The organism is Glycomyces niveus (assembly GCF_017592475.1).
GTDB lineage: Bacteria > Actinomycetota > Actinomycetes > Mycobacteriales > Micromonosporaceae > Glycomyces > Glycomyces niveus.
In genome coordinates this window covers 55,854-171,196 of sequence record NZ_JAGFNP010000009.1, presented here as the reverse complement: position 1 = coordinate 171,196, position 115,343 = coordinate 55,854, and the positions used below count along the sequence as shown (strand labels likewise).

Below are 115,343 nucleotides of genomic sequence, written 5' to 3'. Positions count from 1 at the left end.
CGCGGACACCGCTTGGGCCGCTTCACTCGAGGCCGCGGGCCGGGCCTGCCGCGTCAACATTGCGGGCCAGGACCATTGGGCCGCAATCGAAGACGCGGGCCGCCTCCGCGACGCCCTCGGCGTCGAGCTGCCCGCCGACGTCCCGGCCGCGTTCCTCGAGCCCGTGGCCGACCCGCTCGGCGACCTCCTCGCCCGGTACGCCCGCACCCACGGCCCCTTCACTTCCGGGGACGCCGCCGCCCGTTTCGGTCTCGGGACCGCCGTCGCCGAAGGCGTCCTGCAGCGCCTCGCGGCGGACGGCCGCCTCGTCGGCGGCGAGTTCCGGCCCGGCGGCGAGGGCCGCGAATGGTGCGACCCTGCGGTGCTGCGCCGCCTGCGCCGCCGTTCTCTTGCGGCCCTTCGCAAAGAGCTCGAACCCGTCGCCCCGGCGGCGTTCGCCTCGTTCCTGCCCGAGTGGCAGCACGTGGGAGGCGGTCTGCACGGCGTCGACGGTCTCGCCCGCGCCGTCGAGCAGCTGCAGGGCGTGCCGGTACCGGCATCCGCATTGGAGAAGCTGATCCTGCCCGCGCGCGTGGCCGACTACAGCCCGGTGATGCTCGACGAGCTCACCGCCTCCGGCGAGGTCCTGTGGGCCGGGGCGGGGGCACTCTCGGGCACTGATGGCTGGATCGCGCTCTACCCGGCCGAGACCGCGCCGCTGTTCCTGCCCGAGGCGGCCGCGTTCGACGGCAGTCCGCTCCACAGTGCTCTGCTCGATGCCTTCGGCGGCGGCTTCGGTCTGTTCTTCCGCCAGCTCGCCGAACAGGTCCGGGCCGAGCACCCCGAGGCGTCGGAGGCGCAGCTCGCCGCGGCACTCTGGGACCTGGCCTGGGCCGGGCGCGTCACCAATGACACGCTCGCCCCGCTGCGCGCGTTCCTCGGCTCCGGCAGCGCTCCGGGCGCGACCGCGCACCGGGCCAAGCGCACCGCCCCGCGCGGGCGCTACTCCCCCGGCGTCGGCTCGGGCTGGCGCGAATTCCGCGCCGGGACCGGGATCGCCGTCATGCCCACGGTGGCCGGACGCTGGTCGCTCCTGCCCACGCCCGCAACCGATGCGACCGTGCGCGCACACGCCCTCGCGACGGCGCTCCTCGACCGGCACGGCGTGGTCACGCGCGGCGCGGTGGCCGCCGAAGACGTCGAGGGCGGTTTCGCGAAGGCCTACCGGGTCCTCTCGGTCTTCGAGGAGTCCGGCAAGGCCCGCCGCGGTTATGTGGTCGAAGGCCTCGGCGCGGCCCAGTTCGCCGCGAACGGCGCCGTCGACCGCCTGCGCGCCGCGGCCGCCGAACTCGACCGCCCCGGCGAACCGCGCGCCGTGGTCCTGGCCGCGACCGACCCCGCCAACGCGTACGGCGCCGCGCTCCCCTGGCCCGAGCCGCCTTCGGGCGCGGCCCACAAGCCGGGCCGCAAGGCCGGCTCGCTGGTGGTCCTGGTCGACGGCGCGCTCGTCCTCTACCTCGAACGCGGCGGCAGGACCCTGACCGCTTGGCCCGCAGGCGAAACTGCGGCTTCTGACACCGGCCTGCGGGCGGCGGTGGACGCACTCGCCGACGCAGCCCGCTCAGGCGCGACCGGCCCACTCTCGATCGAACGCGTCAACGACGCCTCAGCCCTGTCCTCGCCCCTCGCCCCACTGCTGGAGACGGCGGGCTTCCGACCCACGCACAAGGCGCTCCGGCTCCGGCCCTAAGGACTGTCCCGCACGCAACCCGCCTCGCGCGGCCGGCAAGTTTGGTGTCAGCCCCTCACGAGGCGTACCCTTCCACACCGACAGAAGGGCAGGTGCCGACATGGCAGACGAAACGGGCGCAGCGCTCCGGGTGTACGGGGCCGAGTGGTGCGGGGACTGCCGCCGCACGAAGCGGCAGCTCACCGAGCTCGCCGTCGCGTTCGACTACGTCGACCTCGAGGCCGATCCGGCCGCCGCTGCCGAGGCGCAGGGCATCTCGGGCCGCACGAACATCCCCGTAGTGGTCTACCCGGACGGGACCCACCAGGTCGAGCCGAGCAACGCCGACGTCGAGGCGAAACTCCGCGAGCTGTCGATCCTCAACTGACGGCGGCGCCGAGCCCGCCAGGGCGGGCCCGGCGCCCCTGTCATCTAGCGGAGGCGAGGAACGCGGCGTTGCATTCGCGCTGCAGCGCTTCGTCCGCCCACATCGGGTGCTGCGGCGCGGCGTTCGAGCAGACGACCGTGCCCCAAGCGCCGACCCGCACCGAGTGCGCGACCGCGTCGCGGCAGATCTGCGCTCCGACGGGCCCTTCCTCGAAGTCGCCGTCGCGCGGCGTGTACCCGACCCAGCCTTCGCCGAAGTACACCGGCACGCCCATGCGCGCAGCGTGGTCGGCGGCCACGTCGATCCAGTCCGCGAGGCGGCCTGCCATCGCGATCCGTTGCGCGCCATAGCCGTTGTAGAGGTACCGGTCGAACTTGCCGGGGTCGCACCAGTCGTGCACGTATATCTCGGCGGGCTGCATGATCGAGGCTTTGAGCTTCCAGGCGTGCGCCTCGGGGATCCGCCACTCGGCGAGCGACGGCGCGTCGGCGCTCAACAGTTCGGCGTCGGCCTTCTCCTGCGGGAACCGCGCCGGGTCGCGGCGCAGCCCGAACTCCTCGATGAGGTCGTCCAGGACGCCGTAGACGTACGGGTGGAAGGCCAGCGCGGTCGCGTTGCGCGGCAGGCCGCGCAGGGACCCGATCGGGACGCCGCCGTAGTTGGGGGCACAGAGGACGTCCGGGTGGCGGGCGAGGAACGCGGCGATGCCGGCTTCGAGGCGGCCTTGGAGTTCCACAACGGCGTCCTCCTTGCCGGGCAGCCCGGCGGTGAGATGTCCGATCTGGACCTCGTTGTGGGGCTCGACGCACGCGATTACATGCGCGAGACCGTGTTCGGCGAGGAAGTCCACGAGGTCGGCCTGCGCTTCGGCGAGCACCATGATGCGGTCGTCGGGGTGGACCGCGTGCAGGGCCTCATACCAGGCCGGGCCGGCGGCGAAGGCGGGGCTCTGCTGGTACTCCCACGAGGAGGAGATGATCTTGACGCCGTGCCGGTCGGCGGCCCGCGCGAGCTTCAGCAGGTGCGCCTTGGCGTCGACCACGGTGGCTTCACGCACGTCGTACCAGCGGACGCGCGAACCGTACCCGTCGCCGGTCCCCGCCCCGCCGAGCGGTTCGAGGCGCAGCGCGCTCGTGTCGACGCCGGATTTGAAGAGCAGGAACGGCATCGCGCATATGCGCACCGCGTTGTAGCCGAGGTCGACGGCCCGCGCCACTGCGGCGTCGAGGTCGGCGAAGGGCTCGCCGGGGCCGGTGCGCACGTACCAGGAGAAGTCCCAGAGGGTCATCGCCAGGCGTGCGGGAAGGTGGTCGGGTGTCACGTCGCGGCTCCTTGCGGTCGGTCGTTCCGGCGGCGTCAACCGGCGGGTCCGCGAGCGCGGTCGGAGCCTCGACAGGACGATACTCGGCTCCTCATGCGGACGGCTACGACGATACGAGCGCGTGACGTGCCTGTCGATGGTCATTTCAACGGTGGACATGGATGAAACATCGGTGCGGGTACGCCGCAAGCGCGGCGGCGCCTGCCTCGCTCTCGCCGCCCTGGACACGTTCCCGCCGGCCAGCTGTTCGGCTTCGCCTACGTCCCGATCATCGCCGACTCGGCCCCGGAGAAGGTCGTCACTCGCGAAGGGCCCCTCGGCGAGCAGCAGCCCGAGACCGATCACGGTTTCCGCGACGAGGCCACCGAGGTATCGGCCGACGCCCAGGGCCGCCGCGCGCGCTCCACCGTCGCGCGGATGTCGCTCGTCTTGAACGACCCCGATCAGGCCGGTCAGGCGCTCCGAGTCGGCTACCGCCACACGGGCGGGTCGACCGCGGTCACCATCCGTTTGAACGGCGAACCTGTCGCGGAGCAGACCTGGGACGGCGAGGAAGGCGTCTACGAAGTCGACTATGCCTTGCCGAAACCGCTCCTCACCGCACCGCGCGAGACGTCGTACGAGCTCGAGATCGCCGCGCAAGAGGGAAGACGACGCCCGGACTCATGACCGTGCGGCTGCTTCGCTAGGCCGACTCCGCGCTGCGGCGATGCCGCCGGGCCGCCGACTCTCGTTCCTAGCCTCGGATGAAGTACTCCAGTTCGCCGATGGCCACGGCCTTGCCCTCTTCGTGACCGTAAGCGCCGAGGATGGTGAGGCGCACGGCGGTCACGTCGCTGACCCCGAGTTCGATGGTCTGCGGCTCGGCCGAGTCGGAGAGGGTGAAGGTCTCGGTGACCGCGCCGCCGTCCTCAGTGAACATGCGCAGTTCGATCTCTTCAGGGCGGGATTGGGCGAGGAAGGCCTCCTGGTCGCGGGCGACGCCGGGCGAGACGATCAGGTAGACGAGGCGGACCGGCTCGGTGAAGTCGGCCTGAATCCATTCGCCGACGCCCTCGCCCGCGAGATCCGGGGCCCAGTACTCGTTGGAGATGCCGTCGAAGGCGAACTCGGCGCTGGTCGCCTCGCTTGAGGCGCTGATCGTGCTGGGCGACACCGGCTTCGCCTCGGAGACGCGGTCGCGCAGGTTCTCGAGCCACGGGTGCGAGACGGGGAGCGCCGGGAGGAAGACGATGAGCAGCAGCACGGCCGAGACGATGAGCGAGACCAGCACGAATCGTCTGATATGGAACTTGCGGCGCGGCTTGCGGCGGAAGCCCGCGGCGTGCTCCTTGCGGCGGCGTCGCCAGCGCCGCCACCACGATTCCTTCGCGGGAGGCGCGGTCTGGCGGAGCGCGGTGCCGCAGGAGCGGCAGAAGTGGCGGCTCGGGTCGTTGTCGATGCCGCAGGAGGGGCAGGCGATGCCGGTCGGAGCGGGCGCGGGTTGCGCGGGAATGGCGGCGTCTTCGAGGGTCTGGTTCGGGCCGGTCTGCTGTGGTTGCGCGGCGGGATCCGGGCCGAGGGGAGGCACGGTCGGCTGCGTCGGGACCGCCGCATCAGGCTGGGGGCCTGCGGGCCGCGCAGGATCGCCCGGGACGGGCCGCACCGGCGCTTCCGCGTTCGGACCGCGTTGCGGCACAATGGCACCCGCGGTCGCCTCAGGCGCCGAATCCGTATCTTCTTCCCAGTTCAGGTACTCGCCGCAGACGCCGCAGAACCGGTCCTGCGGGTTCGCGGCCGTGCCGCAGGCTTCGCAAACGATCACCGGTCCGCTCCGTCATTCCTCGTCTTCGGGCAGCTCGACCGTCAGTCCGTTCAGGACGGCGGCGGGCCGGCAGGCGTCGGAGCTCGCGCCGGGCAGGCGCGGGCCCGGCGTCTCGCAGACTACGCGGAGGGTGATCTCCTCCCCTTCGGGCACTTCGATGGGGGTCACGAAGTGGTAGTCGAGGTCGCGGAAGTTCGCCAGTGAGAGCCGGTACTGCAGGTCGCCGTCGATGAGGACTTCGAGGGTTCCGGTGTCGCCCTGCGGGTTCTCGAGGATGAGGTCGGTGAGGGCGAACATCGTGCCTTCGGCGGGCTCGTGGTCGTCGGTCGCGGTCGCGCCGGCGTTCGCGGTGACGTCGAGGCGGATCGTGGTGGCGGTCTCGACCGGCGCGGGCGGGGCCGGGTCCAATGTGGTCCCTGCGAGTTCGTCCAGTACTTCCTCTGCCAGCGCCTCAGCCGATTCGCCTTGGGCGGCGGCCTCTTCCGCGTCCTCCTGCGCGGCGGAGGCCTGCTCGCCCAGGGCCTCTAGCTCGTCGGCGAGCGCCTCGGTGGCCGCGGTCTCGACCGCGGGTTTGAGCAGGAACATCCAGGCGGCGATGAGCAGCGCGATGAGGGCGAGCAATGCGGCGAGCCAGCGCCCGGTCGAGCGGGGGAAGAACGGCCGCTGCACAAGGCTGCCGTCCATGACGTGCGGTTCGGCGCCCTCGCGGACGGCCGCGGCCCGGAACGGGTGGGTGACCGGGCCGCCGCGCCAGCGGCGCTTGCGGGCGCGGACCTTGAGCTTGCTGAACATCGCCTGTCCGGGTGGGACGACGAGCAGTTCCGGGTCCGGGGTGATCTCGAGGTTGCCGTCGGGGTCGGCGCCGCTGAGGCCGACTTCGATCGGCACGTTGCCGCGGTTGTCGACCGCGACCTCGTGCCGGCCGCGGCGGCGGCCGGTCGAGGTGTGCGGGATGAGCTCGGCGGTCGTCTCGTAGAACGGCTCGACGCGCAGCTCGCCTTCGACGACTACGGCCGTGCCGGGCTGCTCGGTCGGGATCACGCGGACCGCGTACGGGACCGGCCCGGCGGGCACGCTCGGGAGTCGCGGCGGGGAGAACACGATCTGGACGGCCTGGTCGCGGCCGGGGTAGATCGAGAGCTCCTGCGGTTCGACGACGGCCCAAGCGGCGGGCGCGCCGAGGACCTCGAACCGGTAGGACTCGACGATCTTGCCCGTGTTGTGGACCGACAGCGGGGACGCGGCGGACTGGCCGCACACGACGTCGAGCACGGGCTGACTGAGAGAGGCGACGGTGGCCATAACTGGACGGTAAGGGCGGCGGCTCTTTGCGGAGGTGGGGCTAGGGGAAGCGAAGGAGGCAGCATTCGGTGCCCGTTCGACCCGCCGCAGCCCGTCATCGAAGACCGATCCCATTCGTACGGAGGGCCGTTCACTCGAACGAGGGAGCCCTTACGGCTGGTAGCCGGTCGACCGCTCAGTGGATTCTCCCAGTGCCGCAGCGGGCATAGCCTGCTGCTACCCCGGCAGCCCCTCCGATTCCCTGGGAGTCGACGTGTCCGTCAATGCTTTCCCGCAGGGCCCCAACGGTCCTCAGCCCGGTTTTTGGTCCCGGTTCTCGACCGCCCAGATCGTCGCCATGGTCATCGCGACCGCCGTCGTCGCGATCTGCCTCATGGGCCTGCTCCTCGGCGCCATCGTCGGCCCGGCCGAGCCCGAGGTGACGCCGTCCCCGACACCGTCCGAGACCGCGAGCCCGACCGAAGCACCCTCGAGCGAATCGCCATCCGCCGTGGAGCCCACGACCGAACCGCCGACCACCGAAGCGGCGGCGACCGAAGCGGCCGGCGAAGGCGCGGGCGGGTCGGAGGTCTACTACGAGAACTGCGACGCCGCAAGGGATGCCGGCGGGGCGCCGGTCCATGAAGGCGAGCCCGGATACCGCGCCGGGCTCGACGGCGACGGTGACGGCGTCGGCTGTGAAGACTCCTCCAGTGGCGGCGGCTCGGGCGGCGATTCCGGAGGCGGGGACTCAGGCGGCGGTTCCGGCGGCGACGATGGCGATGACGACGGGGGCGGCAGCGTCTCTTACGAGAACTGCGATGCGGTGCGCGCCGCCGGGGCCGACCCGATCCACGCCGGCGATCCCGGGTACGGGTCGCACCTCGATCGGGACGGTGACGGGGTCGGCTGCGAATAGGAGTGAGCCCGCAGACTGTCGCCTGCGGGCTCGGACGGGCAGCCGGGACCGGCATCGCGGCTGCCCGCGTCTTATCTCAGGGTCCAGCGCTGGTTGGCGGTACCGCTGCAGGCCCACAGGATCAGCTGGGTGCCGTTAGCGGTAGCGGCGCCGTTGGCGTCCAGGCAGAGACCGTTGTGGACGTTCGTTATGGTGCCGTTCGAGTTCACGTTCCATCGCTGGTTCGCGCCGCCGGAGCAGTCCCAGACCACGGCCTTGGTGCCGTTGGCGGTGCCCCAGCCTTGGGCGTCGAGGCACTTTCCGGCCACTTTCAGTTCACCCGACGCAGTGCGGGTGACCTGCTGGTTGACGTTGCCGTTGCAGTCCCACAGGACGGCCTGGGTGCCGTTCGCGGCCGGGGAGCCGGGGACGTCGAGGCAGCGGTTCGAGGCGGCGCCCACGATCGCGTTGGCGTTCGACGTCTGGCCGGTCAGGCCGAAGAAGCGGAGCGTCTCGGCCTCACGGATCGGCGGGAAGTGGTTGACGCCGTTCAGGCTGTTGGCCTCGACCGGGGCCTGGCCGCCGGTGCCGCCGTAGCGGGTGCGGGTCCAGTCGGGTTCAGGCGTGTCGGTGTAGTCGGCGGTCTGGTCGGTGCCGTTGACGTTCGTCCACTGGTCGATCTCCTCCCGGAAGTTCGGGTAGCGGAGCGCGTCGTCTTCAGTGCCGTGCCAGAGCTGCATGCGCGGCCACGGCCCGCTGTAGCCGGGGTTGGCGTTGCGGACGGCGTCGCCCCACTGCTGCGGGGTGCGGTCGATCCGGCCCTCGGAGCACTCGGAGTTCCACATCGAGCCGTTGTCGGTCGCGAAGCAGGTGAAGGGCACGCCGGCGTACGCCGAGCCGGCCTTGAAGACCTCCGGGTAGACGCCGAGGAGCACGTTGGTCATCATCGCGCCCGAGGAGAAGCCGGTGGCGAAGATGCGGTTGCGGTCGGCCCCGTGGTTGGAGAGCACGTAGTCGACCATGGACTTGATGCTGACCGAGTCGCCGCCCGTGCCGTTGAGCGAGGCCGGGGATGAGACGTCGAAGCACTTGTAGTCCCGCGTCACGTGCGGGTAGATCACGATGTAGCCGTACTGCTCCGCCAGCTCGTCGTACTGCCAGCCGAAGGCTTCGGACGCGGAGCCGTTGCACCAGTGGCTGGCGACCACGATTGCCGGGTTCGGGGCGACGTTGTCGGGCACGTACAGGTACATCGCCAGGCCGCCGGGGTTGTTCCCGAAGTTCGATACCTGGGTGAGCTGCGCGGCCTGGGCCGGCTTGGGGGCCGTGAAGACCGCTAGCGCGGAGGCGAGCGCGAGCGCGATCGCGAAGACCGCCGCCGCGCCGCGGCGCCAGTGGAGGAGTCCTGCCATGGAGGCTTCTTTCTCTCGGGGAAGCGGCCGCCGGTGGCGAGAGATCCGATGAGTGCGGTGCGGCCGCATCGGCGCCCCGCCTTCCATCGCCCTGGGTTCGAGGCGGAACGCGGCCGTCGTCCTGAAATTAGTTGGTAGATACAACAAACAATGATGGATGTCGACATCTCAATTTGTCAATAGATTGGATGAATTCTCCTGAGTAAGGCCGAGACTCCGCGGCCCGCTGCCCGATCGGGCAGCGATGAGCGCCCTCGGCCGCGGTCGCTCGGACCTTCCGGAGCGGCCGGGCTGCGGGACCATCGAGGGTGCGGGCGCGTGCCCGCACCCCGGCGAGCGAGGTGGTCATGCGGGTCCTGCTGCGAGCATTGCTGGCCGCGGTCGTCGCGTTGGCGACGGTGGCGGTCGTCTGGAACGCCGTCAACGCCGACCCGCCCACATTGGAGGAGCTCGGCGACCCCACCGAAGGGCGCTTGGCGTACTCGGAGCTGCGGTACGGGCGCAGCACCGTCGCGCACCTCGACGACGGCGGCGAGACGTACTTCCCGCTCGACGAGTACGGCCTGAACAACGTCCTCCAGGCCGAGCAGCGAGGCGGCGTCATGGTCTTCGCCAGCGACCTCGGCACCGGCGACGACCTGCACCGAGAGATCTTCGCCCGCGTCGGCGAGGAGGTCTTCCAGGTGACGGACAACGGTTCGCTCAACCACCGCCCGTCCGTCTCCCCGGACGGCCAGTGGGTGGCCTACGAGAGCCGGGACTCCGAGTCCGGGACCTGGCGGATCCACCTCATCCGCATCGACGGCACGGAGGAGCACGCGCTCGAGGCCGTACCGGAAGGCGCCCGGTGGCCGACCTGGTCGCCGGGCAGCGACGCCATCGCCTACGAGTCGGCGAGCCGGATCTTCCGGGTGCAGGCCTTCACCGAGGGTGCGGAGCCGCTCCAGTTGACCGACATCCCTTCAGCGGAGCCGAACTGGAGCTACGACGGGGACGGCGGCGCGTGGATCGCCTTCTCCGGCTACCCGGGCGACGGCGGCCGGGAGGTCATGGAGATCCCGGACGACTTGTGCGGCAACGAGTTCCCAAGCTTCTGCACCCCGTACCGGACCCTGTTCGAGGCGGGCTGGACCGAGGACGCCTACGAGCCGGCGTACACGCCCACGGGGATCGCCTTCACCACCACCGACATGGACGTGTACGGGCAGGTCTACCTGTACGAGCCTGATGACGGCGGCGGCTCGTTCACGCAGATGTCGGTGGACGTGCGGCGGGCGGGCCACCCGACGTGGCTCGGCGAGGCCGTGGGGTACGCGACCGAGCTCGACCAGAGCCGGGTCTGGACCTCGCTGCCGGACGGCACCGACCCCCAGCCGCACAGCGGCACCGCGCCGTTCATCGCCGACGAGGAGCCCGCGTACTCCCCCGACGGGCGGCGCCTCGCTTACAACACGGAGGTCTTCGACGAGGACTGGCGGTCGCTCAGCGGGTCCGTCCGCATCGACGACCTCGACGACCCGGCCGCCGAGCCGGTCGTGCTGGAGGCGCCCGAGGCCGAGTACTACCGGGCGCCCGCGTTCTCCCCGGACGGTCGGTTCCTCGCCGTGGAGCACTGGTTCCAGTACCCGCCGGACAGCGAGAACGCCCTCTACATCTCCGAGATCGCGGTGTTCGACCTGGCGGACCCTACCGCGCCCGTGCGGCGGCTGCCGCACGCCGAGGCCGTGGACGAGAGCGACCGCATCTGGGCCTCAGTGGACTCCGGGCCGTCCTGGTCCCCGGACGGGACGCGCATCGTCTACGCGCGCGGCTGGGCCCCTATCGGCGACGCCGACGAGTTCGACGACTACCCGCCGCTCCCCTACTCGTCCTACGCCACCTACCTGCATGTGATCGATGCCCAGTTCGCTGCCGCCCCAAGGCAGATCACGTCCGCGCCCGAAGAGGCGTACACCGACGACTGGAGCGCCGCATGGTCCCCTGTGGACTCCGGGCTCGTCGTGTTCGTGCGGGCCAGCCGGCTGTGGTCCGTCGATCCGGACGACTGCACCGGCCCCGCCGAGAACCCGTGCACGAACGCGGTGGTCCCGCTCGCGGGCGACCTCAACGATCGGGACCTCTCGAGCCCGGCGTTCTCGCCCGACGGCACCGCGCTCGCCGTCGTCGCGGGCTTCGAGTACAGCCCCGGGATCGCCGCCATCACCCCGCTCGCCGCCGTCGACCCGATCTACGACGACACGACCATCTGGACCCTTCCGGCCACCGGCGGCGAAGGCGTCCAGATCAGCGAGGACGCGGACTACTACCGCCAGTTCGGCAGCCCCGCATGGCAGCCGACCGCCGACATGGCGCTGCACATGGAACCCGACCCGGCGGTGGTACTGCTCGGCGACGACTCGACCGTGACCCTCACCGTCTCGAACCTGGGGCGCGCGCCGAGCGCGGCGAGCGTCCAGATCACACTGCCGCCGGGGCTCACCGTGGTCTCGGCTCCGGCCGGCTGCACGGCCGACGGTGCACTGTGCCAAGTGGACATGATGGCGACGCGGACGCAGTCGCAGATCGACCTCGTCGTCAGCGGCGACGCGCTCGGCGAGCAGCCGGTCGAAGCGGTCGTCACGCCCGTCGCGGTCGACCCGGACCCCGAGAACAACACCGCCGCGACGGCGATCACCGTCGAACCGCGACCGGACGAACCTTCAACGCCCCCAGGGCAACCGCGACTGACGGTGGTGGCGGCTGTCGAGCCGACGCCGGGGTACGTGGGCGGCGACGACCTCGCGGTCACGTTCACCGTCACCAATACCTCGACCGTGCCGATCACTTCAGCGCAGCTCACCGCGACCCTGCCCGAGGAACTGCCGTTGGCCGACGCGCCTCCGGGCTGCCTGCCGGGAGCGCCCTGCGAGGTCGGGCCGCTGCTCTCCGGCGCCTCCACGGACGTGGTGTTCACGCTGTCGCCCGACGCGGCCGTCGAAGCCATCGCCTCCGCCACGGTCACCGCCGACGGCGCGCCCTCGGCGGCCGACGACGCACCGGTCGTGGTGATCCAGCCGCGGATCGAGGTCAACCCCGGCCTCGGGCCGCCGGGACGGCCGACCCGGGTCACCGGCACGGACTTCCCGCCCGGCGCGGTCGTCGAAGTCAAGTGGGACGGAGGTCTCATCGGACAGTCCACTGAAGTCACCGTCACGGCGGGCGGGACTTTCACCGCGACGCTGCTGGTGTTCGGCCACGACCAGCTCGGCCAGCGCGACGTGCTCGCCGATCCGGTGTCGGGGCGGGCATTCGGCACCGTGAAGACCCCGTTCCTGGTGGTGCCGGGCGGGTTCAGTCCGCCCGACTTCGTCGGGAGGCGGTGATGCCCGCGCGGGCAGCCGCGGCTGCCCCCTCGACTGCCCCGGCGGCGGGTCAAGGAACCTGCGGGACAACGGACAGTAGGACCAGGCGCGAACGAGCGAGGTGACGGTGGCGAGCGGGACCTTGAGAGCGACGGCCGAGCGGACGCACTCGGCTCCCGCCCCTGCCCGCAAACCGCACCCGCACCCCGCGCGGCCCGCCGGGGGCGTCGGCCAGCTGCTGTGGCTGCAGGCCGCCGCCGGCAACGCCGCCGTGTCGAAGATGATCAACGCCAAGAAGACCGAAGCGCCGCAACCGAATGCGCAGCCCGCGATGGCGGTGCAGCGGGACGCCGGGTCGTGCCCGGCCCCACCGGTCGCCCCGCCCGGGACCACCGCCGATCAGGACCCGAAGTTCCAGCAGGTCAAAAAGGACGTCGCGCGCAAGGGCAAGACCGCCAAGGCACATCCGAACGCGCAGCACGAGGTCGGCGAGGCCCAGGCCGCCGCCGAGCCGCCCGCCGACGACCGCGAGGCGCAGGCGAAGGCCGCGCACACCGCCGAGATGGCTCAGGCCAAGCCCGCCGGGTTCGACAAGGCCGCGTTCATCGCCGCCGTCACCGAGGCGATCGCGGCCCAGCGGCCGCAGACGAACGAGGAGGCCACCGACTTCGCGTCCTCCGGCAAGGCCGGCGAGATCAAGAACCAGGTCAGCGGCATGGTGACCGAGGGGAAGGACAAGTCGGGCAAGGAGATCGCCGACTCCAGCAAGAAGGCGCCGGACCCCGGTGCGGCCGTGGAGAAGCCGGTCACGCCGATGACCCCGCCCAAGCCCGCCCCCGACCTCAAGCCGCCGGACGGGAAGAAGGCGATCCCGGACAAGGCCCCGGCCGAGCAGACCGAGCTCGGGTCGACCAAGTGCGAGCTGAACGAGAAGATGGCCGGGGCGGGCGTCACCGAGACGCAGCTCAAGAACTCGAACGAGCCCGAACTCATGGGCGCGGCCGACGCGAAGGGCAAGGCCGAAGAGCACGCCGCGACCGCGCCCGCGCAGATGCGCGCCGACGAGCAGGCGCAGCTGACCTCGAACGTCGCAGGCGCGCAGGCCGCCGGCGCCGCGGGCGTCACCGGCATGGTCGGCGACAACGCCCGCGCGATCGGCCGGGCCGGGTCGAACAAGAACGCCGCGAAGAGCCGGGACGAGCGCGAGCGGGCGCGCATCAGCGGCGAGATCAAGCGGATCTTCGACACCACCAAGACCGAAGTGGACGGCATCCTCGGGGGCATCGACGCCAAGGTGGACACGCTCTTCACGGCGGGAGAAGCCAAGGCCCGCGCGGTGTTCGAGGCCGACCACCAGCGGCGCATGCGCGAATACGAGGACGCGCAGGACCTCGTCACGTGGATCGCGGACAAGTTCCGGCCCACCCGGCCCGAAGTGCTGCAGATCTTCACCGACGCCGCCAAGACCTACGAGCGGGAGATGCAGAAGGTCATCTCCAACATCGCCGATGTCATCGGCGCCGAACTCGACAAGGCCACCGCCCGCATCCAGCTCGGCCGCGACCAGGTCGCCCGGTTCGTCGCCGAGCAGCCCCGCGAACTCCGGAACATCGCCCAAGAGGCCGCGGGCGAGATGGGCGACCAGTTCGAGTCGCTCGACGCCTCCGTCACCGAGAAGTCCTCCGCGCTCGCCGAAGACCTCGCCTCCAAGTACGCCGAAGCGCGCGCCGGGGTCGACGCGAGGGTCCAAGAGCTGCAAGCGGAGCACCGCAGCTGGCGCGACCAGGCCGTGGACGCCGTCGAAGGCGCGATCGACACCATCACGAAGCTCAAGGACATGCTGCTGGGCGTCCTCGCCCGCGCCGCGGGCGCGATCGACAAGATCATCGCCGACCCGATCGGCTTCCTCGGCAACCTCGTCACGGCCGTCAAGAACGGCGTGTTGGCCTTCGGCGCCAACATCGCCACCCACCTCCAGGCGGGCCTGAAGGCCTGGCTGCTCGGCAGCCTGTCGAGCGCGGGCATCGAGATCCCGGAGGAGTTCGACGTCAAGGGCATCCTCAAGATGGTCCTGTCCATTCTGGGCCTGACGTGGCCGGCGATCCGCGCGCGCATCGTGCGGTTCATTCCCGAACCGGTCATGGCCCGGCTCGAGCAGATGGTCGAGGTCGTCCAGATCCTCGTCACCGAGGGAGTGCCGGGGCTGTGGCGCTGGATCGTCGAGAAGCTCGGGGATCTCAAGGAGATGGTGCTCGGCCAGATCAAGGAGTTCGTGGTCTCCAAGATCATCCAGGCCGGCATCGTCTGGATCATCTCGATGCTCAACCCGGCGGCGGCGTTCATCAAGGCCTGCCAGGCGATCTACAACATCGTGATGTTCTTCGTGAACCAGGCGGCCCAGATCAAGGAGTTCGTCGACGCGGTCCTCGACGGCATCGACTCGATCGCCTCCGGCGGCGGCGGCGCGGTCTCGGCCCTGATCGAGGGCGCGCTCGCGAAGGCGCTGCCGATGGTCATCGGCTTCATGGCGAGCCTCTTGGGGCTGGGCGGCATCTCCGAGAAGATCCGCGGCATCCTCCAGAAGGTCCAAGAACCGGTCGGCAAGGTGATCGACAAGGTCATCGGCACGATCGTGAAGATCGGCAAGAGCCTCTTCCGGAGGCTCACGGGCCGCGGCGGGGACACCGCCCGCAGCGAGGCCGTCAAGCGCAAGGCCGAGGACATGCTCACCGGTCCGACCGCGGCCCGCTTCGAGGACAAGGCGGGCCTCGACCGCGTCGTCGCGAACGTGCTCACGACGCTGCGGCCCGAGGGCCTCCGGACCCTCACTGCGGTCCCCAACCGCGAGGACCCGAGTCAGTTCGACATCATCGCGACCGCCAGCGCACCGAAGAAGGTCGGCCACGCGCGCACCACGGTCGGCGTCGCCTCGCCGGCGGAAATCGCGCAGGCGCGGACGCACCTAGGCAAGCGGTTCAAGGTCGTCTCCTCCGGGCGCGTCGCGCAGGTCACCGAGATCCAGGAGGCGCATGGCTTCGTGATCCTGACCTACGACAACGAAAGGGGCTACGGCGGCCGCAGCCAGTCCAGCGAGGGCCGCCCCGGGTTCCGCGTCCAGGAGTTCCTCGCGAACGTCACGGCCGGCGGCCCGAAACTCGTCGATGCGGGAGGCACCGCGACGCAGACGGCGTACACGCTCAACGGGTTGGACCTGCGGAACGAGTATCACGCCGTGCGCCAGATCTTCTACGCCAACCCCGGCGGCGACTACCGGTCGGCGCTTCCCGCGCCGTCCGGTACGTTCACCTGCCCCGGCTGGCGCACGCACAGCGACCCGCTGCGGAGGGTCCCCCACCCGGCCGCGGCGGCGGAATGGTCGGTCGACCACCGGAGGTCGGTCGCGAACCACTGGAACATCGACGGCCGCAAGGGCGGGCAGGCGGCGCGCAACCTCTTCTGGACCAGCGCCGGGAACCTCGTCGGGCTCTGCTCCTCGTGCAACTCGAGCAAGGGCTCCGCCGACCTGAACACGGGCGTCCGTGAGAACTACCTGGCCCAGGTGATCATCCCGGCCTTCACCGGCCCGGACGGCCGCCCCTAACCTGGTACGAGCGCACGATCCGAGTTTCTCAGCAGCCGAACGAAGCTGAGGAGCCGGAAGTGCCCATTGTGCTGCACGACGGGAGATGCCTAGGACTGCATTGCTGCAGCCCGCATCCCCGGCGCATGTGAGCGGTCCGGTGGCATCCCGACTGACCGTCCTTGTCAGGACGGTTCAGCGGGTAGCACCGTTCAGGTCCGTAGCCGAGAGCGAAGGTGTCTGTTCCAACGCAACACGACGTCCGTGCAATGCAGGCAGATGGCCAGAGGCTTATGTCGTAGTCTGCTTACCACCATCTCGTTCACCTACACGGATTCCGTATCCCTGTACGTACTCTCAATTATCCAGGCATGCACCTGCGACTACATCACCCACAAGACGAGAAAGCATTCACATTCCCCCAATCCGGCTGCATCCCAAGTTCAAACAGGTCCGGTCGAGGCGGAACCAGGCCGGCCCAGGGCGAGCGGATCCGGGGCGAGCCGGGCCGAGTCGGGGCGGGCGGATCCGAAGCCGGCCGGGGCTGGGCCGTTTCAGGCGAGAAGCCGCCCGAAGCGGAGGGACGCCGTCCAGACCGACTCGAATCGAGCGCCGGGCCAGACCGATTCGAATCGGCCCTGGCAACCGCCGCCCAAGCCGACCCCGCCGCCCACCCCTGCGTCGCTGATCGGTTTGAGCGCAACCGGTCAGAGACCAGGGAGCCGTCAAAGGCGCGCCAGGCCGAGCACCAGCCCTAGGCGTCGGTCATCTCTTCTTCTTCCGCCTCGCGCTGCACGTAGGTCTGGGCCATCGCCTCCGGGTCCTCTTCGGCCGGTTCGGGGGCGTCTTCCCTCTGCACTGTCGGGTCGGCGAGGCGCTGGACGTCGGCGTCGCCGCAGCCGTCGTCGCAGCGCTGCACCGGGGCGGCCGGGGCCGGGGTGGACATGATGGCGTCGGCGTTCGCCGAGGCCTCGCGCTCGAAGCGGTCCGAGGGGTCGCTGACCTTCACTCCCCCGCCGGCGTCGGAGCCGTCGACGGGGCCGCTGCGCTGCTGGACGACGTGCGTCAGCTCGTGGGCGAGCATGTGCTTGCCCGAGTCGCTGCCCGGGTTGTAGTTGCCGCTCTGGAAGACGATGTCCGACCCGACCGTGTAAGCCTGGGCGTTGACCGACTTCGCCGACTCGCTCGCGGCGGAGTCGGTGTGGACGCGCACGTTGGAGAAGTCCTGGCCGAAGCGGCTCTCCATGTCAGTGCGGGTGTCGAGGTCGAGCGGGCTGCCCCCCGAGCCGATGACGTCGTGGACGGGCGAGCGCTCCTCCTCCATCATGGTGGCCACGCCCGCGTTGCCCACGGCGCGCTGCAGGCCGAGCATGCCTTCGGCGCCGAGCACGTCGGTGCGGCCGAGGGCCGCCGCCGGGAAGGTCGGCTCGAACTCGGAGTGGTCGATCCGGTCCGCCTTGGGGCGCAAGGAATCGGATTCGAACTCGTGGCCGTGGTCGCGCATGGCGGTTCGCCTCCTCGCGCCCGCACCGGGCGCAGCGGTGTCAGAGACCTCCAGGTTCCACCGCAAGTCCCCGCAGGGCAAGAGGCGGGGCACCGGCCGAACGGGCCGACGCCCCTGCCCGTTCGGGCATTTCATTCCGTCACCGGTCGCTTTCAGAGGGTGGGAGAGCGCCGGTTGAGCGCACGTTGAGCGACGACGGCGACACTGCTCGCAGTGCCCCACCACCCCCGTTACCCCTGGGAGAGGTCGATGAACCGTGTGCCCGTCTACATCAGCGCGAGCGACCCCATCTGCCACGCCGGACTCGCGAGCCAATTGCGCCCGCGCCCGGAGGTGCTGGTGCTCGACGAGTCCGAACGCGACCGCGCCGATGTCGGCATAGTCGCCTCCGACGCGGTCGACGAGGAGGCCCTGCAATCGCTGCGGACCCTCAAGCGCGGCGGCGTGCCGTGGCTCGTCGCCGTCTGCGGCCGAGTCGACGAATCCGACCTCGCCTCCATCATGGACGTAGGCGTCGCCGGGATCGTACGCCGCAGCGAGGCCACCCCGGACCGCCTCGTCGCCGTCATCGCCGCCGCCGCGAAGGGCGAAGGGACCGTCCCGCCGGACCTCCTGGGCCGCCTGCTCAGTCAGGTCGGGCAGCTCCAGCGCCAGATCCTCGCCCCAATGGGCATGCGGCTGTGCGGCATGTCCGACCGCGAGATCGAGGTCGTGCGCCTCGTCGCCGAAGGGCTCGACACCGTCGAGATCGCCTCGAAGCTCTCCTACTCCGAGCGCACGATCAAGAACATCCTCCACGACATCACCAGCCGCCTGCACCTGCGCAACCGTGCCCACGCGGTCGCCTACGCGCTGCGGAACGGACTCATCTGATGATCCACGAGGTCGACTCCGCGCTCCGGCGCGTCATCGTCGAGGACGCCCTGGCCGGCAGCGGCGTCGAGGTCGCCTTCGACGCGCCCACCAAGGAATGGGCGTCGAGGCGCAACGCGCCCACCGTGAACGCGTTCCTCTACGACATCCGCGAAGACCTGCGCCGCCGCAGCCGGGGCCTGGTCAACGAGTACCGCGAGGACAAGACCGTCGCCGCCAGGCGGCTGCCGCCCCGGTACATCAAACTGTCCTATCTGCTCACCGCCTGGACGCAGCGGCCCGAGGACGAGCATCGGCTCCTGTCCGTGATGCTCGCCGGGTTCCTCAAACACGAGTCGCTGCCCGCGCGCACGCTCACCGGCTCGCTCGAGGAGATCGGGCTGCCGGTGCCGATGACGGTCGCACTGCCGCCGCCCGAAGACCGCGCCTTCGCCGACGTGTGGACCGCCCTCGGCGGCGAGCTCAAACCGTCCCTGGACATCGTCGTCAGCGCGCCCATCGACTCCGGCCGCGTCTTCCCCGCCGGGCCGCCCGCCACCGGCGGCGTCGGGCTCAAAGTGGACGGCGACGAACCGGTGCAGCACCACGTGACCCCCGGTGAAGGCGACGAGCACGAGGTCGCCATGACCCGGCGGCCCCGATGACCGAGCTGCAAGGCCTGCTCGCCCGCATCGGGGCGGTCGAGCAGCGCCTCCGCCAGGCCGTCGCCGAACGGCGCGCCGCCGACCCGAACCCCGACGACCAGTTCCGGGGCCTCTACCTGTCCGACGAGGCCATCGACGCGCTCTTGGAGGGGCGGCGCGAGCCGTTCGCGCCGCCAGAGGCGGCGGATGCGGGACCTTCGCGGCTGACCGCGCTGGCCGCGGCCGCGCAGCTGACGGACCTCGACGTGGAACTGCTGCTCGTCGCCATGGCGCCCGATGTGGACAGCCGCTTCGAGCAGTTCTACGGCTACCTCAACGACGACGTGACCCGCCGCCGCGCCACCGTCGGCCTGGCGCTTCGACTGTGCGGACTCGCCGAAGCCGAGGTGCAGGGCCGGGCCCGCTTCGAGGCGGCCTCGCCGCTCATCGCCTCCGGCCTCGTCACCGTGGGCGACATCGAAAGACCGCTCCTGACGCGGTCGCTGCGAGTGCCCGACCGCGTCACCGCGCACCTGCTCGGCGGCGACGGCTGCGACCCCGTGGCGGCACCTCTGGTCGAGGCCACGACACCGGTCTCCTGCGGAGACGAGCGGCTCGCCTCGGCGATCGCGGCCGGGACCGGGTTCGTCTATCTGCATGAGGGACTGGGCGGGTCCGCTGCAGCGGCCGCCGCAGCCGCGTTCGCCGCTTCGGGCCGCGCGACGCTCGCCGTCGACTGCCGATTGCTGCCGAAACCCGAAGAACTGGCCGAGACCGCCACCGCGCTCGCCCGCGAAGCGGTGCTGCGCGGGGCCGGGATCGTCGCCGGACCGGTCGACGCGGGCTCGTGCGCGGCCCTGCTCGCGCGCCTCGACCAGGTGCCGGTGCCGTTGGTGCTGTTCGGCTCCGGCGGCTGGGACCCCGAATGGAGCCGCCGCCAGCCGCTGCTGTTGAGCGTCGGCGTCGCCACCCGCGCCGAGCGCGCGGACCTGTGGCGGGACGCGACCGGCGAGGCGTTGGCGGAAGGCGTCGACCTCGCCGCCGAGACCGCGCACTTCACGCTCTCGGTGCGTCAGATCAACCGCGCGGCCGAAGCCGCCGCGCAACTCGCCCGCGCCGAAGGCGGACCGATCCGCGCCGAGCACCTGCGCTACGGCGTGCGCAGCCAGAACGCCGCCGGGCTCGAACACCTCGCCAGGCGCATCGAACCGGCCGTCGGCTGGGACGACCTCGTGCTGCCGCCGCCGATCCTCGACGGCATCCGCGAACTCGCCGTGCGGGCCAGGCGCCGCGACCTCGTGCTCGACGAGTGGCGGATGCGGCCCGGGGGCGGGCGCGGCATGGGCGTCACCGGGTTGTTCGCGGGCGACTCGGGCACCGGGAAGACCATGTCGGCCGAGGTCATCGCGGCCGATCTCGGCATGGACCTGTACACGGTCAACCTGGCCACGGTGGTGGACAAGTACATCGGCGAGACCGAGAAGAACCTCGAGAAGATCTTCACCGAAGCGGCAGGGGTCAACGGGGTGCTCCTGTTCGACGAGGCCGACGCGATCTTCGGCAAACGCTCGGAAGTGCGCGACGCGCACGACCGCTACGCCAATGTGGAGAGTGCGTACCTGCTGCAGCGCATGGAGTCCTTCGAGGGGCTGGCGATCCTCGCGACCAACCTGCGCGCGAACCTGGACGAGGCCTTCACCAGGCGGCTCGACGTCGTCGTGGACTTCCCCGTGCCCGATCCCGAGCAGCGCCTGCTGCTGTGGGACCGGTGCCTGGGGAGGGCGATGCCGCGCGCGGCCGACCTCGACCTCGAGTTCCTCGCCGACGCGTTCGAGCTCGCGGGCGGCCACATCAGGTCCGCGGCCGTCACCGCCGGGTACCTCACCGCCGAAGCGGGCGGGCGCGCCACCATGGCCACCGTCGTCGCGGCCGTCGCCCGCGAGTACCGCAAACTCGGCCGACTCTGCCTGGAGCGCGAGTTCGGCGACTACCTGGAGCTGGTCATTTGACCGGCCGGACGCGCGGCTGCCCGTCGGGGCAGTCACGTCTTCCCTCACGCGGGTCCGTAAGGCCCGTACGGAAACCGGAGAGCGACGGCACGATCGGTGCTGTACCGACCACAGGAGGCGCGGCATGCCAACGTACTTGTCACCGGGTGTCTATGTCGAAGAGGTCGACGGCGGTTCCCGCCCCATCGAGGGCGTAGGCACCGCAGTCGCCGCTTTCGTGGGGTTCGCCGCGAAAGGCCCGGTGAACACCCCGACGCTGGTCTCCAACTGGAGCCAGTACACGCGGCTGTTCGGCGAGTTCGTCGAAGGCTGCTACCTGGCGCACGCCGTCTACGGCTACTTCCTCAACGGCGGCGGCAACTGCTACATCGTGCGCATCGGCGCCGCCGGACCCGATGGGGCCGAACCGGTCTCGGGACCGCAGGCGGTCATCGGCGGCCTGCGCGCCGTCGCGGTCGAAGGCGCCGAGAACCGCGACGTGAGCGTCGAGATCGGCGATGCCGCCGAGGGCAAGCCGGCCGACCGGTTCACCTTGACCGTGAAGGTCGACGGCAAGCAGGTCGAGCAGTACCCCGACGTGACCGTCAAGCGCGGCAAGGACAACGTCGTGCGCGCCGTCGCCGAGCGGTCGAAGGTCATCACCCTCACCGAGGTCGCCACCGCGACCCAGCCCGCCAAGGGCACCGTCGCGCTCACCGCGCCGCCTCCGGTCCCGGCCGTGCCCGAGCGCATCGTCCCCGAGGACTACACGGGAGACGTCTCGGACCGCTCCGGCCTCGGCGGCCTCGAAGCGGTCGACGAGGTCACGATGGTCTGCGTCCCCGACCTCATGAGCGCCTACCAGCGCGGCGTGCTCGACTTGGAGGCCGTCAAGGCCGTCCAGCTGGCGGTCATCGCCCACTGCGAGCTCATGGGCGACCGCATGGCCGTCCTCGACACGCCTCCCGGGCTGTCGCCGCAGCAGGTCAAGGACTGGCGCGTCGACTACGCCGGCTACGACTCGAAGTACGCGGCGCTGTACTACCCGTGGGTCAAGGTGTTCGACCCCGCCACGGGCGGCAACGAGTTCGTCCCGCCGAGCGGCCACATGGCCGGCGTGTGGGCGCGCAACGACGAGACACGCGGTGTCCACAAGGCACCGGCCAATGAGGTCGTGCGCGGCGCGATCCTGGTCGAGACGCATCTGACGAAGGCCGAGCAGGAGCTGCTGAACCCCGAGGGGATCAACTGCATCCGGGCGTTCCCGGGCCGGGGCATCCGGGTGTGGGGCGCGCGCACGCTCTCGAGCGACCCGGCGTGGCGGTACCTGAACGTGCGGCGCCTGTTCAACTACCTCGAGGAGTCGATCCTCGGCGGTACGCAGTGGGTGGTGTTCGAGCCGAACGACGACGCGCTGTGGGCGAAGATCCGGCGCACGGTCTCGTCGTTCCTGGTCATGGAGTGGCGCAAGGGCGCGCTGTTCGGGCTGACCCCGAACGAGGCGTTCTTCGTCAAGTGCGACAGGGACAACAACACCGCCGAGTCGATCGACGCCGGGCAGGTGGTCTGCGAGATCGGCGTCGCACCGGTGAAGCCGGCGGAGTTCGTCATCTTCAGGCTGTCCCAGTTCTCAGGCGGGGCAAGCGAAGTCAGTGAGTGACACGGCAGGTAGAGGAGCTGGTGCATCATGTCGTTCATCGATCTCAACACGGCCGTAGGCCATTCGTTCGGCATCGACGTCGACGGGATCGTCATCAAGGGGATCACGGAGATCAGCGGCCTGAAATGGGAGCAGGACGTCATCGACCTGAAGCTGAACACGCCGGACGGCAAGTACGTCCACAACAAGCTGCCCGGGCGGCCCAAGCCGGCGGACATCACCGTCACGCGGGGCCTGACGAGCGACAACAGCTTCGAGAAGTGGGTGGAGACCTGCCACTTCGGGCAGATGTCGGAGGCCAGGAAGGGCGCGTCGATCATCATCTTCGACTACGAGGGCACCGAGGTGAAGCGGTACAACCTCACCAACGCGTGGCCCAAGAGCCTGGAGATCGGCGCGATGAAGGCGGGCGACACGAGCGTGCTGACCGAGAAGCTGGTCATCTCCTGCGAAGAGATCAAGCCGGGGTAGCCGATGCGACGCACCATGACGGCGACGCCCGACAGCGGGACCGAGGAGGGCGAGGCGCGGCGTCCACTGCGGACGGAGTTCGCGTTCGAGCTGCCGCGCGGCTACGTCGACGGGTCGGGCACGACGCACACCTCGGGGGTGATGCGGCTGGCGACGGCCCGGGACGAGCTGATCCCCTTGCGGGACGACCGGGTCCGGGAGAACGCCGCGTACTTGACGGTGGTGCTGCTGGCCAGGGTGGTGACGCGGATCGGGTCGGTGACGGACGTGCACACGGGGGTGATCGAGAGCCTCTTCGCCTCCGATCTGGCGTTCCTGCAGGACATGTACCGCCGGGTCAACTCGGAGGGGCATACGAGGGCGGGGGTGACGTGCCCGGAGTGCGCGCATTCGTTCGATGTGGACCTCTCGGGCGGGCGCCTGGGGGAATCATGACGTACCCGGTCGAGCGGATCGAGGAGGAGATCGGGTACGTGGCTTACTACTTCCACTGGGGCCTCGACGAGATCCTGGATCTCGAGCATCCGGACCGGCAGCGGTACGTGGCCCGGATCGCCGCCCTCAACGCCCGGGTCAACGACGGCAGGTGAGGCGCTTCAGGTGGGGGCTCGACTTGATCTGGGGAGGTGAGTCTTGATGTGGCCGTTCAATCGTCGGCGCGCCGAGGAGTCCTCGCGGGAGTCCGCTCCCGCGCCTTATGCGCCCGCACGCGCCGAGTGGCGGCAATTGCCGCCACTCCAGCGCATGGTCGGCGACCAGTGGCTCGTCAACCCGCCGGACTCGCTGAGCTCGCGCCTCGCCTCCTGGCAGGACCCCACCTATCTCGCGCCGCTCGGGCACGCGGTGATGCCGGCGGGGCCTTCGGGCGCGATCGAGCCTGCGCCTGCGGCACCCCCTGAACCGAGGCGGATCGGCCTGCAGCGCAGGGCGGTCCGAACCGATCCGCCGACTCCGGTCCGATCCCTGCAGCGGACCGCATCCGACGTGGGGCAGACGGAACCGCACCGGTCGCCCGGCGATGCCGGTCCGATCGCGCTCCAACGCATCGACGCCGACCCGCCTCTTGCGTCGCCCGACCCCGCCCCGGCCGCCGAGGCCGAGGACCGCCCGCTCCTCGGCGGCTCGCTGCCGCAGGTCAACCTGCCCGAGTCTGACGCTGCCGCCCCGACTGAGGCGGCCCCGACGCCAGAACTGCCGGTTCGCTCTGAGCCGCAAGCTCCTTCGTCGCCGCTCGGTCCCATGCCGAGCGCGCAGCGGCTGCCCGAGCCAGCGCCGAGCCGGTCTTTCGACCAGCCGCTCGAAGTGGCCTCCGCCCCGACTGCTCCGCTTCCGGTACAGCCGGTGACGCCGCCGTTCGCCGTGCAGCGCATGCTCATCGGTGACCACCCTCCGATCGCTCCGCAAGCCCCGCTCCCCCCGTCACCCGCACCTGCTCAGCCGGTCTTCGCCTCACTGCTCGCCTCCACCGACCCGCCCGAGCGTCGCGAGCTGCCCGTCGTGGCCGCTCCTCGTCCCGCCCCGCTTGACGGCCGGCACTCGGCTCCGGCTGTTCAGCGGTCCACCGGCGAGACCGCCCCGCTTCTCGGCGATATGGACCTCTCCCCGGCGGAACCCGCTTCGTCGTCGCCTCTGGCGCCGGAGGGCCTTGCCGGGCCACTCGTTCCGGGGCCTGCTGCACCGGACACCAGCGCTCCGTTCGCGGAGCCGGAGGGCGAGACCGCGCCGCTGCTCGGGGCGACGGGGCTCGCGGCCCCGATCGTGCAGACGATCCGAGACGAGGCGCCGCCCGCCGAGCCGCAGGCGCCGATCGCTCCCCTCATCGCCGACCGAACGCGTTCGCAACCGAGCGCCGAGTCCCACGTCCAGCGTCTCGGCCTCGGATCGCCGATGAGCGGTCCGAGGCCCTCGGTGCAGCGCGCAGGCGACCGATCGAACCGTCCGCTGAGCCCGACCGGAACGCCTTCGGGTGTCCAACTGCCGCTGCAGCAGTTCGTGCAGCGTCTCGAGGGCGCATCGTCGTCGCCCGAGGTCCCGGACCCGCAGCCTCATCCTGCCGCTTCGCCCTCGTCCGGTCTCGGGCTTCCCGTCGCCGTGCCCGCAGCGTTCGGCGTGTCGGTCCCACAGGCCGCGCCGAGCTCGTCCAGCGCTCCCGCCCGGCCGCTGCCGCCGCCGGTCATGGTCATGCGCAGTGCCCCGCCGTCCGAGGCGATGCCGGTGGTGTCCCGGTCGATCGAAGCGCCGGAGCCGCTCTATGCGCCCGAGCCGGGGCCGGAGGCGCCGCTCCTCGGCTCGCGGCCCCTCGCTGCCGCATTCACCGAGACCGCGCCTGCCGCCAGCGCGCCGCCCGAGCCCCGGGCAAGCGAACCCGGGTCGGCCGTCGCACAGCGGTCGACCTGGTCGCACATGCCGTCACCGGTACCGCAAGCCGACCTCGCACCGGTCCCGTTCGGCGGCGCACCCGCTTCCGGGCCCGTCGCCCCGGGGACGGTCGCTGCCGTTCAGCGGATCGCGCAGTCCGCTTCGGCTGCGGTGGGTCAAGGGCGTGGCCCGGAGACGACCGTGGCCCAACGGCTCCATGTGGAAGAGCCGCTGCCGGTAGCCGCCGCACCTGCGCCGGTCCAGGCGATGGCCGAGCCCGCCCCGCCGCAGCCCGTGGAGCCTGTCCAGGCCGTCGTGCAGCGCGTCGCCGCTCCCCCGCAGCCGGTCTCGGTGCAGACCGCCGACGCCGCACCGGCAACCGCCACTGCGGCACCGGCCGCCGCCGCGGCCGCCCCCGCCGCCGATCCCGCTGCGCTGCTGGCGGTCCTGTACGAACCGCTCGTGCGTCGGCTGCGGGCCGACCTGCGCGTCGACCGCGAACGGCGCGGCCGACTGACCGACCTGTGACGACTGGAGGACCCGACATGCCCGCCGACATCCACGCCGTGGCCGTGAGTTTCGTCGTGAGCATCGACGACGAGGACCTGGGCTCCTTCAACAGCTGCGACGGGCTCGGCTGCGAGATCGTCATGGAGCAGCGCGAGGAGGGCGGCAACAACGGCTACGTCTGGCAGCTGCCGACCCGCATCAAGTACTCCAATGTGAAGCTCAGCCGCCCGCTCACCGAGCAGAGCGCCAAGATCGCGGACTGGTTCGGCTCCATGGCCTCCGGCATCGAACGCAAGACCGCGACCATCGAGGCGCGCACCGCCGAAGGCAAGGTCATCGCGAGGTGGGCGCTGGTCGACGTGATCCCGGTGAAGTGGAGCGGGCCGCAGCTCTCGCTCGACAGCGCGAAGGTCGCGATCGAGACCCTGGAGCTGGCGCACCACGGATTCCTCGCGCCGGGATCGGGAGGCTGACATGGGCGGGTCACCGGTCACGTTCACCGCGCCGGGCGCCTCGGCGGGCGACCAGTCGAATCTGCAGCACGCCTACCTGGAGCTGCGCGAGCCGCCGTCGGACGGCGGGACGGCGACGCCGAGCAACGAGACGCTGGGCACGATCGACTTCCAGTTCAACCCCAAGGAGCTCTCGCTCACCAAGAACGCCAAGTGGAAGCGCGAGGCGCAGCGCAACGCCGAGCGGTCCGGGCCGCCCGAGTTCACCGGGTCCGACCCGTGCAAGCTGAGCGTGGAGATGTTCCTCGACGCGACCGCCGCGATGGACGACTCCGTGGTCAAGGCCGTCGAGAAGCTGTTCTCGTGCGTGGTGCCGACCGAGAAGAGCCTCTCGAACGACAAGGGCTCGCCGCCGTGGGTGATCTTCCACTGGGGAGGGTTGACGAGCTTCCCGGCGTTCGCCAGCGAAGTCGCCGCCAAGTACACGCTCTTCACGCCCAGCGGCACCCCCGTGCGCGCGGTGTGCACCGTCAAGCTCGAGGAGATCTCCGGGTCGACGCCCGGCCAGAACCCGACCTCAGGGTCGCTCGAAGCCCGCAGCACCCACGTGGTCGTCGCGGGCGATTCGCTGCCGTCGATCGCGTACCGGGCCTACGGGGACCCGAACCGGTGGCGGCTCATCGCCGAGGCCAACGGCATCGACGACCCGGCGCGGCTGCGTCCCGGGTCGCGACTGCTGGTCCCGGCCGGGGACGGAAGGTAGCCGTGGCCAACGAGAGCTTCGCGAACACACTGCAGGTGAGGATCGAGGGCTCGCCGCTGCCCGCCGACGTCGCCACCATGCTCACGCAGGCGACGGTCACGGCGAGCCGGAACCTGCCCGACGCGTGCCACCTCCGATTCCGCGACCCCGAGAAGGTCGTGGTGAACAAGGCCCGGCTCAAGATCGGATCCAAAGTGGAGGTCGCGGTGCAGTCCGCCGAGCCGGGGAGCCCGCAGCGGCTCATGTCCGGCGAGGTGGTGGCGATGGAGATCGACTTCGACGCCGCCGGGACCTTCCTCGAAGTGCGCGGGCTCGACCCGGCGCACCGGCTGTTCCGCGGCAGGCGCGTCGCCGCCTATCCGAACATGTCCCTGGCCGACGTGGTACGGCGGGTCGCGCAGCGCGCCGGACTCCAGCCCGGGACCATCGATTCGGTGCAGGGGTACGGCACGACCTCCGAGTCGCAGCTCAGCCAGGACAACGTCTCGGACTGGGAGTTCCTGTCGCGGCTGGCCGACCGGGTCGGCGCGCAGGTCACCGCGTCCGACGGGAAGCTGAACTTCCGACTGCCCGGTTCGCCCGCCGGAGCGCCGCCTGAGAACGCCACGGCCGCAACCGATCCGCTCGTGCTGGAACCGGGCGTGAACCTGATCGCGCTGCGCGCGGCGGTGTCCGCCGCCGAGCAGGTGAGCGAGGTCAACGTGCGCGGCTGGAGCTTCGAGAAGAAGACGGAGCTGTCCGCGACCGCGAAGCCGACCACAGCGGGATCGCAAGTGGACGGCGCTGATCCGGTGAAGCTGGCCGGGATGTTCAAGGCCGCGCCGTACCTCGAGGCGGGCACGAGCCTGAACACGCAGGGGCTGGTGGAGACCTATGCGAAGGCGCTGGCGGCCGAGCTGGGCGCTACCGCTGTGGAGCTGGACGGCGTGGCCAAGGGCAACCCGAAGCTGGTTCCCGGCGCGGGGGTGACCCTCGCGAACGTCTCGGAGCCGTTCGGCGGCAAGTACACCCTGACCAGCGCGCGGCACGTGTTCAACGAGCACGACGGCTACACGACCGCGTTCACCGTCTCGGGCCGGGCCGAGCGGACCCTGTACGGGCTGACCTCCCGCGGTGGCGGCGATGCCGCCCCCAACGGACTGGTGTCCGCAGTGGTCAGCGACACCCGTGACCCGATGAACCTCGGCCGGGTCAAGCTCACGCTGCCGTGGTTGTCGAAAGAATTCACGACCACGTGGGCGCGCATGGTCTCGGCCGGGGGCGGAGCGACCCGGGGGCTGTGGACGATCCCGGAAGTGGGCGACGAGGTGCTCGTGGGCTTCGCCGACGGGGATCTCGACCACCCGTACGTCCTCGGCGGCCTGCACAACGGCAAGGACGAGCCGCCGAAGCTGGAGGCGCCCACGGTCGACGGGACCAGCGGGAACATCGGCGTGCGGGCGCTGGTGTCCCGGGAGCACCACCGGCTCGAGCTCATCGACGATCCGTCGAAGAAGGGCATCCTGCTGTCCACTGGGGACGGCAAGCTGTTCTTGAAGATGGACGCCTCGGGGCAGGTCCTGGAACTCGAGTGCTCGGGCCAGGTCAAGGTCAGCGGGATGGGCGTCAAGATCGACGCCGGACAGGGGAACCTCGAGCTCTCGGGGTCGCAGGTCAAAGTCACCGGGCAGGCCGGCGTCGAGGTCAGCGGCGCGACCGTCAAGGTCGCGGGCCAGGGCTCCGCCGAACTGTCCGCGTCGGGGACGGTCACCGTCCGCGGCGGCATCGTCCGCATCAACTGATCGAGAGAGGAGGCGGCCATGCCGCCAGCGGCGAGGGTCGGCGACCCGACCGGCCACCCCGGGGTCGTCACAGGCCCGGGCAAGGCCACGGTGCTCATCGGCGGCGCGCCGGCGGCCGTCGTCGGCGACATGCACGCGTGCTCGATGCCTTCCACGCCACCGCATCCGCCGTCGGCGATCCTGCCTCCCGGATGCCCGACGGTGCTCATCGGCGGCATGCCGGCGGCGCGCATGGGCGACCTCTCCGCCTGCGGGGCGCCGATCATCCAGGGCTGCCCGACCGTACTGATCGGAGGATGACATGGCCGGCATCGTCGACCCGCCCGCGTTCGTGGGCTCCGGCTGGGCCTTCCCGCTGCGCACCGACGCGACCGGGTCGGTGGCCCTCGTCGGGGGCGAGCGCGAGCTGATCGAGAGCATCCACCTGATCCTGGCCACGGCCCCCGGGGAGCGGCCGATGCGCCCCGAGTTCGGTTGCGCCATCCACGATCTCGTGTTCGCGCCCGCCGACTCGGCGACGGCCGGGAAGATCGCGTACGAGGTGCGAGTCGCGCTGACCCGGTGGGAGCCGCGCATCAGCCTCACCGACGTGGTCGTCACGTTCGACCAGGCCTGGCGCGGCCGGCTGAACATCGACCTGTCCTACACCGTGCGCGGCGACAACGACCCGCGCAACCTGGTGTTCCCGTTCTACGTCATCGGATCGCACGAGAGCCCCGAGACCCAGGAGGCGGCCCCATGAGCCTGCCAGTGCCCAATTTGGATGACCGCCGGTTCCAGGACCTGGTCGACGAGGCCAAGCGGTTGGTGCAGCAGCGCTGCCCGGAGTGGACGGACCACAACGTCTCCGATCCGGGCGTGACCCTCATCGAGACGTTCGCGATGATGACCGACCAGCTCCTGTACCGCCTCAACCGTGTCCCGGACCTGCACTACCTGCGGTTCCTCGACCTCATCGGCGTCAAGCTGTACCCGCCCACGGCCGCGCGCACGCCGGTCACGTACTGGCTCTCGGCGGCCCGCGACCAGACGGTGCCGGTCCCGCGCGGCTCGCAGGTCGCCACCGACCAGTCGGGCGGCACCGAAGCGCCCGTGGTGTTCCGCACCGAGGCCGATCTGGCGATCGTCCCGTGCTCGCTGGCGCTCGTACTCACCGGCGGCACGATCGGCCGGCTGAGCGACCAGACCGGGCAGCTCGTCTCCGGCGAGGGCCTGCGCTGCTTCCAGGAGGCCCCGGCCGACGGCGACTGCGTCTACTTCGGACTCTCGAACGCGGTGCCGCGCTGCGCCGTGCAGCTGCGCGTCGCCTGCCACGCCGAAGGCGTCGGCGTCGACCCCGAACGGCCGCCGTGGATCTGGGATGCCTTCGACGGGACCGCTTGGACGCCTTGCGAGATCGAGTCCGATTCGACCGGCGGCTTCAACCAGGACGGCATCACCGTCGTGCATGTGCCGCCGAGCCACCGCGAGGCGCTGCTGGAGCGCCAGCGCGCCGGCTGGCTCCGCGCGCGGCTCGTGCGCGCCGAGGACCGGCCGTTCTACCGCGACTCGCCGCGGCTCATGACCGCCGTGGCCGCCACGATCGGCGGCACCATCGAGGCCTCGCACGCCGGGCTCGTCGCCGACGAGGTCGTGGGGCTCTCGGAAGGCGTTCCGGGCCAGCGATTCCAGCTCGCCCACCGGCCCGTCGTCAGCGGCGGCGAACCACTGGTGGTCGAGGTCGCGGGCGGCGACGACTGGCAGCAGTGGCACCAGGTCGAGAGCTTCGCCGAGTCCGGCCCCGAGTCGCGGCACTTCGTGCTCGACGCCATCAACGGCGAGCTTCGATTCGGCCCGGCGGTGCGCGGTGACGACGGCGCCATCCGCAACTTCGGGGCGGTGCCGCCCAAGGCCGCGCCGATCCGGGTCCCCCAGTACCGCAGCGGCGGCGGCAAGGCCGGGAACGTCGCGCGCGGGCTGCTCAACGTCCAGCGCGACCCGATCCCGTTCGTGACGCGGGTCGTCAACCGGGGTCCGGCGACGGGCGGCGTCGACGGCGAGTCGGTGGCCAACGCGTCCGCGCGAGGCCCGATGCTCCTGCGCACCCGCGACCGGGCCGTGACGGTCGAGGACTACGAGTACCTCGCGAAGCAGGCCGCGCCCGACGCGGCGCGGGTGCGGTGCGTGCCGGTGCCTGAACGGCCGGGCGAGATCCGGCTGCTCGTGGTGCCGGACGTCGCGCTCGACACGAGTCCCGATGTGCACCGGCTGACGCCCGATGCGGACCTGGTCAACCGCATCGGCTCCTATATCGAGCCGCGCCGCTGCCTCGGCGCGACGGTGCGCGTCGGCCCGCCGCAGTACGACGGCGTCACGGTCGTGGCCCAGCTGCGGGCCGCCGCCGGCGTCGTCGCCGAGGCTTTGCGCGGCGAGGCCTTGGAGGCCCTCTACGCCTACCTCAACCCGGTGACCGGGGGCCTCGACGGCGCCGGCTGGCCGTTCGGCCGCCCGGTGCAGTCGGGCGAGGTCTTCGCTGTGCTGCAACGGCTTCCGGGCACCGCGATGGTCGAGGACGTGCAGCTCTTCGCCGCCGACCTGGCGACCGGCCGCCGCAGCGGGCCGGTGCAGCGCATCGAACTCGCCGGCCACGCCCTGGCGTTCTCGTTCCAGCACCAAGTGCGCATCCTGGAAGGGGACGACCGTGCCTCGTAGCGCCGCGCCCGGGCTGCCGACCCCGCATCCCATCGCCGACCGGTTGCCGGGTGTGCTGGCCGAAGACGACTTCACGCGCCGCTTCACGCAGGCCCTCGACGAGGTCCTCGCGCCGGTCCATCTCACGCTCGACGGGTTCGTGGCCTACCTCGACCCGGCGCTGGCGCCGCCGGACCTCCTGGACTGGCTGGCCGGGTGGGTGGCGCTGCCGGTTCAGGAGCAGTGGACGGTCGATCAGCGCCGGGTCCTGGTAGCCCACGCGGTGGAACTCCACCGCTGGCGCGGCACCCGGCACGGCCTGGCGACGCACTTGCGGCTCCTCACCGGCGGCCAGGTCACGGTCGCCGACAAGGGCGGCACGATCGCCTCGGTCCAGTCGACCGACCCCGAGGCCGCACCGGTCTCGCCGCACGTCACGATCACCGTCGCCGTCCCCGATCCTGCCCTTGTGGACGAGTCCCGGTTGCGCGGTGCCGCAGCGGAGCACGTGCCGGCCCACGTGCCGTTCACGTTGCGCATCGAGCGGGCGGTCCCGAGCGGCTAGTCCGGGCGGCGATGCCGCCCGGGTGCTGCCGCTCACTTCAGGCGGTGGCCGGTGATGCGGTGGAGGTTGCCCGCGTAGATGAGCTCGCGGTCCTCCTCGGTGATGTCGAGGCCGTCGATGATGCGGATCATCTCCCTGATGTACATCGGGCCGCCTTCGGGATCGAAGGGGCAGTCGCTGGCGAAGAGCACGTGCTCGGCGCCGAAGAACTCGAGGCCGCAGCGGGTGCCGATCGCCGATCCGGAGAGGGCCGTGTCCGCGTAGAACGAGCGGAAGTACTCGATCGGCGGCTTCGACAGGCCATCGAGGACGGCCGCGGCCTCGGAGCCGTGGGTGCGGCTGCCGAACTGGTCGGCCCAGCCGAGCCGGATGCGGCCTTCGAAGTACGGGATCATCGCCCCCAGATGGTGGGTGACGACCGCCAGGTCCGGGTGGCGTTCGAGCAGGCCGCTGAACACCATGCGCGACATGGCGACACTGGTCTCGTAGGGCCAGCCCAGCGCCCACCACACCTCGAACTTCGACTGGTCCTCGGTCCGGTAGTCGCTCGCGGCGGCCGAGCGGGCCGGGTGCATCCACACCGGCAGGCCGCGCCCGGCCGCCTCGGCGAAGACCGGCGCGAACCGCGGGTCGTCGAGCGGCACGCCGTTCACATTGGTGAAGACCTGCACGCCGACCGCGCCGAGTTCGTCGATCGCGTACCGCATCTCGGCGAGCGAGGCCTCGATGTCGTTCAAGGGGAGCGCGGCGACGAACGCGGGGAACCGGGACGGGTGCTCGTCCACAAGGGATCGCATCTCCTCGTTGGCGAGTCGGGCCAGCCGCCACGACTCCTCGGGTCCGGCGATCGTCTCGACCGGCGGCGAGGAGAGGGTGAGGATCTGCTGGTAGTCAGGGCCGAACTCATCCATCATCCGCAGCCGCGCGTCGACGTCGTGGAGTGCGGGGATGGTGAGCCAGCGCTTGAGCGCCTTCAGGTCGGGCGCGTGCTCGCGCATGGCCTCGAAGTAGCGGGGAGGGAGGATGTGGCTGTACGCGTCGATCTTCATCGGGATTCCTTCGCGGTGCTGGGGACCCAGCCGGTGAGGCGGCGGTCCACGAATTGGACGAGGGCGACCGCGGCGAGCGCCACGGCGATGACGACGAGGAGGATCGCGAGGACGGCCGCGCCGTCGAAGCGCTTCCCCGCTTGCGTGACGATGCGGCCCAGGCCGGTGACGGCGATGAACATCTCGCCGTTGATCATGCCGGTGACGGCCCGGCCCATGCCGAGCCTGACGCCGGCGAGGATCATCGGCGAGGCGGCGGGCAGGATGACGCGGGTGACGAGCTGCCATTCGTTCGCGCCGTAGGAGCGGGCCATCTCGACCAGGTGCTCGGGCACCTGCTCGACCGCGTCGGCGGTGTTCACGATCATGATGAACGCCGAGTACATGAAGACGACGGCCACAATGGAGGCCTGTCCGGGCCCGATGACCGAGAAGAAGATCGGCGCGAACACCAGCGCGGGCGCGGTCAGCAGGGCGTACACGTAGACGCCGAGCAACGCCTTCACCCGCCGGTAACGGCCCATCGCGGTGCCGACGGCGAGGCCGGCGACGAGTGAGACGGCGAAGCCGAGCGCGAGGTTGACGACGCTGACCAGGAGGTTGCCGAGGATCTCGCCGTCCGCGACCATGCCGGCCAGGGTCGCGAGCACTTCGCTGAGCGGCGGGAAGAACGGCACTGCGGCGGCGCGGCCCACGATCTCCCAGAGCACGGCGCCGACGGCGAGCGAGACCAGGCCGAGCGGCAGGCGCAGGCGGAGGCGCGGGAGGGACGGCGCGGCGTGCGGTTTCGCGGAGGCGGCGGTCATCCTGCGGCCCTTTCCAGGCGGTGCTCTTCGTGCATGTCGCGCAGCCGCTCCCACAGGTGGGCGGTGATCTCGACGTACTCGCGGGAGCGTTCGAGCCCGCCGATGTCGGAGGAGCGCGGGCGGTCGAGCGGGACGTCGACGATCTCGGCGATCCGGCCCGGCCGGGCGCTCAGGAGGACGACGCGGTCGCCCAGGAGCACGGCCTCCTCCATCGAGTGGGTGATGAATACGACCGTGAGGCGGTTCGCCTCCCAGATCGACAGCAGCTCTTCCTGGAGGAGCCGCCGGGTCTGCTCGTCGACTGCCCCGAACGGCTCGTCCATGAGCAGCACCTCGGGTTCGACGGCGAGGGCGCGGGCGATGCCCACGCGCTGCTGCATGCCGCCCGAGAGCTCGCCGGGCCGCTTCGACTCGAAGCCCGCGAGGCCGACCTTCGCGATGAGGCCGCGGGCGCGCTCGTTGCGCTCGGCCTTGCCGACGCCTTTGAGCTTGAGTCCGAAGGCGACGTTGTCGAGCACGGTCGCCCACGGCAGCAGCGCGAAGTTCTGGAAGACCATGCTGCGGTCGGGTCCGGGGCCGCGCACGGGCCTGCCCGCGACGGTGATCTCCCCGGCGTCCCAGGTCTGGAGCCCGGCGATCATCTTGAGCATCGTGGTCTTGCCGCAGCCGCTGGGGCCGAGCACGGTCAGGAACTCGTTCTCGCGGACGGTGAGGTCGACGCCGCCGAGGGCGTGGACGGGCGCGCCGTCCTGCCCGGTGAACGTCTTCGTGAGTCCGGTGATCTCGATCATCTGCGGGCCTTCCGTTTCTGGGTGGACCGCGCCCACGGCGCGATGCGGTGCTCGAGCCACTGCGCGAGCGCGATGAGGACGAGCGATTCGATGAGGACGGCGGCGATCACCGCGTACAGCCCGGCGGCGTCGAAGGTGGCGCGGAACTGGAGGATGAGGCCGCCGAGGGCGAGCGAGACCATGAGGAGCTCGACGATCACCATGCCGGTGACGGCGCGGCCGAGGCCGAGCCGGACGCCGGTCATGATCGCCGGCAGCGCGCCGGGGATGAGGACGTCCCGCCACACTGCTCTTTCGGTGGCGCCGAAGGACTTCGCCATCTGGATCAGGCCGGGGTCGACTTGGCGGACGCCGGAGCGCACGTTGACGATGACCATGACGACCGCGAAGAGCGTGACGAGGATGACCCGGGAGAGCAGCCCGAACCCGACCGACATGATCAGCAGCGGGATGATCGCCGCCATCGGCGTCACGAGCAGGATGTTCAGGTAGACGTCGGTGAGGCGTTCAAGGAGCCGGAAGCGGCCGAGCAGGACCCCGACGGGCACGCCGATCGCCACCGAGCAGGCGAAGCCCAGCGCGAGGGCCTGGTTGCTGACCCAGAGGGCGTCCCAGAACTCGGCCGTGCCGAGCAGGCGGACGAAGGCCGCCGCCGTCTCGGTGAAGGTGGGGACCAGCAGGCCGCCCCAGTACGTGCCGTAGACCTGCCACGCGGCCGCGAAGAGCACGAAGGTGAGCGCCTGGTAGCTGCGGTCGGAGTCGAGGAGCCGCTGCCACTGCGGCCGATCGGTACGGGTCGCCATGGCGCTACTCGATGAAGGAGAGGTCGGCGACGTCGGCGGCGGCGAGTTCGCCGACGACCCCGGCTTCGGTGAAGAAGTCGATCGTGCCCTGGACGTTCTCCTCGGTGAGGGCGGCCGCGTCGAAGAGCCCTGCGGCCGCGTAGGCCGCCGCGACCGCCTCGAGCTCGGCGGTGCGCTCCTCCCCCAGGTACTGGACGGCCAGGTCGACGAGGTGGCCGGGATCGGCGTTGATCCGCTCGTGCACGGCGACGAGCGCGTCGATGAACGTCTCGGCCGCTTTCGGGTTGTCGCCCAGGAAGTCCGAGTTGGCGTAGACCGTCTGCGGGTGCAGGTCCGGGAGCGTCTGTCCGAAGTCGATGATCGGGGCGAGGTCGGTCTCGCCGGCCTCGGCGAGGGCGACCGCGTCGGCGATCTCCAGTGCGGTTGCGTCGATCTGGCCGGCGAGGAGTGCCTGCGCGCGCACGTCGGAGCCGCCGATCACGAGGTATTCGGGTTCGCCGCCGGTGCACTCGTCCGCGACCCAGTCGCGGATCATCGCGGTGGCGACGGCGCCTTCGCTGAAGATCCCGACCGGCCGCCCCGCGAGGTCGTCGCAGTCCTCGACGCCGGGCCTGCCGTAGACCGCCCACTGGTTGCCGATCACGTCGGCGACGATGCGGATCGGCGCGTCCTTCTCGATCGCGAGGAGGGCGGGGCTGGTGGCCTCGGCGGAGAACGCGTAGTCGCCCCGGGCGAGTCCTTCGATCGCCAGCTCGGGCTCGGCGAGTTCGATGACGTCGACGTCGTAGCCGGCCTCGCGGGCGGCGTCCACGGCCGCCAGCAGCGGCACGGTGGTGAGGTCGGGTTCGATCAGGGCGACGGTGTACGCGTTCGGGTCGGACTTCCCGCAGGCGGCGAGGCCGCTCGCGACGACGAGCGCGGCCCCGGCCGCCACACCCGCCCGGATTCGGGAACGATTCCGTTTTGGATTCGCGGCAATGGCTGGACCGGTGCGGATGTTCGCCGTGGTTTGCCTTGGCGACATGGAGATCACCTCTCGATAGGAGTGAAGCTCAAGTGCTCCCACCGTATCGGGATCGATCCCGATCTGTCAACGAACTGTCCCCCGGGCGTCCGGAACCGGACATTTACAGGGCGATACGGATCAGGCGAGCGGACGTGGCGCGACCGAGTCGCGCACGATCAGCGAAGGGGCCGACAGCCGCGGCGCGGCAGCGCTCCGCTCGTCGTCCAGGAGGAGATCGAGGGCGTCCGAGGCCAGGTCGTCGAAGGGGACCTTCACGCTGGTGAGCGGCACGCTCAGCCGCGCCGCGATGGGCGTGTCGGTGTAGCCGACGATCGAAAGCCGTTCGGGGACCGCCACACCCGCCCGCTGCGCGGCGAACATGACGCCTATCGCGAGATTGTCGTTGGCGGTGAACACCGCGGTCGGCACGTCGGCCAGCGCGAGCAGCCGCCGCCCGACGTCGACGCCCGCCTCGATGCTGAAGTCCGAGTGGTGCACGAGCTCGGGCGGCACCGCGAGCCCGGCTTCGGTCATGGCTTCGCGGTAGCCGGCCTCGCGGTTCTGCGAGCTGGAGGCGTAGGCGGGCCCGCCGACATAGGCGATGCGGCTGTGGCCCTGGTCGATGAGGTGCCGCGTGGCGAGGCCGCCGCCGGCGACGTCGTCGGTGAGGGCCGCGGGACCGGTCCCGTCGGTGCGCATCACGAGCGAGTAGGGGACGCGCTGCTCCTGGAGTTCGAGGAGGAACGGGTCGGCGCCGTCGGTGCGGGCGGTGGTGAGGATGAACCCGTCGACGCGCTGGGAGACGAGCGTGCGCCCGCGTTCGAGCGCTTTGCGGGGGTCGTCGTCGGTGGTGACGACGGTGGCCTGGTAGCCGCGGGCGGCGGCCTGCTCGACGATGGCCTCGTAGATCATCGCCATGGGCGTGTCGGTGAGGCGCGAGACGACCACGCCGATCAGGCCGGTGCGCTGGCGGCGCAGGTTGGCGGCCCAGGTGTTGGGGACGTAACCGTGCTCGGCGGCGATCTTGCGGACGCGATCGGCCTTGGCGCCCTTGACCGGGGCGGTGCGGTCGAGGGCGCGCGAGGCCGCGGACCGGCTGACGCCCGCGAGCGCGGCGATGTCGTTGAGGGTCAGGGCGCGGCGCTGGGGCTTGGCGTCGTCGGCGGACATGGCGGCCTCCTTGATCGGGATCGATCCCGATATTATGCGGAAGCCGGTGCGCCGGCGTCCAGTCCGGGTCGTCTTGCGGCCGAAGGCCGAGGGGCTATTCGGGGTGGACGCCCAGTTCTGCCAGGACTTCCCGGTAGCGGGCGAGGGCGTCGGCCGCGGCGGCGCGGTCGCCGTGGCGCTCATGGGCTTCGATGAGGAGGCGCCAGGCCTCGTCGTTGAAGCGGTGGACGCCGACGCTGCGTCCGGCCGCCGCCAGCGCCCCGGCCACGTCGCCGCGGCGCAGTTCGAGGCGGGCGAGGTCGGCCGCGGCCGAGGAGGCGGCGAGTCGCAGGCGTTCGCGTTCGCCCACGACCCATTCCGCGGCGCCGTCTTCGGGGAGGAGCTCGCCGCGGTAGGCGTCGGAGGCCAGGCGCAGGATCGCGGCGGCCGCGTCGTCGTCGGGGGCGCTCCGGGCGAGGCGCGCGGCTTCGCGGACCGCGACGACGTCGCAGTAGCCGTCAGTGGGCAGCACGAGCCGGTAGGCATCACCTTCGCGGGTGAGGAAGCGGAAGACGCCGCGTTCGGCGTCGGGTTCGATGAGCTTGCGCAGGCTCGACATGGCGACGTGGAGGCCGTGGGTGGCCGCGCGCGGCGTGGCCTGCGGCCAGAGGGCGTCGATGATGGCCTCTCGGTGGACGGGGCGGCCGGCGTTGACGGCGAGGAGGCGCATGAGCATGCGCACCTTGGGTTTCACGGCGGAGAGGTCGACTTGGGCGCCCTCGCGTTCGAGGCGGAAACCGCCGAAGCAGGTGACGGTGAGGGTCTCGGGAGTGGAGGCGCGGACCGGCGGGATCGGTTCGCCGAGCCAGGATTCGACGAGGTGGACGGGGTAGCCGCAGTGCCCTGCGGCCTGGCGGGCGCGCGCGACGAGGTTCGGAGGGTGGCCGGCGGCGACGGCCGCCGCGACGTACACGAGGGGCTGCGCGCCGCCGACCCCGCAGCGGCGCACCAGGTCCGCGGCCCGTTCGATCTCGGTCTCGGCGCCGGGCACGCCGGCGTGGGCGGCCGCGACGGCGTACATCGCCTGCGCCCAGGCGGCGGGGACGGCGGCGTCCAGGGCGCGGAAGCCGTCGGCGAGGTCGGCGAGGGTGGAGAGGTCGGTGTCGCCGCTGCCGAGGCGGGCGAACCAGGAGCAGCCGGCGGCGAGGAGCGCTCCCCACAGGTCGCCGTCGCGTTCGCATTCCTCGGCGACGCGGAGGGCGGTCTTGGCGGAGTCCTGGGTGCCGTCGAGGGCGATGGCGGCGCGGGCGGCGCGGGCGAGCCAGGGCAGGCGTTCGGCTTCGGCGGCCGAGACGGCGCGCGAGAGTTCGCGGAGGCCGCGGTCGCCGGGGCTCTCGAGGAGGGCGAGGATCGCGTTGCCGAGGGGCGCGATGACAGCGGCGGCTCCGGCGTCGCCTTCGTTGTGGCGCAAGAGGTTCCGGGCGGCGGGGAGGTTTCCGGCGAGGACGTGCGCGAGCAGGGCGACCATGCGGCCGTGCGGTTGCGGCATGCGGTCCTCGGCAGCGGCGGCGACGAGCGCGGGGTGGGCCTGGGTGGCGGCGCGGAGCCAGGTGCACCAGTCGGCGCCGGGCCGGGCGGGGCCGGGCAGCCAGATGCGGGCCGCGGCGGCGGCGGCGCGGCCGTGGGCGCGGCCGGTCTCGTCGGTCGAGAGCGCTTGGCTGCGTTCGAAGCATTCGACGGCTTCGGCGATGCGGCCGCGGCCGAGGCGGTTGCGGCCCTCGGCGAGGACCATCCAGGGGTCGTCGGCGACGAGCCAGGACGGGAGGAGGTCGCGCCAGGCGTCGAAGTCGTCGCCGGTGATCTGGGGGCCGAGGAGGTCGAGGAGTTCGCGCACAGCGGGCCAGTCCTCGGCGCGGGCGAAGCTGCGGGCCGCTTCGACAAGGGCGCCTTCGGATTTGACGATCTCGGCGGCGGCGGCGTGGAGGCGGCGGGCGGCGGCGCCGCCGTGGCCGTCGGCGAGGACGGCGGCGAGGTGCGAGCGCATGGCCTCGTGGAAGCGGTAGGTGTGGCCGCCGTCGGGGGTGGTGATGAAGACCTGGCGGCGGTGCAGTTCGGCGAGGTGCGCGGCGGCGTCGTCGATGCCGAGGAGGCGGTCGCAGCGGGCGGCGGTGGCGACGTCGAAGACGCTGATGCGGGTGACGAAGGGCAGCAGCGGCTCGGGGAGTTCGGCGAGGACGGTGCGGCTCATGTAGGCGTGCGCGAGGGAGGCGCGGCCGGTGAGGGCCGCGACGGCCGTGCGGCGTTCGGCGAGGGGTCTGCCCTTGGTGGACAGGTGGAAGAGGTGGAGTCCGGCCGCCCAGCCGCCGAGGCGGCGTTCGAGGACGGCGATGTCGCCGGCGGGCAGGGGCTCCTGGTAGTTCTCGCGCAGCAGCAGGTCGATCTCCCAGGTGCGGAAGCGCAGCTGGTCGGCGTCGATGAAGCGCAGGTCGGTGAGTTCGTGCCGGGCGAGGTTGACGCCGGGCAGGCGGCGGGTGGCGACGGCGAGGCTGCACTGCTCGGGCAGTTCGCACAGCAGCCGGTCGAGGACGCGTTCGGCGGCGGTGTCGTCGAGGTAGTGGACGTCGTCGAGGACGAGGAGGGTGGCCCCGGTCAAGGCGCGCAGGCGGTTCCAGAGGCGGTCCGGGGGTTCGGCGGGGTCGGGCGCGGCGGTGAGCGGCATGATCGCCCGGTGCAGGTCGGCGGTGAACTCGCCGGGGTCGGCGTGGGCGGGGGTGAGTCCGAGCCAGGCCGTGCCGCCGGTGAAGGACCGGGCGTGCTGCGCGAGCAGCGTCGACTTCCCGAAGCCCGCCGGAGCGGTGATGACGGCGCGGCGGACCGGCCCCGAGCCGTCATTGAGCTCGGCGAGCAGTCGCGGCCTGGCCACGCTCGACGACGCAGGGATAGCAGCCATGACGAGTCACCTCCCGTGCCCACCGCGAACGGCGGCACTGTCCCCCACAACGCTGACGCGCAGGCTTTGCCGGGAGTCCGCGCTTGCATCAATGATGGCGCATCGGGGCAGGGTTCGCTTCCCCCGAGGTGTCCACAAGGGCGTCTTTTCGTGCAGCGGGCCAGGATCATGACCGCCGGTGCCGTCCCGTCGCGGTCAGCGCCGCACCGGCGTCCTGCGCACTCGGGGCGGGCGGGCGGCCCGGTCGGGCCGCCGGGTGCGCGGGTCCGATCGCCGCGGCGGGGTGCGGAGGGCGACGACGTGGACGCCGATCGACCGTGGGGTTTCGGGTTCGGTTGCGGGCCAGAGCATCAGCGCGGCCGTGGCGGCGGCTGCGGCGACGGCGGCCAGGACGCCCGCGGCGAGGGCCGTGTCGGCGGCGGCGAGCGTTCCCGCGAGCGGGTAGGTGAGGAGGAACCAGCCGTGGGAGAGTGAGAACTGGGCGGCGAACGCGGCGGGCCGGTCCTGCGGGGCGGCCGCGCCGGTGACGAGACGCCCGGTGGGGGTCAGGATCGCGCCGGTCCCGAGGCCGAGCGCGGCCCACGCCGCGAGCAGCCCGGCCCAGCCGAGGGCGCCCCAGGCCAGCGCGGCCGCGAGGCCCGCCAGGACCGCGGCGAGCGCGAACGCGGCGGGCAGCATCACGGCCCTCTCGGTGCGGCGGCGCAGCAGTCGCGGGATCGCGGCGGCCGCGATCATCGAACCGATCCCGTACGCGCCGAGAGCGATCGCCACGTCCCCGGCGCCGCGCCCGAGGCCGTCCCGGACGAGGACGACCGTGTCGACGACGACCAGCGCGGTCGCGGCGGCGACGGCCAGGTGGGCCAGGATGAGGCCGCGCAGGCGCGGCACGGCCGCGTGGAGGCGGAAGCCGCGGGTGGTCTTGGCAAGGCGCCCTTCCGTTCGCGGCGCGGGCGCGAGGCGCGGCAGGGCGACGGAGAGCACGAGCGCGGCTGAGGCGAGGAACCCGATCGCCGTCCCGGCGAACAGCTCCCGGTAGGAGACGAAGGCCAGGAGCGCGGCGGCGAGCGCGGGGCTGGCGAGGCTCTCGAGGTCGTAGGCGAGGCGGGAGAGCGAGAGGGCGTTCGTGTACTCGTCCTCGTCGCGGAGCACGTCGGGGATGGTCGCCTGGAAGGTCGGGGTGAACGCGGCGGACGCGGCCTGGAGGAGAAGCACGAGGGCGTACACGTGCCAGACCTCGGCGACGAACGGCAGGGCGAGGGCGGCCGCGGCGCGCGCGAGGTCCATGGTGCCCATGAGGGCGCGCCGGGAGAGTCGTTCGGCGAGCGCGGTGGCGAGCGGGCCGATGAACAGGTAGGCGAGCATCTTGAGGGCGAGCGCGGTGCCGAGCACGGCGGCCGCGTCCCCTCCGGCGAGGTCGTAGGCGAGGAGGCTGAGGGCGACGGTGGCGAGGCCGGTGCCGGTGAGGGCGACGACCTGGGCGGCGAAGAGGCGCCGGTAGGTGCGGTGGCGCAGGACGGCGAGCACGGCGGGTCCTCGGTCGGGGACGATGACACCCCGACATTACCAAACATGTGCGCAATTGCGCACATGACGACGACTAAGCGTGCCAGGCCTCGCCCGTGACCTGGTGGTCCGCCCGGCTCAACGCCTCCAGCACGAGCCGCCGCAGGTGCCCGTCGGTCAGCGAGTACACCACCCGCCGCCCTTCGCGCCGCGACTGCACCAGCCCCGCGAGCCGCAGCTTCGCCAGATGCTGGCTCACCGCCGGCCGCGCCGCCTCCGTCGCCGCCGCCAGCGCCGTGACATCGGCCTCCCCGTCCGCGAGCGCCCACAGCAGCTGCAGCCGGGTCTGGTCGGAGAGCAGCGCGAACACCGCTGCGGCGGCGGCGAACTGCTCGGCGCTCGGGGCGGCGTGATGCAACGAAGGTGCAGGAGCCTCGGGCTCGCGATTCGGCATGCGGCAATCCTATTGACAAACGGCCCCCGTGACATAGGGTCTTGATCGGTAAATCAAAGGCGCCGTCATTAAGGAAGTACGCCTCGTGAGCAAGCCCGTCCGCCACGCCCCGATCGTCAAGGGCGTCCCCCGCCTCCTCCACGGCGGCGACTACAACCCCGACCAGTGGCTCCGCACCAAGGACGAGACCTGGAAAGAGGACATGCGCCTCGCCCGCCTCGCCGGGGTCAACACCCTCTCGGTCGGCATCTTCGCCTGGGCCGCACTCGAACCCGAAGAAGGGCGCTACGAGTTCGGCTGGCTCGACGAGATCCTCGACCTCATGGCCGAGAACGACATCACGGCCGTGCTCGCCACCCCCACCGGCGCCCGGCCCGGCTGGATGAGCCACCGCTACCCCGAGGTCCTCCGCGTCGACGGCGACCGCACCCGCAACCTCCACGGCGGCCGCCACAACCACTGCCTCACCTCCCCGGTCTACCGGGAGAAGACCCTCGCGATCAACACGGCGCTGGCCGAGCGGTACGGCGCGCACCCCGCGCTCGGGGTCTGGCACATCTCGAACGAGTACGGCGGCGAATGCCACTGCGACCTGTGCCAGGAGCGGTTCCGCGCCCACCTCCAGGAGAAGTACGGCTCGCTCGACGAACTCAACGAGGCCTGGTGGTCCGCGTTCTGGGCCAAGACCTACAGCGACTGGTCCCACATCGAGTCCCCCAGCACCCACTGGCGCGGCGAGCAGGACATCCACGGCCTGCACCTGGACTGGATGCGGTTCACGACCGAGCAGTTCGTCGACTTCTACCTGCACGAGACCGCGCCGCTCAAGGCGATCACCCCCGACGTCCCGTGCACGACCAACCTCATGGGCACCTACCCGGGCATCGACTACTACCGGCTCGCCGAGGTCCTGGACGTCGTCTCGTGGGACTCCTACCCGCAGTGGTCGGGCACCGGCCGGGACGTGCGCACCGGCGTCGAGGCCTCCTTCCACCACGACCTGACGCGCAGCCTCAAGGGCAAGCCGTTCATGCTTATGGAGTCCTCCCCCTCGGCCACGAACTGGCGGCCGGTCGCGAAGCTCCACCGGCCGGGCGTGCACCTGCTGCAGTCGCTGCAGGCCGTCGCGCACGGCGCGGACACCGTGCAGTACTTCCAGTTCCGCAAGGGCCGCGGCGGCTCCGAGAAGTTCCACGGCGCGATCGTCGACCACGAGGGCACCGAGAACACCCGCGTGTTCCGGGACGTGGCCGAGGTCGGCGCGCGGCTCGCGGCGATGGACGCGGTCGTCGGCACCTCCACGCCCGCCGACGTGGCGCTCGTCTACGACTGGCACAACCGGTGGGCGCTGGACGACATGAAGGGCCTGCTGCAGGGCAAGACCGACTACTTCGGCACCGTCGTCGACCACTACCAGGCGTTCTGGCAGCAGGGCGTGCCGGTGGACGTGCTCGACGGCTCGCTCGTCGCCGCCCCAGGCTGCCTCGACCGGTACAAGGTCCTCGTCGCGCCGATGCTCTACATGCTGCGTCCCGGTGTGGCCGAGGCGATCGACGCGTTCGTGCAGCGCGGCGGCACCTTCGTCGCCACGTACGCGACCGGGTACGTCGACGAGAACGACAAGACGTTCCTCGGCGGCTTCCCCGGCCCGCTCCGCGCGACGCTCGGCGTCTGGGCCGAGGAGATCGACGCGCTCTACCCCGACGACCGCAACGCGATCGCCTGGGACGGCGCCGACTACGAGGCCTTCGGCCTGTGCGAGCTCATCCACGCCGAAGGCGCGGACGTGCTCGGCGCGTACGGCTCGGACTTCTACGCCGGCCGGCCCGCGCTCACCGTCAACCGCCGCGGTGAGGGCAAGGCGTACTTCATCGCCGCGCGCACCGGCGCCGACTTCCTCGACGCCTTCTACGGCGGGCTCATCGCCGAGACCGGCGTCGAACGCGCCCTCGCCACGGCCCTTCCGGCGGGCGTGACCGCCCAGGTCCGCAGCGACGGCGAGACCGACCACGTGTTCGTCCTCAACTGCAACCCGGCCCCGGCCACGGTCGAGATCGACGGCGAGACCCTCGAACTCGCCGCGCACGGCAACGCCGTGTTCGAACGCCCCCGCAAGTAGATCCGCGCGCAGCAGGACCGGGCGGCGCCCGGTCCTGCTGCGTGAACGTTCATGCCGCTTCCTGCGTCCCGCGGACCGTGTCGATGTAGCGGGCGATCGCGTCGCGGCTGCGCGTCAGGGTGTCGATGCGCTCGGACATGCTGTCGCGCTCGCGTTCGAGGATGCCCATGGTCTCCTGGGTCGCACCGGGGATGTGGATGGCCTTGGTCGCCTTGAGGCACGGCAGGACCTGCTTGATGACGCGCGTCGGCATGCCCGCCTCGAGCAGGCCCCGGATCTGAAGCGCCCGGTCGACGCTCTGCTCGTCGTAGTCGCGGTAGCCGTTGGCGCATCGGTCGGGGACGAGCATCCCGGTCTCCTCGTAGTACCGCAGCATGCGGCGGGGGATGCCGGTCCGCTCTGACAGCGCTCCGATCCTCATATGACGCACCTCATTCGATCCCGGCTTGACCTTCACACAAGTGTGAAGGTTGGAACGTATGAGACATGACAACGACGAACGCCCATCGTATTCCCGCGCCGCCGACATCCGAAGCGCGGCAACGGCTTCCGGTCCTGCCGCTGCTGGCGCTCACCACTGCCGCGTTCCTGGCGATCCTCACCGAGGCGCTGCCCGCCGGGGTCCTCCCCGAGATGGCCGCGGGTCTGTCCGTGAGCGAATCGGCCGCCGGGCAGACGCTCACGGTATACGCCATCGCCACCGGCCTCTCCGCGATCCCGGTCGTGGCGGCGACGGCCTCTTGGCCGCGTCGGCGGCTGATGCTCGCCGCCGTCCTGACGTTCGCCGTCGCCAACATCGTCACCGCCGTCTCGGACTCATATGCGCTCACGATGGCGTTCCGGCTCCTCGCGGGCATCGCAGCCGCGGTCGTGTGGGCCGGACTGCCGGCCTACGCCGCCCGGCTCTCCCCGCCGCACCTCCAGGGACGGGCGATCGCCCTCACGATGGCGGGCGTCCCGCTCGCCCTGTCGCTCGGGATTCCCTTGGGCACCTTCCTCGGCGAGCTCTTCGGCTGGCGCATGACCTTCGGCCTCATCGCCGCCGTCTCGGCATTCCTGATGCTCTGGATCCGCGTCTCCGTGCCCGAATTCCCCGGCGCGCCGCGCGGCCAGGGCGCGCCGATCCTCGGGGCGCTCAGGATCCCCGGCGTCATCGCGGTCCTGTTCACCACGGCCGCATACGTGCTGGCGCACAACATCCTCTACACCTACATCGCGACCTTCCTCGACGCGAACGGCATGGGCGGCCAGCGCAACCTGGTGCTGCTGGTCTTCGGCGCGGCCTCGGTGGTGAGCATCGCGGTGACCGGCGCGCTGGTGGACCGGCGGCCGCGGCTCCTCATGATCCTCAGTTCGGTCCTGTTCCTCGTCGCCGCCGCGCTCCTGACGGTGCTCGCGGGCGACGAGTTCACGCTCTACCTGGCGATCGTCCTCTGGGGACTCGGCTGGGGCAGCGTCTCGACGCTACTGCCCACCGCGGCCGCGGACCGTGGCGGCGACAGGGCACAGGCGCTTCTGGTGACCACCTGGAACTCCTTCATGGCCGCCGGCGGCGCGGTCGGCGGCCTCATGCTCAGCGGCCTCGGCGCGGGGTCGTTCCCTTGGGGCGTGGCCGCCTTGATGATCCCGGTCGTCCTGGTAGTGGTCGCCGCGCGCAAGCACGGTTTTCCGGCCGCTCGCCCCGGACTCTGACGCAACGCTCGTGCGAGCGGGCAAGCCCGCCCGCACGAGCATCACTCACATTGCAACGCGCGGAGATTTCTTGTCGGACCCCTGTGGGATGGTGTCCTTTTCACTGGTAGTGGTGAAGGTGGGAACGGGCGGGTCCCCGGGGCCTCCCGTGTCGGTCACGGCAGCCGCCGCGCGAGCGCGCCCCCACGCCGCTCACACCGCCGGCAGCACCCTCCCGACGACCTCGCCGAACCCGATCCGGGCGCCGTTCGGGCCCGGAGCGGTCGCGCTGATGGCGACCTCGTCGCCGTCGAGCAGGAACGTCCGCTCCTCGCCCTTTACCGTGATCGGTTCGCTGCCGCCCCAAGTGAGTTCGATGAACGCGCCGCGTTGATGCTTGGCGGGACCCGAGATCGTGCCCGATGCGAACAGATCCCCGGTCCGCGCCGAAGCGCCGTTCACCGTCATGTGCGCGAGCATCTGCGCCGGGGACCAGTACATCTCGCGGTACGGCGGCCGCGAGACCTGCTCGCCGTTCCACTCGACCGAGAGGTCCACATCCAGGCCCCAGTGCCCGCCGCCGCGCAAGTACGGCAGCGGTGCCGGGATCTGGCGCGGCAGCGGCACCCGCGCCGCCTCGAGCGCGGCCAGCGGCACCACCCACGGCGACACCGAGGTCGCGAAACTCTTCCCCAGGTGCGGCCCGAGCGGCTGGTACTCCCAGGCCTGCAGGTCTCGAGCCGACCAGTCGTTCACCAGGACCGCACCGAACACGTGCTCGGCGAAGGACTCGACGCCGATCCGCTCCCCCAGCGCCGATCCGGCCCCGACCACGAACCCCAGCTCGGCCTCGATGTCGAGCCTGCGGCTCGGCCCGTACGCCGGGACGGCCTCACCGGGATCCTTCCGCTGCCCGCACGGGCGCACGATCCCGGTGCCCGAGACGACGACCGTGCCCGCCCGGCCGTGGTACCCGACCGGCAGGTGCTTCCAGTTGGGCAGCAACGGGTCCGAGCCGGGACGGAACAGGCGGCCGAGGTTCGCCGCGTGATGCTCCGAGGCGTAGAAGTCCACATAGTCCGCGACCGCGATCGGCAGGTGCAGCCGCACCTCCCGGACCGGATGCACCGCCTCGTCCGGAACGGGGCCTTCGATCGCGGCCTGGATGCGCTCGCGGACCTCGGCCCACCGCGCCGGGCCCTGGGCCATGAACGGGTTCAAGGTCGGGGCCGCGAAGACCGGGTCGTCCAGTAGGAGGGCGAGGTCGACGACGATGTCGCCGTAACGGACCCCGACACGCGGGGCTCCATCCCCTGTGGAGTACATGCCGTAGGGCAGGTTGTCGGGCCCGAACGGCGAGCCGTCCGGGAGTTCGATGTCGGTCATGGCCCCTCGGGATGGGTAGGAGTGGTGATGAGCCCCAGGCCGATCAGCTCGTCGAGCGGTTCGGTGACCGAGCAGGTGCCGAACGAGGTGAACGCGCCCCGCACGGCGCGCGCCCGCGCCCCTTCGAGGCCGTGCGCGAGGTCGGCGATCCGCTCGTCGTCCCGTTCGGACAGCAGCGTCCGCGCATCGGTCTCGTTGCCGCCGTGCAGGAGCGCGTCGGCGGCGAGGAGCAGGTTGAGGAAGCCGTGCTGCTCGAAGCCGGTCTCGGGGTCGGTGTTGCGCACCGCGTGGTGCAGCCCGGCGGTGGCCTTGAACGGCACCCCGGCCGCGACCGCGGCGGCCAGCGCCGCCGCGAGTTCGGCTTCCTCGGGGTACAGCTCGGCGCGGACGCCGCCGGTGCGGAACTTGGCGCGGTGCCGGCCCTTGATCGCCGCCAGCACCGGGAGGCGCCGCCCGTCGCGCGGCACCTCTACGAACACGTCGAGGTCAGGCGCATCCTCGAGCGCCGCGTCGAGGGCCGCCGTGAACGCCTCCGGCGTCACGCCCTCGGGCACGGCGACCTCGATCGAGCGGAGCTCGACCGGGAGCAGGGCCGCGTTGGCAAGGGACGCAGGCACTCCGGCGGGTCCGTCGGGGAAGGTCACCGAGAGCGGCAGGGTCGGTTCCCCTTCGGGCAGCAGGGGCGCGAGGCGCGGCAGGGCCGCCGCGGGGAGCACCAGCGGCCCGGCGACACCTGCGTACCAGACGCGCCGCCGCGCGCCGTACGCGCGCACCGCGAGGGCCAGCGGCGCGCTCCCGGGCGGGAACACGGCGGCATCGTCGAAGAGACCCGCGAAGAGCGGGGTCATGCGCGCGGCCCCCGCCCGGCCCAGGTCCAGGCGTAGCCCGGGTCCTCGCTGGCGGCGGCGCCTTCGCCGAGGTCCAAGGGGCGGAAGGTGTCGACCATGACCGCGAGCTCGTCGAAGAACTCGGCGCCGAGCGAGCGCTCCATCGCGCCAGGCTGCGGGCCGTGGCTGTGCCCGCCGGGGTGGAGGCTGATCGAGCCCTGCCCGATCCCGGATCCCTTGCGCGCCTCGTAGTCCCCGCCGCAGTAGAACATCACCTCGTCGCTGTCCACGTTGGAGTGGTAGTACGGGACCGGGACGGCGAGGGGGTGGTAGTCGACCTTGCGGGGCACGAAGTTGCAGATCACGAAGTTGTGGCCTTCGAAGACCTGGTGCGCGGGCGGGGGCTGGTGGACGCGGCCGGTGATCGGCTCGAAGTCGGCGACGTTGAACGTGTACGGGTAGAGGCACCCGTCCCAGCCGACCGCGTCGAAGGGGTGCGTCGCGTAGACGTACCGGGTGCCGGTGATGCCGCGCGAGCCGCGGTGCTTGACGAGGACCTCGACGTCTTCGCCGTCGACGGTGAAGGGCGCGGCGGGGCCGTGCAGGTCCCGCTCGCAGAACGGGGCGTGCTCGAGGAGCTGCCCGTACCGGGAGAGGTACCGCTTGGCGGGGGTGATGTGCGAGTTCGCTTCGATCGCGTACAGCCGCAAGGGTTCTGGGCCGGTCGGGACCCACCGGTGGGTGGTGGCGCGCGGGATGACGACGTAGTCGCCTTGGCGGGCGTCGAGCACGCCGAAGACGGTCTCCACGGTCGCGGCGCCTGACTCCACATAGACGCATTCGTCGCCGACCGCGTTGCGGTACAGGGGTGATGCCTCGCCGGCGACGGCGTACGAGATGCGGACGTCGCCGTTGCCGAGCACGAGGCGGCGGCCGGTGACGGCGTCGACGGCCTTCCAGTCCGACGCGGTCAGGTCGTGGAGTCTGAAGTGCCGGGGCTTGAGCGGCCGGTTCTCCTCGAGCGCCTGCCCGGGCACGTCCCACGGGGCGGCGTCGACGATGGCCGACGGCACCCCGGAGTGGTAGAGGAGCGACGAGTCGGAGGAGAACCCCTCCTCGCCCATGAGCTCCTCGCGGTAGAGGCCGCCCGAAGGGGTCCGGTGCTGGGTGTGCCGCTTGGGCGGCACGCTGCCCACACTGCGGTAGTACGCCACGTCCGCCCCCTAGAAGTTGCCGCGCTTGGCCTGCTCGCGCTCGATGGCCTCGAACAGCGCCTTGAAGTTGCCGATGCCGAAGCCGAGCGAGCCGTGCCGCTCGATGAACTCGAAGAAGACCGTGGGCCGGTCGCCGAGGGGCTTGGTGAAGATCTGCAGCAGGTAGCCGTCCTCGTCGCGGTCGACGAGGATGCCGCGCGCCTGCAGCTCCTCGATCGGGACCCGGACCTCGCCGATGCGGGCGCGCAGCTCGGGGTCCTCGTAGTACGAGTCCGGCGTCGGCAGGAACTGGATGCCCTTGGCGCGCAGGATGTCGACGGTGCGGAGGATGTCGTTGGTGGCCAGCGCGAGGTGCTGCACGCCGGGGCTCTCGTAGAACTCGAGGTACTCGTCGATCTGGGACTTCTTCTTGCCGAGCGCGGGTTCGTTGAGGGGGAACTTGACGCGGCGGTTGCCGCTGGCGACCACTTTGCTCATGAGCGCGGAGTACTCGGTGGCGATGTCCTCCCCCACGAACTCGGCCATGTTGGTGAAGCCCATGATGCGGTTGTAGAAGTCGACCCACTGGTCCATGGCGCCGAGTTCGACGTTGCCGACGACGTGGTCGAGGGCCTGGAAGATCCGCTTCGGCTCGCCTTCGGGCCTGGTGTGGCCGGAGGTGCGGGCGACGTAGCCGGGGAGGTAGGGGCCGGTGTACTTGGAGCGGTCCACGAGGGTGTGCCGGGTCTCGCCGTAGGTGGCGATGGCGGCGGTGCGGACGGTGCCGTGCTCGTCCGAGACGTCATGGGGCGCTTCGAGGATGCGGGCGCCTTGGGCTTCTGCGTGCTTGATGCAGGCGTCGACGTCGGGCACTTCGAGGGCGACGTCGACGACGCCGTCGCCGTGGCGGCGGTGGTGGTCGAGGAGGCTGCTGCGGGGGTCGACGCCGCCCTTGAACACGAAACGCACAGCCCCGGAGCGGAGGACGTAGGCATGGTGGTCGCGGTTGCCGGTCTCGGGTCCGGAGTAGGCGACGAGCTCCATGCCGAAGACGGCCTGGAAGAACAGGGCGGTCTGGGTGGCGTTGCCGACCGACCAGACGACGGCGTCCCAGCCCGAGACCGGGAAGGGGTCGCCGGCGGCGTCGTACTCGACGAGGCCCACGAGTTCCTTGAGCTGGTCGAGGTCGAGGTCGGCCAGTCGCTCCTGGCTGGTGAGGGTCTGGTCGATGGTCATGGGTGCCTCCCGTGGCCTGTGAGGGTGCTGTCGACGCCTAGGACACCGCATCGGCGAACGGTTGGCAATAGTGACCGTTTCGATTGGCCGCTATGCCTAGCTGGTGTCAGTGATTCGCGTATCTCGCTATACAGATTGCACAATGAACGCCTCCAGTCCGGTGGGGTCGGCGAGGGAGCCGACCGCTACCGCTTCGGCGAGCGGAACGCCTTCGAGGAGGCGTTTGACGGGGACTTCGCATTTCTTGCCGCTGAGGGTGCGGGGGATCTTCGGGACGGCGATGATCGCGTCGGGGACGTGGCGCGGGGAGAGTTCGGCGCGGACGGCGGCACTGATGGCGCGTTTGAGGGCCTCGTCGACTTCGACGGCGGCCTCGATGAAGACCAGGAGGCGGTCGTCGTCGCGGTCCAGGTGTACCACAAGGGAGTCGGTGACGCCGGGCACGGCTTCGACGACGGCGTAGAACTCGGCGGTGCCCATGCGCACGCCGCCGCGGTTGAGGGTGGCGTCGCTGCGGCCGGAGATGACCGCCGAGCCTCGCTCCGTGATGGTGATCCAGTCGCCGTGCCGCCAGACGCCGGGCCAGCGGTCGAAGTAGGTGTCGCGGTAGCGGTGCTTGAGCGGGTCGCCCCACAGGGCCACCGGCATCGAGGGCATCGGGGCGGTGATGACGAGTTCGCCTTCGCGGCCGATCGCGGCGGTCCCGGACGCGTCGAAGGACTCGACCTTCGCGCCCAGGCACAGGCAGGAGAGTTCGCCGCGGCGAACCGGGACGGTGGGCGCGCCGCCGACGAAGCCGGTGCACAGGTCGGTGCCGCCGGAGAGCGACTGGAGCTGCGCGGTCGCCGAGACCGCGTCGTAGACGTAATCGAATCCGCTGGGTGGCAAGGGGGCTCCGGTGGAGCCGATGCCGCGCAGGCGCGAGAGGTCGGCGAGGTCCTTGGGCGCGATGCCCCGGTCGCGGCAGGCCATGAGGAACGGCGCGCTCGTGCCGAAGTAGGTCGCGCCGGAGGCCTCGGCGAGCCGCCACATGCCCTCAGGATCGGGCGCGCCGTCGAAGAGGACGGCGGCCGCGCCGACCAGCGGGGCCGAGGCCAGGTAGTTCCACATCATCCAGCCGGTCGTGGTGTACCAGAGGAACCGGTCGCCCGGGCCGAGGTCGTGGTGCAGGCCGAGCATCTTCGCGTGCTCGAGCGCGATGCCGCCGTGGCCGTGCACGATCGCCTTCGGCAGGCCCGTCGTGCCCGAGGAGTACAGGATGTACAGCGGGTGGTCGAACGGAACGGCCTCGAAGGCGAGGTCGCCGTCCGCACCGAAGTCCTCCCAGCGCTCGCCGACCGCGAAGCCTTCGTCCAGATAGGAGAAGGTGACGATGGTCTTGGGCTGCAAGGCGTCCACGACTTGCGCGATTTCGCGGTCGCGGCGGATGGTCTTGGTCCCGTAGCGGTAGCCGTCGGTGACGAAGAGGATCGCCGGTTCGATCTGCCGCAGGCGGTCGATTACGGCCTTCGCCCCGAATTCCGGTGCGCATGAAGAGAACACGGCCCCGAGCGAGGCCGAGGCGAGCATGAGCGCGTACGTCTCGGGGACGTTCGGCATCCAGGCCGCCACCCGGTCGCCGCGGCCCACGCCGGCGGCGATGAGCCCGCCACGAGCTTTCGCCACGGCCGAGCGGAGGTCGGTGAGGGTCCACTCGATCGGCGCGCGGGTGTCGGAGTAGGCCAGGACGGCGACGTCGCCGGGGGCCATACCGGGCGCGTTGAGCACCGCTTCGGCGTAGTTCAGCCGCTCGTCGGGGAACCACACCGCGCCGGGCATCGCCGCCGAGGTCAGGACCCGTTCCTCGGGGACGGGACCGCCGAGCCCGAAGTGCTCCCAGACCGCGCCCCAGAACAGGCCGGGCCGCTCGACCGAGCAGCGCCACAGGTCCTGGTAGTCGTCCAGGCCCCGGCCCGCCCGGGCCGCGAGCGTCCGGCCGAACGCGCCGATGTTCGTGGTCTCGCCCGCGTCGGGCCGCGGCCGCCAGAGCACTTCGCCGGTCACTGTCGCCTCCTCCTCCGGGGCCGCCGTCGGCCCGCTGGTCGGTGCCAGTGTCCCCGAAACGCGCGGGCCGGGCAGTGGTTCGCGTATACATACCCGCGGCGGTAAGTGTGGGTCCGGCGCACATGGAACGCGGGCGTCGGCGCTCTTACGATCGGAGTATGGGAACCGCGAACCGCTCCGAGACCAGCGTCGTCCTCGCCGCCGCCCGCACGCCGATCGGCCGCTTCGGCGGCGGGCTCGCCGACGTGCCCGCGACCGCCTTGGGCGGCATCGCCATCGCTGCCGCGCTCGAACGGTCCGGAGTCGACCCCGAGCGGATCGGGCAGGTGATCCTCGGGCACGTGCTCCCGGCCGGATGCGGCCAGAACCCGGCCCGCCAGGCCGCCGTCGCGGGCGGCGTCCCGATGACGGTGCCGAGCCTGTCGGTCAACAAGGTCTGCCTCTCGGGGATGACCGCCGTCGGCATCGCCGACCGGTTCCTGCGCGCGGGCGACTTCGAGTTCGTCGTCGCCGGGGGCATGGAGTCGATGAGCCGCGCCCCGCACCTGCTGCCGGGCTCGCGCCGCGGCCACAAGTACGGCGAGGTCACGATGCTCGACCACGCCGCGTTCGACGGACTCACCGACGCCTACGACGGGGTGCTCATGGGCGAGGCCACCGAGCGACACGCGCGCGAGTCCGGGATCGCCCGCGCCGACCAGGACGCGTTCGCGCTCGCCTCGCAGTTGAAGGCCGCCAAGGGCAACGCCTCGACCGAGATCGTCCCGGTCGAGACCCGCAAAGGCGTCGTGGACGCCGACGAGAGCCCGCGCCCGGAGTCGACCCTTGATGGTCTGGCGGGGCTGCGCCCGGCGTTCGCCGAGGGCGGGGTCCTGACCGCCGGGAACTCCTCGCCGATGAACGACGGCGCGTCCGCGCTCGTGCTCGCCACCCGGTCCACCGCCGAGCGGCTGGGCCTGGAATGGGAGTCGGAGATCCTGTCGTACGCGACCGTGGCCGGCCCGGACAACTCGCTGCTGCACCAGCCCGCCCGCGCCATAGAAGCGGCCGCCGCGCGCGCCGGGGTCGCCGTGGCCGACCTCGACACGATCGAGATCAACGAGGCCTTCGCCGCGGTCGCCCTCGCCTCCATCCGCGAACTCGGCGTCGACCCCGAGCGCGTCAACCGCGACGGCGGCGCGATCGCCCTCGGGCACCCGCTGGGCGCCAGCGGCGCGCGGCTCGTGCAGACCCTCTCGCGCCAGCTCCCGAGCGGCGCGATCGGCGCGGCCGGGCTGTGCGGGGGCGGCGGCCAGGGTGACGCGATCGTCCTGCGCGCCAGGTAGATCAGGGCTCGGAGAGCCGGTTGACGCGCAGCGCCAACTGGACCTCAAGGGACCGCTCCGGCGAGTTCCAGTCGCGGCCGAGGATGGAGGCGACCCGCTCGAGCCGCTGCGAGACCGTGTTGAGGTGGACGTTCAGCACCGCCTTGGTCTTCGCCAGGTGCCCGCCGTTGGCGAAGTACGCCTCCAGAGTGCCGACGAGGTCGGTGCCGCGCTTGGCGTCGTAGTCGAGCAGCGGGCCGATCGTGCGCCGCACGAACGCGTCCGTGCCCGACTCGCCGAGCAGGACGCCGATGAAGCCGAGCCGGTCCATGCCGCCGCCTTCGCCCCTGCGGCCCAAGGCGATCAGGGCGTCCGTGCAGCGGACGGCCGCGGTGTAGGCCTCCGGCAGCCGCTCGATGTCGTCCACACTGGATGAGGCGCCGACGGTCACCGGCCGGCCGGTGGCCCTGCCGAGGTCGGCGGCGAGCTTCGCGGCCTGCCCGCCGGGGTCGTAACTCGGCAGCAGGAGCACCGTGCGGCCGTCCCGGCTCCCGGCCAGGCCGCCTTCGGCGCGGGCGTGTCGCTGCGCCTCCGAGGCGAGCCGTCCCTGCGCAGCGGCGTCGCCGTCGAGGACGAGGACCGCGTGCGGCCGCCGCAGGTCCATGCCGAGCTTCCCGGCGCGGAGCCGCGCGCTGGTGGCCCGCTGCTTGCCGGGGTCGCTGAGGAGGTCGTCGAGGAGTTCGCCGCGCACCCGGTCCTCGGCATCGGCCACGGACCGCCGCAGGAGCAGCAGCAGCGCGGTGACCAGCGAGGCGCGCTCGAACAGCTGCCGGTCGGCCTCGCCGAGTGCGGGTCGGCCCGCGAGGACGATGCTGCCCAAGGGCTCCGGGCCGGCCATGACCGCGCACACCCACCGGCCGTCGACCAGGACCGCGCCGCGGCTCGCCTGCGAGTCGGCGACGCCCTCGGCGACGAACCGCACCTCGCCTTCGCCCGCGCGGGCCAGCGCCTCGCCGTCGACGCCGAAGATGCCGATCGCACCGCCGAAGAGTTCGGCGGCCTGTGCGGCGAGGTCGGCGACGTCGCCGCCGCTGAGCACCAGGCCCGTGAGGCGGTCGTGGGCGTCGGCGGCGCGGCGCAACGCGAGGTTCAGCCGCTCGGAGCGCAGGGCCGTCTCGCTGAGTTCGCGCAGGGTCCGCGCGGTCGCCTCGAGCTGGCGGACGCTCTCGATGGCGACGGCGGCGTGGTTGGCAAGCGAGACGAGCATGGCGATGTCGTCGGGAGCAAAAGCCCGAGGCGCGCGGTCGGCGGCCCAGAGGACCCCGATCACGGTGTCGCCCAGGCGGAGCGGGACGCCGACGATGCCGTGGACGCCCTCTTCCTCGACGGCGGCGTCGATGAGCTGGGTGTGGCGGAAGCGGGAGTCGATCTGGTAGTCGGTGCTGGCGTAGGGGAGCGCGGTCTCGGCGACGAGGCCGCCGAGGCCTTCGCCCATGCCGAGGCGCAGCTGCTGGAAGCGCGCGGAGACGGAGCCGTCGGTGACGCGCATGTAGGTGTCGCCCTGCTCGGGGTCGTGGAGGGCGATGTAGGAGAGGTCGGCGGCGAGGAGGGTGCGGGCGCGGTGGACGATGGCGCGCAGGACGGCGTCGAGGTTGCGGGAGGCGGCGAGGTCGCCGGCGGTGTCGAAGAGGGCGGCGAGTTCGGCTTCACGGCGGCGGCGCTGGTCGAGCGTGCGTTTGATGGTGCGTGCGGTGTCGGTGGCCCGATGGAGCGCCGCGGCCGCTTCGGGGCCGGGGCCGGAACGTTCGAGGTCGCGGAGGGGCGCGGCGAGTTCCTCGTCGGTGGGGTCGGCCGCGAGCAGGTCGATCAGCCGGAGCAGGGCTTCGGCGGCGGGGCCGAGGCCGGGCGCGGCGGCGGGCGGGCTGTCTTCCACGTCACCGATCCTACTCGTCTGATTGACACGTCATCTATCTAGCGCTACGGTAGTTGATACGTCATGCACCTCTTCGAGGAGATACATGATGCATCAAGTACACGGCCGGTGCGGGCCGCCCCGCGTCTTTTGGCCGGGAAGCCTTCCGGCTACCCGCAGACCTGCATCAACAACGCAGCGACACGTTTCGAAGGGATTCGTCATGGCAGACAAGAAGATCATCGCAGTCGTCGGCGCCACCGGGCAGCAGGGCGGGGGGCTCGCCCACGCGATCCTCGCCGACCCCGCCTCCGAGTTCAGCGTTCGCGCCATCACCCGCAACCCCGACTCCGACAAGGCGAAGGCACTCGCCGCGCTCGGGGCTGAGGTCGCGCAGGCCGACATCGACGACGAAGCCAGCGTCGCCAAGGCGCTCGACGGGGCGTACGGGGCGTTCCTGGTCACCAACTTCTGGGAGCACATGTCGCCCCGGCGCGAGTACGACCAGGCGAAGAACCTCGCCCGGGCGGCCAAGGCCGCGGGCGTCCAGCACGCGATCTGGTCGACCCTCGAGGACACCCGCGAGGCCGTCCCCCTCGACGACGACCGGATGCCGACCCTCATGGGCGAGTACAAGGTCCCGCACTTCGACGTCAAAGGCGAGGCGAACGCGCTGTTCACCGAGGCGGGCGTGCCGACGACCTTCCTGCAGACGACGTTCTACTGGGACGGCTTCCTCGGCGCCTTCGGCCCCCAGCGCCAAGAGGACGGGAGCCTCGTCCTGGCGATGGCCATGGGCGACAGCAAACTCGCCGGGATCGCCTCCGAGGACATCGGCCGCACCGCCTACGGGATCTTCAAGCGCGGCACCGACCTCGCCGGCGAGACCGTGAGCATCGCAGGCGAGCACCTGACCGGCCCGGAGATTGCCGATGCCTTCACCGAGGCGCTCGGCGAGCCCGTCCACTACTACGCCGTCCCGTTCGAGGGCCTGCGCGCCGCCGGATTCCCCGCGGCCGAAGAGGTCGGGAACATGTTCCAGTACTACGCGGAGTTCGACGCCGAGTTCACCGGCCGCCGCGACCTCGCCAAGGTCCGCGAACTCAACCCGGACCTGCAGTCCTTCCGCGAATGGCTCACCGCCAACAAGGAGGCCGTGGGCACCCGCGGCGGGAGCGAGTAGCCCCGCCGGAACGGGGGACGGGCGCGTCGCGGGTGCGGCGCGCCCGTTGCAGCGCCTATAATTGACATGTCAACCACATTGGAGGATGCCCATGCCACCCCGGAAGGGCCGCACCGCCCTCACCCGCGCCGAACTCGACAGCTGGCGCGCGTTCATCGAGACGACCGAGGAGCTGCGCACCGCCATCGAAGGACGGCTCCAGTCCGACAGCGGCATCTCCGCCGGGGACTACCGGGTCCTGCTCGAGCTGAGCGAGGCGCCGGAGCGGCGCATGCGCTCCTCGCACCTCGCCGACGCGATCGGCTGGGAACGCAGCCGCCTCTCACATCACCTGGGCCGCATGGAGAAGCGCGGGCTCATCGCGCGCGAGGCCGCCAAAGGCGACAACCGCGGCGCCGAGGCCGTGCTCACCGATGAAGGGCGGGACGCCCTGCGGCGCTCCAGCGTCCCGCACTTCCACGCCATCCGCGAGCTCTTCCTCGACGCGCTCACCCCCGAGCAGCTCGCCGCCGCCCGCGACCTCGCCGAGACCCTCAGCGGCCACCTCGCCGGCAAGCGCGGCGCTACTGCGCCGTGAGCTCGGCGTCCAGCCAGTGCAGCAGCTGCGGCGTCGGCTGGTCGGTCACGTCGTCGAACTCGGGGTGCTTCTTGATGAACCGCGCGACGTACGGGCAGACCGGCACGATGCGCTTGCCCGTCGCGCGCGCGTCGTTGAGCGCCTGCTCGACCAGCGTGGCGGCCAGGCCTTTGCGCGAATGCGCTTTGTCCACTTCGGTGTGGTAGAAGACCCGCTGCTCGCCGCGGTCTCGGTAGGCGGTGAGCCCGGCGCGGAAGCCGTCGATGGCCATCTCGTAGAGCCGCTCGGCGTCGACGCGGCGCACGACCGGCTCGGCGACCGCTTCGACCGGCTCCTGCACCGGCGGGTTGCGGCGGGGCATGATGACGGCGTTCGGCAGCGGCGGCGCGGGCAGGCGGCGGCCCGGGTAGCCCTCGACCTCGCCGAACCGCTCCGAGCCGGCCTCCCACTCCTCGCGGGCCTGCACGATGTCGTCGTGGTTGCGCGCCACGAAGTTCCACCACATGACGATCGCCTCATCGAACGGCGGGCCGCCGAGCAGGATCGTGCGCGCCGGCTCGTCGGAGCAGTTCGAGAGGGTCAGCACATCGAGGCCGGCCGCCACGTACCCGAGCTCGGCGGGGCGCACCACGGTGCCGCCCAAGCGCACGTCGCCCGCGTCCACCAGCAGGCCGTGCTCGAACGCGGGGTCGACGGCGAGGGTGATCGCGGCGTTCGGCTCCAGGTCGATCTGCGCGCCCAGCAGCGGCGTGTACGTCCGCACCGGCGAGGCCGCGCCCGCGAGCGAGCCGAGGAAGACCCGAATCTCGGCGCCGAAGACCTCCACCACCTCGGGCACGTAGTGCTGGAAGTCACGCTCGGCGTCGCGGTGCGCCTCCGGCAGGGCGACCCAGAGCTGGACCCCGTGCAGGAGTTCGGTGTCCGGAGTGGAGACTTCGGAGTGGGCGATGCCGCGCCCTCCCGTCATGAGGTTCATCTCGCCGGGGCGGATGAGCGCGTGGCTGCCGAGGCTGTCGCGGTGCTCGACCTCGCCGCTGAAGAGCCAGCTCACCGTCTGCAGGCCGGTGTGGGGGTGGGGCGGGACGTCCATGCCGCCTGTCGCCGGGACCTCGACCGGGCCGTAGTGGTCGGCGAAGCACCATGCGCCGATGAGGGTCCGGGCCCGCTGCGGGAGGGTGCGCCGCACCTGCAGCGCGCGGAGGCCGCCGAGGGGCACGTCGCGCGCTTCTAGCACCTCGACGATCCCGGAAGCCTCGGTCGGGGCGCACTGCGTCTCCTCCGGAGCCGCTTCGACGTTGCTCACTGGATCACCTGCCATCCGGACTAGTTGTCATATCATCTATATTCGCACATGCCCTTAAGATCATGGACGCCGACGGCCATCCCTGCGGGGAAAGAGGAGGAACTGACGTGAGCAGTGACGGGTCCGCGCTCCCCAGGATCTACATCGACAAGCAGACGCCCGCCGTGTTCCAGGCGATGCGCGAGTCCTCGCGCGCCGCGCGCGAGGCCGCCCACGAGGCCGGGCTCGACCGCGTCCTCGTCGAACTGGTCAACCTCCGCGTCTCGCAGATGAACGGCTGCGCCTACTGCCTCGACCGGCACACCAGGTCCGCGTTGAAGGCCGGCGAGACGACGCAGCGGCTCGGCGTCCTCTCCGCCTGGCGCGACACCGAGGTCTTCTCCCCCGCCGAGCGGGCCGCGCTCGCGCTGGCCGAGGCGACCACTGACCTCTCGGACCCCGCCGCGCAGGACGAGGCCTACGAGGCGGCGCGCAGCGCCCTGACCGAGCACCAGATCTCGGCCGTCCTGTGGGTGGCCATCACCATCAACGCGTTCAACCGCGTCTCGATCCTGAGCCAGCACCCCGTGCGGCCACCTGCGTAAACACCACCTAAGGGTGTCTCCGGTCGCACTCCCGGCCCATATAGTTGACGCATCATGTACATACTCCTATGATTGACGTGTCAATCAGTTCCGGCCCCGGGCCGGCGAGCGAGGAGAGCACCGTGAACGGCATCGAGTTCGGCATCGACAGCTTCGGCGACCTGCCCCGGGACGACCAGGGCAACGTCACCTCGTACGCCCAGGCCATCCGGGCCGCCGTCGAGGAGGCCGTCCTCGCCGACGAGATCGGCATCGACGTGGTCGCCCTCGGCGAGCACCACCGCCCCGAGTTCGCGATCTCCTCCCCCGAGACCGTCCTCGCCGGGATCGCCACCCGCACCGAGCGCATCCGGCTCTCGTCCGGCGTCACCGTGCTCAGCTCCGACGACCCGGTCCGGGTCTTCCAGCGGTTCGCCACCGTCGACGCGCTCTCGAACGGGCGCGCCGAGATCATCCTCGGCCGCGGCTCCTTCACCGAGTCGTTCCCGCTGTTCGGCTACGACCTTGCCGACTACGACGCGCTCTTCGAGGAGAAGATCGACCTCTTCCACCAGCTACTCGACGAGAAGCCGGTCACCTGGCGCGGCACCCAGCGCGCGACCCTCATCGACCAGGACGTCTTCCCCAAGACCGAATCCGGGCGCCTGCGCACCTGGGTCGGCGTGGGCGGCAGCCCGCAGTCGGTCATCCGCACCGCCAAGTACGGGTTCCGGCTCATGCTCGCCGTCATCGGCGGCCCCGCCGAGCGGTTCGCGCCCTACGTCGACCTGTACCGCCGCGCGACCGATGAGCTCGGCACCACCGCCTACCCGGTCGGGCTCCACTCCCCCGGGTTCATCGCCGAGACCGACGAGGAGGCGAAGGCGCTGTTCTATCCGGGCTACAAGGAGATCCGCGACCGCATCGGGGCGCTGCGCGGCTGGCAGCCGCTGCGCCGCGAGGAGTTCGACCACGAGATCGAGCACGGCTCGCTCTACGTCGGCTCGCCCGAGACGGTGGCCCGCCGCATCGCCAAGGCGATCAGCGCGCTCGACGTCGGCCGCTTCGACCTCATCTACTCCTCCGGCGGCGCGCTCGCGGCCAGCGCGCGCCTGCGCGCGGTGGACCTGTACGGCACCAAGGTGATCCCGATGGTCCGCGAGCTGCTCGCGGACGGCGAGGGCGGCGCGCGATGAAGCGGCCGCAAACGATCGGCGTCCTCGGCGCGGGCAAGGTCGGCACGGTCCTCGCCCGCCTCGCGGTCGCGGCCGGGTACCGGGTGCTCATCGCCGGTTCGGGCGATCCGGGGAAGATCGCGCTCACCGTCGAGGTGCTGACGCCGGGGGCCGTCGCGGTGACGGCGGCCGAGGCTGCGGGTGAAGCCGACATCGTGGTGCTCGCACTGCCGCTGGGGAAGTTCCGCGCGATCCCGGCGGCGGCGCTGGGCGACGCGCTGGTGGTGGACGCGATGAACCACTGGTGGGAGGTGGACGGGCCGCGAGAGCGCGTCCTCGATCCGGGCTCGACGTCGAGCGAGGCGGTGCGCGCGTTCCTCGGCGCGCCGCATGTGGTGAAGGCGTTCAACCACATGGGCTACCACGATCTGGAGGCCGAGGCGCGGCCAGCTGCGGCGTTGGGCCGCAAGGCGATCGCGATCGCCGGTGACGACGGCGCGGATGTGGCGGCGGCCGTGTCCTTCGTGGACGCGCTCGGTTTCGACCCGGTGGTCGCAGGACCGCTGGGTGAGGGCGCTCGAATGGAACCGGGCAGCCCGGTGTTCGGCGCGAACACCGACGCCGAGCACCTCCGGAGGCTCCTCGACGCCGCTTGAGTCTTGCGGCACCGGTCCCATGTTATGTAAATTGAAGAAATTAAATATCACGGTCATCGATATCCCTCGGGTCACCGACGGCCGTGATCGCTTCACGCAGAATAGGACCGGCACCTATGACCGCTGCTTCACCTCCCTTCAGTCTGTCCCGGCACCGGCGGCTCGCGATCGCCCTCGCCGTGCTCGTCACCGGCGCCCTCGTCGCCGCCTCGCTCGCCTTCTGGCAGAGCGGCAAGGCCAACGCGCTCCAAGTGGGCGTCTGGTACAACATCGAGTCGCGGCATTCGGGGCTGGTGCTGGGCATCCGCGCGGCCTCGACCGCCAGCGGGGCCGAGCTCGTCCAGTGGTCGAGCAACGGCTCGACCGACCAGCAGTTCCGCTTCGTCGACGCCGGCGGCGGCTACTACAAGATCCAAGTGCGCCACTCGAACCAGGTCCTCGACGTCGAAGGCGCCTCGACCGCCGACGGCGCCAAGGTCCAGCAGTGGGGCGACGCCGGCAGCGCCAACCAGCAGTGGCGCGTCACCGAATCGGGCGGCTACGCCACCATCGTCAACCGCGCCTCGGGCAAAGCCCTCGACGTCTGGGCATGGTCCACCACCGCCGGCGGCCGCATCTCCCAGTACACCGCCACCGGCGCCACCAACCAGCAATGGAAACTCAACCCCGCCGGGAGCACGAGCCTGCCGCCGGGCGTGGACGTGCTCGACGGCTTCGGCGAGGGCACCACCGGCGGCCAGGGCGGCACGACCGTCACCGTCACGACGCAGGCCGACCTCGAGCGGTACGCGGCGGCCTCCGGGTCGTACGTCATCAAGGTCGCGGGCACGATCAACATGAGCCCCAAGGGCCGCGAGATCCCCGTGTCCTCCGACAAGACCATCATCGGCACGGGCACGGCCGGCCAGATCGTCGGCGGCGGGTTCTTCCTCGGCGACGCCACGAGCAACGTCATCATCCGCAACCTCACCATCCGCGACACGATGATGGCCGACGACGACCCCGACGACAAGCTCTACGACTACGACGGCATCCAGATGGACGGCGCCGACAGGGTCTGGATCGACCACAACCGCATCTACAACATGAACGACGGCATCATCGACTCCAGGAAGGACACCACGAACCTCACCGTCTCGTGGAACGTCCTCGGCCCGGGCAACAAGGCCTTCGGCATCGGCTGGACCGAGAACACCACCGCGCGGATCACCATCCACCACAACTGGATCCACGACACCAACCAGCGCAACCCCAGCACCGACAACGTGGCCTACGCGCACCTGTACAACAACTACCTGCAGAACATCTCGGGCTACGGCAACTACTCGCGCGGCAGCACGAAGATGGTGCTGGAGAACTCGTACTTCCAGAACGTCGCCAACCCCTACTACCCGGACGCCACCGCGCAGCTGCGCCAGACCGGCAGCATCTGCTCCGGTTGCACCGGGCGGCAGGAGACGCTGGGATCGGCGTTCACCCCGTCCAGCTTCTACACCTACACGCTCGACCCCGCCGCCGAGGTCCCGAACCTCGTGCGCACCTACGGCGGACCGCAGTCCTGGCTCGGCGTCTGACCTGAATGGACGATGCGGCCGGGTCGGAACCCCGACCCGGCCGCACCCGCAGCGGCCCCGAAACCCCTTGAGATAAGGTTTGCCTAAGCTAACCTGATCGATTGGACTCCCTCCGCATGCACCGTCCACTCCTTGCCGCCGCGGCCGCCGCCGCGCTCCTCCTGACCGGCTGCACGGCCGACGAGACCGGTTCCGGCGGCGGCGGAACCGCCTGGACCTACACCTCCGGCGACGGCGAGACCTACACCGCGACCGAGGTCCCCACCCGCATCATCGCCGAGGCGTACGCCGCGAAAGCCCTGATGGAGTTCGGGATCGAGCCGGTGGGCATCTGGGCGAGCAGCCCAGTCGGCGAAGACGTGGGCCTGCGGGGCGCCGACTTCTCCGGGATCGAGATCCTCGGCGAGGAGTGGGGCAAGATCGACGTCGCCGCGGCCGCCGAGCTCCAGCCCGACCTCATCGTGGGCGACTGGTGGCCGGTCGAAGAGGCCTACAGCGGCTTCGAGGACGGCGTCGAAGAGGAGAGCAAGAAACTGGCCGACCTCGCGCCCGTCGTCGGCTCCGCCCAGAGCGACTCCATCGTGGACCTCATCGAGGGGTACGCCGACCTCGCCGCCTCGCTCGGCGCCGACCCCGGGACCATCGACGCGGCCCGTGCCGAGTTCGACGCCGCCGTCGCCGACTTCCAGGACGCGACCGCCGAGAAGCCCGGCCTGACCGCGCTCGCGATCAGCCCCTTCGACGCCGACTACGCGATCGCCGTGCCCGCGTACGCACCCGAGCTGCTCGACTTCCAGAGCTGGGGCCTCGACGTGATCGACCCCGAGACGCCCGACCCCGACTTCCCGTACTGGGAGACGCTCAGCATGGAGAACGCCGACAAGTACCAGCCCGACCTGCTGCTGTTCGACGACCGCTGGCACCCGGGCAACGAGGAGGTCCTTGCGGCCGCGCCGATCTCGTCGAGCATCACCGCGTACGCGGCGGGGCAGACGACCACCTGGCCGGCGTACTGGCTCCACACGTACGGCGACTACACCGCCGAGCTCAACCGGCTCGCCGGGGTGATCCGCGCCGCCGACGAGAACCTCGTCCAAGAGTGACGACCGCAGCGGCCGAGGCGCCGCGCCCCTCGGCCGCGCGCGTCTCCGCCCGCGTGCTCGGGCTGCCGCTCCTGGCCGCCGCCGTCGGGCTGCTGGTCCTGCTCAGCCTCGCGCTCGGCTCCCGGGACATCGCGCCGTTCGAGGTGCTGCGGGTCCTCACCGACGCGTCGCAAAGCGCCGACGCCACCGTGATCCGCGAGATGCGCCTGCCCCGCACACTCCTCGCGGTCGCGGTCGGCGCGGCCCTCGGGGTCGGCGGCGCAATCCTGCAGGGGCTCGCCCGCAACCCGCTCGCCGATCCCGGCATCCTCGGCATCAACTCCGGGGCGGCGATCGCGGTCGTCGCCTCGGCGTTCGCCTTCGGCGCCATGCCCGTCGGCGGCTCGGTCTGGTTCGCGCTCGTCGGCGCCGGCGCGGCCACGGTCGCCGTGTACGGGATCGCCGCGGTCGGACGGGACGGGCCGACGCCCGCGAAGCTCGCGCTCGCCGGAGCCTGCCTCACGGCGATGCTCGCCTCCGTCACGTCCGCGCTCGTGCTCGCCGACCCCGACGCGCTCGAGGAGCTGCGCATGTGGCAGGTCGGCGCGCTCGCCGGACGGTACTTCCCCGTCCTGCAGCAGGTCCTGCCGTTCCTCGCGGTCGGCCTCATCGCCGCGCTCTTCGCGGGCCGGGCGCTGAACCTCCTGTCCCTCGGCGAGGAGCTGGCCCGCGGCCTCGGCCTGCGCACCGGCCTGGTGCGCGCCGGACTCTTCGTCATCGTCGCGGTCCTGTGCGGGGCCGCGACCGCCGCCTGCGGGCCGATCGCGTTCACGGGCCTCCTCGTCCCGCACGCCGCGCGGCTCGCCACCGGCCCGGACTACCGGTGGATCCTCGCCTACTCGGCGCTGCTCGGGCCGGTGCTGGTGCTGGGCGCGGACATCGTCGGACGCCTCATCCTCCCCGGCGGCGAAGTGCCGGTCGGCGTCGTCATCGGCGTCCTCGGCGCCCCCGTGTTCGTGCTGCTCGTCCGCTTCCGACGCCTTGTGGAGCTCTGAGATGACCGCAGTCGCCACCGTCGGCGCGGTGCGCACCGACGCCCGCCGCCGCATCGTGCTCGTCGCCGCCGGGCTCGCCCTCGGCGCGGCCGCGCTGTTCTGGCTCGCCGTCGGCATCGGCAACGGCCTGCTCACACCCGTCGAGGCGTTCACGGCGCTCATCGGCACCGGCGAGCCCGCAACGGTGTTCATCGTCCAGGAGCTGCGCCTGCCCCGCGCCGCCGCCGCGCTCCTCATCGGACTCGCGCTCGGCGGCTCCGGCACGCTCTTCCAACGCGCCCTTGGCAACCCGCTCGCCTCGCCCGACTTCCTCGGCATCGCGGCCGGAGCGGGCACGATGGTGGTCGCCGCGATCGTCCTCGGCGTCGGCAGCGAACTCCTCCTGCCCGGCGCGGCGCTCCTCGGCGCGGCCCTGACCGCGGTCCTGGTGTACGCCTTCGCCTGGCGGCGCGGCGTCTCACCGTACCGCTTCATCCTCGTCGGCGTCGGCGTCGCCGCCTACGCGCAGTCGATCACGTCCTACCTCGTGTCCCGCGCCGACCTCCAGGACGCGCAGGCCGCCCTCACCTGGCTCACCGGCTCGGCCGGCATGACCTCCCCGACGATGCTGACCCTCCTCGCGGTCACCGTCGCACTGTTCATCCCGGCCGGCGTCTACGCCGCCCGGGTGCTCCGGCCGCTCGAACTCGGCGACGCGACCGCCCGCGTGCTCGGCTCCCGCACGCAATGGGACCGGTTCGCGCTATTGGCCATCGGCGTCGTCCTGGTCGCCGTCGCCACCGCCGCAGCCGGCCCGATCGCCTTCGTCGCCATGATCGCCGGCCCCCTCTCCCGCCTCCTCCTCCGCCGCGCCGGCCACAGCATCGCCGCCTCCGCCCTCATGGGCGCCATCGTCCTCCAGACCGCCGACCTCGTCGCCCAGCACGCCTTCCCCTGGCAGCTCTCCACCGGCGTCGTCACCGGCGCCTTCGGCGCCCCTTACATAGCCTGGACCCTCATCCGAACCGCCCGCCGCTAGCGGCCCGTCAGGCTTTGACGAGGGCGTACCAGACTTCGGGGCGGCCGACGCTGCCGTAGTGGGGTTGGCGGCGGGCGATGCCGTTGTCCGCGAGGTATTCGAGGTAGCGGCGGGCGGTGACGCGGGCGATGCCGACGGTCGTCGCGACGGCCGCGGCCGAGAGGCCTTCGGGGGCGTCGCCGAGGGCGGCGGTGATGGCGTCCAACGTGGTGGAACTGAGGCCCTTGGGGAGCGGGCCCGCGCCGGGGGTGCGCAGTTCGGAGAGCATGCGGTCGACGTCGTTCTGGCCGCCGACTTCGCCGGGCTGGGCGACCTGCGCCCGCCAGGCCGCGTAGTTCTCGAGCTTGCCGCGGAGGGTCGCGAAGGTGAAGGGCTTGAGGAGGTACTGGATGACGCCGGAGGACACGGCCGCCCGGACCTCGGAGAGGTCGCGGGCGGAGGTCACGGCGATGACGTCCACGGGGGCGTTGGCGGCGCGGAGGGCCGCGCACACCGCGAGGCCGTGCGTGTCGGGCAGGTAGAAGTCGAGGAGCACCAGGTCGACCGGGTGCTTCGCGCAGAAGCGGACGGCCTCGTTGCCCGCGTGGACGACGCCCGCGACCGTGAACCCGGCGACGCGCTCGACGTAGGCCCGGTGGGCCTCGGCGGCCACCGGGTCGTCCTCGACCACCAGTACGCGGATCATCGGTCCGACGATAGCGGCAGGCGGACGGTGAACACCGCGCCGCCGCCGTTCGCGGGGCTGCCGGCGGCGACGCGGATGCGGCCGCCGTTGCGGCGCACGGCCTGGCCGACGAGGGCGAGGCCGAGTCCGCGGCCGCCCTCGCCGCCGGATTTCGTGGACCAGCCGCGACGGAAGATGTCCGCGCCCGCGGCGACGCCCGGGCCGGAGTCGGCGACGCGCACGAACAGCTCCCCCGGGTCGGTGCGGACGGTGACCTGCACCTTCGGCGACCGCTCGGCCGCGTGCTCGACCGCCGCGTCCAAGGCGTTGTCGATCAGGTTGCCCACGATCGTGATGAGGTCGCGCGCGTCGAGGCCCTCGGCCGGGTCCTGCATGGCGGTGTCGGAGGTCAGCTCGAGTTCGACGCCGCGCTCGCTGGCCTCGCTCAGCTTGCCGAGGAGCAGTGCGGCCAGGACCGGCTCGGTGACCGCGCCGACGACCCGGTCCGTGAGCTGCTGCGCGGCCTCCAGCTCCGCGGTCGCCAGCGCGACCGCGCGGTCGACACTGCCGAGCTCGATCAGGGAGATGACGGCGTGGAGGCGGTTGGCGGACTCGTGCGCCTGGGAGCGCAGGGACTCGGCGAAGCCGCGCACGGAGTCGAGCTCGCCGGTGAGGTGCTGGAGGTCGGTGTGGTCGCGCAGGGTCACGACGTTGCCCATGCCGCGGTCGCCCGAGCGCACGGGCATGGTGTTGACCAGCAGCAGGCGGGTGTCGGTGAGGTGGAGTTCGTCGGCGCGCGGCTCGGGCGAGGCGATCGCGGCGGCGAGGGCGTCGTCGAGGCCGAGTGCGGCGACGGGTCGGCCTTTGGGGTCGTCGGGGAGGCGCAGCAGGTCGCGGGCGGCGTCGTTGGCGAGGGCGACCGTCCCGTCCCGGCCGACGAGGACGAGTCCTTCCCGGACCGAGTGCAGGATGGCCTGGTAGTACTCGAACATGTCGCGCAGTTCGGCGGGAGCGACGCCGCGGGTCTGGCGGCTGAGGCGGGCGCTGACGAAGAAAGAGCCCGCGACGCCGACGACGAAAGCGCCGAGGGCGACCGCGCCGAGCGGGACGAGCCGTTCGTTGAGCTCGTCCGAGATCGCCTCGATGACGATCCCGACGGCGACGAGCGCGACGATCTCGCCGCTCTCGGAGTCGAAGACGGGCACGACCGCGCGCATCGACGGCCCGAGCGTCCCGGTGTAGATCTCGGTGAACGGGTGCCCGGCCAGCGCCTTCTCGGTGTTGCCGATGAACTGCTCACCGATCCGGTCGGGGTCGGGATGGGTGTAGCGGATGCCCTCGGGGCTCATGATGGTGATGAAGTCGACCCCGGTGTCGGCCCTGACCTGCTCGGCGAAGGGCTGGAGCAAGGCGCTGGGGTCCGGCTCGGCCAGGGCGGCGGTGAGGCTCGGCGAGTCCGCGATGGTCGCGGCGACGGCGAGCACTTCCTCGCGGGCGTTGTCCTCGGTCGCCTGCTCGGCGTCGGCGTACGCGAAGAAGGCGCTGATGCCCACGAGCAGGGCGACAAGGACGAGTTGCAGCACGAGGAGCTGCCGGGCCAGGGGCCACGGTTTGGTCACGTCCCATTTCTACACGTGCCGTTGACGCGACCGTAATGAACTAAATAGTGACTGGCTTCACAAGCGGTTGGATACTTTCGGGAAACTTCCCCTGAACGAGGAGACAACGATGTCCACGCCGCCGCCCCCGAAGCGACGCGATCGCACGCACTACCTCTACTTGGCCGTCATCGTCGCCGTGGTCCTCGGCATCGGCGTCGGCTTCGCGTTCCCTGAATTCGCCAAGCAGCTCAAGCCCCTCGGCACCGGGTTCGTGGCCCTCATCAAGATGATGATCGTGCCGATCATCTTCTGCACCATCGTGATCGGCATCGGCTCGGTGGCCAAGGCCGCGAAGGTCGGCAAGGTCGGGCTCATCGCCTTGGGCTACTTCCTGCTCATGTCGACGTTCGCGCTGGCGATCGGCCTGGTGGTGGGCAATGTGCTGCACCCGGGCTCGGGCATGGACCTGGACCCGGCCGCGGCGGCCACGGCGCAGGAGACGGCGGCTGAAGCGGGCGGCCACACCACGATCGACTTCCTGCTGGGCATCATCCCGGAGACGATGGTCTCGGCGTTCACCTCCGGTTCGGTCCTGCAGACGCTGCTGGTGGCCCTGCTGGCCGGGTTCGCGCTCCAGAAGATGGGCCGCGCGGGGGAGCCGATCCTCACCGGGATCGGGCACCTGCAGAAGCTGGTGTTCCGGATCCTCGCGATGATCATGTGGGCCGCGCCGATCGGCGCGTTCGGCGCGATCGCGGCCGTGGTCGGCGAGACCGGCTGGGACGCGCTCAAGAGCCTCGCGGTCATCATGCTCGGGTTCTACGCGACCTGCCTGCTGTTCGTGTTCTGCGTGCTGGGCGCCGTGCTGTGGCTGGCGGCCCGGGTCAACATCTTCCAGCTGCTGCGCTACCTGGGCCGGGAGTTCCTGCTGATCGTCTCGACCTCGTCCTCGGAGTCGGCGCTGCCGCGCCTGATCGCGAAGATGGAGCACCTGGGCGTCAGCAAGCCGGTCGTGGGCATCACGGTGCCGACCGGGTACTCGTTCAACCTGGACGGGACCGCGATCTACCTGACGATGGCGACGCTGTTCATCGCCACCGCGCAGGGCGATTCGCTGAGCGTCGCCGAGCAGATCTCGCTGCTGGTCTTCATGATCATCGCCTCGAAGGGCGCGGCCGGGGTCAGCGGCGCGGGCATCGCGACCCTCGCCGGGGGCCTGCAGTCGCACCGGCCCGAGCTGGTGGACGGCGTGGGCTTCATCCTCGGCATCGACCGGTTCATGTCGGAGGCGCGGGCACTGACGAACTTCGCCGGGAACGCCGTGGCGACCGTCCTCATCGGCACCTGGACGAAGGAGTTCGACCGCGGCCAGGCCGCGCGGGTGTTCGCCGGGCAGGAGCCGTTCAACGAGGCGACGCTGGTCGACGACCACAAGCCCGCCGATGCGGAGGAACCGGAGCAGCCCAAGGAGAAGGAGCTCGCCTCCGTCTAGATCGGGTCCGCCCCAGGACCGCAGCGCACCGCCCGGGCCATGGTGGCCCGGGCGGTGCGCGTTCAGCAGCAGCGTGCGGTCGGGTGGGCGTCCTTGCGGTCGGTGCGCCGCCGCTCGAACTCGCGCCGTGGCAGGGCGGGCGTGTCCGGGTGGGTGCGCCGGTGCCGGTCCAGGTAGCGGCCGTAGGCGGCCTCGCCGGTGAGTTCCCGCAGGTACCACCGGACGAGGCCGAAGAGGCGGCGCGGTGTCACGGCCGCTCCTCCTGCGACTCGTCCGTGCCGGTGGCACGGCCGGCCGTGACGAGGAGCCGCGACTCGACGTACGGGGCCTCGGTCGAGGGCGGCGGTTCGGCCGACCGGAGCGCGCGCCAGCAGATCCACGCGGCGTTGGCGATGATGAGCACGACCAGCAGCGCGAAGAACGCGGCGAGCACGCCGTCGACCGTGGAGTTGGTGACCACGGTCTGCATCTGGCCCAGGTCCTTTGCAGGGGCGAGCACTTCGCCCTGTTCGAGGGCCTCGGCGTACCGTTCGCGCTGGGCGAAGAACCCGATCCGCGGGTCGTCGGAGAAGACCTTCTGCCAGCTCGCGGTCAGCGTCACCACGGCGACCCAGGCGAGCGGCGCGGCCGTCACCCACGCCCATTTGAGCCGCCCGCTCTTGACGAGCACGGTGGTAGCGATGGTGAGCGCGATGGCGGCGAGCAGCTGGTTGGCGATGCCGAAGAGCGGGAACAGCTGGTTGATGCCGCCGAGGGGGTCGTTGACGCCGGCGTAGAGGAAGTAGCCCCACGCGGCGACCACGAGCGCGCTCGTGATCCAGATGCCGGGCTTCCAGCTCACGCGGCCGATCGGCTTCCAGACGTTCCCGAGGGTGTCCTGCAGCATGAACCGGCCCACCCGCGTTCCGGCATCCACGGTGGTCAGGATGAACAGGGCCTCGAACATGATCGCGAAGTGGTACCAGAACGCCTTGAGACCGTCGCCGCCGAAGACGGAGGAGAGGATCTCCGACATGCCGACCGCCAGGGTCGGTGCGCCGCCGGTGCGGGCGACGAGGGACTCCTCCCCCACCGCGTCGGCCGCCGCCTGCAGGTCCTGCGGGCTGATGGTGAACCCGAGGTTCGCCACGGCCGTCGACGCGGACTCCACAGTGGTGCCGAGTACGCCCGCCGGGGCGTTCATGGCGTAGTAGAGGCCGGGGTCGAGGATGCAGGCCGCGATCAGGGCCATCACGGCGACGAACGACTCCATCAGCATGGCGCCGTAGCCGATCATGCGGACCTGCGACTCCTTCTGGATCATCTTCGGCGTCGTGCCGGAGGCGATGAGCGCGTGGAAGCCCGAGAGCGCGCCGCACGCGATCGTGATGAACACGAACGGGAACAGCTCACCGGAGAAGACCGGCCCCATGCCGTTGAGCGCGAAGTCCGAGACCGCGTCGGCCTGCAGGGCCGGGGCGACGATGAGCACGCCGACGGCCAGCAGCGCGATGGTGCCGATCTTCATGAACGTCGACAGGTAGTCGCGGGGCGCGAGCAGCATCCACACCGGCAGCACCGCCGCGACGAACCCGTAGACCACCAGGCAGAACACGAGGGTCTGCGGGCTGAGCGTGAACGCGTCCGCCCACGACGAGGCCTGGACCCAGCCGCCGGCCACGATCGCGAGGACCAGCAGCGCCACGCCGATCAAACTGGTCTCGATCACCCGGCCGGGCCGTATCGTGCGCAGATAGAAGCCCATCAGCAGGGCGATCGGGATCGTCATCGCGATCGAGAACGTGCCCCACGGCGACGCGGCCAGCGCGTTGACCACGACGAGCGCGAGCACCGCCAGGATGATGATCATGATCGAGAAGACGCCGACGAGGGCGGCCGCGCCGCCGATCGGGCCGATCTCGTCGCGCGCCAGCTGGCCGAGGCTCTTGCCGTTGCGGCGCATGGAGATGAAGAGCACCACCATGTCCTGCACGGCGCCGGCGAAGATGGCGCCGATGATGATCCACATGGTGCCGGGCAGGTAGCCCATCTGCGCGGCGAGCACGGGCCCGACGAGCGGTCCGGCGCCGGCGATGGCGGCGAAGTGGTGGCCGAGCAGGACCCGGCGGTCGGTGGGCTGGAAGTCCACGTCGTCGTCGAGCCGTTCGGCGGGCGTGGCGCGGGTGTCGTCCACCCGCAGGACTTTGTCGGCGATGAAGCGGGCGTAGAAGCGGTAGCCGATGGCATATGAGCCGAGCGCCGCGATGACGAGCCAGAACGCGGATATCTCCTCGCCGCGGACGAGGGCGATGACGCCCCATCCGGCGGCCGCCGCGATCGATATCGCGGTCCAGACGAGGACGGTGCGCCAGCTCGGCCTCGTCCTGGTGGTTTCGGGGGCGGTCATGCGCAGTCCTCCAGTGTCGCGCCGTTGGAACAGGAGTCGCCGGGTGGGGGCGGCGTCGCGCGTGGGTCGCGACGACACATCATAGACATAAGCGTATATCAATGTCTATTCCGACGATTGTGTCGTATTTCCGCTGGCGGCACAAGACGTGGTTAACCGCTTTCAGCAGGAGGCGTCAGTTTGCCGCTGTTTATCGCCGGTTGCCTGGGTTATGCTGGAGCGCCACTCACTGTGCAAACGGGAGGGTCCTATGCGCATCAGCGACATCCTTCGATCCAAGGGCGCCGGCGTCGTCACCATCGGACCCGAGGACTCGGTGCGCAGCCTGGTGGCCGCGCTCGCCGAGCACAACCTCGGCGCCCTGGTCGTGACGACGGACGGGGCCACCGTCGCCGGCATCGTCTCCGAACGCGACATCGCCCGGGGCCTCCAAGCCGGACCCGACCTGCTCGACACGCCCGTCTCCCAGATCATGACCACCGAGGTGCACACCAGGAACCCGGACGACTCCATCGAGGACCTCATGCTCCTCATGACCGAGCGCCGCATCCGCCATGTCCCCGTCGTCGCCGGCAACGGTGCGCTGGTCGGCATCGTGAGCATCGGCGACGTCGTCAAGGGCCGCATCGGCCAACTTGAATTCGAGAAGCAGCAGCTCGAGGGCTACATCGCCGGAGCCGGCTGACCCGAGGCGACGTTAAATGCCCCTCTGACCTGCGGAAACTCGTGAATGTCGGACCCATATGGGACCGTGGTCCTTTTCGGCAGGTCGGAGGCGGATGCGGGTGGGAAGGGGCATGCCCTACGTCCCATCGCGGCTACGAGTCGCGGCTACGCCGCGCCTCCGCCTCCCCGCGCGGATGTCGGCCCCCGCCGGCTGCCGCTCCCCCCGCCCGCCGGCGTCTCACCGGCGCACGGAAGGGCGCAGCGGGAGTGCGGCTCTCAGGGTCCATGCCGCGTCGTCTTCGATGCCCGCCCAGGTGTCCCCTCCTAGGACGCGGATGCGTTCGGCGATGCCCGCAAGGCCCCTCCCGCCGGTGCTCTTGGCGCGGGTGTCGGTGAGGGGGTTGACGACTCGCAGCAGGAGCCGGTCGTCGGCGAGATCGAGATGAATCTGGATTTCGGCACCGGGGGCGTGCCGGAGGGCGTTCGTGACTCCCTCTTGGACGATGCGGTAGGCCTCCCTCGATATCAGCGGCGGCACCGCCGCGGCTGCGTCGAGCCCGGCTCCGGTATCGCCGTCGAATGCGATGGTGAGTTCGGTGCCCGTGCTCGCGATCCGGTCGCGGAGGGCGGGGAGCTCGGACAGGGTCGGTTCGGGGTGGGTGGCGGCCGGTTCGCCGCGGAGGACGCCGAGGGCGCGGTCGAGGTCGTCGAGCGCGGCGCGCGAGGCGGACTCGATGGCGTCCATGGCGAGCCGCGCACCCGCGGGGTCGGATGCCATGGCCTGTTTGGCGACCGCGGCCTGGATCGTGGAGGCGGTCAGGGTGTGGCCGATCGAGTCGTGAAGGTCGCGCGCCAGCCGGTTGCGAGCGGCGGCGCGGTCGGCCTCGGCTTCGGCCGCTGCGAGGCGTTCGCCCAGACCCGGGCCGAGGAGCAGTGAGGCGAGGCGGCGCATGAGGGCGGTGTAACCGGCGGCGAGGTAGACCGTCGCAACCGCGACTCCCGCAGCTGCCGCGAGCGTCCAGGATCCTGCCGCGCCCGGAGCGATCCGCAGTTGCGCCCCGAAGGCGATCGTGTCGCCGCCATCAAGCCATACCAAGGGAAGGCCGAGGGTGAAGAGCGCCAGGCTCGAGGCGGCCGCCAGCGCGGCGCCCGCGAGGGTCCACGCCAGTGTCCAAGCGGCCGTCGCGGTGCGGCGCGGGCGCAGTGGATGCTGCAGACCGGTCCCCAAGAGGCCGTTGGCGAGGCGCACGCTCGCCCGCCGCACCGGTCCGAGGAGCCCGACCGCGCCGGTGAGGAGCCACGCGGCCGCGGCGAACGCGGGGGCCGGAACGGCGGTGGGCCAGAGGATCAGCAGGCCCGCCGCGGCAAGGGCGACCGCGCTCACCGTGACCACCCCGAGGAGGGCGTGCACCCAGCCGCGATACGGGCCGGCGGTGAACGGGAGGCGGAGGCACTGTCGCATGGGGCGAGTGTGCCAGGACCGCTCGGCGGGCTGCCTCCCTCTTGCGAGGGATGCGGAAACCACGCTTTCTAGGGAGTCGGGGAGGCCGCGCCGCGGCGACCGTTGGGGAGTGACAACCGCCTTCCGAAAGGACCGCCTCGCATGACGACCCGCACCAAGGGCGTACTCGTCTTCATCCTCATCTCGTTCGGTCTGGCCTGGGCCGGGATGTTCATCGCGCGACTGGTCTTCCAACTGTCGCTGGTGAACCCGCTCGTGCAGCTCGCCGGGATCGCGTTCACTCCGGCGATCGCGGCGTTCGTCGTCCGCAAATGGGTGACCCGCGAAGGGTTCGCGGACGCCGGCATGCGGCCGCGGATCCGCCAGAACGTCGGCCTGTACCTCGCCGCGTGGATCGGTCCGCTCGGGTTCGCGGCGGCCTCGCTGGCCTCCGCCGCGGCCGCCGGCCAATGGGAATTCGACCTGTCGGCCTTCGCGCTCCTGCCCGGCCAGCCCGTGTGGGTCTCGATCGCCGCGCTGCTGCTCATCGTGATCGTGCTGGCCCCGATCTACTGGGGCGAGGAGTACGGCTGGACGAGCTACCTCCGGCTGCGGCTGTTCCCGGAGAGCCCGTTCATCTCGACGCTGCTGACCGGATTCATCTGGGCGGTGTGGCACTACCCGCTCGCATTCCTCGGCTACATCGAGTTCGCGAACGTGACCCTCGGACTGGCAGTGTGGACGGTCTCGTTCATGCTGCAGGAGGTGATCCTCACCTGGCTGCGGATCCGCAGCGGCTCGGTCTGGACGGCGAGCCTCGCCCACGCGGGCAACAACATGATCTTCGCCATGCTGGTCGGCGAGGCGATGGCCGATGACACCGCGTTCGCCCACACCCTCGTCGGGATCGTGCCCTCGGCGGTGGTGGCGGCCTGGATCATCTTCAGCGGCCGCCTGGCCGCCGACCGGCCGGAACCCGTTGCAGTGCAGGAGTCCCATTCGGTCGCGGCCGCACGCGGCTAGGGCGCGAGACTTGGCCTCCGGCACCGCGTCATGGCCATCGGTGGGGTGGCATCATCGGGCGATGCCCACTCCGCCGATCTCGGTGCTCATCGCCGACGACGACCCGCTCGTGCGCACCGGACTGCGCGCGCTCCTCGCCGCCCGGCCCGAGATCGAGCCGGTGGCCGAGGCCTCGGGCGGCGACCAGGTGCTACCGCTGGTGCGCGCGCACCGGCCGGACGTGGTCCTGATGGACGTCCGCATGCCGGGCATGGACGGCATCGAGGCGACCCGGGTCTTGCGCGAGTCCCTGGAGGACCCGCCGCAGGTCCTGGTCATCACCACGTTCGAGAACGATGAGTACGTGTACCGGGCGCTGCGCGCCGGCGCGGCGGGGTTCATCCTCAAACGCAGCGACATCGAGCAGATCGCCCGCGCGATCCTCACGGTCGCCGCCGGGGACGGACTGCTGTTCCCCGAGGCGATCCGCTCGCTCGCCGCCGAGCACGCGCCGCCGGGCAACGCGCACGGCCCGATGGCGCTCACCAAGCGCGAAGCCGAGGTCCTGCGCCTCATCGCCGAGGGCCTGGCGAACCAGGCCATCGCGGCCCGGCTGTTCCTGTCGCTGGAGACGGTGAAGACCCACGTCCGCAGCGTGCTCACCAAGCTCGGGGCCGCCAACCGCACCGAAGCGGTCATCATCGCCTACGAGTCGGGCTTCGTCCGCCCGCGCGGAGGACGGCTCTGACCCTGGCCGATCCCGAGCTGGCGGGAGCCGCCAGCGGAAGCGGCCCCCTGCTAGGCCACGTCGCGGAGCGGGCGGAAGCAGTCGCGGAGGTCCTGGACGAGGAGGTCGGGCGCCTCCATCGCGGCGAAATGTCCGCCCCGGTCGAACTCGGACCAGTGCACGATCCGGTGCGCCCGTTCGAGCAGCGGCCGGACCGCCGGGTCGGACGGGAAGACCGCGATGCCCGTCGGCACCTCGGAACGCGCCGGGGCCGGCTCCTCACGCACGGCTCGGTACTGGTGCGCCGAAGACGCTCCCGTGCCGGTGAGCCAGTAGAAGGTGACGTTCGTGAGCAGCTGGTCGACGTCCACCGCGTGCTCGGGGAGGTCCGCCGCGGGATCGGTCCAGTCCTTGAACTTGTCGACGATCCAGGCGAGTTGGCCTACAGGAGAGTCGTTGAGCGCGTATGCGATCGTTTGCGGCTTCGTGGACTGGAGGTCCGCGTAGCCGGTGCCGTGGCGGACCAGGGCGCGGACGCCGTCAAGGCGCGCGCGCTCAGCTTCACTGAGCGTCGCCAGGGCGGGGTCGCCGGGGTCGGGAAGCTCCAAGCCGCCGTTGATATGAACGCCGACAACGCGGTCGGGCGCGAGACGGCCCAGGGCCGGTGACACTTTGGAACCGGTGTCGCCGCCGTGCGCGCCGAAGCGGTCGTAGCCGAGCCGGTCCATGAGCGCGAGCCAGGCCCGGGCGATGCGGGTGTGCGTCCAATCTGGAGCGGAAAGCGGCGTCGAGAACCCGAAGCCCGGCAAGGAGGGAGCGACGACGTGGAACGCGTCCGCGGGGTCGCCGCCGTGGGCGCGAGGGTCAGAGAGGGGGCCGATGATCCGCATGAACTCGACGACGGACCCCGGCCAGCCGTGGGTGATGACGAGCGGCAGCGCATCGGGCTCGCGCGAGCGCACATGCAGGAAGTGGAGGCGCTGGCCGTCGATCTCGGTGAGCCCCTGCGGAAAAGCGTTCAAGGCCGCTTCATGCACGCGCCAGTCGTATCGGCGCAGCCAGTGGTCGGCGAGGCCCCGGAGGTAGGGCACCGGGACGCCGCCCGCCCAGCCCGGCTCGGGTGCGTCCCAGGGCCAGCGCGTGCGCTCCAGCCGTTCGCGCAGGTCGTCCAGCGCGGACTGCGGGATGTCGATTCGGAAGTCGGTGATCGGGTCCATGCGGTTCCTTTCATCCGGGCGCTTCGCCCCATGCAACCACGCGATCGGCGCGCCGTCCGCCGAGAAAACGGCGGGCGTTCGGGGTCCGGTCCTGACTCTCAATCGGAGCCGGCCGGGACCGTCGGATCGCTCGGGCAACGGATCGACGGCACGCGAGCGTCACCGCCGACACGGCATATCGAGGACCGGTTTTAGGCTTTCGCGACCTTCTCCAGGTCGGCGATGGCCTCCGCGATCGCGACTGCGTCGAGCGGGCCTTCCGGCAGCCTGACCGTCTCGAGGACTTGCGCCTCGTCGGCGTCGAAGTACGGTCCGCCGGCGTAGCCGGGCGAGATGGCGGCCTCGATAGTGCCGCCGCCGGGGAGGCGTCGCACGATCGCCCGCGTCCAGTTGTCCTCGCGTACCGCGCGCCAGCGGCCGCGCGTGAGGCCGTGCAGCGGCCCGGTCCGCGCCTTCCGGCCCTCGAAGCGGGTGAGCCGTCCGGCCTCGGCCTCGGCGGCGGTCAGGGTGTGGGCGGGGCGGCCGAGCTGGTCGAAGGGTTGCAGCACTTCGTAATCGGCGAGCTGCCGCTGCCACGCGGGGAGCGTGTCCCCGAGCAGTACGGGGTGCGCGAGTCGGACGCGCGCGTCGTCGGGAAGGTCGACGGTGTCGTCCTCGACGTCAGCGAACGTGCGGTCCTCGGCGAGCCGGAACGCGACCGCGGGTTCGTCGGCCTGCCAGACGAGGCGGCGCACCAGCTCCCACAGCAGCGGGTGGGCGACCAGGCGCTCCCGGAACTCGGCGACCGTCCAGGTGCGGCCGTCGGCCATCGCCCGCTCCAGGCGCTGGACCTGCTGGGTCGTGACGGCCGCCGGACCCTGCTCGGGCACCAGGCGGTCGGCGAGCTGCTCGGCATCGAGGCCCAGGCCGGCGGCGACGAGTTCGACCTGGTTCTCGGCCGCCGCTTTGACCGCCTTGGAGCCTCTGAACCTGGTGAGGCGGTGGACGGCGCGCAGCGCGTCCTCGGACTCGACGGCGCCGAGCACTTCGAGCGCGTTGAGCGCCCGCTTGGAGAGGCGCTGGTCGGGCCAGACGCGGATGCGGGCTTCGAGGCGTTCGACCGTGCCGGCGTCGGCGAAGCGAGCGAGCTGCGTCAGCGCCCAAGTGTCCTTCGCGGGCGCGTCGTTGATCTCCCAGGACTCGAAGACGGCCCACGAGAACGCGGCCAGGCTCGCGGCATCGCAGTGTTCCTTGACGATCGCGATGCCCGCGTAAGGGATCGCGAGCGAGTCGAGGCTCATCGCGCCGACGATGTGCTCGACCGCAGGGCGCGGCAGCCTCGCGTCGCCGCCGCGCACGAGCACGGGGGTGCCGAGGACCGGTTCGACCCACTCGGGGACCTTCGGTGCTTTGCGGCCGTCGAGGTCGAGCGGGTCGACTGCGAGGATCGAGGCGACGGCCGACACCGCTGCTTCACCGTAGGGTGCGGCCGCGGTGAGGACGGCGTCGTCACCCAGGCGGCGGGCGGCGTCGCGCAGCACCGCTTCTGCGGCTTTGCGCTGCTTGCCGGTCTTGCCGACCGCGTCGGGGACGAGCCATGCGGCCGCGTCGGCGCCGTGGCGGTCGAGCCAGGCGGTGACGCTGGTTCTGGTGGAGCGGAGCCGCACGAGCCAGTCGGCGGCGAGGCGGGCCGCCGCGACGCCGGTGAGCGGCGGGAGCGCCCGGTGCAGGTTCGGGGTCTTCGCGAGGGACGCGAGCACGTCGGCGGGGTCGGCGGCGTCCGCGAGCCGCCGCTGGATCGGGTCGCCGTCGCGCCAGGCGTCCTGTTCGCCTTCGTGCCAGCGCAATCCGTCGCTCCCGTCGAGTGGTGCGATCTCGACGACCGGGTGTTTCCGCTTGGCGGCCTTGCGCTTCCACGGCGGGCTCGCGAGGAAGTCCGGCAGCGCCTCAGCTTCGGGCGGGACGCCGTCGAGTCGTCGCAGCCGGTCGATCACGTCCTTGACCTCGGGTTCGGCGACGGTGAGCGCGGCTTCGAGCATCGGCGTGGTCGCCAGCAGGTGCGCGAACCGCGACCGCAGGGACGGGCTCGCTGCGGGTGCCTTGCGCGCGAGGGCGCGCAGCATCCGGCGCGGGAAGAGCTCTGCGAAGTCGCGCGCGAACGGCCCGGTCCGCTCGGCGACCAGGTTCACGAGGAGGTAGTCGGCGACCGCGTCGCTGGGTAGTCCAGAGAGGACGACATGCATGCCCTCGTCGCCGATGTACTCGTGGGTGTCGACCTCCAGAGCCGCGATGAGGAGCGGGGCGCAGTCGGCGCCGAACGCCTCCACAAGCGAGGCGACCGCATCGGAGCGCGGGTTGTGGCTGGGGGCCCGGTGGAACCCGGCCGCCGCCAGCAGTTCGAGCGAGGGCGCGATGGCGGTGAGCTGGTACTGGTCCTGCCAGGTCTTCGCGTCCCGCTCGGGCCATTCGGCGCACACCGCGTCGACCCAGTCCCGCTCGGTCGGCATGACGAATGCGCGGGCCAGCCGCTGCTGGTGGTTGCGGCCGAAGGGCTCGAGTACGGCCCGGTACCGCCTGTACTCCGACTCCGGTTGGGCCGCAAGGAAGGTTCGCAAGCGCCACTGCTCGGTGCGGGTCCATTGCGCGCCGCGCGGCTGCTCGGGCGCGTACCGGAACGCGGGCGCATCGGGCCGGTACCGGGTCGGCGCGTAGACCTTCCCGGTGTGCTCGCTCACGATCCGGATCTCGAACTGCCGCATGAGCGCACGGGTGGCGAACTCGGCGCCGTGCTCGTGGATCCAGGAGTCGAACTGGCGGTACTCCTTGGACACCTCGTACAGGCTTGCGGAGCCGGCCGCGACCTGGAACGCGGCCGCCGCGCCGAGCGGGTCGGGCTCCCCGTCGAGGTAGGACCGAGCCGCGGCGGCGATCGCGGGCTCGCTGGCCGAGGACTCGACGGCCGCCTGGATCTGCTCCGCGGTGCGCTCCCGGACCTCCCGCCAGTGCCCCGGCATGGAGTCGTCCACTGTGTACGCCACGTCACCGGACGGGAAGCCGCGCCGGGGCGCCGGCTCAAGTTCGAACGTCCCGCGGTAGTCGAGCCACGGCCGGGCGGGATCGCGATCCTCGTTCGGGAGCTGCACATCGGTCATGGCCAACATTCTGGCGCGGCCGTGCCCGCGCCCCGCGACCCCGCCCGTCTCGCTTACCGCACCTCCGCTATGTGCTCTTTCAGGTATTCGGTGATGGCTGCAATGGCGACGGCGCCTTGGCCCACGGCCGAGCCCACACGTTTCACCGTCCCAGCGCGGACATCGCCGGCGGCGAAGACGCCTGGGACGCTCGTCTCGGTCAGCAGGGGGTCGCGGCCGGGGGACCACAGGACGGGGGCGCGGCCTGCAGCTTCCTTGACGTCGGTGCCGGTGAGCACGAACCCTCGCTCGTCCAGGGCGACCACGCGTTCAATCCACTCCGTGCACGGTTTGACGCCGATCATGAGATAGAGCGCATCCGCCCGCGCGAAATCACTGGCGCGGGTGCGGTTGTTGCGCAAGGTGAGTCCGGACAGGCGGCCCTGGCCGTGGGCCTCGGCGACCTCGGTGTCGCACCGGATGGTGATCTTCGGGTGGGCTTCGATCCGATCGGCCAGATATGAGGAGAGCACGCCGCCGCGCAGGGACGAGTCGCGCACGAGCATCGTGACGCTATCGGCGTGTTCGGCGAAGTGCAGCGCGGCCTGCCCTGCCGAATTGCCCGCGCCGACCATGAACACGTCCTCCCCCGCGCACGAGACCGCGTCGTCAGGCGCCGAACCGTAGTAGACTCCCGCGTTCAGCAGCGAGTCCAAGCCGGACACGTTGAGCTTGCGCCACTTCATGCCCGTGGCGACCAGGACCGCGCGGGCGGACAGGGCGGTGCCGTCGGAGAGGTCCACGGTGCGGGTGCCGTTGTCGTTGACGCGCAGCCCGACCGCATCCCGCGCCGAGATCCATTCCACGCCGAACCGCTTGGCCTGCACCAGCGCCCGCTGCGCGAGGTCGGCGCCGGTGAGTCCGGACGGGAAGCCCAGGTAGTTCTCGATGCGGGAGGTCGACCCGGCCTGACCGCCGGGCGCGTCGTCCTCGACAATCGCCACGGACAGGCCTTCGCAGGCGCCGTAGACGGCTCCGGCAAGCCCAGCGGGACCGCCGCCGATCACGACCAAGTCATAGGTGTCCTTGGTGGCTTCTTGGGTGAGACCGAGGGCGCGGGCGAGGTCGATCAGAGCCGGATCGGAGATCGACCGGCCGTCGCCGAAGACCACCGTCGTCGGACACGGGTCGGATGGCAGTCGCAGAGCCTGTGCCACGCGGGCCGCCTCGGGATCGGTGTCCACATCGAGCCACACGTATGGGACGAGGTTGCGCGCCAGGAAGTCCTTGATCTCGAACGAGTGCGCGGCGAAGCGGTGTCCCAAGACCCGCAGCGGCACCCCGTCGCCCGCACGGGACTCCCAGTCGAACAGCACGTCGTCGATCGCCGGGTAGAGCCGGTGCTCGGCTGGGCGTACGGGCCGCACCAGGTGCTGATCGACCCCGATCCGGTCGATCAGGGCCACCGCGTGATCGGCCTCGGACGCGTCGGTCACCAGCACCCGCTTGACACGCGCGTCATCGGTCCTGAGTCCGGCGAGCAGCTCGGCACCCTCGACACCGCCGTCCCCCAACGCCAAAGCGGAGACCACCACGGCGAGAGGGGTGTTCGCCAGGCGCAGGCGGACGATCGCATGCTGCGCCTCCTCGGCGCTCGCGGCGGCCGTGATCCGGTACCGGTCGCCGTACCGCTCGCGCAGGTCGTCGGCGAGGTCTTCACGGGCGATGAGGTCGGGCTCGACGAGCATGATCGCGGGACGGGCGGGCACGGACATGGTTCCCCCTCCGGACCGCGGATGGGACGCGATCCGAACAGGACATTATGTGAGCACTCGACTACCCGCAATCCCCACGAGTGCGACGGACCATGTCGGAAATCCGACGCTCGCGGGGAACCGCTGAACGGCTCTCAGCCACCAGGGCAGGGTTCGACCTCCCCGAAGGGCACGCCGGGAGCGAAGCCCTCCCAGACGTCTTGGGTGACTTCGTATTCCGGATCCATGGCGCAAGCCAATTCGTAGACGTCCTCCTGCAGATAGGCGACGTCGTACGCCGTGATGACCGAGCCGTCGCTGAAGTAGACGGTCCTGCCGTCCGGTGCGACGGCGATCGCGGTGAAGACGAGGCTGTGCGCCGGAAGCGCGACCGTGGCGACCCCGTGGTCGAGATCGAGGATCGCAAGGCGCGAGTCCGCAACCTCGTACTCGATCTCGGGATCGGGATAGGACTCGTAGAGCGCGATGAATTCGCCGCCGGGAGCGAACGTCAGATTCGAGGCGGAGTAACGGTTGTCGATCACCGTTGGTGCGCCTCCCAGATCGGCCAGGCTCCACATCGCCATGCCGCTGCCATGGCTGACCGCGAGGGACGAACCGTCAGGACTGAACTGGACCGTCCCCGCTACGCCGCCCGCCCCGCCCGGGGCCGCGAGGAGCGTCCCGTCCGCGGAGTCCCAGACCTGTACGACCCCGTCCTGGTCGACCGTGGCCAGCAGCGAACCGTCCGGACTGAAGTCCAGTGAGAAGACCGCGATTTCAGGGTCCCAGTCGAGCCGCAGCCGGGCCTCCCCCGTGGCTACGTCCCAGAGCGTCACACCGAACGCGGTCTGGTGAGCGATGTGGAGCACACCGCTGTTGCCGCTCGCGAGCGTCGCACCATCGGGACTGAAGTCCAATGAGGTCACGGGTGCGCCGCTCTCCTCCAGCGTCCGCACGGTCTCACCGGTCTCGACGTCCCAGATCTCGATGTGCAGGCGCTCGTCGTCGACGCCGTTCGCGACGAGCGTGCCGGCGGCGTCGACGGCGACGGCGTTGCCGACGCGGTCCGGATACTGCGCGGCCGGCATGCCGCTGTCGCCGACGTTCCACACGTCGGTGCCGTACCAGCCGGTGCTGATGAGCCGCTTCCCGTCCGGAGTGAGCGCCATCGCACGGATGTCGGCGCTGGCGCGCAGGTGCCGGATGTCGGGCAGGTGCTCCAAGTCCCAGCGCTGCAAGCCCTCGTCGGTGACGGCGTAGACGCGCGAACCGTCGGGGCTCACCGCCGCGTCGTACACGGTGCCCGCGGTCGGCAGCATTCCGGTGAGGATGCCGGTCGACGCCTCCCACACGCCGAGTCCGCCCCCGATGTGGCCCGCCACCACCATGTCGCCCTTCGGCGCCACCGCAGCCGGAACGCCGGCGTCGGCGAATCCGACCGCCCTCGACGTCTCGGCTCCCAGATCCCGCGTCATCAGGCAGCCCGACCAGCCGCCGCAGGTGAGGAAGTCCGGCGAGGCGAATCCACGCCGCTCGAGGGCGCCGACGCTCGCGCTCGCCGGGTCGGGGGTGAACTCGAAGACCGGTTCGCCTGTGGCGGCGACATATCCTCTGACCAGGCCCACCTCGCCGTCGCTCGCGGCCAGCAGTTGCTCGCCGGTCTCGTCGAAGACCAGGCCCGTGACCGGCTGACCGGTCGCGAACAGCGCGGTCTTCTCGAAGGTCGGCAGATCCCAGACCGAGACCACCCCGTCCTCCCCGGAGGCGGCCAGCTTCGTGGCCGCTGGATCGAACGCCAGGAAGTCGGTGCTGTTCGCCGAGCTGATCGACGTGGCCGCTCCCGTCTGCACCTCCCAGACCAGGATCGCCTTGTCGAACGTGCTCGCGGCCAGGAACCTGCCGTCGGGACTGAACTCGAGCATGTCCACCTCGAAGGGCAGGCGCCCGTCGAGCCGGTGTCGGCCCCCGGTCTCCGTGTCCCACATCGCGACCGTGCCGTCGTAGGCACCGGTGGCGATGACGGAGCCGTCGGGACTGTAGGCGACCGTGGTCATCACACCGTCATGCGGCCCTTGGAAGGTCCCGGTGACCGGGCTGACGAGCGCGTTGGTGAGCGCGGCCCAGGCCGGGTCGTTCGGGACGAGTTGCCACGCCGCTGCCGCGAACTTCCGGGCGAGACGCGCGTCGTAGCGCAGTGCCTCTTGACTGGCCTTCACCAACTCCTCGGCCCAGTACCGGTCGCGCTGGTCGTCGAACCGCCAGGTCGCGAATATCGCCAGTCCGGCCGCGACGAGAAGGAGCGCCGAGAGCCCGGCGACGGCACTGGCCAGCGCCTGACGGATCCGCGCGTTCGACTGCCGCCGTGCGGCTTCCAGGAACTGCAGCGGCACGTCGCCCGGGGGCGGGAATGTCCGAGGGTCTGCCCGCCACAGGTTCCAGCGCTCGTCTTCGACCTGTCTGAGCTTCGCCCCCGTGTAGAGGTAGTCGTCGTCGCGGCCCTTCGCCCCCCATTCGGACGCGTCCTCGATAAGCCTGCGGTACAAGGCCTCTGACGGACTCTCGACCGGTGGCGCGGGCGCCGTCCCGGCTGGCCGGGGAGCCGGACGCTCCATGTCGGGGAAGCGGTCGCTCATCCGGTCTCCTCCCAGCTCGTGCCGGCGGTCGCCGCAGCCGCGACGCCGACGGCTTCGGTCAGCGCCGCGAGCCCTGCGAGCTGACCCTCGAGGGACGCCTCGATCAGGGCGGCGTTCCGCTGTTCGAACCCGTTGACGCAGGCCTGGGCCGACACGCCGATCCGCTCGAGCGCCAGCGCCCAGAGTTCCTGAGCCTCCGGGTGGGGTATTGCGAAGAACTCCTCGGCGTCGGTGACCAGCGACGCGAGTTCCGTGCAGCCCTGCCGCAAAGCCGCGTTCTCGATGATCGGCTCGTTCACGGCCTGCCCGATGTCGGCCAGGCCGTCCAGCGCTGCCGCCAGACGATCGAGCAGGTCCTCGCCGCCGACCTCGAGCCATGAGACGATCTGAAGCGCCCTGCCGTAGTCGGACGGGCCGGCTTCGGCCGCGGGTTGGATCGAAGCGTCCCAGCCGGAGTCGTCCTCGACCGCGCTGGACTGGTGTGCGTACTGGAGGACGAGCGTTTCGGCCGCGAGGGCGAATCCGACCGCGAGCGCACTGACCGCCGCGAGGGACACCCGGACCGCGGACCGGTCCGATCGGATCGCGGCAGGCGACCCGGCTCTCATCGGGTTCCGGAGGCGCCGTCGTCTGGCCAGCGCCGCCGCTGCGGCTGCGGCTGCGGCGAGGACGGCGACCACATCGGCCAGAACGAAGACCGAAGGCACGACGATCTGCAGCAGGTCCCATGACACGCCGACCGGGATGCCGCCGCAGCGTCCGCTGACGACGGTCAACTGCGGAACGCAGCCGTCGGCCGAGAGAAGCGCGAGGATGCCCGCGAATCCCGCCGCTACGGCGAGATTCGCGGCGATGAGGGCGGCTCCGAGGCGTACTCGGTCGACGCTCGCCGCCGCCACCACTGCGGCAGCGCAGGCGCCGACGATCATCGCCACAGCGGCCATGACGACGGCCACGGCGAGCGAGACGGTCGGCGGTCCCTCTGCGAGCGCGCGCCAGCGGTGGAGCAGGGCCATCCCCGCGACAGCGCCGATCCAGCTCGCCGCAGTGCCGAGCATTGCGGCCAGGAGGATCCGTCGCAGGGGCGGCAGGCCCTCGACGGGGGCGGCGCGGCCTTTCCGCCGGATCCACAGCGGCGGCTTCGCGCTCGGCCGGGTCGCCCAGGCCAGCAAAGGCACCAGTCCGGTCGCGGCGACGGCCGCCCACGCGAAGGGCATCAGCATGAAGTTGAGCAGGACGTGGTAGGCGGCGGCGATCACGGCTGTCCAGGATTCGTCGCCTCCGATCACACCGGGACCCGAGCCACCCGCGAGGGACTGGGCGAGGCTGGCGGCGTCGAAGTGGAATCCGTTGGCCCAGACCAGGCCCACCTGCTCCCACCAGTGCAGTGCGCTCGCCAGCGCGACGCCGCCTCCGGCCAGGACCAATGCCGCCGGCGGGGCGATCGAGCGGCCGCGCCAAACGGCGGTCCAGAGCCGGGCGCAGACGGCGGTCCACCAGCCGAACGCGGCGCCGACGCCGAAGAGGACGATGAACATCTCGGGGTGCGGTGGCGCCCATCGGAACTCACCGGCCCCGCCGCGGATGAGCTCACCGAGGACCAGTCCCAGGCCGAGCCATGCACCGGTGGACACACCTGGCGGCGGCGACTTGCCGACGATCGCCGCGTAGGTGACCGCGCGCCAGATGCCGAGCCCGACGACGCCGGTGACCAGCGCGGCTGCGATGAGGGTCGCGTAGACGACCGCGTCGGGGGCGGTGAATGGCACCTGCCGGAGCGCGTTCGACGTCTGCTCGCCGATGAGGAGCGCACCGATGCCGGTCAGGATCACGAGAGGTGCGCGGACCGTGAACAGTTCGGCGTTGTCGCCGAGGACGTTGCGCCGCATCGTGAGCGACGGGTGGGTGCGCAGGAGTTCGGCGAGCGCGGCCTTGGCGCGACCGATCCGGCGGGCGCTGACGGGCGCCTCGGGGCCGAAGTCGAATTCTCGCAGGTCGGCGTTCCAATGCTTCGCGGTGAGGTCGGCGTACATCTCACGGCTGCGCAGCACCTCTTGCCGGGCGAAGTGAACGAGCGCGACGGCGGTGAGCGCCATGGCCAGGACCCGTGTAGCGCTGATGAGTTCGATGGTGGAGAGCGCCGTCTGCAGTCGGTCGGGCAGCGACGCGAGTTCCAGTGCCGTGAAAGGCAGCACCACCACTGCGATGAAGGCCCACCACAACGTGGTGGTGGCGTAGGTGATCGTGATGTCGCGGTTGCGGATGTGGGCGAATTCGTGGAGCACGATCACGCGGAAGCGCTCGCGGTCCCGCTCGCGGATCCAGAGCAGGCCGCGGTTGAGGCGGACGACCGGTCGCCGGTCGCTGCCGAAGGTAACGGCGCGGGCCTTGAGTCTGCGGGTGTGCACCTGAAAGTCGGGGGGAGTCTGAAGCCCTGCCTCCTTCGCGAGGTCGCCGAGGTGCCGAAGTGCGGCTTCGTCGGTGAGCGGCCGCGTCCGACCGCGCCAGCGGATCTTCAGGGCGGGCAGGGTCTTGAAGAGCGCGAAGCCCACCGCGGCCATAAGCGCTGGCCAGGCGGCGACGAGCCACGCCGGGATGTCCTCGGCCGACTGGCGGTCGACGCAGGAGGCGAGGGCGGCCTCCTGGAAGCCGAAGGCGCGGACGATGTTCAGGAAGGTGACCTGCTCGGGATCGAGGCCCGCGGCCAGGAAGCAGGCCGCCTGCGGCCCGTCCACGGTTGGGATCGCGACGATCGTGGCGAGCCCGGCGGTGGCGACCACCATGAGCACGATCATCTGGGCGAAGCGCACGGTCGTGCCGGAGGTCATCACCCGCTCGTCCACCTGGGTGCGACCGGGAGCAGTCGCCACGCGGCTACCCCTGCTCGCGGTGGGTCGAGCCGAGTTCAGGCGCTTCGGGCCGGAGCACCATGCGGACCACGACGGCGTTGGTGAGCGATTCGGCCTGATCGTCCGCGAAGCCCCGCTGTCGGCATTCGACCAGCAGCGTCGTCCGCAGTTCCTCGAGTTGCGGTCGGGTCAGAGCGGGAACGGTCACCTTTTCGGACCTCTTGCGGCGCTTGCGGAACAGCGCCTTCAACCCCTTGGAGGTCGCGGTCACTCCCCCGTCGGCCAGTCGTTCCGCGAACTTGCCGAGCACGAGCCACAGGACGGTGGTCGCCACTGCAGCGAAATCGCCGGCGCCGAATCCGAGTGGTTCGCCCCGGGACGGGTTCTCGAGCTCGTCCAGGATTTCCGCGTCTTCGAACTCCTCTAGGTCCTCGACGTACTGCAGTTCTCCGGGCGCGGTCTGGGCGACGACCGCGCGGACGACGTCCCGCACCTGCGGGCACTCGGGGTCGGCTTGACCACCGTGCGTGGATTCCCTATCACCCATGAGCACTCCTGCGAATGGTGTTGTTCCGGGGGCTGACCATCGACGCTGCGGCAGGTGAGCGCGACTTCGGGATCCGCTCCAATATATCCGGATGAACCGCCGAATTGGGTCCGAGATCCCTGCAGCCCAACGCAAACCATGACACTTGAATCATTGAGCGCCACTTGCGGCACGCCCGTCTCGCCGAGCACGGGGCGCGATGCAGACTCGCGGCGGTGGAGGCGCGGCAACGACACGGCACGGATCTCACCGGTGCGGCCGTTTGGTTTATGAGGGTTCCGCACTTGCTACGGTGATCCATCCAGTTGAGCGAGCAGTGACCGTCCCCTGACGGTCGGAGAGGGACGGGCCGTGGCAGAGGGCATCGCCGAGCGGCGGCGTGAGGATCGCGGCGAGGGGGCGCCGGAGGCCGGCTCCGACAGGGCGCGGGCCGACCGGGGGATGCTCGACTTCGCGCGACAGATCCGTGAGGACTTCGCGCGCTTCATGATGGAGTACCAGTTCGCGGTCGACGAAGTGCTCACGAAGGTGACGATCCTGCGCGAGGAGTTCCGGCACCTGCACCGCTACAACCCGATCGAGCACGTCACCTCCCGCGTCAAGTCCCCCGAGAGCATCCTCGAGAAGGTCGCGCGCCGGAACCTCTCGCCGCGGCTGGAGTCGATCCGCGCGAACATCACCGACATCGCCGGCATCCGCATCACCTGCGCTTTCAAGGCCGACACCTACCGGATCCTCGACGCGCTCACCTCGCAGCACGACGTGCGCGTGGTCGAGATCAAGGACTACATCGCCGAGCCGAAGCCCAACGGCTACAAGAGCCTCCACGCGATCATCGAAGTGCCGATCTTCCTCTCCACCGGCCCGGTGCCGGTGATCGTCGACGTGCAGATCCGCACCATCGCCATGGATTTCTGGGCGAGCCTGGAGCACAAGATCTTCTACAAGTACGACGGCGAGGTCCCCGAGCACCTGGCCGCCGAGCTCTCCGCGGCCGCCGACGCCGCCGCGCACCTCGACCAGCGCATGGAGCAGTTGCACGCCGAGGTCCACGGCCCCGCGGGCACCCGCGACTCCGAGCCGCCGGCGGTCCCCGAGATCGGCGACGACCTCCTGCAGCGGCTCTGGACCCTCAACGCCCCCGGCGCGCCGCGGCCGTAAAAATCGGTTCGGCGATGCGGACAGGATCGGTCCTCATCGCCGGTGACCATGGCGGAGTCAATCTCCGATGAGAGGAAAACGCCATGGCCACTGCACCCGCCGTCCCGGCCGGTTCGAACACCGTGAACCCGTTCATCGTCGCCGACGCCGCCGGGGACCTGATCGAGTTCCTGGTCGCCGTCTTCGACGCCGAAGACGTGCCCGAGGCCCGCACGCTCGACACCGACGGGCTGATCCTGCACGCCGAACTGCGGATCGGCGATTCGACCGTGACGGTCGCCGACCGCAAGCCCGCCTGGCCGTTCACGCCTTCGCTGATCCGCGTGTACGTCGACGACGTCGAAGCGGTCCTCGCCCGGGCCGAGAAGCTCGGCGGACGCATCGTCACGCGGCCCACCGACTTCTTCGGCGACACCCTCGCCCGCTTCCAGGACCCGGCGTCGAACCTGTGGTGGGTCTACCGGCACGACCCTGGCGCGGCGCAGGACTGGTCCGGGGACGCCGAAGGGTGGTCCGAGACCGAGGAGAGCGCCGATTGGAGCGCGTTCGCCACGCCTGAGCTGGAGTACCTCCACTCCTCTCTCGACGAGGCGATGAGCGCGATCCGCGACACCCGAGCCGCCGGCTGAGGGCCGCGCTGGGCCGGTGGCCGCGGTCACCGGTCCAGCGCGTCGGCCGTCCGCGCGAGCAGCGCGCGCAGCTCGGCCCGGTCCGCCTCGGGGAGCTCGACCCGGTAGGGCGTGCCCGCCGGGAGCCACGAGAGGCCGTACGCGATGTCCCGCGCGCTCGCCCCGCCCACCGGCCAGCGCGTCCGCTCTGGTCCCTCCGCCGTCGCGCCCTTCGCCCACTCGCCCAGGGCCGCTTGGAAGTCCGCGAGCGGCATGTCGACGATCGCCGCCGCGTCGGGCACCCCAGGGCTCCATGTCCTTGCGACGGTGACGAACTCGTCCACCTGCCGGGGCGACAGCACGCGAGGGGTGCTGCCGACCCGCAGATGCTCGACGGCGGCGAGGCGGTCGGCGCGGAAGGTGCGCCAGTCGGCGCGGTCGAGGTCCCAGCAGACGAGGTACCAGTCGCCGCCGGCCGGGACGAGCGTGTGCGGTTCGACCCGCCGCTCCTGCTCCTCGCCGCCGCCGGGGCGGTACCGCAGCCGCACGCGTTCGCGGTCGCGGCACGCCAGGGCCAGGTCCACGAGCACGTCGGTCGCGGCCCCGTCCCGGCCCGCGGTCCCGGGTTCGGGGCCGAAGGCGCGCACGCGCCGCCGGAGCCGGGCGGGCAGCACCTGCTCGAGCTTCGCGAGGACCGACAGGGCGAACTCGGCGCCGCGGGCGAGGCGGCCCGCCGCGACGAGGCGGAGCCCGATCGCGATGGCGACCGCCTCTTCGTCGGAGAGCAGCAGCGGCGGCAGCGAGGCGCCCGCTTCGAGGCGGTAGCCGCCGAACGCGCCCGGCGCGGAGTCGATGCGGTAGCCGAGGTCGCGGAGGCGTCCGACGTCCCGCCGCACGGTCCGGACGGTGACGCCGAGCCGCCGGGCCAGCTCCGGCGCGGACCAGTGCCGGTGCGATTGCAGCAGGTTGAGCAGACTGAGCGCGCGGGCGGTGGTGTCGGACATGGGCCGATCATCCGCCATGACGGTGACAGATCCCGTCCTGGTCGGACGCCGGTCGGGGGCACCCCTGTTTCTCAGGCCGGGGCGCGGGAATACCTCGGGTGGATTAGTGGTCGCATTGGCTTGTCATATACCCCTAGGGGGTATATGGTCGAGGCGTTCGGCAACCAGAGGAAGGAGCCTCCAGTGAGCGGTCACCATGCCCACGGCGACGACACGGGGCACCACCAGCGCACGCACCACGCCGACCACACCGAGCCCGATGCCGGTCCGGCCGCGGGAGGGCACCACGAGCACCACGGCCACGGGGAGCACTCGGCCCCAGCCGACCACGGCCGGCATCACGCCGAGGCCGAGCACGGCGCCCACACCACCCACAGCGCCGACGGAGGCCATGACGCTCACGGCGAGCACACCACCCACACAGCCGACTCAGGCCATGGCGAACACACCGGCCATGACAAGCACGCCGGGCACGACCCGGAAGCCTTCCGCCGCAAGTTCTGGCTCAGCCTGGCCATGACCGTGCCGCTGGTCGTCACCAGCCACATGGTGATGGACTGGTTCGGGTACACACTGGACTTCCCCGCCATCGAGCTCGTCGGCCCCGTCCTCGGCACGGCCGTGTTCCTCTACGGCGGCCGGCCGTTCCTCGTCGGCGGCGTCCGCGAGATCCGCGACCGCGCGCCCGGCATGATGCTGCTCATCGCCACCGCCATCACGGTCGCTTACATCGCTTCGCTCGCAACGAGTCTCGGCCTGTTCGACCTCGAGTTCTGGTGGGAGCTCGGCGCACTCGTCACCATCATGCTGCTCGGTCACTGGCAGGAGATGAAGGCCATCGGGCAGGCCCGCGGGGCGCTCGCCGCGCTCGCGGCGCTGCTGCCCGACGAGGCCGAGCGGGTGGGCGAGGACGGGAGCACCTCGACGGTGCCGGTGCACGAGCTGGGCGTCGGCGACGTGGTGCTGGTCCGCTCAGGCTCGCGCGTGCCGGCCGACGGCGAGATCGCCGCCGGGGAGGCCGAGATGGACGAGTCCATGATCACCGGCGAGTCCCGGCCCGTGCCGAGGGACGAGGGCGACCGGGTCGTGGCAGGGACCGTCGCCACCGACTCGGCGATCCGCGTGCGCGTCAACGCGGTCGGCGACGACACCGCGCTCGCGGGCATCCAGCGCCTCGTCTCGCAGGCGCAGGAGTCGCGCGGCCGCGGGCAGGTCCTCGCCGACAAGTTCGCCGCGCTGCTCTTCTACGTCGCCATGGCCGCGGGCGTCGTCACGTTCACGGTCTGGTCGCTCCTGGGCGACGCGACCTCGGGCGTGGTCCGCACGGTGACGGTCCTCGTCATCGCCTGCCCGCACGCGCTCGGCCTCGCGATCCCGCTGGTCATCTCGATCACCACGGCAGTCTCGGCGAAGGCCGGCATCCTCGTGAAGGACCGGCTCGCGATCGAGCGCATGCGCACTGTGGACGCCGTGCTCTTCGACAAGACCGGGACGCTCACCAAGGGCGAGCACACTGTCGCCGGCATCGCCGGGGCGGGCGGCCGCGACACCGACGAGGTGCTGCACCTGGCCGCGGCGGTGGAGTCCGACTCCGAGCACCCGCTGGCCCGCGCAATCGTGGCCCACCACGGGCACGAGCACGGTGAAGGCGCGCACGCCACGGACTTCCGTTCGCGCACCGGCAAAGGCGTCGAGGCGACCGTCGACGGCCGCCGCTACGCGGTCGGCGGCCCCGCGCTGCTGCGCGAACTCGGGATCGAAGCTCCCGACGACCTGAGCGGGGACGTCGAGACCTGGTCGGGCCGGGGCGCCACGGTGCTCTACCTGATCGGCCTCGAGGACGGGGCCAAGGTGCTCGGCGCGATCGCGCTCGAGGACGAGGTCCGCCCGGAGGCCAAGCAGGCCGTCGCCGACCTGCGTTCCCTCGGGGTGCAGAAGATCGCGATGATCACCGGCGACGCGCGGGCGGTGGCCGACGCGGTCGCCGCCGACCTCGGGTTCACCGCCGACGACGAGGTCTTCGCCGAGGTCCTGCCCGAGGACAAGGACCGGGCCGTGGCCGACCTGCAGTCCCGCGGCCTGCGAGTGGCGATGGTCGGCGACGGCGTCAACGACGCCCCCGCGCTCGCGCGGGCCGACGTGGGCATCGCGATCGGCGCGGGCACCGACGTCGCGATCGAGTCCGCCGGCGTGGTCCTGGCCTCCTCCGACCCGCGCGGCGTCGGCGGCGTCCGCCGCCTCTCGAAGGCCGGCTACCGCAAGATGGTCGAGAACCTGGGCTGGGCCGCGGGCTACAACATCGTGGCGATCCCGCTCGCCGCCGGCGTCCTCGCCGGCGTCGGCATCACCCTCAGCCCGGCGGTCGGCGCGATCCTCATGTCGGCCTCCACCATCGTGGTCGCGCTCAACGCCCAGCTGCTCCGCAGGGTCGACCTCACGCCGGAGTCCTGAAGCTCCAGCCGATCCCGTCAGGCGGCAACGAGAAAGGAGCGACCGGGAGGCCCGTGTGGGCCGCCCGGTCGTTTTCCCCTGGGATGGGAGAGCTAGACGAAGGACCACCGCTGGTTGGCGGCGCCGGTGCAGGACCAGAGTTGGACCTTGGCGCCGTTGGCGGTCGAAGCGCCGGCCACGTCGAGGCAGAGGCCTGAGGCGGCGTTGGTGATGGAGCCGTTGGAATTCACGTTCCAGCGCTGGTTGGCGCCGCCGTGGCAGCTCCAGATGATCGCGGCCGTGCCGTTGGCGGTGCCGCCGCCCGAGGCGTCAAGGCACTTGCGGGTGGTACCGGAGTAGACCGAGATCTCGCCGTTGGCGTAGGTCCACTGCTGGTTCGCGCCGGTCCAGCAGTCGTAGATCTGCAGCTGGGTGCCGTTGGTCGTGGACTGGTTCGGCACGTCGAGGCAGCGGTTGGACCCGGCCCCGCGGAGCTGGCCCGAGTCGCCGCCGCCGCCGGGGTTGCCGTTGTTCAGCGCCGCGAGCACCGAGTGGTAGGCCGGCTTCTTCTGGTAGTTGCCGTCGAAGAGCAGCGGGTTGTCGTCGCGCCACGAGTACTTGTCGGTCACGCCCCAGACGGTGATGCCGGTGCAGCGGGACACGGCCATGCAGGCCCTGGTGACGGTCTCGTATGTCGCCGCCTGGCCGGAGCCCTGGCCGACGTCGAGCTCGGTGATCTCCACGGCCACGCCGAGGTCGGCGAAGCGCTGGAGGTTGGCCTGGTAGCTGCTCAGGTTCTCGTTGGAGGCGAGGTGGGACTGGAAGCCGACGCAGTCGATCGGGACACCGCGGGCCTTGAAGTCGCGCACCATGTTGTAGATCGCGGTGCTCTTGGAGTTGATGGCGTCGGTGCCGTAGTCGTTGTAGCAGAGGCGGGCGTTCGGGTCGGCGGCGTCGGCGGCGCGGAAGGCCTCCTCGATCCAGCCGTTGCCGAGCTGGGTCTGCAGGTTCGACTGGCGGCGCGAGCCGTCCCACTCAAACGCCTCGTTGACCACGTCCCAGGCGAAGACCTTGCCCTCGTAGTGGTTCGCGACGCCGGCGATGTGGTTGAGCATCGCGTTGCGCAGGTTCTGCCCGGTCAGGTTCTGCACCCACCCGGGCTGCTGGGCGTGCCAGACCAGGGTGTGGCCGCGGACTTTCATGTTGCGGGCCTGCGCCCAGTTGACGATCTGGTCGCCGCCCGAGAAGTTGAACTGGCCCGGGTTCGGCTCGGTCGCGTCCCACTTCATGGCGTTCTCGGCCACGACCGAGTTGAACTCGGCCGCGAGGGTGTTGGCGTAGCCCGCTTCGCTGAGGCGGTTGCCGGCGACGGCGGCCCCGAAGTAGCGGCCGCTCTCGGCGGCGGAGGCCCCGAGCGTGCTCGCGGCCTGGGCGGTCCCTGATGAGAGCACGAGCGCGGTCGTGGCGGTGAGGCCGACGGTCGCGACTGCGGCGAGCGCCGACCAGACGCGATGCCGACGCCTCGGTGAGGTGTTGATCATGTTCAATCCCTGGGTGATCGAAACTTTCGGAGAACGTACCGAAACTTACGTCTTCGAACTATAGATATGTTTCGATGTGAGGTCAAGAGGGACCGGGCAAAGAGGACCGGCCGGCCCGCAGCACCTGTTCAAGCCGGGCGGCTCGTCCGCTCGGCGGCAGCTCAGGCGCGGGCCGATACACTCGGGGTCCGCGGCGGCCCCGCCGCGGCGGACCCCTGGCGCTCCCTGGGAGCGGCCGATGCGCGAGCGAGTTGTGGAGGCGTGGTGAAGCGCGGCAGGATCACCATGAACGACGTGGCGGAGCTCGCCGGCGTCTCGACGATGACCGTCTCCAACGTCATCAACGACCGCGTCAGGGTCAGCCCCGAAGCCCGCGAACGGGTCCTCGCCGCCATCCGCGAGTCCGGGTACCAGATCAACGCGGCGGCACGGAGCCTCAGGTCCGGCCGCAGCGGCGTCATCGGGCTCGCCGTGCCGCAGGTCGGCAACGCCTACTTCGGCATGTTCGCCGCGCTGGTGATCGAGGAGGCGCAGCGGCACGGCTACCACGTCGCGGTCGAGCAGACGGGGGCCGTCGCCGTGGGCGAGGCCGCGGCCGTCGCCCAGTCGCGCCGGCTCCAGCTCGACGGCCTCATCCTCTCCCTCGCCAACGCCGAAGCCGACGCGCCCGGACTCCCGCTGACCGACCAGAGCCCGCCGCTCGTCGTCCTCGGCGAGCAGGACCCCGCGGGACGGTTCGACCACGTCACCGTCGCGAACGAGGCCGGCACCGCCGCCGCGACCGCTCACCTGATCGACCAGGGATGCAAGCGGATCGCCGTCGTCACCGGCGGGAACCTCGACCGGCTCACGATGTTCACGCGCCGCTACAACGGCTACCGGACGGCGCTGGAGGAGCGCGGGATCCGGCCCGACCCGCGGCTGCGCTTCGTGGTCGACGCGCTCTCGCGCGAGGGCGCCCGCGCCACCGGCCACCGGATCGCGGACTCAGGCCTCGGCGTGGACGGCGTGGTGGCGCTCAACGACATGGTGGCCATGGGCGTGATCCGGGGCCTGCACGACCGCGGGGTGAGCGTCCCCGGCGACGTCCGCGTCATCGGTTTCGACGACCTGCCCGAGTCGGAGGTCTTCATCCCGTCGCTGTCGACGGTCCGCCCCGACCACCGGTGGAAGGCCGCCAAGGCCGTCGACCTGATCCTCTCCCGCATCGACGACCCGCTGATCCCGCCCCGCGAGTTCACCGCGCCGTTCGAGGTCGTGCAGCGGGAGTCGACCGCCTGAACGCTTGCGGCCGAAAGGCCCGGCGGTGCGCCGGGCCTCTCGGTTCACAGTCCGGCGCACTGGCCGCTCTTCGGCCCCCGCACCTCGTTGCCCGAGCCGGCCGGCGCCGGCTCGTTGCCGCTGCACGACAGCGGGCCGCTGATGTCGTTGCCCGCGATGACGTTCCAGCCAGCCGTGCCCGTGACCGAGACGGGGCCGCGGATCTCGTTGGACGCGCAGTCCAGGGCGGGATCGCCGAGGGTCACCGAGGTGCCGCCGTCCAGCGTCACGGGTCCGGATATGTCGGCGCCGCAGAGGAACACGACCGCCGCGCCAGTGGCGGTCACCGGTCCTCGGATCCGCGCGCCGTCGGCGACCAGACTGGCGCCTTGGGCGACGGTCACCGGGCCGTGGACTGCGGCGCCGTCGGCCAGGCAGGTGGTGCCGGACGCGATCGACAGCGGGCCGGACCGCGTGCCGGTCACGACCGCGTCGCATGCCGGTGAGGCGTAAGCGTCCACAATGTCCACGATCGCGGTGACCTCGCCGTACTCGGTCGTTCCGGTGACCGTGACCCGGCCCGCCGCGTCAGTCGCGGGGAGGTCGCCCCAGTCGACCGGGACGGCCGCTCGGGAGCCGTCGGCGACCGTGAGGACCTCGACCGTGCCCGGCAGCTCGGGTGCGCTGCCGGTCAGGGCGCTGCGGTAGACGGTGTCCTCGATGACGTTGGTGGCGCGGCTGCGGTTGTAGACGTCGATCGAGGCGTTCGGCTCGTACGTGTTCGCCATGCCCGGCACCGCCCGGAACATCGCCTGGAAGCCCGCCGGCTCCCAGGTGAGGGCCCCGGCCCCGCGATTGTCCACGATGTCGTTGACCATCTGGAAGACGGCCTGCACGGCGTCGGCCTGGCCCTGGACGGTGCGCGGGAACGTCGAGTTCGGCATGGTGCCGCCGCCGGCGGCGGGGTAGGAGGTCTCGGCGATCTCGAGCTCGTACTGCGGGTATGTCGTTGCGAGCGTGTGGAGGTTCGCCTCCATCTGCTCCAGGCTGCCGTGGTGCTCCGGGTAGTACGAGAGGGCGAGCACGTCGAAGTCCTGGCCCTTGGCGTTGAGGCGGGTCGTCAACTGCCGCCAGTACTCCCCCGCCTTGCCCATGCCGCTGATGCGCCCGACCACGGAGTGCAGTTCCACTTGGGACTCCGGTGAGGCGTCGCGCACGGCCGCGATCCCGGCGGCGAGCAGGGTGGTGAACCGGTCCCAGGAGTCCAGGTAGCGCTGGTGTTCGGCGGGGTCCTGCGAGAACCGGTACTGCCACAGGATCCCGCCGCCGGGCTGCGACTGGTAGACCGCGGCCTGATTCCTGAAGTACGGCGGGTTCGCGCCCGCGTGAACGGCCTCTGTGGACGGAGCGCCGACCGCCTCACTGCCCCACATGAAGCCGTTGGCGATCTCGTTGCCGACCGCGACCTTGTCCGGGACGGTGCCCTGGGCGACCAGCTGCGAGACGTAGTCGTGGGTGTAGTCGTAGACCGCGTCGGTCAGCTCCTCGAACTCCAGCTCGGCCCAGGCGCGGGGTTTGGGCTGCTTGCCGGGGTCGGCCCACGAGTCGGCGTAATGGAAGTCGATGCCGAGGCCGAGCCCGCGTTCGGCGACCCACCTCGCGGAGGTGAGCGTGCGCTCGGGGCCCTGGTACGGGATAGCGTTCGGGTTGCCGGTGGACTCGTTGCGCGGCTCGTTGAACACCCGCAGCCGCGTGTACTCCATGCCCCTGTCCTGCATGACGTCGAGCAAGAAGGGCCCCGCCCCGCGGTCCTCGGCCTGCGGGTGGACCCAGTACTCGCGGCCCCGCTGGTCGTCCATCCAGGACAGGTCGGCGCCGAGGACGACGTCGTCGCGGAGGTAGTTGTAGACCTCGAACTCGCTGACGCCGACCGCCGCGCCAGGTGAGGCGCCCGTGACGGCGACCCGCACGAACCTGGTCCCTGGCCGGGTGAACAGGTCGACCCCGCCCGCGCCCGGTGCTCGGGCGCCAGTCCGGTCGGCGACGGTCGCCCACGTCTCGCCGTCCGCGGAGGCCTCCACCCGGTACTGGTGGACGGCTCCTGGATCAGCGAAGACCACGTGGACCTTGCGGAGGTTGTCGTAGGCGCCGCCGAGGTCCAGCTGGAGCCATTGGCCCTCGGGGGATTCGGTCGGCGTCCAGGCGGTCCCGGGGTCGCCGTCGACCGCGAGCGGGGCGGTCGTCGCACCGCTGCTCGCGGTCGCCTCGACCCACGGCTTCACGGCCAGGTTGCTCTCGATCGGCTGGATCTCGGCGGTGCCGTAGAGGGCCGAGGCCGCGTCGGCCGGTCCGAGCGCGCCCACGAGCGCTCCGGCCAGCGCGAGCGCGGCGCAGGCGCCTGCGGTGGATCGTGATCGTCTGCTGTGCAAGGCGTCTCCTCTCAGCGGAACAGGCCGGCGGGCACGATGCCCTGGCGGCGCATCTCATTGCGGACGAGCTGCGCGAACTGGTCCGCGCCGTACTCGGAGGTGTGGGTGTTGTCGCTCGCCTCGTTGGTGAGGAACAGGGCCTTGGAGCGTTCCGGGCCGAGCTGTTCGACCATCTGCTTGGTGAGCGCGGTGAGGTCGATGAGCTTCACGCCCTGCTGCTGGGCGAGGGTGCGCATCTCGCGGGGCAGGTCGGCGCCGACGCCGTTGACGTGCAGGGCGGTGCCGTTGTTGAGGGTGCCGTCACTGTTGAACGAGCGGCGGACGATGGGCGTGACGAGGACCGGGACGCCGCCTTGGGCTTCGACACCGTCGATGAGGCGGGTGAGGTTCGCGCGGAAGGTGGTGGCGCTGGTCTGCTTGTCGTTGTGCCCGAACTGGATGAGCACGACGTCGCCCGGGCGGATGAGCGGGCGCATGGTCGGGAAGAGCCGCGAGTCGGAGAGGAAGGAGCCGGAGCTGTCGCCCGAGTCGGCGTAGTTGGCGACCGAGAGGCCCTGGTTGAAGTACTGCGGGAGCTGCTGGCCCCAGCCGGTGTAGGGGCGGGTGGACTGGTCGCAGACGGTGGAGTCGCCGGCGAGGAACAGCTGCGGTTGCCTTGCGGGGGTGACCGTGACGCTGCTGACGCGCGGCGCGGAGCCGCCGAAGTACAGGTCGAGGCCCTGGCTGCCGGTGGCGCCGGTGGGCTGGCCTTCGGGGTTGCGCACGTTGACGGTGAAGGTCTTGGTCACCTGCTGTCCGGCGGCGGTGGCCGTGGTGCCGAGCATGGTGCGGCGGGCCTCAGCGGTGACCACTGTGGATCCGGCTTGCGCGCCGCCGAGGACCACGGTGACGTCGTACGTTCCCGGTGCCACGTTGTACCGGCAGGTGATCGGCGAGGTGCCGGTGCAGCCGTCGAGGCCGCCGCCCGGGCCGCCGCCGCCGACGGGGATGAGCTGGAACTGCTGGTTGGTGCCGCCGTTGGCGGTGTACTGGCTGATGCGCGTGCCGGGGGTCGTCGAGCGCTCCCAGACGTCGAGCGCCTTGCCTGACAGGCGGCTGATGAACGTCGCGTAGCCGCCGCTCTCCTGCACCTGCCACTGCTGGTTGGTCGCGTTCTGGTCGGTGTACTGCGCGATGGTCGCGCCGTCGGCGAGGCTCTTGCCCCAGACGTCGAGCACCTGGCCCGAGTGGCGGGCCTGGATGCGGTAATAGCCGCCGCCGGCGTCGATGAACCGGAACTGCTGGCTCTGCGCGTCGGTGCGGGTGTTCTGGACCAGGCCGGCGCCGGTCGCGGTGGAGGCGCCCTGGATCTCGAACACGAGACCTGAGGACCGCGACTGGATCACGTACCAGGCCGAGGTGTCGGGCGCGGCGGACGCTGCCGCGGGGGTGAAGAGCAGGAAGGTGAGGACCGCTGCCGCGGCCGCCAGGACGGCGGCCGGCTTGCGGAGCCATGGGGAGGACGGCATGACCGCTCCGATCTCGAGAAGGAATGGCTGCGGGCTACTTCACGTGCCCGGCGACGGGAAGCGGGAGCGCCTTCGCGCCTTCGGAGACGATGCGGGCCATCTGGTTCGCGCCGTACTCCTGGAAGTGGGTGTTGTCGGCGACGCCGTTGGGGAAGGCCGGGTACTGGCCTGCGGCCAGGTGGAGGAAGACGCGTTTGGCGGCTTCGGGACCGATGCCGTTGAGGTAGGCGCGTGAGCGGGCCGAGAGGTCGATCATGGCCACGCCGGTCTCGTCGGCGAGCTCGTAGACCTTGTTCACGTAGTCGGGGAAGGAGACCCGGAAGTTGCCGCTCGAGTCGTAGTCGCGGCGCGAGACGGGGGTGAGCAGGACCGGGACGGCACCGCGCGCGGTCGCGCCGGCCATGTAGTGGTCGCGCAGGTACATCTTGTAGTCCGCGGGCGAGGTGTACCGCTCGGGCCGCGAGACCGTGGCGTCGTTGTGTCCGAACTGGACGAATAGGTAGTCGCCGGGGCGGATCGCGTTGAGGATCGTGGTCAGGCGGCCCTCGTTGATGAACGAGCGCGAGGAGCGCCCGCCGATGGCGTGGTTCGCCACCGTGGTGTTCGCGTCGAAGTACCCGGCGAGCTTCTGGCCCCAGCCCATCTGCGGGAAGTAGCCGGAGTTGTAGGTCTGGGCGGTGGAGTCGGAGGCGATGAAGATCGTGGGCGTGCCGTCGCCGGGAGGGGCGCCGACGGGCACCGCCCTGAACTGCTGGTTCGTGCCGCCGTTCGAGGTGTACTGGGAGATGCGATCCCCGGCGGTGGTGGACTTGGCCCACACGTCGAGGGCCTTGCCGGAGTGGCGGTTGACGAATCGCAGGTAGGTGCCGTCGTCGAGGATCTGCCAGTGCTGGTCGGTGCTGCCGTCGTCGGTCCACTGGACGACGTCGGCGCCGTCGGCCCGGCTCGAGTCGCGCAGGTCGAGGACCGCATTCGAGTGGCGCACTTGGATCTTGAAGTAGCCGCCGCCCGCGTCGACGAAGCGGAACTGCTGGTTGGTCGCCTCGGTGCGGTTCCACTGCACCAGGATCGCGCCGTTCGAGGTCGAGCGGCCCTCGATGTCGAGGAAGAGGCCGGAGTGGCGGCTCTGGAGGAGGTACCAGGCGCCGGGCTCGAACGCGGCGTGCGCGGGTCCGGCGGCGACGAGTCCGCCCGCCGCCGCTCCGGCGACCAGGCCGGCCAAGGCGCGGCGGGTGAACTTGGCCCCGAACGGGCCCGCGGTGTCGCAAGTGCTCATGAATGCTCCAGGTGAGGGTGGGCCGGGCCGCGGCGGGACCGCGGCCCGGGTCGTTTCGCCGCGTGCGAGCGGCACAGGGTGGGCGCATGCCCCGGGCGCCTCCGGCACGGGCGCCCGGGACATGCGGGTCTCACGGGGTGTGGACGTCGGGCCAGGGGTAGGCGGTCTTGTCGCTCCCGATGTAGAAGCTCGGGTGCGGCGGCTGGTTGTAGGCCGTGTTCTGCCAGGCGATCGCGACCCGGTACTGCGGGTCGTGCATCAGGGTGGCGATGCGCAGGTTCGTCTGGTGCGGGGTGGCGTAGATCCGCAGCGCCGAACTGTCGGAGGTCTTCCACACGACCTCTTCGCGCCAGTCGCCGAACAGGTCGGCGGAGATGGCCGGAGTGGACTTGGTGCCGTTGTTCGACGTGACGCCCGAACCGCTCAGGAGCGTGCCCGACGGGTAATTGGTGATCTGGGTGCCGTCGAGCAGTTCGCGCTCGCCGTCGCCGTCCCACCAGGACAGGAAGTTCATCGAGCCGGGCTTCGACCCGATGTTCTGGCCCGAGGCGTTGAGCAGGCCGCCGACGTTCGCCGACCAGTACTCCGCGCCCGGGTTGGAGGCGAGCACGTTCGCGGCCACGCCGCGGCCGTTGTCGCCGCTCGCTCCGGTCTGGAACATGATCTGGCCGTTGGAGCCATTCAGGTGCGAGGACGGTTGGTTGCCGGCCTCGTGCACCATGAAGACCTCCTGGCCCGCGCGGCTCGGCACGAAGTCCGAGACGTGCAGTGCGTCCCCGTGTCCGAACCGGGTGTTCCACAGCGCCTGCCCGTTCGAGCCGACCGCCATGGCGCCGTAGACGACGTCCTGGTTCCCGTCGCCGTTGAGGTCGGCGATGGAGAGGCTGTGCGCGCCCTGGCCCGCGTACTGGGAGCCGGCGGTGTTGGAGTCGAAGGTCCAGCGGGTGGTCAGGTCGGTACCGTTCCAGTCGACCGCCCAGATGACCGAGCGGGTGTAGTAGCCGCGGGCGAAGATCATCGAGGGGGTCGCGCCGTCTAGGTAGGCGGTCCCGGCGAGGAACCGGTCGGAGCGGTTGCCGTAGTTGTCGCCCCAGCTCGAGACGTTGCCGCGCGGCGGGTTGTAGTTGACGGTGTCCATCGCCGCGCCGGTCTGGCCGTTGAAGACCGTCAGGAACTCCGGGCCGGAGAGGATGTAGCCGTCGCCGTTGCGGTAGTCGGCGCTCGCGTTGCCGATGACCGTGCCGACCCCGTCGCGGGTGCCGTCGGCGGTCTTCATCGCGACCTCGGCCTTGCCGTCGCCGTCGTAGTCGAAGACCTGGAACTGGGTGTAATGCGCGCCCGAGCGGATGTTGCGGCCCAGGTCGATGCGCCACATGCGCTGGCCGTTGAGCTGGTAGGCGTCGATGATGGTGTTGCCGGTGACCCCGGCCTGCGCGTTGTCCTTGGCATTCGAGGGGTACCACTTGACGATGTACTCGTAGTCGCCGTCCCCGTCGAGGTCGCCGACGCTGACGTCGTTGGCCTCGTAGGTGAAGCCGCTGGCGGAGGGCCGCTGGATCGGGATGTTGAGGTAACCGCTGGAGTTGAAGACGGCCTCGGCGCCTGAGGCGGCGCCTTCGGTGCCGTTCACGACCGCGCGGACGGTGTACTGGGAGGTCGCGGAGCCGCCGGTGTCGAGGTAGTTCGACGCGCCGGTGAGCGGTGAGCCGTTGAGCTTCGTGCCGTCCCGGTAGACGTTGAAGGCCACATTGGATGGATCGGTGCCGAGCAGGCGCCACGAGACGAGGCGGCCGCTGCCCGAGGGCACCACGGTCACGCCGCGCGTCAGCGCCTCGACCTCGTAGCGGCCGTCGCCTTGCTGCGGCGGGGTGCCGTCCTCGAGTTCGATGTAGTCGATGTTCGCCAACCCGGAGGCGGTGGAGGCGGCCAGGCGGACCGTGTTCGACCCGGCGTTGACCGGGATCGTCACGGTCTTCGTCGACCACGTCGTCCACGCTCCGGTGGCGGGGAAGGCGCTCGCCGCCTGGACCGTCGTGCCGTTGACGACGATGTCGGCCGAGCGGGTGTCGGTGCCGCCGTGGGCGTACCGGATCGCCAGGGTCGCGGTGCCCGCGCTCGCGGCGTTCACCGTGAACTGGTTCGCCGCGCCGACCGCGTTGTTCGAGTTGCAGAAGCCGCTGCCGGAGTACCCGGCGTGGTTCGTGTCGATGGTGCCGTCGCAGGCGGCCGGGGCGCTCTCGGCTTCATAGCGGACGGTGGCGGCGTCGGCGGCGTTCAGCGTGATCATCGTGGCGGCCGCGGCCACGAGGCCAATCACCGCCGCCGCCGGGGCTCGCAGGCGCCGTGCCCTGCGAGAGGTTGCGTTGTGCATGTTCACTCCAGGTCTTCGGGGGGACGCCCGCCGCGGTGCCGCGGCGGGCGGTTGGATCGTTCCAATGCGCCGGTCAGACGGCCTGGCGGGTGAAGCGCTGGTTCGCGGCGCCATTCGGGGTGTACTGCGAGATGCGCGCGCCGTCGGCGGTGGACTTCTCCCAGACGTCCATGGCCAGGCCGCTAGAGCGGTTGATGAGGCTGACCGTGCCGTCGCCGTGGTCCGTGACGCGCCACTGCTGGCTCGTGGCGGTGCCTTCGGGCTGCTGGGTGATGTCGGCCCCGCTGCTGTTGCTCGCGGCCTGGAGGACCAGCCCGGAGTGGCGGGCCTTGATCCTGACGTAGCCTTCTCCCGCGTCGGTGAACGCGAAGTCCTGGTTGGTGCGGCCGGTCGCGGCGTACTGGATCAGGCGCGCGCCCGCGGCGGTGGAGACCCCGTCGATGTCCGCGTACTTGCCGCTGTGCTGGGCGACCAGCCGGTAGTGGCCCGAGGGGCCGGGCGTGTCGCCGAGCTGGGACTCCCATCGGATGTTCGACCCGGACGCGTCGGCGGGCAGGCGGTCGCGGGCGGCGGTGTCGCCGTACATGGTCCAGCGGGCCCAGTCCACGACCGTGCGCGGGAAGCGCTGGTCGCTCCAGAAGCTCGTGTGGGTGCCGCCGACGAACGTCAGGAAGGCCTTGGGCCAGCTCATCTCCGTGTACGCCTGCCGGGCCGAGCTGTACCCCGTCAGGTCGTCCCGGTCGCCGTGTACGAACAGGACCTTGGCGTTGACCGAGCTCGACGGGGTGCCCTGGTCGGTGCACGACTGCGGGTTCGCCGAGATGATACGGCTGTCGGCCCAGCGGGTGAGCAGGCCGTGGGTCGTCATGCCGCCCAGGGAGTGGCCCGAGACGCCCACGCCGATGTCGGTGCGGATGTGCCCGGCGAGCGGCCCGCTGCCGTTGAGGGCGAGGGTGTTGGTGATGATCTGCGAGACGTCCTTGGGCGTCTCGCCGTTGCCCACGTCGCTGGGGTTGTGGTTGAAGTGCGGGGCGGGCACGATGAACCCCGCCGAAGCCAGCGCCCGGATGATGAACAGGGAGTTCTGGGGGCTGCTCTGGTAGCCGTGGGTGAAGTTGTAGACCGGGAAGACGCCGTTGGCGACCGGGGCGTCCGTCACCGGGTTGCCACCCGCGGTCCCGGTGGCCGGGTAGTAGACGTAGGTCGTGCAGGCCCGGGTGCCCCGGGTCCAGTTGTACCGGCGCACGCCGACGGCGAAGGGGTTGGCGGGGGCGGGTTCCGCGAAGGCGGTGCCGGCGCCCAGAAGGGCGGCGCCCGCGCCGACGGCGGTCATGGCGCTGAGGCCGAGGAAGGTCCTGCGCTGCATTGGCATGGGTACTCCTTGAGTGAGGTTCGGGAGTCGGCGGCCGCGCGCTGGCGCACGGCCGTGGCGGTGCGGGCGCGCTCGCGGCGCCGGGTGGGAAACAGGGTCGAGGAGGCCGCTGCCGGGTCGGCCCCGTTCGTGTCGGCCCTTCGTGTCGAAGGGCCGTAGCTTCCGTGGAAGCGGTTACAACGAATTGAATTATATGGATAAATCGATACTTGGTCAAGCGTTCCGGCGAGCGCTTGCGAACGGTTTTCCCCGGGGCGGCGCGGGTCAGGCCGAGCCGCGCACCACCAGTTCGGTGGGCAGCACGACCGACTCGGCCGGTTCGCCGTCGAGCAGGGCGATGAGCAGGCGCACGGCCTCCTCCGCGACCCGGTCGAGCGGTTGGCGGACGGTGGTGAGCATGGGGCTCGTCGCCGCCGCGATCGCGGAGTCGTCGAACCCGCCCACCGCCACGTCGCCGGGCACCGCGCGGCCCGCCCGCCGGAGCGCCTGGAGCGCCCCGGCCGCCATGAGGTCGGAGGCGACGAAGACCGCGTCGAGCGCCGGCACGTTCGCCAGGAGCTCGGTCATCGCCCGCTCGCCGCCGGCCTGCGTGTAGTCACCGTGCACCACCGTGCGCTTGGTCGCCTTGCGCCCGAGCACGCCGGTGAAGCCCTCCATCCGGAGGGTCCCGCCGGGCGTGTCGAGCGGACCGGTGACCATGCCGATCCTGCGGCGGCCCAGGCCAACGAGGTATTCGGTGATCAGCTTGGCGCCGCCGCGGTCGTCGGCCGCCGCGTAAGGGACGACGCGCTCGCTGCCGAGGACCGCGCCGCACGCCACGGCCGGGACCCCGCTGCGCTCGATGGACTCCAGCAGCGGGTCGCCCGCGTGGGCAGAGATGAGGAGCACCCCGTCGGCGTGTCCGCCGCGCAGGTACCGGGCGACCCGGTCGCGCCCCTCGTCGTCGACGACCATGAGCACCAAGGACATGTCGCGCTCGGCGAGCCGCCGCGTGGCCGCCCGCAGCAGCACCGGAAAGTTCGGGTCCTCGAACAGCCGCTCCTGCGGTTCGGACACCACCATCACGACCGAGCCGGTGCGGCTGGTCTTGAGGCTGCGGGCCGCCCGGTTGACGACGTACCCGGTCTCGTCCACGGCCCGCCGCACCGCCAGCTCGGCGGCCAGCGAGACGTTCGCGTGCCCGTTGAGGACTCGCGACACGGTCCCCGTCGAGACGCCCGAGGCCGCCGCGACGTCGTTGATGGTCGGCCGTTTCCGTGCCAATGCCCGGTCCTTCCCGCTCGGTGGTCCATGCCCCGTGATCGGCGGGGGCGGCGCGCGGCCGCCCCCGCCGGTCCGTCACGCGGTGCGGACCAGGCGCACGTCGTCGACGTTGATCCAGTTGCCGCCGTTGGCACTCGTGTAGAAGCCCGCTTCGATCCGGCCGCTGGTGACCTGGATGCCGGTGATGGTCACCTGCGTCCACGTCGAGGTCACGGGGAGACCGGCCTGGCGTTCGGTGCCGCCGTGGTGCTTGGCGTACATGCGCGCGGCGCTCTGTCCGCCGCCGTTCATGACCCAGGCGGTGAGCGTGTAGGTTCCGTTCGGCACGGTCACCGACTGGTAGGCCGAGGCGGTGTACGCGGTGGACTTCCAGAACGTGAGCTTGCTCGATCCCTGATAGATGCTGCCGCGCGATTCGCGGAAGACCGCGCTGGTGTCGGCGCTGGTCGGCCCCCACACGCTCCAGCCGCTCGCGGGGCTGCCGGCGGTCTCGAAGCCGCCGTTGGCGAGCACGTTCTGGCCGGTGCCCGGGTCGCCGCCGCCGGTGGTCTCGGCGAAGACGTCAAGGGTCGAGACCGCCGCGCCGCCGCAGTTGAACAGGCCCTGGTTGTCCCAGGCGTTGCTCTCGCCCGCGAAGTCGTTGATGTACGCCATGCCCGCCTGGTTCGCCCAGCTCGTGGTGCCCAGCCACGCCGGCTCCCACCACACGAGGCCGCGGCCGCGGTCGTTCGGCACGGCCTGCACGGCGTTGCGCAGGTCGCGCAGGAACTGCGTCTGCCCGGCGACCGTGGCCGGGTAGCCCGACTCCTGCGCGTGGGAGCTGGTGAAGATGTTGCCGCGCCCGTCGCAGTCGGTGAGCGTGTGGGCGTACGCGGTCTCGACGATGAGCACGTCCTTGCCGTATCGGGCGGCGACGTCGTTCATGTTGGTGCGCAACTGGCTCATCGTGCCGTGCCAGTACGGGTAGTAGGACATGGCGATGATGTCGTACGGCACGCCCTGGTTGCGGGCGTTGTCGAACCAGGTGCGGTAGGCGGCGTTGTTGCCGCCGCGGTCGAGGTGCAGCGCGATCTCGATGCCGCTCGCGCCCTCGTGGACGCCCGCGATCCCGGCCTTGAGGAGGCCGCCCAGCTGGCTCCAGTTCGAGGTGCTGCCGGTCGGCAGGAGCATGCCGTTGGTGATCTCGTTGCCGACCTGCACGATGTCGGGGGTGGCGCCCGCGGCGGCCATCTGCGAGACGACGCTGCGGGAGTAGTCGCGCACCGCGGTCGTCAGCTGGCTGTACGAGAGGCTCTGCCAGGCCTTGGGCTTGATCTGCTTGCCCGGGTCGGCCCAGAAGTCCGAGTAGTGGAGGTCGAGGAGCACGTCCATGCCGAGGGCCTTGGCGCGCTGCGCCATCGCGATCGTCTTGGCGAGGTCGTTCGTGCCGCCGCCGTAGGCCTGGCCCGAGGAGGAGTACGGGTTGTTCCACAGCCGCAGGCGCACCAGGTTGGCGCCGTTGTCGGCCATGATGCTCAGGGCGTCGTCCTGGACCCCGTTGTCGGAGAACCGGATCCCGGACCGCTCCACGTCGATGAGGGTCCCGGGGTCCACGCCCATGTAGAAGTCGTCGCGCACGGCCTGGGCGGGCGAGGCGGTGGCGAAGGCGGTGAAGCTCAAGGCGGCGGCGAGAGCCACCGCGACAATGCGTCTCATGTGTCGCTCCTTTGCGATGGGGGTGCCGGGCGCCGAACGCCCGGGCGGTCGAGGCCCCGAAGCGGGCCGGTGGATCTCATCCCTTCTCCGCCCCGGCCATGGCGCCGGTGACGAGGTGTCGCTGCAGGACGATGTAGAGGATCGTGATCGGCACCGCGAGCACCACCGCACCGGCGGCGAACGTGGTGAAGTCGTTGGCGTACTGGTCGGTGATCAGCTGGAACAGGCCGATCGCCACCGTCTGCTTGTCGCTGCTCTGCAGCAGCAGCCGCGGCAGGATGAAGTCCATCCACGGCGCCGTGAAGCTGGTGATCGCCACGAAGGTGAGCATCGGGCGCATGAGCGGCAGCACGATCTTGCGGAAGATCGTCAGCCGCCCCGCGCCGTCGAGCGCCGCGGCCTCATCGAGGCTCGCGGGCAGGTTGTCCGTGTAGCCCTTCATGAGCCACGTGTTGTACGGCAGGGCGGCGGCGATGCTCACCAGCGCGAGCCCCGTGAGCGAGTCGAGCAGCCCGAAGTTGAGGAACAGCATGTACACGGCGATCGCGGTGAGGAAGCTCGGGAACATCTGCAGGATGAGGATGCCGAGCATGCTCGCCTTGCGGCCGCGGAAGCGGATGCGGGCGAACACCCAGCCGCACAGCGCCGAGAGGGCCACCGAGCCGGCCATGTTGAGCACGGCGACGTAGAGCGAGTTGAGGTACCAGCGGCCGTAGTCGGTCTGCGTGAACAGCTCGGCGTAGTTGTCGAGCGTCGCGTCCGCGGGGATCGGTCCGGCGTTGGCCAGTCCCCCGCCCGGCCCGAACGAGGAGCCGACGACCCACAGGAGCGGGAAGACCACGACGACCGCGACGGCGAGGAGCTGGAGGTGGAGCAGTGCGGTGGTGACGCGGTCGCGCGCCCGCTGGTTCGCTGAGGCCATCACAGCTCCCGGATCGCTTTGGTGCGGTTGAGGTTGAGCACCGAGATGGCGCCGACGATGACGAACACGACCAGGCTCATGACCGCGCCGATGTTGTAGAGGCGGTTGTCGAGAGTGAGCTTGAACAGCCACGTGACGAGCAGGTCCGTGCTCCCGGCGAACCGGTAGTCCACATTGTCCGGACCGCCTTCGGTGAGGAAGTAGATGACGCCGAAGTTGTTGAAGTTGTGCACGAACGACAGCACGAGCAGCGGCATGACCGTCCGCTGCACGATCGGCAGGGTGATGTGCCGGAACTGCTGCACCGGTCCGGCGCCGTCGATGCGGGCGGCCTCGTAGTAGCTCTCGGGGATGTTCGCGAGGACGCCGCCGACGAGGGCCATGAAGAACGGGAAGCCGAGCCACAGGTTGACCAGGAGGGCCACGGCGCGGGCGAGGTTCGGGTGGGACGGGTCGGTGAACCAGTAGACCCGCTCGTCGGTGATGCCGAGGTCGACCAGCCATTGGCTGACGGGTCCGAACTGGCCGTTGAACATCGAGCGGAACACCAGGGCCGAGACGATCGCCGGCACGGCCCACGGCAGCAGGAACACCGAGCGCCACATCCGCGGGAACTTCACCTTCGGGCTGGCGAGCAGCACGGCCTGGAGCATGCCCGCGGCGTACGTGGTGACGGTGGCGAGCACGGCCCACACGACGGTCCAGCCCAGGATGCCGCCGAACGTCTCGGTCCAGGAGGGGACGGCGAAGATCGTCGCGAAGTTGTCGAACCCGACCCAGTCGACGAGGTTCTTGGGCGGGAGGTTGTCCCGGTTGTAGTTCGTGAACGCGACGAGGATGCCGAAGAGCACCGGCAGGACCGCCATGAACACCAGGAGGACCATGCCCGGCGAGAGCACGATGTACGCGAACGAGCCCTCCCACAGCCGCCTGAAGTAGGCGCGCGAGGTCTCGGCCGCGCCGCCCGCGTTCAGGGCGGCCCGGTACCGGACGGCGTCCCGGACGCTCCATCCCCACAGGACGGCGAGCAGCGCCAGTGTCAGGAGTGCGATGAGGCCGTTGGCCATGAGGACGATCGAGTTGTCGCCCTCGGTGAGGCCCGTCAGGGTCATCTCGCGCGGCTGGGTGCCGAGCGTGGCCAGGCCCCACAGGCCGCGGATGAAGAAGCCGCCGTTGGCGCGCGCCGTGAAGTCCATCCCGGCGTAGTAGTTGCCGCTGGCGATCTCCCAGACGATGGTCCCGGCGAAGCCCGCGAAGAAGAACGCGGCCTTGCCCGCCTGGCGGTTGATGAGCTGCCCGGCCCCCCACACCAGCGCCGAGGCGAGGCCCGGCACCGCAGCGGGGAGGCCCGCCCGGCCCGGGCCGCGCGGTGCGCGGTCCCGGGTCGAGGCGGGGGTTGCCGAGGTCGTCGTGGTGGTCACTGCGGCCGGTCCCTACAGTCCGTGCAGTTCGCTGTAGCTGGCGTCGGCCTTCTCCTGCGCCGCCGCGGCATCGGAGAGGCCGTCCCAGACGTCGATGACCATGGTGTTGCCGGTTTCCCAGAAGTACTGGGGCACTTGAGGAATGAGTTCGGCGTTCGCGGACTGGGCGACGACGCCGGCCACGTGCGGGTCGTCGGCGATGCCCTCGATCCCCGAGAGCAGGTCGCCGTCGATCGCCGGGATCTGGCCCGTCGCACCGTAGACGGCGGCGGCGCCCGCGTCGGAGGCCATGAAGTTCGCGAAGACCCTGGCCGCGGCGGGATGTTCGGAGTAGCCGGAGACGACCGCGACGTGCATCCCTGCGAAGGAGCCCGCGGGCTCGCCGCCTTCGATGCCCGGCAGCGTGGTCACGCCGTACTCGAAGCCGTTCTCGGCGGCGCCGGTGTCGAAGAGCGAGAAGCTCCAGGGGCCGGTGATGACGTACGGTGTCTCGCCCTTGGCGAAGGCCTCTTCGATGGTCTCCCAGGTGCTGTCGGCGCTGGGCACGTCGTAGAGCTCGCGCAGGCCAGCGTAGTAGTCGAGCGCGCCGGTGAGGGCCGGGTCGTCGAACCCGGGGGCGTCCACATCGCCGTCGGGGTACACCTGCCAGCCCGCGGAGGAGAGGATCGGGTAGGCCCGGTAGATCTCGGCGGTGGACATGCGCAGCGTCCACCGGTTCAATGATGGATCGTTATAATCGGCGGCGAGCGACCGGATCTCCTCCCATGTCGCGGCCGGCTGATCGGAGCCGGTCAGCTCCTCGAGCAGCGTGGCGTTGTAGATGAGCGCGAGCGATTCGGTGGTCACGGGCACGGCGTGCATCTGGTCCTCGACCGTGACGACGCTGGTGAAGGCCTCGCTGATCCGCTCCTGGAGCACGCCGGTGTACTCCCCCATCGGCGCGGCGGTGCCGTCGTCGACGGCGCGCGCGACCTGGTCGTAGAAGCTCATGTAGACGTCGGCGCCGTTCCCGGCCTCGCCCGCGAGCGACATCTTCTCGACCGCGTCGTTCTTGGCGACGAGCTCGTACTCGATCTCCATGTCCGGGTACTCGTCCTTGAACTCCTCCTTGAAGGCGGCGATGACGGCCTCAGCGAGGTAGTCCTCTTCGAACCAGACTTTCAGCGGCACTGCACCGGAGGCGATGTCCTCCTCGATGACGTACTGCCCGGCCTCGGCGTCCCACTCCAGTTCGGAGGCCCGCTCCTCCTCGGCCGGTCCGCCGCACCCGGCCAGTCCCAGCACTGCCGCCGCCGCGGCGGCGGCAACTCCTCTGCCTCGCATCGCGTGTCCTTGTCTCCGTTGAGGGATCACGCCGCCGATCGCCCGGCAGCTGTGAACGTTTGCATAAAAATAGCGACATGCATCACTGAATGCAAGCCGCTTCTGTACCAAATAAACTAAATGCCCGACTGTAAAACGTTAAAATGATTGCAGTTCCATCACGGGCGGCCGAGATCTCGCCTCTTGGACCCCAAGAATCCCAGGATTTCGCGTGCACGTTCACAAGCCGTGGGGACCGGCTCGAGCGCCTGCACCGCTTGGCGCGCTGACCGTCAGCCGACCCAGAGGACCAGTACGGCGAGGCTCGCGGCGGCCCCCGCGAAGCACGCGGCGGCCGTCTTCGGACTCGGCCCGACGGTACCGGTGTGGCCGCTCAGCATCGACTCGAGCTGGTCGCGCAGCTCCTCGTTGAACGCCAGCCCGGCCGCGAGGATCAGCGCCGAAGGCAGGGCGTAGACGAAGGTGTAGCCGACGAGGACGAGGACCGCGAGCGGCGCGGAGACGTCGGCGGCGATGAGGCGCTCGACGGCCAGGACCATCGGGAACGCGTTGGGCAGGTCGCCGATCGTGGCGAGCACGCCGAACGGCAGCGCGCTCCAGGCGTTCACCCACGGCGGCAGCGCGAAGCCCTTGCGCTCGCGCGGCCGGAGCCGGCGAACGCCCATCACGGTCAGCGCCACCGCCAGCCCGGCGAACAGCAGGCGGCGCAGCCACAGCGTGAAGTCGTCCAGCATCGAGTCCGCGAACGAGAGTCCGAAGTAGAACATCAAGGCGAAGGCCAGGAACGACACGGCCGCGCCGAGCATGAACGCCCACCCGGTGGGCGCGGGGCGCTTCGCGCCGAGCAGGATCACGATGACGATCCAGATCGTGGCCGCGTTCACCGAGTCCAGCAGCGCCAGCCCCGTCAAACCCCACAGCAGCCCGCCCGTCACCGGGCACCGCCCCGCTGGCCCATGCGCGATCCCCTCCCGGTCGACGGCGCTCCCGCCGCGTCGAGGGCGGCCCGTGCCGCCCGTCCGCACAGTACCGATACCCGCCGCCGCACCGGCACCGCGTGGAGGCTTGACGGCCGCCGCCGCGGCGCGCCCGGGCAGGCCGGGCGGCGGCGCCCCCCCCGCGCGGGGGGGGGTCCGCCGACAATCCGTCCGTTCACTCGCCCGAGGGAGCCTCGATCACGACGCCCCGGGGAAGCGGGGTGCCGAAGTTCGGGGTGCCATTGGCATTCCAGGTGATCGGCTGGACGCGGGTCTCGCGGGTGGAGCCGCAACCTTGGCTGGACGAGGTGTTGGCGTGGTAGACCAGCCACTCCTCGGTGCCGTCAGGCGAAGTGAAGAACCCGTTGTGGCCGGGGCCGAAGGAGCCGCCGCCCTGCTGCAGGACGGGCGTCGAGGTCTTCGTCCAGGAGGAGGCCGAGAGCGGGTTCGAGCCGGTGAGCTCCAGCAGGCCGAGCTTGTAGTCGGGCGTGTTGCACGAGGACGCGGAGAACGTCACGAAGGTCCGGCCGCCCCGCTGGAGGACCGCCGGGGCCTCGTTCGTCCTGCCCCCCTGGATCTCCCAGCTGTAGGTGGGCTTGGAGATCGTCGTGTGCGAACCGGTGACGGTCCACGGGTTCGACATCGCGGCGATGCGGATGGACTGGTCGGCGCCCACCCACTCGGACCACATCAGGTACAGCTGCCCGTTGACCTGCAGGTAGGAGCCGTCGATGTTCCACTGGTTCGGCAGCGGGGTGGCCATGAACTCATACGGCCCCATGGGGGTCGAGGAGGTCGAGCGGAGGACGTGGAGCTTCTGGCCGTCGAAGTTCGTCTGCGAGTTCCCCGAGGTGTACATCAGGTACCAGACGCCGTCGATGCGGTGGAACTCCGGCGCCCAGTGCGAGCAGCAGCGGCTCGCGTTGCCCGCGTCGTTCCAGACGACCGTGTCCGCCGCGTTCTTGAGCCCGTTCAGGGTCGTCGCGCGGCGCATGGTGACCGTGGAGTCCCATGTGGTCGTGGACATGTAGTAGTAGCCGTTCCAGTACTCGATCCACGGGTCGGCCCCGTTGGAGCGCAGCGGGTTCGAGACCGTAGGCTCGCCGGATGCCGGGACGGCGGCGAGGCGCCACTTCTGCGCGTTCAGGCCGTTGTAGGCGTACTGGGAGATGCGCGCGCCGGCGGTGGTCGACCACTCCCAGAGGTCGAGGGCCTTGCCGGAGAAGCGGTTGATGAAGCTGAAGGTGCCGTCGGCGTGCTCGGTCACGGACCACTGCTGGTTGGTCCCGCCGAGGTCGGTCCACTGGGCGATGGTGGCGCCGTCGGCGGCGTTCCACTCGTACACCTCCAGGACCTGGTTGGAGTGGCGGGCCTGGATCTTGTAATAGCCGCCGCCGACGGCGACGAACTGGAACTGCTGGCAGGTGCACTGGTTGGGGGTGTACTGGTTCAGTGGCGCGCCCGCGGTGGTCGAGGCGTTCTGGATGTCGAGCGCCAGGCCGGAGTGGGCGCTCGTGACGGTGAACCAGGTGCCGGTCGCGATCGCGGCCCTGGCGGGCTTCGCGGTCGCGATCGACAGCCCGAAGGCCGCGAGGGCGGATATGAGAACGAACGCGACGAGCGCGCGTCCGCGGGTGAGGGTTCTGGACATGGTGCTGCTCCAAGCGGAGTGATCGCAGTGTGAGGGAGGGGACGCATCGGCGGCGCACAGCCTCGATGACATCCGGGTATTCCTTTTTATCGATGTACAAGGACTGGTAGCGTATCCGAGTTTTACCGATAACACAACGGGGGGTTGCAACGATGTAGATGCGCGCCGCCTCAGTCGCGCCAGCGCTCGGGGCCTGCGGCCGCGATGATCGCGTCATAGCCCGCGCGGTAGTCGGGGTACAGCAGCGGCCCGAGGAGGGTCGCGAGCCGCTCGCCCGAGAGCACGTGTCCACTGGGGTCGGTGGGCAGCGCGGGCGGCGGCGGCACCTGGAGCAGCCGGGCGATGTGGTCGGCGACCTCGCCGCTGGTGGCCGGGTGGTCGTCGGTGGCGTGCATTGTCATAGGCGGCGTGGGCGTCCGGAGCAGTTCGTGGAGCGCCCGCACCAGGTCGCTCTCGTGGATGCGGTTGGTGCGCCGGGCGCGGTCGATCGGGACGCCGCGCGCGACCTGGCGGATGAGGTGCTCGCGGCCCGGCCCGTAGATGCCCGCCGGGCGCAGGACGACGGCGCCGAACAGGCGGCGGGCCTCGTTCTCGCTGTCCAGGAGGGCCTGCGCGCGCGGGCTCGCGGGGTTCGGCGCGTCGTCCTCGGTGAGGGTCCGCAGGCCGGGGTCCCCGTCGAACACGCGGGTCGAGGACACCA

At 71.1% G+C, this 115,343-nt stretch carries 89 protein-coding genes and 1 pseudogene (2 of these 90 cut by a window edge); 41 read left to right on the top strand and 49 right to left on the bottom strand.

The window, feature by feature from the left end:
- Together J5V16_RS16590 and J5V16_RS16585 are read left to right on the top strand one after the other, a co-directional pair.
- Positions 1-1,729: the 3' portion of an ATP-dependent helicase gene (locus J5V16_RS16590; RefSeq protein WP_208497559.1), read on the top strand. 2,861 nt of this gene lie to the left of the window's left edge; the window shows 1,729 of its 4,590 coding nt (coding positions 2,862-4,590); its start codon lies beyond the left edge, outside the window; the stop codon is at positions 1,727-1,729.
- A 100-nt stretch (positions 1,730-1,829) separates the two neighbouring features.
- Positions 1,830-2,096: a glutaredoxin domain-containing protein gene (locus J5V16_RS16585; RefSeq protein WP_208497557.1), complete on the top strand. Its 267-nt coding sequence runs from the start codon at positions 1,830-1,832 to the stop codon at positions 2,094-2,096.
- 40 nt (positions 2,097-2,136) lie between these two features.
- Here J5V16_RS16585 and J5V16_RS16580 read toward each other — a convergent pair whose 3' ends face one another.
- The gene (locus J5V16_RS16580) at positions 2,137-3,417 is read right to left on the bottom strand and encodes a cellulase-like family protein (protein ID WP_208497556.1); all 1,281 of its coding nucleotides are present in this window, start codon (positions 3,415-3,417) and stop codon (positions 2,137-2,139) included.
- 168 nt (positions 3,418-3,585) lie between these two features.
- Between J5V16_RS16580 and J5V16_RS25570 the strand changes: the two genes are divergently transcribed.
- Positions 3,586-4,086 carry a DUF6805 domain-containing protein gene (locus tag J5V16_RS25570; RefSeq protein WP_307792995.1) on the top strand — a complete coding sequence of 167 codons (501 nt, stop codon included), beginning with the start codon at positions 3,586-3,588 and terminating at the stop codon, positions 4,084-4,086.
- Between the two features lie 67 nt (positions 4,087-4,153).
- Here J5V16_RS25570 and J5V16_RS16570 read toward each other — a convergent pair whose 3' ends face one another.
- Together J5V16_RS16570 and J5V16_RS16565 are read right to left on the bottom strand one after the other, a co-directional pair.
- Positions 4,154-5,221 (bottom strand): NADase-type glycan-binding domain-containing protein, encoded by a 1,068-nt coding sequence (locus tag J5V16_RS16570; RefSeq protein WP_208497554.1) that lies wholly within the window; start codon positions 5,219-5,221, stop codon positions 4,154-4,156.
- Positions 5,222-5,233: 12 nt separating this feature from the next.
- Positions 5,234-6,523, bottom strand: a complete 1,290-nt coding sequence (locus tag J5V16_RS16565; protein WP_208497553.1) for a COG1470 family protein — start codon at positions 6,521-6,523, stop codon at positions 5,234-5,236.
- Between the two features lie 253 nt (positions 6,524-6,776).
- On the opposite strand from J5V16_RS16565, the gene J5V16_RS16560 reads away from it, so the two are divergent.
- On the top strand, positions 6,777-7,421 hold the full coding sequence (locus J5V16_RS16560; protein ID WP_307792994.1) for an excalibur calcium-binding domain-containing protein: 645 nt from the start codon (positions 6,777-6,779) through the stop codon (positions 7,419-7,421).
- A gap of 71 nt (positions 7,422-7,492) precedes the next feature.
- Here J5V16_RS16560 and J5V16_RS16555 read toward each other — a convergent pair whose 3' ends face one another.
- Positions 7,493-8,812 (bottom strand): extracellular catalytic domain type 1 short-chain-length polyhydroxyalkanoate depolymerase, encoded by a 1,320-nt coding sequence (locus J5V16_RS16555; protein WP_208497552.1) that lies wholly within the window; start codon positions 8,810-8,812, stop codon positions 7,493-7,495.
- 347 nt (positions 8,813-9,159) lie between these two features.
- Here J5V16_RS16555 and J5V16_RS16550 point away from each other — a divergent pair, with 347 nt between their 5' ends.
- Positions 9,160-12,174 (top strand): DUF11 domain-containing protein, encoded by a 3,015-nt coding sequence (locus J5V16_RS16550; RefSeq protein WP_208497551.1) that lies wholly within the window; start codon positions 9,160-9,162, stop codon positions 12,172-12,174.
- A gap of 106 nt (positions 12,175-12,280) precedes the next feature.
- On the top strand, positions 12,281-15,754 hold the full coding sequence (locus tag J5V16_RS16545) for a hypothetical protein (protein WP_208497550.1): 3,474 nt from the start codon (positions 12,281-12,283) through the stop codon (positions 15,752-15,754).
- Positions 15,755-16,487: 733 nt separating this feature from the next.
- On the opposite strand, the gene J5V16_RS16540 is transcribed toward J5V16_RS16545, so the two are convergent.
- Entirely contained in the window at positions 16,488-17,237 is a 750-nt protein-coding gene (locus J5V16_RS16540) for an eCIS core domain-containing protein (protein ID WP_208497549.1), read from the bottom strand.
- 249 nt (positions 17,238-17,486) lie between these two features.
- Between J5V16_RS16540 and J5V16_RS16535 the strand changes: the two genes are divergently transcribed.
- From J5V16_RS16535 to J5V16_RS16465, 15 genes are all read left to right on the top strand, one after another.
- Positions 17,487-18,110 (top strand): helix-turn-helix transcriptional regulator, encoded by a 624-nt coding sequence (locus tag J5V16_RS16535; RefSeq protein ID WP_208497548.1) that lies wholly within the window; start codon positions 17,487-17,489, stop codon positions 18,108-18,110.
- Positions 18,110-18,754, top strand: coding sequence for a DUF4255 domain-containing protein (locus J5V16_RS16530; protein WP_208497547.1), 645 nt, complete (start codon positions 18,110-18,112; stop codon positions 18,752-18,754). Before J5V16_RS16535 ends, J5V16_RS16530 begins: the two co-directional genes overlap by 1 nt.
- On the top strand, positions 18,751-20,742 hold the full coding sequence (locus J5V16_RS16525; protein WP_208497546.1) for an ATP-binding protein: 1,992 nt from the start codon (positions 18,751-18,753) through the stop codon (positions 20,740-20,742). The genes J5V16_RS16530 and J5V16_RS16525 overlap by 4 nt, the downstream gene beginning before the upstream one ends.
- Positions 20,743-20,866: 124 nt before the next feature.
- The gene (locus tag J5V16_RS16520) at positions 20,867-22,381 is read left to right on the top strand and encodes a phage tail sheath family protein (RefSeq protein WP_208497545.1); all 1,515 of its coding nucleotides are present in this window, start codon (positions 20,867-20,869) and stop codon (positions 22,379-22,381) included.
- Positions 22,382-22,408: 27 nt separating this feature from the next.
- On the top strand, positions 22,409-22,852 hold the full coding sequence (locus J5V16_RS16515) for a phage tail protein (RefSeq protein WP_208497544.1): 444 nt from the start codon (positions 22,409-22,411) through the stop codon (positions 22,850-22,852).
- Positions 22,853-22,855: 3 nt separating this feature from the next.
- The gene (locus J5V16_RS16510) at positions 22,856-23,287 is read left to right on the top strand and encodes a hypothetical protein (protein WP_243901328.1); all 432 of its coding nucleotides are present in this window, start codon (positions 22,856-22,858) and stop codon (positions 23,285-23,287) included.
- The gene (locus J5V16_RS16505) at positions 23,284-23,442 is read left to right on the top strand and encodes a DUF6760 family protein (RefSeq protein WP_208497543.1); all 159 of its coding nucleotides are present in this window, start codon (positions 23,284-23,286) and stop codon (positions 23,440-23,442) included. The genes J5V16_RS16510 and J5V16_RS16505 overlap by 4 nt, the downstream gene beginning before the upstream one ends.
- A gap of 154 nt (positions 23,443-23,596) precedes the next feature.
- A complete protein-coding gene (locus J5V16_RS16500) occupies positions 23,597-25,738 on the top strand; it encodes a hypothetical protein (RefSeq protein ID WP_208497542.1) in 2,142 nt (713 codons plus the stop codon).
- 17 nt (positions 25,739-25,755) lie between these two features.
- Positions 25,756-26,193, top strand: a complete 438-nt coding sequence (locus J5V16_RS16495) for a phage tail protein (RefSeq protein WP_208497541.1) — start codon at positions 25,756-25,758, stop codon at positions 26,191-26,193.
- Position 26,194: 1 nt separating this feature from the next.
- The gene (locus J5V16_RS16490) at positions 26,195-26,935 is read left to right on the top strand and encodes a CIS tube protein (RefSeq protein WP_208497540.1); all 741 of its coding nucleotides are present in this window, start codon (positions 26,195-26,197) and stop codon (positions 26,933-26,935) included.
- Positions 26,936-26,937: 2 nt separating this feature from the next.
- Complete coding sequence (locus tag J5V16_RS16485) at positions 26,938-28,716, top strand: VgrG-related protein (RefSeq protein ID WP_208497539.1); 1,779 nt, start codon at positions 26,938-26,940, stop codon at positions 28,714-28,716.
- A gap of 18 nt (positions 28,717-28,734) precedes the next feature.
- Complete coding sequence (locus tag J5V16_RS16480) at positions 28,735-29,016, top strand: PAAR domain-containing protein (protein ID WP_208497538.1); 282 nt, start codon at positions 28,735-28,737, stop codon at positions 29,014-29,016.
- A 1-nt stretch (position 29,017) separates the two neighbouring features.
- The gene (locus tag J5V16_RS16475; protein WP_208497537.1) at positions 29,018-29,458 is read left to right on the top strand and encodes a GPW/gp25 family protein; all 441 of its coding nucleotides are present in this window, start codon (positions 29,018-29,020) and stop codon (positions 29,456-29,458) included.
- Positions 29,455-31,407 carry a putative baseplate assembly protein gene (locus J5V16_RS16470; RefSeq protein WP_208497536.1) on the top strand — a complete coding sequence of 651 codons (1,953 nt, stop codon included), beginning with the start codon at positions 29,455-29,457 and terminating at the stop codon, positions 31,405-31,407. Before J5V16_RS16475 ends, J5V16_RS16470 begins: the two co-directional genes overlap by 4 nt.
- Complete coding sequence (locus J5V16_RS16465; RefSeq protein ID WP_208497535.1) at positions 31,397-31,951, top strand: phage tail protein; 555 nt, start codon at positions 31,397-31,399, stop codon at positions 31,949-31,951. Before J5V16_RS16470 ends, J5V16_RS16465 begins: the two co-directional genes overlap by 11 nt.
- A 32-nt stretch (positions 31,952-31,983) precedes the next feature.
- On the opposite strand, the gene J5V16_RS16460 is transcribed toward J5V16_RS16465, so the two are convergent.
- The 9 genes from J5V16_RS16460 to J5V16_RS16420 form a co-directional block, all read right to left on the bottom strand.
- Positions 31,984-33,000 carry an amidohydrolase family protein gene (locus J5V16_RS16460; protein WP_208497534.1) on the bottom strand — a complete coding sequence of 339 codons (1,017 nt, stop codon included), beginning with the start codon at positions 32,998-33,000 and terminating at the stop codon, positions 31,984-31,986.
- Positions 32,997-33,806: an ABC transporter permease gene (locus J5V16_RS16455; RefSeq protein ID WP_208497533.1), complete on the bottom strand. Its 810-nt coding sequence runs from the start codon at positions 33,804-33,806 to the stop codon at positions 32,997-32,999. Before J5V16_RS16455 ends, J5V16_RS16460 begins: the two co-directional genes overlap by 4 nt.
- Positions 33,803-34,597, bottom strand: a complete 795-nt coding sequence (locus tag J5V16_RS16450; protein WP_208497532.1) for an ABC transporter ATP-binding protein — start codon at positions 34,595-34,597, stop codon at positions 33,803-33,805. The genes J5V16_RS16455 and J5V16_RS16450 overlap by 4 nt, the downstream gene beginning before the upstream one ends.
- Entirely contained in the window at positions 34,594-35,400 is an 807-nt protein-coding gene (locus J5V16_RS16445; RefSeq protein ID WP_208497531.1) for an ABC transporter permease, read from the bottom strand. Before J5V16_RS16445 ends, J5V16_RS16450 begins: the two co-directional genes overlap by 4 nt.
- A gap of 4 nt (positions 35,401-35,404) precedes the next feature.
- A complete protein-coding gene (locus J5V16_RS16440; protein ID WP_307792993.1) occupies positions 35,405-36,334 on the bottom strand; it encodes an ABC transporter substrate-binding protein in 930 nt (309 codons plus the stop codon).
- Between the two features lie 210 nt (positions 36,335-36,544).
- Positions 36,545-37,576 carry a LacI family DNA-binding transcriptional regulator gene (locus J5V16_RS16435; protein ID WP_208497529.1) on the bottom strand — a complete coding sequence of 344 codons (1,032 nt, stop codon included), beginning with the start codon at positions 37,574-37,576 and terminating at the stop codon, positions 36,545-36,547.
- Positions 37,577-37,670: 94 nt separating this feature from the next.
- Positions 37,671-40,505: a BTAD domain-containing putative transcriptional regulator gene (locus J5V16_RS16430; RefSeq protein ID WP_208497528.1), complete on the bottom strand. Its 2,835-nt coding sequence runs from the start codon at positions 40,503-40,505 to the stop codon at positions 37,671-37,673.
- A gap of 195 nt (positions 40,506-40,700) precedes the next feature.
- The gene (locus J5V16_RS16425) at positions 40,701-42,029 is read right to left on the bottom strand and encodes an MFS transporter (RefSeq protein ID WP_208497527.1); all 1,329 of its coding nucleotides are present in this window, start codon (positions 42,027-42,029) and stop codon (positions 40,701-40,703) included.
- 73 nt (positions 42,030-42,102) lie between these two features.
- Entirely contained in the window at positions 42,103-42,462 is a 360-nt protein-coding gene (locus J5V16_RS16420; protein WP_208497526.1) for an ArsR/SmtB family transcription factor, read from the bottom strand.
- Positions 42,463-42,547: 85 nt separating this feature from the next.
- Here J5V16_RS16420 and J5V16_RS25565 point away from each other — a divergent pair, with 85 nt between their 5' ends.
- Positions 42,548-44,581 (top strand): beta-galactosidase, encoded by a 2,034-nt coding sequence (locus J5V16_RS25565; RefSeq protein WP_208497525.1) that lies wholly within the window; start codon positions 42,548-42,550, stop codon positions 44,579-44,581.
- 49 nt (positions 44,582-44,630) lie between these two features.
- Here J5V16_RS25565 and J5V16_RS16410 read toward each other — a convergent pair whose 3' ends face one another.
- Positions 44,631-45,002, bottom strand: coding sequence for a MerR family transcriptional regulator (locus J5V16_RS16410; protein WP_208497524.1), 372 nt, complete (start codon positions 45,000-45,002; stop codon positions 44,631-44,633).
- Positions 45,003-45,067: 65 nt separating this feature from the next.
- Here J5V16_RS16410 and J5V16_RS16405 point away from each other — a divergent pair, with 65 nt between their 5' ends.
- Positions 45,068-46,273: an MFS transporter gene (locus J5V16_RS16405; RefSeq protein WP_208497523.1), complete on the top strand. Its 1,206-nt coding sequence runs from the start codon at positions 45,068-45,070 to the stop codon at positions 46,271-46,273.
- A gap of 192 nt (positions 46,274-46,465) precedes the next feature.
- Here J5V16_RS16405 and fahA read toward each other — a convergent pair whose 3' ends face one another.
- The 5 genes from fahA to J5V16_RS16380 all read right to left on the bottom strand — a co-directional run bounded on the left by fahA (position 46,466) and on the right by J5V16_RS16380 (position 52,937).
- Entirely contained in the window at positions 46,466-47,638 is a 1,173-nt protein-coding gene (gene fahA, locus J5V16_RS16400) for a fumarylacetoacetase (protein ID WP_208497522.1), read from the bottom strand.
- Positions 47,635-48,486: a hypothetical protein gene (locus J5V16_RS16395; protein ID WP_208497521.1), complete on the bottom strand. Its 852-nt coding sequence runs from the start codon at positions 48,484-48,486 to the stop codon at positions 47,635-47,637. Before J5V16_RS16395 ends, fahA begins: the two co-directional genes overlap by 4 nt.
- Entirely contained in the window at positions 48,483-49,679 is a 1,197-nt protein-coding gene (locus tag J5V16_RS16390) for a homogentisate 1,2-dioxygenase (RefSeq protein ID WP_208497520.1), read from the bottom strand. The genes J5V16_RS16395 and J5V16_RS16390 overlap by 4 nt, the downstream gene beginning before the upstream one ends.
- Positions 49,680-49,688: 9 nt before the next feature.
- Positions 49,689-50,894: a 4-hydroxyphenylpyruvate dioxygenase gene (gene hppD, locus J5V16_RS16385; RefSeq protein ID WP_208497519.1), complete on the bottom strand. Its 1,206-nt coding sequence runs from the start codon at positions 50,892-50,894 to the stop codon at positions 49,689-49,691.
- Positions 50,895-51,020: 126 nt separating this feature from the next.
- The gene (locus tag J5V16_RS16380; protein WP_208497518.1) at positions 51,021-52,937 is read right to left on the bottom strand and encodes an acetoacetate--CoA ligase; all 1,917 of its coding nucleotides are present in this window, start codon (positions 52,935-52,937) and stop codon (positions 51,021-51,023) included.
- Between the two features lie 158 nt (positions 52,938-53,095).
- Between J5V16_RS16380 and J5V16_RS16375 the strand changes: the two genes are divergently transcribed.
- Entirely contained in the window at positions 53,096-54,262 is a 1,167-nt protein-coding gene (locus tag J5V16_RS16375) for an acetyl-CoA C-acyltransferase (RefSeq protein ID WP_208497517.1), read from the top strand.
- Position 54,263: 1 nt separating this feature from the next.
- Here J5V16_RS16375 and J5V16_RS16370 read toward each other — a convergent pair whose 3' ends face one another.
- Positions 54,264-56,174 carry a helix-turn-helix domain-containing protein gene (locus J5V16_RS16370; protein ID WP_208497516.1) on the bottom strand — a complete coding sequence of 637 codons (1,911 nt, stop codon included), beginning with the start codon at positions 56,172-56,174 and terminating at the stop codon, positions 54,264-54,266.
- Positions 56,175-56,376: 202 nt separating this feature from the next.
- On the opposite strand from J5V16_RS16370, the gene J5V16_RS16365 reads away from it, so the two are divergent.
- Positions 56,377-57,336: an NmrA/HSCARG family protein gene (locus J5V16_RS16365; protein ID WP_208497515.1), complete on the top strand. Its 960-nt coding sequence runs from the start codon at positions 56,377-56,379 to the stop codon at positions 57,334-57,336.
- Between the two features lie 91 nt (positions 57,337-57,427).
- Complete coding sequence (locus J5V16_RS16360; RefSeq protein ID WP_208497514.1) at positions 57,428-57,913, top strand: MarR family winged helix-turn-helix transcriptional regulator; 486 nt, start codon at positions 57,428-57,430, stop codon at positions 57,911-57,913.
- On the opposite strand, the gene J5V16_RS25785 is transcribed toward J5V16_RS16360, so the two are convergent.
- Together J5V16_RS25785 and J5V16_RS16350 are read right to left on the bottom strand one after the other, a co-directional pair.
- Positions 57,900-58,184 (bottom strand): GNAT family N-acetyltransferase, encoded by a 285-nt coding sequence (locus tag J5V16_RS25785; protein ID WP_408612472.1) that lies wholly within the window; start codon positions 58,182-58,184, stop codon positions 57,900-57,902. The genes J5V16_RS16360 and J5V16_RS25785 overlap by 14 nt on opposite strands.
- Positions 58,185-58,253: 69 nt before the next feature.
- Positions 58,254-59,216 (bottom strand): annotated as a pseudogene (locus J5V16_RS16350) (pirin family protein); the annotation flags it as partial.
- 176 nt (positions 59,217-59,392) lie between these two features.
- On the opposite strand from J5V16_RS16350, the gene J5V16_RS16345 reads away from it, so the two are divergent.
- From J5V16_RS16345 to J5V16_RS16315, 7 genes are all read left to right on the top strand, one after another.
- Positions 59,393-59,800, top strand: coding sequence for a carboxymuconolactone decarboxylase family protein (locus J5V16_RS16345; protein WP_243901341.1), 408 nt, complete (start codon positions 59,393-59,395; stop codon positions 59,798-59,800).
- 122 nt (positions 59,801-59,922) lie between these two features.
- On the top strand, positions 59,923-60,975 hold the full coding sequence (locus J5V16_RS16340; RefSeq protein ID WP_208497512.1) for an LLM class flavin-dependent oxidoreductase: 1,053 nt from the start codon (positions 59,923-59,925) through the stop codon (positions 60,973-60,975).
- Entirely contained in the window at positions 60,972-61,610 is a 639-nt protein-coding gene (locus tag J5V16_RS16335; protein ID WP_208497511.1) for an NADPH-dependent F420 reductase, read from the top strand. Before J5V16_RS16340 ends, J5V16_RS16335 begins: the two co-directional genes overlap by 4 nt.
- A gap of 116 nt (positions 61,611-61,726) precedes the next feature.
- Entirely contained in the window at positions 61,727-63,184 is a 1,458-nt protein-coding gene (locus J5V16_RS16330) for an RICIN domain-containing protein (protein WP_208497510.1), read from the top strand.
- A 116-nt stretch (positions 63,185-63,300) separates the two neighbouring features.
- On the top strand, positions 63,301-64,287 hold the full coding sequence (locus tag J5V16_RS16325; RefSeq protein WP_208497509.1) for an ABC transporter substrate-binding protein: 987 nt from the start codon (positions 63,301-63,303) through the stop codon (positions 64,285-64,287).
- Entirely contained in the window at positions 64,284-65,321 is a 1,038-nt protein-coding gene (locus tag J5V16_RS16320) for a FecCD family ABC transporter permease (protein ID WP_208497508.1), read from the top strand. Before J5V16_RS16325 ends, J5V16_RS16320 begins: the two co-directional genes overlap by 4 nt.
- A 1-nt stretch (position 65,322) precedes the next feature.
- Positions 65,323-66,339, top strand: a complete 1,017-nt coding sequence (locus J5V16_RS16315) for a FecCD family ABC transporter permease (RefSeq protein WP_208497507.1) — start codon at positions 65,323-65,325, stop codon at positions 66,337-66,339.
- 7 nt (positions 66,340-66,346) lie between these two features.
- Here J5V16_RS16315 and J5V16_RS16310 read toward each other — a convergent pair whose 3' ends face one another.
- Both J5V16_RS16310 and J5V16_RS16305 read right to left on the bottom strand, forming a co-directional pair.
- Positions 66,347-67,024 carry a response regulator gene (locus J5V16_RS16310; RefSeq protein WP_208497506.1) on the bottom strand — a complete coding sequence of 226 codons (678 nt, stop codon included), beginning with the start codon at positions 67,022-67,024 and terminating at the stop codon, positions 66,347-66,349.
- A complete protein-coding gene (locus tag J5V16_RS16305) occupies positions 67,021-68,622 on the bottom strand; it encodes an ATP-binding protein (protein WP_208497505.1) in 1,602 nt (533 codons plus the stop codon). Before J5V16_RS16305 ends, J5V16_RS16310 begins: the two co-directional genes overlap by 4 nt.
- Positions 68,623-68,731: 109 nt before the next feature.
- Between J5V16_RS16305 and J5V16_RS16300 the strand changes: the two genes are divergently transcribed.
- Positions 68,732-70,096, top strand: coding sequence for a cation:dicarboxylate symporter family transporter (locus J5V16_RS16300; protein ID WP_208497504.1), 1,365 nt, complete (start codon positions 68,732-68,734; stop codon positions 70,094-70,096).
- A 62-nt stretch (positions 70,097-70,158) separates the two neighbouring features.
- Here the strand turns inward: J5V16_RS16300 and J5V16_RS16295 are convergent, their stop codons facing one another.
- Complete coding sequence (locus J5V16_RS16295; protein ID WP_208497503.1) at positions 70,159-70,347, bottom strand: YbdD/YjiX family protein; 189 nt, start codon at positions 70,345-70,347, stop codon at positions 70,159-70,161.
- Positions 70,344-72,482: a carbon starvation CstA family protein gene (locus tag J5V16_RS16290; RefSeq protein ID WP_208497502.1), complete on the bottom strand. Its 2,139-nt coding sequence runs from the start codon at positions 72,480-72,482 to the stop codon at positions 70,344-70,346. The genes J5V16_RS16295 and J5V16_RS16290 overlap by 4 nt, the downstream gene beginning before the upstream one ends.
- A gap of 250 nt (positions 72,483-72,732) precedes the next feature.
- Between J5V16_RS16290 and J5V16_RS16285 the strand changes: the two genes are divergently transcribed.
- Positions 72,733-73,167, top strand: a complete 435-nt coding sequence (locus tag J5V16_RS16285; protein WP_208497501.1) for a CBS domain-containing protein — start codon at positions 72,733-72,735, stop codon at positions 73,165-73,167.
- A gap of 219 nt (positions 73,168-73,386) precedes the next feature.
- Here the strand turns inward: J5V16_RS16285 and J5V16_RS16280 are convergent, their stop codons facing one another.
- Complete coding sequence (locus J5V16_RS16280; protein WP_208497500.1) at positions 73,387-74,610, bottom strand: sensor histidine kinase; 1,224 nt, start codon at positions 74,608-74,610, stop codon at positions 73,387-73,389.
- A gap of 141 nt (positions 74,611-74,751) precedes the next feature.
- On the opposite strand from J5V16_RS16280, the gene J5V16_RS16275 reads away from it, so the two are divergent.
- A complete protein-coding gene (locus J5V16_RS16275; protein ID WP_208497499.1) occupies positions 74,752-75,612 on the top strand; it encodes a CPBP family intramembrane glutamic endopeptidase in 861 nt (286 codons plus the stop codon).
- 61 nt (positions 75,613-75,673) lie between these two features.
- The gene (locus J5V16_RS16270) at positions 75,674-76,339 is read left to right on the top strand and encodes a response regulator transcription factor (protein WP_208497498.1); all 666 of its coding nucleotides are present in this window, start codon (positions 75,674-75,676) and stop codon (positions 76,337-76,339) included.
- Positions 76,340-76,389: 50 nt separating this feature from the next.
- Here the strand turns inward: J5V16_RS16270 and J5V16_RS16265 are convergent, their stop codons facing one another.
- The 6 genes from J5V16_RS16265 to J5V16_RS16240 form a co-directional block, all read right to left on the bottom strand.
- Entirely contained in the window at positions 76,390-77,535 is a 1,146-nt protein-coding gene (locus tag J5V16_RS16265) for an epoxide hydrolase family protein (RefSeq protein WP_208497497.1), read from the bottom strand.
- A gap of 191 nt (positions 77,536-77,726) precedes the next feature.
- On the bottom strand, positions 77,727-80,666 hold the full coding sequence (locus tag J5V16_RS16260) for a DUF4132 domain-containing protein (RefSeq protein WP_208497496.1): 2,940 nt from the start codon (positions 80,664-80,666) through the stop codon (positions 77,727-77,729).
- A gap of 53 nt (positions 80,667-80,719) precedes the next feature.
- Entirely contained in the window at positions 80,720-82,420 is a 1,701-nt protein-coding gene (locus J5V16_RS16255; RefSeq protein ID WP_208497495.1) for an FAD-dependent oxidoreductase, read from the bottom strand.
- Positions 82,421-82,554: 134 nt separating this feature from the next.
- Positions 82,555-85,035, bottom strand: coding sequence for a WD40 repeat domain-containing protein (locus J5V16_RS16250; protein ID WP_208497494.1), 2,481 nt, complete (start codon positions 85,033-85,035; stop codon positions 82,555-82,557).
- Positions 85,032-87,905 (bottom strand): M48 family metalloprotease, encoded by a 2,874-nt coding sequence (locus J5V16_RS16245; protein ID WP_208497493.1) that lies wholly within the window; start codon positions 87,903-87,905, stop codon positions 85,032-85,034. Before J5V16_RS16245 ends, J5V16_RS16250 begins: the two co-directional genes overlap by 4 nt.
- A gap of 4 nt (positions 87,906-87,909) precedes the next feature.
- The gene (locus J5V16_RS16240; RefSeq protein WP_208497492.1) at positions 87,910-88,431 is read right to left on the bottom strand and encodes a hypothetical protein; all 522 of its coding nucleotides are present in this window, start codon (positions 88,429-88,431) and stop codon (positions 87,910-87,912) included.
- A gap of 441 nt (positions 88,432-88,872) precedes the next feature.
- On the opposite strand from J5V16_RS16240, the gene J5V16_RS16235 reads away from it, so the two are divergent.
- Both J5V16_RS16235 and J5V16_RS16230 read left to right on the top strand, forming a co-directional pair.
- Positions 88,873-89,592, top strand: coding sequence for a GTP pyrophosphokinase (locus J5V16_RS16235; RefSeq protein ID WP_408612471.1), 720 nt, complete (start codon positions 88,873-88,875; stop codon positions 89,590-89,592).
- Between the two features lie 83 nt (positions 89,593-89,675).
- Complete coding sequence (locus tag J5V16_RS16230) at positions 89,676-90,221, top strand: VOC family protein (protein WP_208497490.1); 546 nt, start codon at positions 89,676-89,678, stop codon at positions 90,219-90,221.
- A 26-nt stretch (positions 90,222-90,247) separates the two neighbouring features.
- On the opposite strand, the gene J5V16_RS16225 is transcribed toward J5V16_RS16230, so the two are convergent.
- On the bottom strand, positions 90,248-91,204 hold the full coding sequence (locus J5V16_RS16225; RefSeq protein ID WP_208497489.1) for a helix-turn-helix transcriptional regulator: 957 nt from the start codon (positions 91,202-91,204) through the stop codon (positions 90,248-90,250).
- 183 nt (positions 91,205-91,387) lie between these two features.
- Between J5V16_RS16225 and J5V16_RS16220 the strand changes: the two genes are divergently transcribed.
- Positions 91,388-93,655: a heavy metal translocating P-type ATPase gene (locus tag J5V16_RS16220; protein WP_307792990.1), complete on the top strand. Its 2,268-nt coding sequence runs from the start codon at positions 91,388-91,390 to the stop codon at positions 93,653-93,655.
- Positions 93,656-93,747: 92 nt separating this feature from the next.
- On the opposite strand, the gene J5V16_RS16215 is transcribed toward J5V16_RS16220, so the two are convergent.
- Positions 93,748-95,175, bottom strand: a complete 1,428-nt coding sequence (locus tag J5V16_RS16215) for an endo-1,4-beta-xylanase (protein WP_208497488.1) — start codon at positions 95,173-95,175, stop codon at positions 93,748-93,750.
- Positions 95,176-95,439: 264 nt separating this feature from the next.
- Between J5V16_RS16215 and J5V16_RS16210 the strand changes: the two genes are divergently transcribed.
- Complete coding sequence (locus J5V16_RS16210) at positions 95,440-96,456, top strand: LacI family DNA-binding transcriptional regulator (protein ID WP_208497487.1); 1,017 nt, start codon at positions 95,440-95,442, stop codon at positions 96,454-96,456.
- A 44-nt stretch (positions 96,457-96,500) separates the two neighbouring features.
- Here the strand turns inward: J5V16_RS16210 and J5V16_RS16205 are convergent, their stop codons facing one another.
- The 13 genes from J5V16_RS16205 to J5V16_RS16145 form a co-directional block, all read right to left on the bottom strand.
- Positions 96,501-98,864, bottom strand: a complete 2,364-nt coding sequence (locus J5V16_RS16205) for a glycosyl hydrolase 53 family protein (RefSeq protein WP_208497486.1) — start codon at positions 98,862-98,864, stop codon at positions 96,501-96,503.
- A gap of 11 nt (positions 98,865-98,875) precedes the next feature.
- Complete coding sequence (locus J5V16_RS16200) at positions 98,876-100,372, bottom strand: RICIN domain-containing protein (protein ID WP_208497485.1); 1,497 nt, start codon at positions 100,370-100,372, stop codon at positions 98,876-98,878.
- Positions 100,373-100,406: 34 nt separating this feature from the next.
- On the bottom strand, positions 100,407-101,648 hold the full coding sequence (locus J5V16_RS16195) for an RICIN domain-containing protein (RefSeq protein ID WP_208497484.1): 1,242 nt from the start codon (positions 101,646-101,648) through the stop codon (positions 100,407-100,409).
- Between the two features lie 130 nt (positions 101,649-101,778).
- The gene (locus J5V16_RS16190) at positions 101,779-104,019 is read right to left on the bottom strand and encodes a rhamnogalacturonan lyase family protein (protein ID WP_208497483.1); all 2,241 of its coding nucleotides are present in this window, start codon (positions 104,017-104,019) and stop codon (positions 101,779-101,781) included.
- Between the two features lie 73 nt (positions 104,020-104,092).
- Positions 104,093-105,385 (bottom strand): RICIN domain-containing protein, encoded by a 1,293-nt coding sequence (locus J5V16_RS16185; protein ID WP_208497482.1) that lies wholly within the window; start codon positions 105,383-105,385, stop codon positions 104,093-104,095.
- A 270-nt stretch (positions 105,386-105,655) separates the two neighbouring features.
- Entirely contained in the window at positions 105,656-106,654 is a 999-nt protein-coding gene (locus J5V16_RS16180) for a LacI family DNA-binding transcriptional regulator (RefSeq protein ID WP_208497481.1), read from the bottom strand.
- A 75-nt stretch (positions 106,655-106,729) separates the two neighbouring features.
- Positions 106,730-108,349: a glycoside hydrolase family 53 protein gene (locus J5V16_RS16175; RefSeq protein WP_208497480.1), complete on the bottom strand. Its 1,620-nt coding sequence runs from the start codon at positions 108,347-108,349 to the stop codon at positions 106,730-106,732.
- A 76-nt stretch (positions 108,350-108,425) separates the two neighbouring features.
- A complete protein-coding gene (locus J5V16_RS16170; RefSeq protein WP_208497479.1) occupies positions 108,426-109,271 on the bottom strand; it encodes a sugar ABC transporter permease in 846 nt (281 codons plus the stop codon).
- On the bottom strand, positions 109,271-110,692 hold the full coding sequence (locus J5V16_RS25560) for a carbohydrate ABC transporter permease (protein ID WP_208497478.1): 1,422 nt from the start codon (positions 110,690-110,692) through the stop codon (positions 109,271-109,273). Before J5V16_RS25560 ends, J5V16_RS16170 begins: the two co-directional genes overlap by 1 nt.
- A gap of 12 nt (positions 110,693-110,704) precedes the next feature.
- The gene (locus J5V16_RS16160) at positions 110,705-112,015 is read right to left on the bottom strand and encodes an extracellular solute-binding protein (protein ID WP_208497477.1); all 1,311 of its coding nucleotides are present in this window, start codon (positions 112,013-112,015) and stop codon (positions 110,705-110,707) included.
- A gap of 272 nt (positions 112,016-112,287) precedes the next feature.
- Positions 112,288-112,950, bottom strand: coding sequence for a GAP family protein (locus J5V16_RS16155; protein WP_208497476.1), 663 nt, complete (start codon positions 112,948-112,950; stop codon positions 112,288-112,290).
- 217 nt (positions 112,951-113,167) lie between these two features.
- The gene (locus tag J5V16_RS16150) at positions 113,168-114,643 is read right to left on the bottom strand and encodes a family 43 glycosylhydrolase (RefSeq protein WP_208497475.1); all 1,476 of its coding nucleotides are present in this window, start codon (positions 114,641-114,643) and stop codon (positions 113,168-113,170) included.
- 170 nt (positions 114,644-114,813) lie between these two features.
- A protein-coding gene (locus J5V16_RS16145; protein ID WP_208497474.1) for a sugar nucleotide-binding protein crosses the window boundary here: on the bottom strand, positions 114,814-115,343 show its 3' portion. The gene runs 301 nt beyond the window's last position; the window shows 530 of its 831 coding nt (coding positions 302-831); its start codon lies beyond the right edge, outside the window; the stop codon is at positions 114,814-114,816.

Coding starts and splice junctions, on each gene's coding strand:
- J5V16_RS16280 (WP_208497500.1), bottom strand. CDS start 74,610: ATGCGACAGTGCCTCCGCCTCCCGTTCACCGCCGGCCCGTATCGCGGC.
- J5V16_RS16160 (WP_208497477.1), bottom strand. CDS start 112,015: ATGCGAGGCAGAGGAGTTGCCGCCGCCGCGGCGGCGGCAGTGCTGGGA.
- J5V16_RS16365 (WP_208497515.1), top strand. CDS start 56,377: ATGGCAGACAAGAAGATCATCGCAGTCGTCGGCGCCACCGGGCAGCAG.
- J5V16_RS16395 (WP_208497521.1), bottom strand. CDS start 48,486: ATGACCCCGCTCTTCGCGGGTCTCTTCGACGATGCCGCCGTGTTCCCG.
- J5V16_RS16360 (WP_208497514.1), top strand. CDS start 57,428: ATGCCACCCCGGAAGGGCCGCACCGCCCTCACCCGCGCCGAACTCGAC.
- J5V16_RS16285 (WP_208497501.1), top strand. CDS start 72,733: ATGCGCATCAGCGACATCCTTCGATCCAAGGGCGCCGGCGTCGTCACC.
- J5V16_RS16445 (WP_208497531.1), bottom strand. CDS start 35,400: ATGGCGACCCGTACCGATCGGCCGCAGTGGCAGCGGCTCCTCGACTCC.
- J5V16_RS16505 (WP_208497543.1), top strand. CDS start 23,284: ATGACGTACCCGGTCGAGCGGATCGAGGAGGAGATCGGGTACGTGGCT.
- J5V16_RS16300 (WP_208497504.1), top strand. CDS start 68,732: ATGTCCACGCCGCCGCCCCCGAAGCGACGCGATCGCACGCACTACCTC.
- J5V16_RS16490 (WP_208497540.1), top strand. CDS start 26,195: ATGGGCGGGTCACCGGTCACGTTCACCGCGCCGGGCGCCTCGGCGGGC.
- J5V16_RS16460 (WP_208497534.1), bottom strand. CDS start 33,000: ATGAAGATCGACGCGTACAGCCACATCCTCCCTCCCCGCTACTTCGAG.
- J5V16_RS16345 (WP_243901341.1), top strand. CDS start 59,393: ATGCGCGAGTCCTCGCGCGCCGCGCGCGAGGCCGCCCACGAGGCCGGG.
- J5V16_RS16325 (WP_208497509.1), top strand. CDS start 63,301: ATGCACCGTCCACTCCTTGCCGCCGCGGCCGCCGCCGCGCTCCTCCTG.
- J5V16_RS16315 (WP_208497507.1), top strand. CDS start 65,323: ATGACCGCAGTCGCCACCGTCGGCGCGGTGCGCACCGACGCCCGCCGC.
- J5V16_RS16215 (WP_208497488.1), bottom strand. CDS start 95,175: ATGATCAACACCTCACCGAGGCGTCGGCATCGCGTCTGGTCGGCGCTC.
- J5V16_RS16375 (WP_208497517.1), top strand. CDS start 53,096: ATGGGAACCGCGAACCGCTCCGAGACCAGCGTCGTCCTCGCCGCCGCC.
- J5V16_RS16255 (WP_208497495.1), bottom strand. CDS start 82,420: ATGTCCGTGCCCGCCCGTCCCGCGATCATGCTCGTCGAGCCCGACCTC.
- J5V16_RS16230 (WP_208497490.1), top strand. CDS start 89,676: ATGGCCACTGCACCCGCCGTCCCGGCCGGTTCGAACACCGTGAACCCG.
- J5V16_RS16450 (WP_208497532.1), bottom strand. CDS start 34,597: ATGATCGAGATCACCGGACTCACGAAGACGTTCACCGGGCAGGACGGC.
- J5V16_RS16190 (WP_208497483.1), bottom strand. CDS start 104,019: ATGCACAACGCAACCTCTCGCAGGGCACGGCGCCTGCGAGCCCCGGCG.
- J5V16_RS16200 (WP_208497485.1), bottom strand. CDS start 100,372: ATGCCGTCCTCCCCATGGCTCCGCAAGCCGGCCGCCGTCCTGGCGGCC.
- J5V16_RS16265 (WP_208497497.1), bottom strand. CDS start 77,535: ATGGACCCGATCACCGACTTCCGAATCGACATCCCGCAGTCCGCGCTG.
- J5V16_RS16530 (WP_208497547.1), top strand. CDS start 18,110: ATGATCCACGAGGTCGACTCCGCGCTCCGGCGCGTCATCGTCGAGGAC.
- J5V16_RS16455 (WP_208497533.1), bottom strand. CDS start 33,806: ATGACCGCCGCCTCCGCGAAACCGCACGCCGCGCCGTCCCTCCCGCGC.
- J5V16_RS16235 (WP_408612471.1), top strand. CDS start 88,873: ATGCTCGACTTCGCGCGACAGATCCGTGAGGACTTCGCGCGCTTCATG.
- J5V16_RS16480 (WP_208497538.1), top strand. CDS start 28,735: ATGCCGCCAGCGGCGAGGGTCGGCGACCCGACCGGCCACCCCGGGGTC.
- J5V16_RS16585 (WP_208497557.1), top strand. CDS start 1,830: ATGGCAGACGAAACGGGCGCAGCGCTCCGGGTGTACGGGGCCGAGTGG.
- J5V16_RS16225 (WP_208497489.1), bottom strand. CDS start 91,204: ATGTCCGACACCACCGCCCGCGCGCTCAGTCTGCTCAACCTGCTGCAA.
- J5V16_RS16240 (WP_208497492.1), bottom strand. CDS start 88,431: ATGGGTGATAGGGAATCCACGCACGGTGGTCAAGCCGACCCCGAGTGC.
- J5V16_RS16250 (WP_208497494.1), bottom strand. CDS start 85,035: ATGAGCGACCGCTTCCCCGACATGGAGCGTCCGGCTCCCCGGCCAGCC.
- J5V16_RS16565 (WP_208497553.1), bottom strand. CDS start 6,523: ATGGCCACCGTCGCCTCTCTCAGTCAGCCCGTGCTCGACGTCGTGTGC.
- J5V16_RS16495 (WP_208497541.1), top strand. CDS start 25,756: ATGCCCGCCGACATCCACGCCGTGGCCGTGAGTTTCGTCGTGAGCATC.
- J5V16_RS16150 (WP_208497475.1), bottom strand. CDS start 114,643: ATGTCCAGAACCCTCACCCGCGGACGCGCGCTCGTCGCGTTCGTTCTC.
- J5V16_RS16535 (WP_208497548.1), top strand. CDS start 17,487: ATGAACCGTGTGCCCGTCTACATCAGCGCGAGCGACCCCATCTGCCAC.
- J5V16_RS16540 (WP_208497549.1), bottom strand. CDS start 17,237: ATGCGCGACCACGGCCACGAGTTCGAATCCGATTCCTTGCGCCCCAAG.
- J5V16_RS16270 (WP_208497498.1), top strand. CDS start 75,674: ATGCCCACTCCGCCGATCTCGGTGCTCATCGCCGACGACGACCCGCTC.
- J5V16_RS16520 (WP_208497545.1), top strand. CDS start 20,867: ATGCCAACGTACTTGTCACCGGGTGTCTATGTCGAAGAGGTCGACGGC.
- J5V16_RS16420 (WP_208497526.1), bottom strand. CDS start 42,462: ATGCCGAATCGCGAGCCCGAGGCTCCTGCACCTTCGTTGCATCACGCC.
- J5V16_RS16310 (WP_208497506.1), bottom strand. CDS start 67,024: ATGATCCGCGTACTGGTGGTCGAGGACGACCCGGTGGCCGCCGAGGCC.
- J5V16_RS16260 (WP_208497496.1), bottom strand. CDS start 80,666: ATGACCGATGTGCAGCTCCCGAACGAGGATCGCGATCCCGCCCGGCCG.
- J5V16_RS16475 (WP_208497537.1), top strand. CDS start 29,018: ATGGCCGGCATCGTCGACCCGCCCGCGTTCGTGGGCTCCGGCTGGGCC.
- J5V16_RS16175 (WP_208497480.1), bottom strand. CDS start 108,349: ATGAGACGCATTGTCGCGGTGGCTCTCGCCGCCGCCTTGAGCTTCACC.
- J5V16_RS16510 (WP_243901328.1), top strand. CDS start 22,856: ATGCGACGCACCATGACGGCGACGCCCGACAGCGGGACCGAGGAGGGC.
- J5V16_RS16525 (WP_208497546.1), top strand. CDS start 18,751: ATGACCGAGCTGCAAGGCCTGCTCGCCCGCATCGGGGCGGTCGAGCAG.
- J5V16_RS16410 (WP_208497524.1), bottom strand. CDS start 45,002: ATGAGGATCGGAGCGCTGTCAGAGCGGACCGGCATCCCCCGCCGCATG.
- J5V16_RS16435 (WP_208497529.1), bottom strand. CDS start 37,576: ATGTCCGCCGACGACGCCAAGCCCCAGCGCCGCGCCCTGACCCTCAAC.
- J5V16_RS16515 (WP_208497544.1), top strand. CDS start 22,409: ATGTCGTTCATCGATCTCAACACGGCCGTAGGCCATTCGTTCGGCATC.
- J5V16_RS16550 (WP_208497551.1), top strand. CDS start 9,160: ATGCGGGTCCTGCTGCGAGCATTGCTGGCCGCGGTCGTCGCGTTGGCG.
- J5V16_RS16500 (WP_208497542.1), top strand. CDS start 23,597: ATGGTCGGCGACCAGTGGCTCGTCAACCCGCCGGACTCGCTGAGCTCG.
- fahA (WP_208497522.1), bottom strand. CDS start 47,638: ATGACCGACATCGAACTCCCGGACGGCTCGCCGTTCGGGCCCGACAAC.
- J5V16_RS16185 (WP_208497482.1), bottom strand. CDS start 105,385: ATGCAGCGCAGGACCTTCCTCGGCCTCAGCGCCATGACCGCCGTCGGC.
- J5V16_RS16430 (WP_208497528.1), bottom strand. CDS start 40,505: ATGGCTGCTATCCCTGCGTCGTCGAGCGTGGCCAGGCCGCGACTGCTC.
- J5V16_RS16290 (WP_208497502.1), bottom strand. CDS start 72,482: ATGACCGCCCCCGAAACCACCAGGACGAGGCCGAGCTGGCGCACCGTC.
- J5V16_RS16170 (WP_208497479.1), bottom strand. CDS start 109,271: ATGGCCTCAGCGAACCAGCGGGCGCGCGACCGCGTCACCACCGCACTG.
- J5V16_RS16405 (WP_208497523.1), top strand. CDS start 45,068: ATGACAACGACGAACGCCCATCGTATTCCCGCGCCGCCGACATCCGAA.
- J5V16_RS16275 (WP_208497499.1), top strand. CDS start 74,752: ATGACGACCCGCACCAAGGGCGTACTCGTCTTCATCCTCATCTCGTTC.
- J5V16_RS16555 (WP_208497552.1), bottom strand. CDS start 8,812: ATGGCAGGACTCCTCCACTGGCGCCGCGGCGCGGCGGCGGTCTTCGCG.
- J5V16_RS16330 (WP_208497510.1), top strand. CDS start 61,727: ATGACCGCTGCTTCACCTCCCTTCAGTCTGTCCCGGCACCGGCGGCTC.
- J5V16_RS25785 (WP_408612472.1), bottom strand. CDS start 58,184: ATGGCCATCGACGGCTTCCGCGCCGGGCTCACCGCCTACCGAGACCGC.
- J5V16_RS16470 (WP_208497536.1), top strand. CDS start 29,455: ATGAGCCTGCCAGTGCCCAATTTGGATGACCGCCGGTTCCAGGACCTG.
- J5V16_RS16335 (WP_208497511.1), top strand. CDS start 60,972: ATGAAGCGGCCGCAAACGATCGGCGTCCTCGGCGCGGGCAAGGTCGGC.
- J5V16_RS16195 (WP_208497484.1), bottom strand. CDS start 101,648: ATGAGCACTTGCGACACCGCGGGCCCGTTCGGGGCCAAGTTCACCCGC.
- hppD (WP_208497519.1), bottom strand. CDS start 50,894: ATGACCATCGACCAGACCCTCACCAGCCAGGAGCGACTGGCCGACCTC.